Genomic DNA, 115343 nt, shown 5'->3' with positions numbered 1-115343 from the left:
ACGTCGCCAAGTTCGGAAAAACGCTCTTGCTCAGCCCGATTCCCCGTTTCGAGAACCTGCCCGACTTCTTGCCTGATCTCTGCGAATGTGACGCGCCTGTCGGGCCACTTTGCCAAGACGTTCAGGACAGCCCATTTGAATTTCACGTGATCCCTCGGGAACCAGGCTGACGGAAAAGCAGTGGTAGACAACGGATGGTGATTGGAGCGACCGACGTGCCACCATAGCAGGTTCGGATAGACAAGCCTCTCCTTTGCAAGAGCGGCCCGCCGGTCCAGCGAAGGCGTCCGCACTCGTCAGGTTGATCTGAGGCGATAGCTACGAAGATTGCCGGCGGCCGCGGATCGTCAAAAATCTCGTCATTTTTAAATTTATATAGTAAGTTCAATAACATGCGAGTTCGCGGTTTTGTTCTGTCTGGCGCTCCGTATTGCCACCATCCGCGATAATCGCGAGGCAATTGGCTGGGGTCCATTTCCGGTCGAAACAGGCAGCTGTTGACGGACAACAGATCCGCACACTCTGGTGGATTGGTCGCCATGCGCCCCATCGCAAGTGTCCTTGGCAACGCGCGCGGTTCGGGCACCTATTCCCTCCGGTTATCATTTCCTGAAAACTAGCGATTGGACGCGCATGCCGCGCTCGGCGATAGCCTGTGTGATCAGAACAAGCTCGCCCGTCCGGCAGTTCATCCCGCCGACAGGAAGCAAGCGAGAGCGGCTCAATCGGGACATGCCGCATGCCCCGCTTTTCCGAGCCGCACGGAGGAGCGGTCATGACAGCGCATGCAGATGTGCAGCACGGTGAGCATTCAACGCGCTCGATCGAATCAATCCTGAAGGCGATTGGCCTGCCGCTGGCGATTGTCATCGCAGCCGCGATCTGGTTCGCCCGGACGCCGGACAATCTGTCCATCGAAGGCCACAAAGCGCTGGCGCTGTTCGGTGGCGTTTTTATTCTCTATCTCACTGAAGCAATCCCGCTTGCGATCGCGAGCCTGCTCGTCGTCCCGGCCGCTGTCTTGTCGGGCATCACGAACGTCCAGACAGCTCTCGAAGGTTTTGCGGCTTCACCTGTTTATCTGATCGTCGGTGCTTTCATCCTCGCGACCGGGATGGTGAAGACGCGACTGGCGGAACGCATTACTTACCTCATCCTGGCACGGATCGGCACAGCGCCGATACGCATTACCTTCGGGGTGATGCTCGTCAATATTGTGCTCGCTTTTCTGGTGCCGTCATCGACGGCGCGGACCGCAATTCTGCTGCCTGAATGCCTGAGCATTCTTGCGATCTTCGGGTGCGGCGCCCGATCGCCATTCGCAATCAACCTGCTCCTGACATTGACCATGACCAACGCAACGATCGGCGCCGGCGTGCTGACCGCTACCGTTCCCAATCCGGTCACGGTGGCGTTCGTCGCCAAGTCGAGCGGCCATACCATCACCTATGCGGAATGGCTGCTGTTCGGGTTTCCGCCGGCGCTGATGATGACCCTGTTTGCCTGGTGGTTCATTCAACGCGTATTCAGGCCCGAATTCTCGGAGGGGCTAGGCAAAGTCGATGAGACGATCCAGGAGAACCTGGCCAAAATGGGTCGCACGACGTCGGCGGAGTGGCGCGCACTCGCGGTTTTTTTGATGGTGACGCTGCTGTGGGCGACGCAGGGCGTGACGAAGCTCGACACCACCGTCGTCTGTCTGCTCGGTGCCTGCCTGCTGTTCTTGCCGCGCTTCGGCGTCATCGACTGGAATGATGCGAGCAAGGGTGTGTCCTGGCAAGTGTTGCTCGTGGCCGGCGGCGGCGTGTCGCTCGGTGACATTCTGATGAAGACCGGTGCCGCGAACTGGCTTGCGAGTTCGATCTTTCATGCGCTCGGCCTGGCCGGCGCCTCGGCATTGGTCGTGATCGTTGTGGTCATCTTTATCGTGCAGTTCATGCACGTGATCTTCGTCGGCACGACGGCGATGGCGACAGCCCTGCTGCCGATCATCCTGGCGATGGCCGGGACCGCCGGCGTTAGCCCTGTCGCGCTGGCGCTGCCGGCCGGCATGATCATCGGCGGCTATCCGCTGCTCATGTTCTACAACACGCTACCGAGCATTCTCGTATACGGCACGGGCAAACTGCGGGTCGAGGATTTTCCGAAGGTCGGCATTGTCATCTGCATCGTCGCCTGCCTTCTCTATTCGATCTGTGCCGCAACCTGGTGGCAATGGTTGGGTCTGTTCTGAGTGCCCACCGGTCGACGAATTCCCCTTTACCCGGAACAGTAAAATGACACTCCCTCTTGCCGGCGTCCGCGTACTCGATCTTTCCAACGTTCTGGCTGGGCCATTCTGTGGCTATCATCTCGCGCGCCTCGGAGCAGAGGTCATCAAGGTTGAAAATCCCCGGGGTGGCGATCTAGCCCGCCGGCTTGGCGCCGATCCCGATATGGCGAAACGTCTGATGGGATTGTCCTTCGTCGCGGTAAACGCCGACAAGCAGTCGGTCGCCATCGACTTCAAGTCGACCGAAGGCAAGGAGATTTTCCTGCGCCTCGTGGAGAAGGCAGATGTGGTACTGGAGAATTTCCGACCGAAGGTCATGGACCGCCTCGGCCTTGGCTATGCGGTTCTTTCGAAGCGCAATCCGCGCATCATCTATTGTGCGATCTCGGGCTTCGGACAGGACGGTCCATGGGAGGGGCGGCCCGCTTACGACCAGATCGTGCAGGGGCTCTCCGGCGCAATGAGCGTAACCGGCGATGCGCAGACCGCGCCGCTGCGCACCGGCTTCCCGATCTCTGATACGATCGCGGGTCTTACGGCATCCTTTGCCATCGCCGCCGCGCTCGTGGAACAGCGCATGAAAGGACGCGGCCGCAGCATCGACGTCTCGCTTCTGGAATCCACGCTCGCAGCGATGGGCTGGGTGGTCTCGAACCTCCTCAATGCGAATGTCGATCCGAAGCCGATGGGCAACGAGAATTTCACGGCGGCTCCCTCCGGCACGTTTGCGACCGGGGCGGGACTGCTGAACATCGCTGCCAACGAGCAGAAGCAATACGAATCGCTTTGCGACATCATCGGATGCCCCGAACTCAAGACCGATCCGCGATTTGCCGAACGTCAATCCCGCAAGGACAATCGGACTGCGCTGAAAGCCGAACTTGAAGCCGCGCTCGCGACGCGTTCGGCGGTCGAATGGGAGCGCCTGTTCAATGAAAACGGCGTGCCGGCAGGATGCGTCCTCTCGGTTTCGCAAATCCTCGAGGAGGAGCAGATCACCGGCCGCAGATTTGTTGAAAGTCTGAAGGCCGAGGTCTCCGATGGTCAAGCTATGCGCGTCACACGCCCCGGATTCCGGCTGGAGCAGGACTACCCCGAACCCGCGCCGCCGCCGCAACTTGGGCAGAACACGGAGAAATGGCTGCAAGACCTCGGTTATAGCGCCGAGGAAATCGCAGCGTTCGGCGCGCGGGGCGTTGTGACATTCGCGAGTCCGCCTACCGTGAGGGAGACCAGCCAAATGCCAGACCTCAAGGTCTGCGCCGAGAGTTCGAGCACCTGAAAATTCCAGCGAATATGAGCGAGGCGTCCGTGAGCGAACCGAAATCCAATGATCTGTTGCACAAGGCTGCCGAATGGTGGTCGACCGAGATCATCGATATGAAGCCGGGAAGCATCCGATTCCGCGGTTTCCCCATCGAGCAATTGATCGGGCGGGTCTCGTTTCCGCAAATGATCTGGCTCATGCTCAAAGGCGATCTCCCGACGCCTGATCAGTCAGCGCTGATGGAGGCGGCGCTCGTCGCCGCAGTCGATCATGGCCCCCAAGCGCCCTCCATTGCGATCGGCCGCATGGCGGTCACATGCGGCCTACCGCTTAACGGCGCGATGGCGTCGGCCATCAACGTCCTCGACGATGTTCACGGCGGAGCCGGCGAACAATGCATGGAGCTCTACGCCGACATCGCGCGCCACATGGATGCCGGGGTAGGGCGCGAGGCGGCCATCGAAGCCGGACTTGATGCGTTCATCCCCGGACACGGCAAGATTATTCCCGGCTTCGGCCATCGCTTCCATCCGGTTGACCCGCGCTCGCCGCGCCTGCTCGAACTCGTCGATGCGGCACGCGAGCGGCATGTCGTATCCGGCCGTTTCGCCGACATCGGCCGCGGCGTCGAGGCGCTGATGGAAAGCCGAAAGGGACGCCGAATTCCAATGAATATCGATGGAGCGACGGCGGTGATCTATTCGGAACTCGGGTTCTCGCCGGCACTCGGTCGCGGCCTGTTCATCCTCTCCCGCTCGGTGGGCATCCTCGCCCACGCCTGGGAGCAGTCGCAACAAGGAGGGCGCATCAAGGGGCCGATGCCGCCGGGTATTCCGTATGCGTATACGGGTATTGCACCCCGTGATTTTGCGGGATGACCAGGGACGATCGTAGGGCTCGCTTCAGCGAGACGGCCGGGCTGATCTGCGGGCTCCCTCGCCGGCTTTGACGACAGGGCCCGGCGGGCTGCCGGCAGGTTCATGTTGCTCAACGGGGGGCAACGGACTCTGATCGAGAAATGAGCGGCCGCGGCTGCGCAGCAGGGTCACGACGCGCTGCGCAGCCGGGGACAAGTAGCCGTCCCGGCGGCTGATCAAACCCAAAGGCCGCTTCATCGTCGTGGCACCGACATCCAGACGCTCAAGCTGTACGCCAAGACGGTCCGGGCGCAGGTTGCGAGTAGATGTGAAACTGAGCAGTGCGGTATCGGCGATCAGCCTCGGCAGGGTGGTGATGGAATTGGTTTCGATCTGGACAATCGGCTCCGGCAGGCCATGTGCCTCGAAGATCTGATCGAGCCACTGACGCATGGCAACCGTGCGCGCCGGAAGAACCCATCTCGATGCAACGAGATCGTGGATTTGAAGCGGCCTGCCGCATAGGGCGTGCCCCCGCGCCGCGACGACAACCACCTCGTCGATTCCAAACGCCTCGGCGCTGAACTCATCGGCGTCGCTCGGAAGGATAGGCCCGATGGCAAGATCGAGCGCCTTGTCGCGTAATGCGGCGCGAACCACCCCACTCATCGCGATTTGCACCTCGATCGTGACACCCGGCGAATCGTCGATGAGTGCGCGGCAGACTTGCGGCAGTAGATATTCGCCCATCGTGGCACCGCAGCCGATGCGGACATGGCCGACAGTCCCTGCGGCGAAATCGCTGACCTCGCGAAGCGACTCTTCCATGGCCGATCGCATGCGCCGGGCCCGCGACAGAAGCACTTCGCCCACGCGAGTAAGCGAGATGCCGCGTCCGGTTCGCTCGAACAGATCCGCGCCCACCGCCTCCTCGAGCCGCTGAATGCATTTGGTCAGCGCCGGCTGCGTCCGCCCGAGCCGTTCGGCGGCCCGTCCCATGTGGCCGAGATCCGCGATCGCTTCGAAATATGCTAGGTCACGAAGATCCATGTGCTCATCCCGGACATCTATCGCAGAATATGGCGATCGGGCTGTTCCCACCCCACTGTTGATGGGAGCCTAATACGTGACGCACCTGGCAGAGCGGCGTCGCCGGTCAGGCCTATGCCAACCAAAGGTCGTGTTGCCTCTGGCGGGCGTCAAACAGGCCAATCGCAAGTCCTTTTTATTGGAAATTATATCGCCATTTCAATGGTACAATGGTTCGCAAGCTGCTTGAGAATCCCGTCACGCCAGAGACCGTCGATAAGTGTTGCTGCGCTTCCTTACCCGCGCGCTAATTTCCGCCATTGGCTGCAAAGCGCAAGAACTGCCGCTTCATCGCGTTGACCTTGGAGATGTAAGCCCCAACGAGATGATCCCCGCACCGCTCGCCGGTGATCATCTGAAAGCGACGGCGTGCGTAAGCGGTGGCAGGACCTCCGCCGCAGAGATGGATAAAGGCGGCAAGATCCTGTGTCTGTTGCACGGTAGCGACAACACCGCCCGCCCGGGTGAGTACGGCAGCGACATTGCGGTCCAGATATATCGATGCCAGCTCCACGGCATGACTCGGGATTGCGCGAAAGTAGGGACCGAAGCCGCAGCCCGTATCTTTGACTGTGTTCGCTCGGATGCAGAACCGGGTAACCTCGGAATAGGCCGGATCGGTCATCTGGAACAGGCCAACGGCGCTTGATGCGGGCTGGTAGATCGCGAACGGATTGAAGCTAAACCGCCAGCGCCAATAGGTGCGATCCACCGGATTGCCTGAGCTCTCGACCTGGGCGAGCGCGGCCAATAATTCGGGCGTGATCGAATGGGTTGAATAGGCGCGAAACAGCGGTCCGTATTGCCGCCACGTCTCGGCCGGCTCCTTGTCGAGCTTGTGGCCGACAAAGAAGAGCAACTCTGTCGGCTTATGGATCACCTGATAAATGAGGTTCGTCAGCATCAAGGCCGCAAGCGCGATCGCGACGACGCCTGCCATTCGAAGAGCCCACGGCGCTTCCGCAAGCTTTCGTCGCGCCCATCGTGTGCTGCGCCGCCAGCGGCGAAGGCGACTGGAGAGTCTCCTGCTTATTTTCGGCATGCGTTTTGTGAGAGGAGGCTTGGTAGTGGCATGGCCCGATAGGTTGAGGTTGTGCGTGCCAAGGTAGCGGCTGGGATGTTGCAATAGCCCAAGGCATTAGCCCAGGGCATTGCTCCTGTCACTGTCGCAAGGGGGCGTCGGCCAAGCCGGAATTGCCGCTTTTGCGTAACGCGAAAGCCCGAAAGCCACGACGGGCTAGCCGCCCTCAAAAACGCGCTTGCGGGCGTTCTCGATATGCGACCGCATGGCTTCGCGAGCTCCGGCTTCGTCTCTGGCGGCGATCGCATCGAGCACCGCCCGATGCTCCTCTTGCCCACGCAGAAGTCGATCGCGAGGCTGGATCAAGGAGAGATTTCGATTGAGCGTGATACCAACGCTCACCTGAGACTGGATCGCGGCGAGAGTCGCGGCGAAGAAACGGTTGCCGGTGGCCTCTGCGACCGCACGGTGGAACGCAATGTCTTCCTCTACGCCGAGCGCGGCATCTGTGATCACCTGATCAAGTGCCGTGATAGCGTCGCGGATACGCCGCAGTCCTTCTGTATCGTGATCGCGCGCGGCAAGCGCGGCGGCTTCTCCTTCGATGCCGATCCGAAATACGAAACAGCGCTGGATATCGGCAATGCTTCCCACGGGAGCGTAGTTGTAAACGTCCGCCGCGGGACGTCGCATCACGAACGAGCCGGCGCCCTGCCGCGATGCGACGACGCCGTCATCGCGCAGCCGCATCAGCGCTTCACGGACGACCGGGCGTGAAACGCCAAGCTGATCTGCCAGGCGCGTTTCAGGAGGGAGCCGCGAATTGACCGGGTAGATTCCGACCGTGATCTGGCTGAGGACATGATCGTAGACGCGGTCACTAAGCTTTCCGGTCACAGCCGGGCGCTCCGGAATGTCGTCCCGTTTGACCGCTGCGCCCATATTCACTCCGTCCTTGATCCGAACATGCTCCAGTCTTTGGCAATATTACATCTTTTTGACAAGTCGGTGCGCTGTTGCTCGCCGGTGATTGCATTGGGTCAAGCGCGGGCGGCGGCGTCTGACAACCATGCTTCGATCAACCGCTGCACGAGAAGCGCAGAGCGTACGTTATTGGACGGCTCGCGTCCTTGTTCGATTGCATCCAGCATCTCGGTGATCACGCCTCGATGTGGTCCGTGATCGAATGCCATCGGATCGGCTCCTCCGCCGCCTGATTGCGCGGTCCCGACCGTCTCTGGCGGGCCTTCGTGGCGATGGATGGCCAACTGGAACGTCTCGAGATAGGCCGAGCCGCGCGTGCCAGCGATTTCGATACGCTCCGGATAGCCCGGCCGCGCAACACTGGTGGCATCGAGCACGCCGATGGTGCCGCTCTGGAAGCGCACCGCCGCCGCCGTCACGTCTTCGGTATCGATCGCCCGGAGCGGCGAGGTCGACGCAAAGCCGGTGACGTCCTTGTGCGGCCCGACGAAGTGCAGAAGCAAATCGAGAGTATGGATGGCCTGCGTGAGTAACACGCCGCCACCGTCGCGAGCCTTCATGCCGCGGCCAGGTTGACGGAAATAGGCATCGTCGCGCCACCAGCGGATCGATGCACTCGCCGACAGGATATCGCCCAGATCTCCCTGGTCCAGCACAGCCTTCAGGCGTAGTGCTGCGGGACGAAAGCGATGCTGCAGGCACACGCCGCACCGCACGCCGGCAGCCTCGGTGACGGCCGCGAGTTCTTCACCCCGGGCAACCGATATCTCAACGGGTTTCTCCACCAGAATGTGTTTTCCCGCTGCGGCTGCAGTCTGCACGGTGGCCAGATGCGTTCCGGGGGGCGTCAGTATCAAGACGAGATCGAGATCGAAGCGCGACAGCAAATCCTCTTCGCTATCGAAGACCGGAACGTCCCACTGCCGTGAAAACGCCGACCGCCGGTCCGCTGACGGCGCAAATCCGCCGACGATCGTAATCCGTCCCTGCGCCTGCAGTTCAAGCAACGAAAGAATGTGCGGCTTCACCGCCATTCCCAGCCCGATCAGGCCGACTCCAATTGGCATGTGTTTCTCCCGATGGCCCACCTTCTCAAGGCGCCGACTTGTCGGCTCTTGGGGGCGGTTATGAAGTCACAGATTGATATGCGAACGAGAACTACGGGCAAGGTGCGACATCGCGACATCAGCAAGTCCTGCTCATGATCGGCTGATCGCGATCTCCCAATGCTTGACAGATGTCGCCTAACTCGTCGATGCTGTGTTTACAAATAAATGACAACCGCGCGTGACGCGGGTGCATATGCCATGGAGGAAACGGAAATGCGGATCTATCCGAATGCATTATTGCGCCCGTTTGCGGGCGCTGCGGCTGTCTTTGCCGCAACGGCCTTCACTGGCACACCTCTGCGGGCTGCTGAGCCGATCGTTCTCTCGATCATCGATACCGGGGGCGATCTCGCATCCACCCAGGTCATCATCGAGAACTACAAGAAAGCCAACCCCGACAAGGTCAAGGAGATCAGGATTCAGCGCGCGCCGGCGCCGGAATTGCCGGCCAAGATCAAGGCTCAGCAGGATGCGGGACGGCTGGATATCAACCTCGTGCTGACTGGACAGGACGGCGGCGCATTTCTCGCGGCCAACAACCAGCTGATCAAGATTCCCGATTTCGAGAAGCAGTTTCCGCGCGATGAGATGACGCCTGCCGGCAAGGCGCTATATGACGAGGGGCGCGACTACATGGTGCCGTCAGTGGGCAACGCTGGCGGGCCGGTGTTCGTCTACAATCCCAGCAAGGTCCCCAATCCGCCGAAAACCGCCGAAGAATTGCTGGCCTGGGCGAAGGCAAATCCGGGTCGGCTGATGTATGCGCGGCCGGCGAATAGCGGACCAGGCCGGTCGATCGTGCTGGGCATGGCGCATATCCTCAATGATTCAAAGCCGCTCGATCCAGACAAGGGGTGGGACAAGACCTGGGCCTATCTGAAGGAGCTTGGGCAGTACGTCGAATACTATCCGACGGGCACCGCGATCACATTGAAGGAATTCGCCCAGGGGCAACGCTGGATCATCGCCGGCATCATGGAATGGGACATGAAGCCCCGGGCCCAGAGCGTCATCCCGCCGGACTCCAAGATCACCATCCTTCAGAACACGACTTTCGTGGTCGACGGACACTACTGGTGCATCCCCACAGGCGTGCCGAAAGAGCAAGTCGACGTCATCCTCGATCTCATGAAATTCATGCGTCGACCGGAGCAGCAGGTGCTTTCCTGGCCGGGCTTCATTGGGCCGACTATCACGGCGGCTACGATGGAAAAGGCGCCTAAGGATATCCAGGATCTTGTGAAGGAATTCTGGCGCCCCGAATACGACGAAGTCGGAACCAAGTGGAAAGTATCCCCACCGCTCGGCGTGAAGGAATTGAGCTACGCGATGGATCGTTGGGACCGGGAAGTGGGCGCAAACCAGGTCAAGAAGTAACCAATTCGATGAGCGTGCGGGTCCGCGCATGAGCGGGCCTGCCGATGACCTTGTTGCTTCTCACTCAGAAACGGGACGACATGAACGGGCCGGGAGAGACGTTGGACTCGCTGAAGCTTGGGATCACCAAGCGCTATGGCAACAAGACCGTGCTGGACAATCTCGAGCTTGATATCCGAAAGGGCGAGTTCGTTACCTTCCTTGGACCAAGCGGATGCGGAAAATCCACGGCCTTGTCGATTGTCGCCGGTCTGATTGCGGCTACCGAGGGGGAGATCAGGCTCAATGGAGCGCGGGTCGATCATCTGCCGCCAGAGAAGCGCGCATTCGGAATGGTATTCCAGAACTACGCGCTGTTTCCTCACATGACGGTTTTCGACAACGTCTCGTTCGGGCTTACCCTGAAGCCGCTGTCGAAGGATGAGATCAAGAAACGCACCGATGCGATGCTCAAGCTGGTGCAATTGACCGGCTATGAGGAGCGTTATCCGGGCCAGCTCTCCGGCGGTCAGCAGCAACGCGTCGCGATTGCGCGTGCCCTCGTATTGCATCCGCGCTTGATGCTGTTCGATGAGCCGCTTTCGAATCTCGACGCCAAGCTGAGGGTCGAGATGCGTGCGGAGATCAAGCAGATCCACGCCGCGCTGGGGCTGACATCGATCTACGTGACCCACGACCAGGCTGAAGCATTGTCGCTGTCGGACAGGATCGTAGTGTTACGCAACGGCGTCCTGATGCAGTCGGGTACCCCGCAGGAAATCCATGACCGGCCGAAGAATGTCTTCGTAGCGGACTTCATGGGGTTCCGGAATTTCTTCAAGGTCAGGATCGCATCAGTGTCGGACGGGATCGCCGAGGGCGTCGGTGATGGCATCCGCATTCGGGCACGGGCAGGGGCCGACGTGCGAGCGGATACCGACATGGTGATGGCCATACGCCCGGATGACATCCATGCAGGCAGGGAAGTCGTGTCAGGTGCCGAAGATGTCAATGGCCGTGTCGAAGTGGTCGAGTATCTCGGTCGGGAACAGGAAGCCGCGATACGGATCAATGAACACACGCGGGTCTGGTTGCGCACCGCCGAAGCGATACGAACCGCCGATACGATCGGCCTTCAGTTTCCGGTCGACAAGGTCGTCCTGCTGCCCGCGGAATAGGCGAGAGAATGATGCGCGCGGTAGCGAATGACGAGAAGAGCGAATTCGACGGGCTGGCATTCCTCTGTCTGCTGCCATCGTTGCTCTACGTTCTGTGCATGTTCGTCTATCCGTTTCTGTACGGCGTCTATCTCAGTCTCCAGCCGCAAAAGGTCGATGGCTTCAGTTTTGCAAACTATCTCGCATTCTTCAGCGATCCCTATCAATACGGCACGATCTGGATCACCTTCAGTCTGGCGATTCCCACCACCGTCGTTGTCCTTCTGCTGGCACTGTGGCTCGCTTACGGCATGCGCCGCGGCATTTTCATGGAACGGACCGTGACCACGATCCTGATCATGCCTATTTCGCTCGGCGTGATCCTGCTCTCGGAAGGCATTCTGGGATTCTATGGGTCGCAGGGCTGGTTCAACCAGGTTCTTCTTGCGCTCGGCCTTATCAAGGAGCCGTTCATCCTGACTCATAACTACGCTGGCGTCATGCTGGCGTTGTTCATGCAGCAGTTCCCGTTCTGCTTCCTGATGCTGCTGGGATACATATCCGGTATCGACCCCAGCCTTGAACGCTCGGCGCGGATGCTGGGGGCGACACCTTCGATCGTCTTCCGGCGTGTGATGCTGCCGCTCATCGCGCCCGGCCTCGCCATCGCATTTGCGCTGGTGTTCGTCATGAGCTTTGCGGTCTTTCCGTCCGCCATCATGCTCGGGCAGCCGGCGGGTACCACGCGCACGATCTCCATTGCGGCCTATCAGAAGGCCTTCGAGCAATATGACATGTCGGCCGCCTCCGCGATTGCGGTGGTCATGGGCCTGTGTCAGCTGGCGGCGCTGCTGGTCATCATCCTGTTCCGTCGCCGGTTGTCGCCAGCAGCGACCATGGGCGTCGGAAAGAGATAGGGCCGCACAATGCGAACCAGAATGTGGAAGCTCTCGCTCTATCTGTTCATCGTGGGTTTCATCCTCAACATGCTTGGGATCGTATCCCACGTCGTGGTGAGTTCATTCGCGAAGCGATGGTTCGGTGGCTTACTGCCGCCAGCCTATACGACGGACTGGTTCGCTTATGCGTGGAAGAATTTCGATTTGGGGCAGGTGCTGAGTATTACGCTGCTGATCGTCGTGGTGGTCGTCGTTCTCGCATTGGCAATCGGGTTTCCAGCGGCCTACATTCTGGCTCGGCGAAATTTTCGATTCAAATCAGTCATCCTCCTGCTGTATTTTCTGCCATTGGTGATCCCTCAGATGACCTACGGGATTCCGCTAGCAACCACCCTTTATCGATATGGAGTCGGCGGATCCGTCGTCGGCGTGATCCTGGCGGTATTGGTGCCGATGGTGCCGCTGGCCGTTTTCGTGTTGATGCCGTTCTTCGAGCAGATCAGCGTCAATCTGGAATGGAGCGGGTCAATGCTTGGCGCAAGCCGGGCTCAGATTTTCAGGCGGATCCTGTTTCCCCTGATGGTACCGGGAATACTGACCGCCGGCGTCCTCGTGCTGGTCAACACGATATCGAACTTCGAACTCGCATTTCTTCTCGGCGGCGGCGGATCGCAAACGCTGGTCGTCGCACTGTTCTATAATATGTTCGCCGGAGGTGTTCGCCCCGTCTATTCGATTGATGCCATGGCCGTGATCTACATGGTGATGGTCATGACGCTTCTTCTGATCGCATTGCGGTTTGTGCGCCCGACCCAGATGGTGTTCAAGCTCGACAAATGAGTTCCAATTGTCGGGCTTTGCGTTCGCAGCCATCGCCGAAGTCCGCTCTTGGGTGTTTGTGTTCGTGCCGAAATGTTTTACGCATGCGCTATGTCGCAGCATCCGCTATTTCGAATTATCAGCCGTTTCAAGCGTGAACCCTCACGCACCGGCTCGCTGATCATCACCTTCTATGGCGACGCGATCTTGCCGCGCGGCGGATCGGTGTGGCTCGGCACATTGCTGGCATTCCTGGAGATGCTGGAGATCGACGGCGGCGTGGTGCGCACCGCGATGTCCCGGCTCGCAGCGGACGGCTGGCTCGATCGCGAGAAGGTCGGCCGCAAGAGCTTCTACAAGCTGGCTCCAAGCGGGCGGGAGCGTTTCGCGTCAGCGGTGGCGCATGTCTACAATCCGCAGCCCTCGGAATGGGAGGGGCTTCTTGAACTGCTCCTGATCTCCAATGGCGGGGATCGCGAGGTGTCGCGCGCCGCATTGACCGAGGCGGGGTTCGGCAATCCGATGCCGGGCGTCTGGGTCGCGCCATCCGGCGTCGCCGTGCCATCGGTGGTGGCCGGTGCGATCCGGCTGGAGGTGTCGGCCGATAACGAGATGGGGCGCCGCCTGATCGGAGAGTCCTGGCTGCTGCCGCGAATAGCTGATTCCTATCGGGATTTTCTGAAGACCTTCTCGCCCCTGGAAGTGTGGATCGCCGGCGCGGACGCGCTGTCGCCGGCCGATGCGATGCTGGCGCGCGTCCTGCTGATTCATCAGTACCGCCGCGTCCTGCTGCGCGACCCGTTGCTGCCACCGGCGCTGCTACCGGCGGATTGGCCTGCGGCAGAGGCGCGCGCGCTATGCGGCCGGATCTACCGGGCCTTGCTTTCGGCCTCCGAGCAGTGGCTCGACCAACATGGGGCAAATGCAGGCGGACGATTGCCAGCGCCGGGCGTGGAACTCGCGCACAGGTTCTCCGACCAGTAATCCGTTATGTTACAAAAATATCTTGCATTTCTGACTTTTGGTTATATGTTTGAGAAAACATACGGGAGGACGAGGCATGTATACGCAGGCCCTGAACGCGCCGCAGGCCGACGACCGGCATCTGGAAGACGCTGACAAATCCGCTCGTTTCGAGGCCCGCGTCGCCAATGAAGAGCGCATCGAGCCGAATGACTGGATGCCAGCTGCCTATCGCAAGACATTGACGCGGCAAATTTCCCAGCACGCCCATTCCGAAATCGTTGGCATGCTGCCGGAAGGCAACTGGATCACACGGGCGCCGACTTTGCGTCGTAAAGCGGCACTGCTGGCCAAGGTGCAGGACGAATGCGGGCACGGCCTGTATCTCTATGCGGCCGCGGAAACGCTCGGCACCTCGCGGGAGGAACTTGTCGACCAGATGCTGAGCGGCAAGGCGAAGTACTCGTCCATCTTCAACTATCCGACGCTGACCTGGGCCGATATCGGCGCGATCGGATGGCTGGTGGATGGAGCTGCCATCATGAACCAGATTCCGCTGTGCCGCTGTTCCTACGGTCCTTATGCGCGCGCGATGATCCGCGTCTGCAAGGAAGAGTCGTTCCATCAGCGCCAAGGTTACGAAATCATGGTCACGCTGTCGCACGGCACGCCTGAACAGAAGGCGATGGCGCAGAATGCGCTGGATCGCTGGTGGTGGCAGTGCCTGATGATGTTCGGCCCGCCGGATGGCGAGAGCCAGCACAGCGATCAATCGACCCGCTGGAAAATCAAGCGCTTCTCCAATGACGAGCTGCGCCAGAAATTCGTCGACGCCACCGTTCCCCAGGCCGACTATCTCGGCCTCAGGATTCCGGATCCGGATCTGAAGTGGAACGCAACGACAGGCCATTGGGACTATGGTGCCATCGACTGGCAGGAATTCCAGGACGTGCTGGCCGGTAATGGTCCCTGCAATCGTGATCGCCTCGCCGCGCGCCGCAAGGCGCACGAGGATGGCGCATGGGTGCGCGAGGCCGCCGTGGCCTATGCGGAGAAGCAGCGAGCGCGCCGCGCTGCTGTCGCGGCTTGAACGGACAGGAGCCGATCATGAGCACACCGAACATCCAGCTTTGGGAAGTCTTCATCCGCAGTCGCAACGGGCTTGCGCACAAGCATGTCGGATCGCTGCACGCCGCAGATGCCGCACTGGCGATGCAGGCTGCGCGCGACATCTACACGCGCCGCGGCGAGGGGCTGTCGATCTGGATCGTCCCGTCGGACACCATCGTCGCTTCGGATCCCGCCGAAAAGGACATGATGTTCGAGCCTGCACTGTCGAAGATCTACCGACATCCGACATTCTACGACGTGCCCGACGAAGTCGGGCACATGTGAGCGAGCGCGTGCGCGGCGTCTCTCGCGCACGCGTCAAGCTCTTACAGCAAATGAACTCTTGCCAGCAGGATCGCCGGTCATGGCTGCAGCTTCGATCTCCGTATGTGAGAGCCCCCTGGTGCTTTACACGCTGCGTCGTGCCGACGACGCGCTGATCCTGGGGCACCGGCTGTCGGAATGGTGCGGTCATGCGCCGATGATGGAAGAGGACATGGCGCTCGCCAATATGGGCCTCGACCTGATCGGCCAGGCGCGAGAACTGTATAGTTACGCGGCCAAGGTCGAAGACGTCGGCAATGACGAGGACCGCTACGCCTATCTGCGCGACGTCCGCCAGTATCGCAATTGCCTGCTGGTCGAGCAGCCGAACGGCGATTTCGCCCGCACCATCGTCCGGCAGTTCTTCTACTCGGCCTTTGCCGATTCCTACTGGCGCGCCATGATGGGTTCAAAAGATGCCACCCTGGCTGCGATCGCCGCAAAATCCGAGAAAGAGAGCGCCTATCATGTCAGGCATTCGTCCGAATGGGTGATCCGCCTTGGCGACGGCACGGCTGAGAGCCATAAACGCGCGCAGGTCGCGGTTGACGACCTCTGGTCCTTCACGGGCGAGCTGTTCCACACCGATGACAGCGATGCCGGATTGATCGCCGATGGGCTGGTGATCGATCCGGAAAGCCTGCGCGCCGGCTGGACCGACAACGTGACCGGTGTTTTGCAGACGGCGACGCTGGTATGCCCGAACAAAAGCTGGATGCAGAAAGGCGGGCGATCGGGACACCACAGCGAGCATCTCGGCCATCTTCTCAGCGAGCTGCAGTCGCTGCAGCGCTCGTTCCCGGGTGCATCATGGTAGCCGCCGATACCAGCAATAGTGCGTTGCGCGCGCGTGCATGGGCTGCCGCGGCCGAAGTAGTCGATCCGGAGATTCCGGTGCTGACCATCGCGGATCTTGGCGTCCTGCGCGACGTATCCATTGTGGACGGACAGGTCGAGGTCGCGATCACGCCGACCTATTCGGGATGTCCGGCAATGAACATGATCGCGCTGGAAATCGAACTGGCCTTGGCGCGCGAAGGCATTCGGAATTCGAAGGTCAGAACGGTATTGTCGCCGGCCTGGACGACCGACTGGATGAGCGACGATGGCCGCCGCAAGCTCAGGGAATACGGCGTGGCTCCACCGCAGACCGGGAGCGGTCGCCGGGCGCTGTTTGGTGAACAGCATGTGGCCTGTCCGCAATGTGGATCGACGGATACCGAAGTGCTGTCCGAGTTCGGCTCGACGTCCTGCAAGGCGCTGTGGCGCTGCACGGCGTGCCGCGAGCCCTTCGACTATTTCAAGTGTCATTAGGACGACTGCGCGATGTCCCATACTCCCAAATTCCATCGCCTCGCGGTCGATGATCTGCGCCGCGAGACCTCCGATGCGGTGTCGATGACGTTCGCCATTCCCGAAGATCTCGAACAGGATTACGCGTTTGCGCCGGGCCAGTATCTGACGCTGCGGACCATGATGGATGGGGAGGAGGTGCGCCGGTCCTATTCAATTTGCTCCAGTCCCGATGACCGCGAACTGCGCATTGCTGTGAAAAAGGTCGATGGCGGCGCTTTTTCGAACTGGGTGCTCGATGAGCTCAAATCGGGCGACGAACTCGACGTCATGACGCCGACCGGGCGTTTCGGCATCGCGCATACGCCGGAGCAGGCGCGCATCCATGTGGGCTTCGCCGCCGGATCCGGTATTACACCGATCATGTCGATCATTCGCGGTATTCTCGCGCGAGAGCCGAAGAGCCGCTTCTTTCTGTTCTACGGCAACCGGACGGCCTCCGGTATTCTGTTTCTTCAAGCACTGGAGGAATTGAAAGACCGCTTCATGGGCCGTCTGTCCGTGTTCCACGTCCTGTCTCAGGAAGAACAGGACCTGCCGATCCTGTATGGCCGGCTGGATCGCGACAAGGTTTCCATCCTGCTGCGCGCGATGGTGCCGGCGGAGGCGATCGATCACGTGTTCATCTGCGGACCGGTGGCCATGAGCGAGGAGATCGCGGCAACCTGCACCGAACTCGGCATCGCCGCCGAACATGTTCACGTCGAACGTTTCGTTTCGGGCCTGGGTGGCAAGCCGCGGCCCAAGCCTGTCGTGGCCCCGGAGGCACCGCCCAAGGCGGTCGCGGCGCTCATCGTGGACGGCAAGCGCAAGGACGTGCCGATCGTCGAGGGGGAATCCATTCTCGATGCGGCGCTTCGTGCCGGTATGGATCTGCCCTATGCCTGCAGGGGCGGCATGTGCAGCACCTGCCGCGCCAAGGTCGTCGAGGGCGACACGCAAATGGATGTCAACTATTCACTGGAGCCTTGGGAGCTGGAGGCGGGCTTCGTGCTCACCTGTCAGGCGCATCCAGTGTCTGCGCGCATCACCGTCGATTATGACCAGGTCTGATCACGGGCTGTCGCGCATGATCGCATAGGCCGTTTGTGCCAGCGCGACCGGCTTTGCGTCGCTTGCGGTTTCGATCGTCACGCTGCCGAATGCCATGGTGCGCCCAAGCCTGACCACACGCGCCTGCGCCAGCAGATCGGAACGCATCGCGGGCTTGAGGAAGTGGATGGTCTGATCAACAGTGGTCATCGGCAGATAGCCGCTTGCTGCCGCCGATATCGCGAACACCATGGCCGTGTCGGCCAGAGACATCAGCGCCTGCCCGCAAACGACGCCATTGTCGCGGCAGAGCCTGTCCGAAAACTTCATACGCAGGATGGCGCTGTCGGCATCGATGCTTTCGATGGACAGGTCGAGGTCCTGCACCCACGGGGCAAAGACGGTCTGCAGCAAATGTGTGGCAGCGGATGTGTCAAAGGTCGTCATCACGGAATATCCTGCATTCGATGTGAGGAAATCATCCCAGCGTTATGGGCAATGATGTGAAGCCTCGGAATCGTGCACGTCGGGCGCGTTTTGCGAGTCCTGCGGCTGCAAAATTCGGGAAGCGGGCCATGAAGCGTCCGATGGCGATGCGGCCTTCCATGCGGGCGAGATTGAGGCCGGCGCAGACATGGGCGCCCGACGCGAAAGCCAGATGGCGGTTTGGCGCGCGGCCGATGTCGAGTTGGTCGGGCGAAGAAAATTGCGCGGGATCGCGGTTTGCGGCGCCGATGCACAGCGTGATCAGCGTGCCCTTTGGAAGTGCGATGCCTCCGATCTCCGTGTCGACCGCGACGCTGCGATTGCCGAGCTGGTTGGAGCTTTCGAAGCGCAGGAATTCCTCGATCGCTGGTCGGATCAGCGCCGGTTCACCGATCAGACGCTGTTTTTGCTCCGGGAAGCGCAACAGCAGTTCGAGGCCGTTGCCGATCAGATTGGTCGTTGTCTCATGGCCGGCATTCAGGATGAAAATGCAGTTCTGCAGCAATTCACTTTCGCTGAGCCGTTCGCCGCCAGCGGTTTCGCCGGCGATGAGGCGAGTCAGGACGTCGTGTTCGGCATCGCCCGGTCGTGCCCGCCGGTTCGCGACCAGGCGGCGCAGATAGTCCAGAAATTCGGCGACGGCAGTTTCGCCGCGTGACTGCATCTGGGGCGACAGCGATGGTTCAAGGGCACCGAGAATGGCAAGCGACCAGTCGCGCAATGGGCCGCGTTCCTCATGGGGGACGCCAAGCAGGTTGCCGATCACCTCGATGGGGATCGCCGAGGCGAAGTCCTCGATCAGGTCGGCATGGCCGCGGGCCGCCATCTCGTCAAGCAGGCGGTCGACCAGCGCCACCAGCCGCGGTTCGGTTTCAGCGATCGCGCGGGGGCTGAGCGCGCCGGCAATGAGATGGCGGACCCGCGTATGCAGTGGCGGATCGTTGAATACGAGGCTGGTGGTGTGATGTTCGAACAGCAACGAACCGACGCCGTATTTAGGCGCAAACTCCACCTTCTTGTCGGAACTGAAGCGGGCCGTGTCCTTGTAGATGGTCTCCAGATCGCTGTGTCGTGTCAGGAATAGCGATCCATCGGGCATCCGGTGAAGCGGATCATGAGCCTGCAGGGCGCGATAGGTTGGGTAGGGGTCATCGTAAAAGGCGTCCGGCAATGCCTTCAACGAAAAGCCGCGGATGAGCTCCGCATCGCCGACCGCCGCCGTGCTGGCCATGAGCTGCATCTCCACCGATCATCGACGCTGTGACAGGCTCAGGCCAGAATCTCGCTGATCTGAACCGTAGCCTGGGTGTCGGTGAAATTCGGGATGTCGGCGAAGATCTCGCGGCCATGCGCCTTGCCCGCAGCCTTGAAATTGTCGAGCGAGCCGAAGGTCAGCAGCGCCATCATCTGATAGTCGGGAGCGCTGCCGTCGGGCTTGCCGACGCCCTTGACGACCTGGGCGTTGCTGAGCCCGTGCGGGGTCCAGCGTTCCCGCACCAGCGGCATATGCTTGCTCAGATAATAATCGAGATCGAATGTCGTCTCGGCTCCGGCGGGATACATCACTGTGACGAGGATCATCGTGGTTTCCTGAATGAGTTGCGGATGTAATGGCCGGCAGAGAGGAGCCGCTGCCGGATAGAAAGTTCAGGGTCGCACGGCGTTCATGGTGAGAAGTTCATAGGTCGCGGCGGTTTCGCCGGTTGCCGTGGTGATTTCGACGTCCCAGCGGACCTCGCCATACTGCTTGTTGCGCGGTGACTTTTCCTTCGCGGTCAAGCGTACCTTGATCGCTTCGCCAGGCTGCACCGGTTTGACGAAGCGCAGCGAGTCCAGACCGTAATTGGCGAGCACCGGGCCGGGATCGGGATCAACGAACAGCCCCGCGGCAAAGGACAGCAGCAGATAGCCATGGGCGACGCGGCCGGGAAAGAAAGGATGTACCTTGGTCGCTTCCTCGTCCATATGGGCGTAGAACGTATCGCCGGTGAAATGGGCGAAGTGCTCGATGTCCTCGAGCGTGATCGTGCGTTCCTTCGACGTGAAGGTCTGCCCGATATCAAGATCCTCGAAGTGATAGCGGAACGGATGCCGTTCCTTCTCGACGATCGGTGCGCCCTTGGACCAGCTTCCCGTGATCCCGGTGAGCATGGCAGGCGATCCCTGCAGGGCTGTGCGCTGCATGTAGTGCTGCGGGCTGCGAATGCCGCCGAGCTCCTCGCCGCCGCCAGCGCGGCCGGGACCGCCATGAACCATCTGCGGCAGCGGTGAGCCGTGGCCGGTCTGCTCCTTGGCGCAATCCCGATCAATCATGACCAGGCGCCCGTGGAAGCTGCCGATGCCGAATACGAGGTCGGATGCGATTTTCGTATCATGCGTATAGACCGATGCGACCAGGCTGCCGCCGCCGCGATTGGCGAGGGCGATCGCGTCATCCAGCGCGCCGTAGCCCATGACAGTGCAGACCGGGCCGAATGCCTCGATCTCATGCACGCTGATGGCGGCGGCGGGATTCGCGCAATGCAACAGCAATGGCGGCACGAAAGCGCCGCGTGCGGCGTCGGCACCCTCGACGGAAAAATGGTCGGGGTCGCCGCTGACCAGTTCGGCCTCGGTGCGCAGCTTTGCCACATGAGTGAGCACGTCGCGCCGCTGGTCCAGTCCGACCAGCGGTCCCATGCGCACGCTTTCCAATTCGGGATTGCCAATGGTGATTTTGGCGAGCCGTTCACGCAGCGCAGCGATGACCGCATCGATATGGGCGGATGGTGCCATGGCGCGGCGGATCGCGGTGCATTTCTGTCCCGCCTTCACCGTCATCTCCTTCGCCACTTCCTTGATGAAGAGGTCGAATTCCGGCGTGCCCGGCGCGGCATCGGGCGCCAGGATGGCGGCGTTGAGCGAATCCCGTTCGGCCACGAAACGAACAGCCTCCCGGGCAATGACCGGATGTCGCTGCAGCTTCTGTGAGGTCTCGGCCGAACCGGTGAAGGACACCACATCCTGACAGGTGAGGTGATCGAACAGGTCGCCGGTCGAGCCGACGATAAACTGGAAGGCGCCGTCGGGCAGAATGCCGGAATCGATAATCATGCGCGCCAGCGCATGCGCCACATAGGACGTCACGGTCGCTGGCTTGGTGACGACCGGAACGCCAGCCAGCAAAGCGGGGGCAAGCTTTTCCAACATGCCCCAGCACGGGAAATTGAACGCGTTGATATGCACCGCGACGCCGTGCAGCGGCGTCACGATATGCTGGCCAGCGAAGCTGCCGGTTTTCGACAGCGATTCCACGCCGCCATCGAGCAGGAATTTCGCGTTAGGTAGTTCGCGGCGGCCCTTGCCGGCATAGACGAACAGGGTACCGATGCCGCCGTCGATATCGATCATGTTATCGGTGCGGGTCGCGCCGGTCTGGAAGGACAGCTTGTAGAGCTGCTCCTTGCGCTCGGTCAGATACTGGCCAAGTTTCTTCAGCATGTCCGCGCGCTGGTGAAAGGTCAGCCGCCGCAGATGCGCGCCGCCAGTGCCGCGGGCATAGTCCAGCGTCTTGCGCATATCTATCCTGCCACTGGTCGCTTGCGCGACCACGTCACCGGACACTGCGCTGGCGATCTCGATAAGGTCGTGCCCGGGGGCCGCCCACTGTCCGCAAACGAAGCTTTCGAGTTTCATGTGATCGCCCTTCTTTGTGAGTGGCCCGAGTTGGGAGGCAGCGTTACTTCCGCCGCGCAGCGGCACGTTTGGGAATCGCAGCAGACTGCGCCAGCAGGTCGCGCGTGCCGTCGACGATCAGCCGCGTGACCAGGTCGGCATAATCCGCGCGGGTGAACGGCCCCTGGCTCCTGAACCAGAGGTAGTGCCAGTTGACCATGCCGAACAGCGACATGGTCACCGGCTTGAGCATCGTCGTACCCGCGAGCTGCGGCGCTATCCCGGATACGGCGCTTGAGAAGATGCGCACGAGTTCGCGCTCCATGTTCTTCAACGTGGACTGGCGCTCGTCGGACAGGAACCGCATGCTACTGATCTGGACGCTGTGCTGCGCGTCAGCGTCGCGATAGGCCTCGAGCAGCGCCGCCACCAGCTCGCGCAACCGCGCGTCAGGTGCCAGATCGGGCTGGTCAGCAGCCTCGACGACCTGCAGCAGGTCTTCGAGATGGACGCGGATGACGTCGAACAGAAGCTCATCCTTGTCCTTGTAGTAATGATAGAGATTTGCCTTCGACACCCCGCATGCGGCAGAGATCTTGTTCATGGATGCACGGTCATAACCGTATTCGGAGAACAGCTCCGCCGAGCGATCGAGGATCGCGCGGCGCTTGTCGTCGTAATTGTTGGCGCGGGGACGGGCCATGTTGAATCGAAGTCCTTTGGAGTCTAGCTCTGCGGCCGGCGGTCGAGGATGCGTCTGGCCTTGCCGGCCGAGCGTTCGATGCCGTCGGGGTCGCGGATGATGACGCGCGATGTGATGCCGATGGTGTCCTTGATCGCCTGCTCCAGCCGGTTGGCGGCGGCCTGACGAAGGTCTGATGCAGAGAATTCGGGACGTGCCTCGACGTGAATCTCCATCTCGTCCATGCGACCGCTTCGCGTCAACACGATCTGGTAATGCATCGACAAGCCAGGGATGATCTGCAGCTTTTCCTCGATCTGGGTGGGAAACACATTGACGCCGCGCAGGATGATCATGTCGTCGGTGCGACCGGTGACCTTCTCCATGCGTCGCATGGCGCGCGCCGTGCCGGGCAGCAGGCGGGTGAGGTCGCGCGTCCGGTAACGGATGATCGGCATTGCCTCCTTGGTCAGCGATGTGAACACCAGCTCGCCTTCCTCGCCGTCTGGCAGCACCTTTCCGGTATGCGGATCGATCACCTCCGGATAGAAATGATCCTCCCAGATATGCAACCCGTCCTTGGTCTCCACGCATTCGCTGGCGACGCCCGGGCCCATCACCTCCGACAGGCCGTAGATGTCGACGGCATGAAGATCGAAGGCTTCCTCGATCTCCTCGCGCATCGCATTGGTCCACGGCTCGGCACCAAAGATGCCGATTCGCAACGATGACTTGCGCGGATCCAGGCCCTGCTTCCGGAATTCATCAAGGATCGCCAGCATGTAGGATGGCGTAACCATGATGATGTCCGGCTTGAAATCGGTGATGAGCTGTACCTGACGTTCGGTCATGCCGCCGGAGATCGGGATCACCGTGCAGCCGAGACGTTCCGCGCCATAATGCGCGCCGAGGCCGCCGGTGAACAGGCCATAGCCATAGGCATTGTGCAGTTTCATGCCGGCGCGTCCGCCCGCGGCGCGGATCGAGCGAGCAACCACATCGCTCCAGGTGTCGATGTCGCGCTTGGTGTATCCGACGACGGTGGGCTTGCCGGTGGTGCCGGACGAGGCATGGATGCGCGCGACCTGCTGCTCGGGTACCGCAAACATGCCGAACGGATAGTTGTCACGCAGGTCGGCCTTGGTGGTGAACGGAAATTTCGCCAGATCGTCGAGACTCGTGAGATCGCTTGGATGAATGCCGGCGGCGTCGAACTTGCTGCGGTAATGTGGCACGTTGTCATATGCATGGCGCAGTGACCATGCGAGTTGCTTGAGCTGCCAGGTCCGCAGGTCTGCGGTGGCGGCGACTTCATACCGGTCCAGTTCGGTGGGCTCGGGTCTGAGCTGGTTCAGCTTGCGCAGCGGCATTTGAAACATGGAATCCTCCCGGATCTGCTTTTATTGATCTGTCGTGGAATTCGGCGGCAGCACCTCGCCCGCAATGGTGCGCGAGTGGCCGCGGAATTCGGCAACGACGATATTCTTGCTATCGCGCACGGTGACGTCGTAGATGCCGCCGCGCCCGGCCTTGGAGCGTTCGATGGCATGGGCGGTGAGCGTCTCGCCGGCAGGAACAGCGCGGATGAATGTCACGGCGCATTGTTGCGCGACGGTGCGCTGATTGTAGCTGTTGCAGGCAAAAGCGAAGGTCGAGTCGGCGAGCGTGAAGATGAACCCGCCATGGCAGATGTCGTGACCATTGGTCATGTCCGGGCGCACCGTCATGGACAACACGGCTTCGCCGGGCGCGATCCGCTGGATCGACATGCCCATTGCCTTGCTGGCGCGATCATTACGCCACATCGCATCGGCACAGGCCAGTGCCACAGTCTGCGCCGCGGTCTCGGTTGTTGCCTCACGCGCTTCCATCACTGCCTCCCGACGAAACGCGGTGCGCGTTTTTCCATAAAGGCGGTGACGCCTTCGAGATAATCCGGCGTCCGGCCGGCCTGTCCCTGCAGATCGCATTCGAGGTCGAGTTGCTGGTCGAGACTGTTAGTCTCGGAGGCATCGAGCGCCTGCTTCATCAAAGCGAGGCCAGCGGTCGGCTGGGTCGCGAAATGCGAGGCGAGGCGGTGCGCTTCAGTCATCAGATTGCCATCATCCACCGACTTCCAAATCATGCCCCAGGCTTCCGCCTGATCCGCGGGAACGGGTTCGGCGAGCAGTGCGAGCGCCCGGGCCCGCGCGGTGCCGACCAGTCTCGGCAGGATCCACGTGCCACCGGCATCCGGTACGAGGCCGAGCTTGGCGAAGGCCTGGATGAATTTCGCGGAGCGCGCGGCGATCACGATGTCGCAGGCGAATGCCACATTGGCGCCCGCGCCGGCCGCGACACCGTTGACGGCACAGATCACCGGCATCGGCAGGCTGCGCAATTTGCGAACCAGCGGATTGTAGTAGGTCGCAATAGTAACGGAGAGATCCGGTGTTTCGCCCGGCGTGAAAACGCCGTCGGAGAGATCCTGTCCGGCGCAGAAACCGCGGCCGGCGCCGGTCAAGAGCAGGGCACGGCAGGATGTGTCGGCTTCCGCAGCCACCAATGCCGCCATCAATTCGGCATGCATCGCAGCGCTGAACGAGTTCAACCGGTCGGGCCTGTTGAGCGTGAGAACGCGATAGCCTTCGCGGATTTCGGTCGTGACGAGACTCGTATCCACCACTTCCTCCCTATCGTTATTTCCGTCGTTCTTTTTCGGCTCTGCGCCGTTGTGAAGCAGACGTTACTATTGACCAACCGTTCGGTCAATTATAAAAGTCGATCCGGGATTTGGTGCCATCGCGCGCGGTTTGGCCGCTAGGATGCACGCAAAGCGCCGGGCACGCTCAAAAATGGGCGGCCATCACAGGGGAGGAAACGAGATGACGCGCCACTCGCATTTCAAGAGCCTTGCTATTGCCGCAGCCGTTGCGCTGCCGCTGTCGGGACTGTTCATCTACAATCCGGCACTCGCACAGCAGACCGTCAAGATCGGGTCGGTGTTGTCGGTCACGGGTCCGGCGTCGTTTCTCGGCGAGCCCGAAGACAAAACGCTGCGCATGTATGTCGACAAGATCAACGCTGCCGGTGGCGTGGCCGGCAAGAAGATCGAACTCGTCATCTATGACGACGGCGGCGATGCCAACAAGGCGCGCACATTCGCCACCCGTCTGATCGAAGACGACAAGGTCGTTGCGATGGTCGGTGGTTCGACCACGGGCACGACGATGGCGATGATCCCGGTGTTCGAAGATGCGCAGGTGCCGTTCATCTCGCTGGCCGGCGCGATCGAAGTGGTCGATCCCGTGCGCAAGTTCATTTTCAAGACGCCGCATACCGACAAGATGGCCTGCGAGAAGATCTTCGAGAACCTCAAGCAGCGCAATTTCACCAAGGTAGCGATGATTTCCGGCACCGACGGCTTCGGCGCATCGATGCGGGCGCAATGCGTCAAGGTCGCCCCGACCTATGGCGTGCAGATTCTCGCCGAAGAAACCTATGGCCCGCGCGACAGCGACATGACAGCGCAGCTCACCAAGATCAAGAGCGTTGCCGGGGTGCAGGCGGTGGTCAATCCGGGTTTTGGGCAAGGACCCGCGATCGTGACGCGCAATTATGCGCAGCTCGGCATGTCGGCGACCCCGCTGTATCAGAGCCATGGCGTGGCCTCGAAGAGCTTCATCGAACTCGCCGGTCCGGCCGCAGAAGGCGTACGGCTTCCGGCTGCGGCGCTTCTGGTCGGCGACAAGCTGCCGGACGGCGATCCGCAGAAGAAGGTCGTGGTCGACTACAAGCAGACATTCGAGGCAACGGCGAAGCAGCCGGTCTCGACCTTTGGCGGTCATGCATATGATGGGTTGTACATCATGGTCGAGGCGATGAAGCGCGCCAATTCCACCGACGCCAAGAAGGTGCGCGATGAAATCGAGAAGACCAAGGGCTTTGTCGGTACCGGTGGTATCGTGACCATGTCTCCGACTGACCATCTCGGCCTCGATCTATCCGCCTTCCGCATGCTGGAAGTGAAGGGCGGCGACTGGACCCTGTTGCCATCCGGTACCTGACGTCACAAACGGCGATCTCCGCGACATCCATCGTCGTGCGCGGGGATCGACCGTTCTCGCTCCACGCAGAACAGATTGTACTGGCAATGAAAGGCCGTTGGCACGCATGCCGGAGTTTTTTCAATTTCTGGTCTCGGGCCTGACGATCGGCGCGGTCTACGCCCTGGTCGCGCTTGGCTTTACCCTGGTCTACAACGCCTCCGACGTGGTGAACTTCGCGCAAGGCGAGTTCGTCATGCTGGGCGGAATGGTCACGGTGTTCGTTCATGCGGCCGGTGTGCCGCTGCCGTTTGCGGCGCTGGTCGCGGTCATCGTGTCGGTCGTCCTTGGCCTGTTGCTGTACTGGCTCGCAATCGCGCCGGCCCGCGGTGCGTCGGCCGTGTCGCTGATCATCATCACCATCGGCGCGTCGATTCTGTTGCGCGGTGCGGCGCAGATCGTTTTCGACAAACAGTTTCACAAGCTGCCGTCATTCTCCGGTGATACGCCGGTGCAGATTCTCGGCGCGGCCGTTCAGCCGCAGAGCTTCTGGGTGATTGGCGGCACGGCCGTAATGGTCCTGCTGCTCTACGTCTTTCTCGAACGCACCCTGCTCGGCAAGGCTGTGCTCGCCACGTCGGCCAACCGGTTCGCCGCGCGGCTGGTCGGCATCAATACCACCACCATCATGGCGCTGGCTTTCGGCGGTTCGGCCGCCATCGGTGGTGTTGCTGGCATCCTGATCACGCCGATCACCCTGACGAGCTACGATGTCGGTACGTTGCTGGCGCTGAAGGGTTTTGCTGCGGCCATGCTCGGCGGCATGGGCAATCCGCTCGGAGCCGTTGCAGGCGGGCTACTACTCGGGCTGCTCGAAGCGTTCGGCGCCGGTTACATCAGCTCGACCTATAAGGATGCGTTTGCCTTCATCGTGATCCTCTCAGCGCTGTTTGCCGCGCCCCAGGGACTATTTGGCCGCCGCACCATCGAGAGGGTCTGAGCGATGCTTGCAGCCTTGCGCCACCGCTATGGCATTCTGCTCGTGCTGGCGATCGTCATCGCCGTCCTGCCGCTGGCATTTCCGTCGAGCTATTATTTCCGGGTCGCGTCATTGGTCTGGGTCTCTGCCTTCGCGGCGATCGGCCTGAATATCCTGATGGGAAAGGCCGGCCAGGTCAGTCTCGGCCATGCCGGTTTTTTCGGGATCGGCGCCTATGCCGTCGCGATCGGCCCGACGCATCTCGGCGTGCCGTCGTTGGCGGCGGCTCTGCTCGGCTGCGTGCTGTCGGCGCTGCTGGCCTTCCTGGTCGGCCGCCCGATCCTTCGCCTGAAGGGACACTATCTCGCTATCGCAACGCTCGGCTTCGGCGTGCTGGTGGCGCTGGTCATCACCACAGAAAGCCGCTGGACCGGTGGTCCGGATGGCATATCGGTGATGAAACTCACGCTGTTCGGCTGGCGCGCCAGCGGCTCCGATACCTGGTACTGGATTACGGGCGGGCTGCTGCTCGCTGGCACCTGGGTCGCGCTCAATCTGGATGATACGCCGACCGGACGCGCGTTTCGCGCGCTGCATGACAGCGAGATCGCCGCCAGGGTGACTGGCGTCAACGTCAATCGTTTCAAGTTGCAGGCCTTCGTCGTTGCTGCGGTCTACGCTTCACTCGCAGGTTCCGCGCTCGCGCTGATGAACGGCTTCGTCAATCCGGATCAGGCCGGCTTCCTCCATTCCATCGAACTGGTGACCATGGTCGTCTTGGGCGGCCTCGGCTCGGTGGTAGGCAGTATCGTCGGGGCGGCGGTGCTGATCATGTTGCCGCAGGTTCTCACCGTGTTTCAGGAATACGAGAATCTGATGCTGGGTTTCATCATCATCGTATCGATGATCTTCATGCGCGAGGGCATCGTGCCCGTGCTGTCGAAATTCATGACGGGGCGCCGCGCATGACCATTCTCAAAGTCAGCGATATCGGCATCTCGTTCGGCGGCCTCAAGGCCATCGACGGCGTCGGCTTCTCCGTTGAGGCCGGCCAGATATTCTCCATCATCGGGCCGAATGGCGCCGGCAAGACCACATTGTTCAATGTGGTCTCCGGCATCTACGAAGCGAGCCAGGGCCGGGTCGAACTGGCCGGGCAAGATGTCACCCGTTTCGCGCCGGATGCACTGGCGGCGCGGGGCCTGTCACGCACCTTCCAGAACCTGCAGATCTTCCAGCGCATGACCGCGATCGAGAACGTCATGGTCGGCCGCCATCTGCAGGAAAGGTGCAACCTGTTCGCAGATCTGTTGAGGCTGCCATCGGTAACGCGGCAGAACAGGGAGACCCGGGAAGCCGCTGCGGCGTTCCTCGACGAGGTCGGATTGCGCGATAGCGCTGACACGCTGGCGGGGGCGTTGTCCTACGGCGCCTGCAAGCGGCTCGAGATTGCGCGCGCGCTGGCGAGTGAGCCGCGCGTGTTGTTGCTCGACGAACCGGCGGCGGGCTGTAATTCGGTGGAGACCGAGGAGATCGACCGGCTGATCTGCCGGGTGGCCGCGAAGGGCATCGCCGTGGTGCTGGTCGAGCACGACATGAAGCTGGTGATGAAGATCTCCGATCGCATTCTGGTGCTGGAGCGAGGACGACCGCTGATCGAAGGCAGTCCAGCCGAGGTGCGAGCCAATCCGGCGGTGCTTGAGGCCTATCTCGGCAAGCATGGTGCACGGGAGGCGGCCCGTGCTTGAGATCTCCAATCTATGCAGTCGTTACGGACGTATTGACGTTCTCAAGGGCGTCAATCTTGACGTGAAGACAGGCGAAGTCGTTGCGCTGATCGGTTCGAACGGTGCCGGCAAGACGACGCTGCTGCATGCGCTATCCGGCGTTCAGCCGATAAGCGACGGCCGGGTGACGTTTCTCGGTGAACGCATCGACGGCCTGCCTCCACATCTCCGCGTGGCACGTGGCATTCTCCAGTCCCCGGAAGGCCGCCAGATATTCGGTCCGCTCACCGTCGAGGATAATCTCCGGCTCGGCGCCTATCTGCGGCGCGACAAGGAGATCGCTGTGGATCGCGACAGGATCTTCGGCATGTTTCCAATTCTGGCGGAAAAGCGGAATCAAATAGCAGGTGGCCTGTCAGGCGGCCAGCAGCAGATGCTGGCCATCGGCCGGGCCCTGATGGGGAAGCCGAAGCTGCTGCTGCTGGATGAACCCTCGCTCGGCCTGTCACCCTTGCTTGTTGATCAGATATTGGCCGCCATCGTTTCGTTGCGTGCCCTCGGCATGACCGTATTGCTTGTTGAACAGAATGCGATGGCAGCGCTTGAAATTGCCGACCGGGGTTATGTGATTGAAACCGGCCGTATTGTTCATGCCGGGCCTGCATCGCAATTGCTGTCAGATCCCAAAGTAAAAGCGGCTTATCTCGGCCTGGAATGATATTGGCATGGGCGCTTGTGGCGAAAGCGGACATGTCGAAATGTCCGCTTCCGGCCCATACTCTAACGGGCGATGGACCAAGTCTCTCGTCTAGCTGTAGAAGATGCCGCCATCCACGTTGAGCGCCTGACCCGTCACGAACGCTGAATCATCCGACGCAAAGAACGCAACGGGACCGACGACGTCTTCGGGCTCTCCGAGCCGATGCAGGTCGGTAATTTTTTCGAAGTAAGTAACCCGCTCCGGATCGCGAAGATTGTTGCGGCCCATCTCCGTCAGGATTATGCCGGGGCATACGGCATTGACCGTGATGCCGTGACCTCCGAACTCCATCGATGAGACTCGTGTAAAACCGACGACGGCGGACTTCGATGCGGCATAGTGCGATTGCCCGGGTCCGCCCGTTCGCGCGGCCAGCGACGCGATGTTGACGATTCGGCCGTAGCGCCGTTCCTTCATATGCGCCACGACTGCCTGGGTCATCTGGAAAACGCCGCGCACGTTGACGGCAAAAGTCTGGTCCCAGATCTCGGGCGTCAATTCCTCGATCGCGGACAGTTTCAGGATGCCTGCATTATTGACCAGGACATCGATGTGCCCGAGGCCTTTCACAGCTTCGATGACTGAGCGCTGGCAGTCGCTGATCTTGCTGACATCGGCCAGCACGGGGAAGCACTGTCCACCAATCTTCTCGACCGTAGCGACGGTCTCCAGGAGAACTGACTCCTGAGCAGCGATATCGTTCAGTGCAAGGTTATAGCCGCGCTGGGCCAAGCCAATGGCAATCGCGCGTCCAATTCCACGGCTGGCTCCCGTGACGATGGCGGTTCTGGTCATGATGTGTTCGATCCTGTTGTGCCGATAGATGTGATGTGAAGGATAATCTATGAGCGCGCTGCGCCGCGGACCGGCAGCGTGTTCATCGCCTTGATGGTCTCGTCGAAGGAGATGAGATTGGCGCCGGAACCCAGACCCGTTGCGACGATTGCAGCCGTCGCGGTGGCCAGTTTCGCGCATTCGAGCAGATCCCAGTCGCGAACGAGCCCGGCAATGAAGCCGCCGGTGTAGGAATCGCCGCAGCCCGAAGTATCGCGCACCATCACCTCGAAAGCCGGCACCGTGAACTGCCGTCCGTCACGCGTCATCACGAAGGAGCCGTTCTCGCCGAGCGAGATGGCGCAGGCGCCGGCACCCTTGCCGATGAAGAACTGCGCGCAGGCGGCGGGATCGTCGGTGCCGACCAGAGCGTGGGTCTCATCGATGCTTGGCATGAAAAAGTCCACATAGGGCATCAACGGCTCGACCAATGCGAGAGTTTCGCTTCGCGCCTGAATCAGATCGAGAGTCGTGATGCAGCCGGCGGCTTTCGCATCCTTGAGCAGCGACACCGATGGAGCGCCGTCCATTTGCAGCAGCGAGCCAACGCCGCCGAGATGCAGCACCTTGCTCTGGCAGGCCACTTTCTGGGCGTGTTCCGAAATGCGCCAGCGGGCGGAGGCGCCGCGGGCATGCAGGACGGGGCGGGACCCGTCTGGACGGATGGGGAGGATCGTGGCTGACGTCGGGCTGCCGGCCATCCGCTCCATCACCGAGATATCAATGCCTTCACGCGTGAGTGCATTCAGCACCCAATCGGCCTTTTCGTCGTCGCCCACAGCGCCGACAGCACGCGCCTTCACGCCCAATCGCGCGCATGGCACCACGGTGCCGCCGGCCGTACCGGCCACCGTGAGGCGAATCTCATCGATCAGAGCGCGCCCACCACCGGCCGGGATTTCGGTGACTGGAACGCCGAGGATGTCCAGGATGTAGGTGCCGCAGACGCTGACGTCGTATTCGTGTGCCATGAGGCATGTCTCGCAGGAGTTGATGGTGGGAAGTGGTTCAGTTCAGGCGATGGGAGATGTATTACGCGCTGCTGCCGTCGCGCAGGCCGTATTGACCCCAGCGCTTGAGGAGGCTGTCGATCTCATCGTCGGGCAGCAGTGGCGGCGTGCCGAGCTGCAGGCAGCCATGATACTGCTTGGCGAGCACCTCGACCTCGACCGCAAGCCACAAAGCCTTGCGCAGATTTGGACCGATCGCGATCAGCCCGTGATGCGCCAGCAGGCAGGCACGACGATGACGCAGGGCGATCAGGGCCAGTCGTGAAAGCTCCTCCGTACCGTATTGGGCATAAGGTGCGCAGGGGATGTCGTTACCGCCGGCTGCCGCGATCATATAGTGGATAGCCGGAATCGGTCGGTTCATGATCGCGATCACGGTGCAGAAGATCGGATGCGCGTGGACCACGGCTGATGTCTCGGGCTTCGACCTGAGGATGTCGAGGTGGAAGCGCCACTCCGTCGACGGCACATTGCCCGGCGATGCCGTCCACGAGCCGTCCCATTTCATAGCGACGATATCCTCGGGCCGCATGCTGTCATAGGGCACGCCCGATGGCGTGACCAGGATGCCGTCGTCGGTGCGGACGCTGATATTGCCGGACGTGCCCTGGTTGATGCCCAGCGCCGACATCTCCCGGCATGCGTCGATGATGGATTGTCGAACCTGGATGTCTGGCAATGGGGTCGTCACCATGTTGCTTATCCTCGCCACGCGTCACCACCGGTGACGCTGCAATGTTGATGGATTATCGCTGAGGCGCGTCAGCGCCCCATCGAAAAGAACTCGTCATTGGGACGCATGCTGGTGATGTTTGCCAGCCTGTTGGACATGCCGAAAAACGCTGCAATCGCGCCAATATCCCACGCATCTTCCTCAGTGAACCCGTGCGTCTTCAGGGTTTCGATATCGGCATTGCCGACTTCGTAGGCTTGCATCGAGACCTTCATCGCAAAGTCGAGCATGGCCTTCTGCCGCTCGGTGATATCGGCCTTTCGGTAATTCACAGCCACCTGGTCCGCGATCAGCGGGTTCTTGGCGCGGATGCGCAGGATGGCACCATGAGCGACGACGCAATACTGGCATTGATTTGCATTGCTGGTGGCGACCACGATCATCTCGCGCTCGGCCTTGGTGATGGGGCCCGGCTTGTCCATCAGGGCGTCGTGATAGGCGAAGAAGGCCCGGAATTCCTCGGGGCGATGCGCCAGGGTCAGGAAGACGTTGGGCACGAAACCCGACTTCTCCTGAACCGCAAGAATGCGGGTGCGAATGTCTTCCGGCATGTCCGCAATGTCGGGCACGGGAAAGCGGCTGATGGCAGGAGTCGTCATTGTTGCAGTTCCTTTTCAGACGGCCACAAGCGCGGCCAGTTGATTCTGATATTCTTCGAAGGCGTCGCGCTGATCTGCGATGTGCGGTTCCACCTTTACAAGACAGGTATGCGCTGAGCAGCCCTGACCGAATTGCGAGGTGCCGACATCGAGGGTGAGCACGTTCGGATTGCCGGCGACCTCGAGACCATCGTCACCCCGCGGTGTAAACCATGCACCGGTCGGCAGGATCACAACGCCGCGGCGCAAGGAATGGGTGACTTGGGCCGTGGCCAGGCAGGCGCCGCGGGTGTTCCAGATACGGATGGTCTGGCCATCGACGATTTCACGTGCATGTGCATCGTCCGGATTGAGCTGGGCCTGTTCGCGCCCATTGCGCTTCATGGCCCGGCTCGACGCGCCGGTCTCGAGTTGACTGTGCAGGCGGCCGGCCGGCTGATGCGTGATCAGGTGCAGCTCAGCCGGATCGTCACTGTTGCCCAGCCACTCGGCTGGCTCGATCCAGGCCGGATGCGAACGGCAATCGTCATAGTTGAGTCCGGCAAGCATTTCACTGCCCAGTACAATCTTTCCGCTTTCGGTCTTCAGCGGGAATTTCTCGGGCGTCTCGCGGAAATCGGCGAGGAAAGTGTGATCGGCCTTGACCGGACAGCGGGCATAGCCAGTCTCCCAGAACTCATCGAAGGCTGGCATCTCGAAGCCGAACTGCTCCAGCGCATCCTTGCGGCTGACATCGTAGAGATATCGGACCCAGCCCATTTCGTCGCGCCCCTCGTTGAAACGATCGGCAACGCCAAGCTTTCCGGCAATCAGATTGAAGATGTCGAAATCGGGGAGGGAGTCTCCTACGGGATTGATGGCCTGTTTCATCGCGAGGATGAGGTCCGAGCGCTTGTTGCCCGCCAGATCGTTGCGTTCGATCGACGTGGTCGCCGGCAATACGATGTCGGCGCGCTGCGCCGTCGCCGTGAACATTGGGTCCTGCACGATGATCGTCTCAGGCCGCGTCCAGGCTTCGGAGAGACGATTGATGTCCTGATGATGGTGATAGGGATTGCCGCCCGCCCAATAGACCAGCCGCGTATCCGGATAGACGTGAGTCTGTCCCTCATAGGTGAATTCAGCGCCGGGATTGAGTAGCATGTCGCTGATGCGCGCCACCGGGATGAAACTGTCGATCTGCTTCGTCAGTTGCGACATGCCCGGCGATTTGCCGATGTTGAAAGGTGCGCCAACGCCGCCGAGTGAGGCGTAGCCATAGCCGACGCCACCGCCCGGAAGCCCGATCTGGCCGATGACCGAGGCGAGGCCGAGCGCGGCCCAGAAAGGTTGTTCGCCATGATGCGCGCGCTGCAGGCTCCAGCTCACAGTAAGCATGCTGCGGGTATCGACCAGGCGCGTAGCGAGCTCGCCGATCTTGCCGGCGTCGAGCCCGCAGATCGCCGCAGCCCAGGCGGCATCCTTTGGCGTGCCGTCCGATGCGCCGTCGAGATAGCGCAGCAGGCGGTCGGATCCGCTGGTGCAGCGACCGAGGAAATCCTTGTCGTGGCGCCCCGCCTTCACGATCTCGCCAGCGAGGCCGAGCATGAGTGCCGTGTCCGTGTTCGGGCGGATCGGCCACCATTCGGCATCGACCCAATCCGGCATGTCGTCCTTCAGGGGCGAGACGTGAATGATCTTGATGCCGCGCGCGACGATCTTTCTGAGATAGGTTTCGAGCCGATGGCTGCCGATGCCTCCGGCCTCGCTCTGCGCGGTGCGCGGCGACAGGGCGCCGAACACCACCAGCGTCTCGGTGTGCCCGGCAATGGTATCGAGCGTATTGGATTGGCCGTCACAGGCTTCTGTGCTGCCCAGCGTATGGCGCAGGATCACCGGACCGGCCGCGATGGAATAGGTGTCGACGTGCCGGGTGAAGCCGCCGACGAGATTGAGCATGCGCTTCAGCAGCGACGAGGCATGGTGCAGCCGACCCGAATTGGTCCAGCCGTAGGAACCGGCAAAGATCGAGGCGTTGCCAAACGTGCCGGAGACGCGGCGAATCTCGTCCGCCACGAGCGTCGATGCCTCGTCCCAACTGACGGCGACAAATTTCTCCTGGCCACGCTTGCGGCGGTCGCTATTTTCTCGTTTCTCCAGCCACCCGGAACGAACCATCGGCTGCAACACGCGGCGTTCCGGCTTGGCCCATTCTGCAATCGAATGAATGATCGGTGACGGCGCCGGATCGTGTTCGAATGGCTCGACGCCTACGATCTGCTCGTCCTTGAGCAGGATCGTGTAGGCGCCCCAATGGCTGCAGTGGGGTACCCGCCTGATCTCACTCACGCGTTGTCTCCGTGGGCTGGCCCGCGTTGCTGGACATCATGAGACATGCGACAGCGGCCGCGCGACGTCACGAAGTTCGCGCCGCATCTGCGTGGCGAAATCGGGATAGGTCTCGGCAACTTCGTCAAGCACGCGACCGCGCAGCAGATCCAGCGTGGTCCGGTCCGGCAGCGCCGTCTGTTCCGGCTGGTCGTCATGGTCGAATTGGAAGCCGGTCGCGGCCCTGATTTCGGCAAGGTCGTGGCCGGGATGAATGCTCTCAAGTTCGAAGCCGGGACGGGTCTTGTCGAACCGGAACAGCGCCTTGCTGGTCAGCAATGCAATCGGACCGCCGCTTCGGAACACGCCGTCGTCGCTGACGCCAGGTGCGCTGATGAAATCCACCTTCTCGACGAGCGCGCGTGGCGTGTGCTCTTCGCGAAACAGGATGACTCGCGGCACAACGTAGTACAGATACGCTGATCCGAACGAGCCGGGCCATCGCACACTTGACTGCGGATAGTCGCCGACCCCGACCAGATTGACATTGCCGCAGCCGTCGATCTGCCCTCCGCCCAGGAAGAACGCATCGATGCGGCCCTGACCAGCGCAGTCGAACAATTCGGCGGAGCCGTTAGTGAAGAAGTTGTGCTCGACCGAGCCAAGGATCGAGATGCGCGGTCCCTTGGTGCCGCCGGCTTCCTTGAGTGCACGCAGCAGCATGGCGCCGGCGGCCGGAATGGGAGAGGAGGCGCCGACCGCAACATGCCGGACGCCGTCCAGCAGTCGCGCGATGGTGCAGATCAATACTTCGCGGGGGAGAACGTCCGTCATCACGCCGTCTCAGTCTGCGCAAGAGACATATATGCGGAGAAGCCCTCGGCCGAGCGTGCCTCTTTCGCATAATGCGCGATCTCTTCGGTGTCGGTCGAATACTCGCCCCATAGGCCATACGGCCATGCGCCTTTCGGCGCGAGACCAACGGCAGTGACGTACAGCGCCGGTAGAACGCCGGCGGCGCTCATCTCATCTGCGAGCAGATTTTCGTCGACGATACGCTCGACGGTGACGAGGATCGTTTCGGACGCATAAGCCATAGCCGCAAGTTCACGGCGTCGCCCGATCCAGACATTGCCGAAGCGATCGGCCATCGGCGCGTGGAAGATGGTGACGTCCGGTTTGATCGCCGGAATCAGAACGATCGGGTCGGCGGCGTCGGCGAGAGGATTGTCGATGACGCGCCAGTCCTCGCGATAGCGCAGCACGTCGCTGCCGATCAGGCCGCGCATGGGCATGAAGGGGATGCCCTTCTGCGCCGCCATCAATCCGGCGTGGATCGCAGGGCATGTGGCGTCCTTCAATTGGACTGCGCCCTCTCTCACGGCCGCGTTGAAACGGGGGGCACCGCCAGCTTCCCCCAGCGAAATGGCGCTCGTCTCAACCGACCGCACCAGGCCCGCTCCAATGAGCTGGTCAACCTGAAGTCCGCCGGTCGGCACGCAGACGAGATCGAGATTGCCTGCGCCGTGCTCGATGATCGGACGGGTCATGGCCATGGATACGCCGGCGTAATCGACCGGCAATGCGATGCGCATGCCCGGCTCGATGTGCTTCGCCATGGCGCCGAGTGCGCTGAGCAAAATAGCCTCCCCTGATAATTTGTTCTATATTGTAGAACGCAGTTCTGAGTTTAAGGTAGTTGCACTTTGACGAAACTGTCAATTCGTTTTTGCGGAAAGGCTTTGGTTGCAGTGCCTGGCGCGCGAACACCGTTGAGTTGCAGAGCAATTCATGCGCCAGCCTCAAGGCGTTACTTGACAAGATCGTGCAACGGCAAACAATATATGGAAAAGTGTTCTGCAATATAGAACGCTCAGGGAGGAAGAAATGGGCGAGCCAACGGCTCTGCGCGCCAAGCGCGGTAATGATTCTGTTGTTCAGGCATCGCAGAGCGATCACTTCAGCGAACGTGGCGTCATCGGATCGAGCATTGCTGTTCGCGAAGCAGAGAAGCAGTATGGCAGCTTCCGTGCCGTTGACCGGATCAGTCTGGACATCGAGCCTGGCGAATTCATTACGCTGCTCGGCCCTTCTGGCAGCGGCAAGACGACGCTGCTGAACCTGCTGGCCGGATTCCAGAGTCTCGACGGCGGCGAAATTCTCGTCGATGGAAAGCCGGTCCACAATGTGCCGACGCACAAGCGGGGCTTCGGCATGGTGTTCCAGAGCTACGCGCTATTCCCGAATATGACGGTGACGCAAAACGTTGCGTTTCCGATGCGCATGGCTGGCGTCGATCGCGAGACGACGGAACGCCGCGTTGCCGAAACGCTGGAAATCATGCGGCTGTCCGACCACGCGAGAAAATCGCCTTCGGAGATGTCGGGTGGGCAGCAGCAGCGCGTCGCCATTGCACGCGCCATCGTGATGCGGCCCAAGGTCGTGTTGATGGACGAACCGCTCAGCGCACTGGACAGGCGGCTGCGCGAGTCGATCCAGATCGAAATCCGCGATCTTCATCAAACCATCGGCAGCACGATCCTGTTCGTGACCCACGACCAGGGCGAAGCGCTGACGATGAGCGACCGTATTGCGGTGCTCGATGCTGGCAAGATCGTGCAGATTGGTCGGCCGCTGGAGATCTATCGCCATCCGACCAACCGGTTCGTGGCCTCCTTCGTCGGAGAGAGCAATCTGATCGACGCGGAGATCATGCAGAAGCGCGGCACGACCATGACTTTGAAGAACCGGGCGGGTTATGTCTTCAACGCGGAAAGTCGCGACGCCATCGATGTCGGGCGCGCAACCGTCCTGGTTCGTCCGGAGCGGATCTTGGTGTCGAATGAGCCGACCGCAACGTCGGCACCTGTCAGGGTGACGTCCGCGATCTTCCTCGGCGAAATCCTTCGCATCGAGGCGCAGATGGAGGGCGGCGATGCCCTGTTGATCCGCTGCACCGATACTGCCAGTCGGCCGCTGCCGGCCGTGGGCGATCGTCTCCATGTGAGCTGGGGTGCGGAAGACTGCTGGGTGCTGTCATGACGATGGCATCCATAGGAGCCGAGTCTATGCGTGGCGCCAGCCGAAGCTGGCGCGCACGGTTCAAGAATCCGGCGCTGCTGCTGCTGCCGGCCGTCGGCTTTCTCTCCTTCATCTACCTGTTGCCACTGATTGATCTCATTCGCATCAGCCTGAGTGGGCCGACCTGGCTGGCCCATTTCCAACGGGTTTTCGCCGTGCCGCTATATTGGGAATCGCTCGTGCGCACGATGCAGATTTCCGTCACGGTGGCATGTCTGTGCCTGCTGTTCGGCTATCCCACTGCGCTCCTGATCCACCGCACCCGCGGCACCGTTCGCGCTTTGGTGGCGACCGCGATTGTGCTGCCCTATTTCATCGCGATCCTGATCCGTACCTATGCCTGGATGGTGCTGCTCGGCCGCAACGGTCCAGTCAACAAATTCCTGGTCGCCATCGGCATCTTCAGCGAGCCGATGCAACTACTGTTCAGCCGCGGCACCGTGCTGCTGGGCATGACTGCAGTGCTGCTGCCCCTGATGGTGCTGAGCATCTATTCCAGCGTAGCCCGGCTCGATCAGGGCTTGACGCGCGCTGCGCTTGCAAGCGGAGCCGGCCCCATCGCCGTGTTCTGGCGCGTGCTGCTTCCGCTGACGCTGCCAGGCATGGGTGCCGGCTTCCTGCTGGTATTCGTGGCGGCGATCGGTTTCTTCATCACTCCGACGTTGCTCGGTGGGCCGGGCGATCAGATGTTCGCCATGCACATCACGCAACAGGCGGATTCTGTCACGTCGGAAGGATTTCTTCAGGCGCTCGGTGTGGTGCTGCTCGGAATCACCTTGCTGGTGGTCGGCGTCGCCGGCCATTTCCTCGGCCTGGAATTCATCTGGGGCGGACGAAAGCTCACCGAGACCGCGCCGAAGACACCTGCATCCGTCGCAGGTGCTGGCGCAGGCCGTCGCAGTTTCGGCAGCGCCGTCGCGGACCTGCTTGGATGGCCGTTGCTGCGGTTGTTCGGCCGGCTGCCGGCGAGTTGCGGCACGTGGACAGTCAGGCTGATGGGCGGCCTGGTAGTTGCGGTGCTCATCCTGCCGATCATCGTCGTGATGATCATCTCCTTCAGCAGCGCGAGCTATCTGACGTTCCCGCCGCCGGGCCTTTCGCTGCGCTGGTATGAACAGTTCTTCTCGGATTCGAACTGGATGAGGGCGTTCTGGACGTCGTCGATCATCGCGGCTCTGTCCGCCTTCATCGCGGTTGCGCTGGGGGCGTCTGCCGCCCTTGGAATCGTCAGGAGCAATATTCGCGGAAAATCTGCGATCATGCTGCTTCTGGTGAGTCCGATCATCGTCCCGCCTGTTGTGCTTGGCCTGTCGCTCTACACGTTGTTTTTGCGTTTCGATCTTGTCGGCTCGGTGTTCGGTCTCGCTGCAGCCCATGCGATCGGTGGCTTACCAATTGTCGTGGTGATCCTGTCGGCAGCCCTCCAAGGCGTAGATACGCGGCTGGAGCAGGCGGCGTCCGTCCACGGTGCATCGTCCCTGACGGTGTTGCGTCTCGTCACGCTCCCGGCCATCGCGCCAGGGTTGGCGGCGGCGACGTTCTTCGCCTTCCTGCATTCGTTCGACGAACTTGTATTGACGCTGTTCCTGTCGAGCGCGCAGTTGAAGACGCTTCCGCTCATGCTTTGGGGTGACATCAACTATCGGCTCAATCCGGTACTGGCTGTGGTCTCGACGCTGGAAGTTCTGCTGGTGGTCGGGGGCCTGTTCCTCGCGCGACCGGTGCTGACAACGTCGCAAAAAGCGACATGAAAAAACTCACGAGGAGGAAAGAGAAGATGGTGGGAATGAAATATCTGAGACTGTCGGCATCCGCGCTGGCCTCGGCTGCATTCATCGCGATGGGGACCGGCTTTGCCGCTGCGCAAAGCAATGTCGTGATCATGCAGGATCCTGGCGGCGGCTATGGCGATGCGCTGCGCAAGGTGATGTACGATCCGTTCGAGAAAGAGACCGGCATCAAGGTCGTCACGGTGCAGGAAGCCCGCAGCGGCCCGCGGATCAAGGCGCAGGCCGAGGCCGGCAAGGCGCAGTGGGATCTCACCTTCATCTTCGACCAGGAAACCAAGCTGCTGGGCGACTGCTGCCTGGCCGATATCGATTATTCCAAGCTTTCGGAATCGGCGCACAAGACCCTCGCCGCGATGCCGGACAACCTGAAGCGCAAGAAGGGCGTTGCGATGCAGGTGATCGGCGTCGGCCTCGTCTACAACAAGGACAAGTTCAAGGGCGACAATGTGCCGTCGAGCTGGGCGGACTTTTGGGACACCAAGAAATTCCCCGGACGTCGCTGCATGCCAGCCTGGCCGCGCTTCGTCTTTGAGGCGGCGCTGATGGCGGATGGGGTCGAGAAGAGCAAGCTGTACCCGATCGACATGGAGCGAGCGCTCAAGAAGATCAAGGAGATCAAGCCTCATATCGTCAAATGGTGGACGACAGCAGCACAGCCACCCCAGCTCTTGCTCGATGGCGAGGCGGACATGTGCCAGGCCTATACTGGTTCGATGAGCAAGCTTGCTCTGGAGGGGGCGCCGATTGATCTGACCTTCAATCAGGGCTTTATTTATTACGATTTCTTCTCGATCCCGAAGGGGGCGCCGAACTACGACAACGCGCTGAAATTGCTGTCCTGGCGTCTCGATCCCAAGCGGGCCGCGCAGCTCACGTCGGCCTTCCCGGTCGCGCTTCCGTCGCCCGTCGTCTTCGAAGCGGCGACCGACAAGAAGATTGCGCGTTACTGGGCAAACAACCCCGAGAATGTTGCCAAGGCCATCGAGTGGAGCCCGGACTATTGGGGCGCGCCTTCGCCAGCTGGCAATTCGACCAATGAGGAATATGCGCAGGAAAAACTGAACGCGCTGTTGGCTCAATAAAGGGAGCCATTGGTCTGGTGGCCCCGGTTTTGCTAGATCGGGGTCACCGCCGACTTCACGCCAATGATTGGATCAAGCTAAGATCATGCTGAACAGAGAGCTTCCCCGCTTCCGGCCGATCAATGGATAAAGCTTTTATCAAAGGACTTCGTCTGCTCGAAACGCTCGCGCTGAGCGAACGGCCTCGCGGGATCACCGATCTTGCGAATGAGCTCAAGTTTACCAAGAGTAATGTGCATCGGCTGCTGATGACGTTGCAGGCTCAGGGCTATGTGCGTCAGATTCCGCCGCACAGCACTTACGAACTCACTACCAAGATCTGGATTCTCGGCAATCACGTCATTCACCGGATGGATCTGTTCAACGTCGCGCGTCCTGCGATGGCCAAGCTGGCCGAACTAACCGGCGAAACCGTCCATCTCTCGGTGCTCGAGGGCACCGAAGTCGTCTATGTCGACAAGATCGAAAGTGCCCACCATATCCGCGCACATACCAGCGTTGGCATGCGAGCCCCTGCCTTCACCATGGCGACCGGGAAGGCCATGCTTGCCAAGATGCCCGATGATTATCTCGAGCAGTTCCGGCCACATTTGAGGCGCTATACGGATACGACACGGACCACCATTCAGGAGCTTCGCGAGGACATCGCGCTGGCGCGCGCCCAGGGCTATTCTTCGGTGTTGCATGGTGAGTGGCGGGAGGGCATCGCCGCCTGCGCTTGCGCCATCGTCGGTCGATCCGGCGAACTCGTTGGCGCGATCGGCGTGTCGGGGCCCGATACGCGGATCAAGCGAAAGCAAATCAAGGAATACTCCGTCCACGTCATGGAGGCCGCCCGGACCATCGGCGCAGCACTCGGTTATCCCAAATAAGTTCGGACGCAGCTCGCCTGTGCGAAACCATCGCTTGGCAACGTCGTCCCGGGCCAGCTCCGGGGGGGCGGTGAATGCTGCATCGCCCGTGTGGATGGACGACTAACGCGTCTCCTTAAAAGCACACCGTACCTTGTTTCAACACGCCCGAAGCAAATGTAACGGCTGTGTCACGCCTCACTAACGCTCACGACGACGGCAATCGGGTCGGATGTGGCGCTCATGGAGCTTCGGCGCATCACTCGCTAGCGCCGGGACAGCTCTATCGATGCGACAATTCTGTTCCAGAGCAGGTGTGCGTTATGACAGAGAAGCTGAATTCATCTGCCGTGTATCCGTTGGCCCAGCAGAAACCGGCCTTGCGGATCGACACAAGGCGGACTCGCGGCGCGACTGCCCTACTCGGGACAACGTGTTTGTCGGGATCGGGCGCGCGTCTGGCGCTGGTCGCGCTGATGACTGCGGGGTCATTGTTCTTTGCTCCGCCGGTTCAGGCCGCAACGTTCGATGTCGGGAGTGCACAGCAACTCGCTGACGCCATTAACAGCGCCCAGAACGGCGATGTCATCAAGCTTACAGGGAATATTACGCTCGATAGAACCCTGCCATCGGTACAGCGCAACGTCACGTTCGATGGCGGCAATTTCACTCTCTCCGGCGGCAATGCGCATCGCGGGCTCTACGTTGAGTCAGGCATCGTTGCGATCAACAATCTGCAGATCGTCAACACCGTCGCCCAGGGCGGCAACGGCGGAGCAGGGCTCACCGACATTCGCCTCTACGGCAACCGCATCGAGAGCGGCAGCGGCAGCGGTAGTGGCGGTGGTGGCGGCGGCGGATTGGGCGCGGCTCTGTTTGTCGGGAGCGCCGCGAATGTGACCACCAGCAACGTAACCCTGCTCAACGGCAGGGCACGCGGCGGCAATGGTGGCGATGTGCGGTACATTGGTGATTATCGCACCACCAGTGGCGGCGGCGGCGGCATGTACGGCAATGGCGGGGATGCTTCCACAGTCGATGGAACTGGGGGCGCGGGCGGCGGCGGCGCTGGAGGTTCGTCGGGAGGCCTCGGCGGAGGCGGCGGCGGAGGTGTTAACAGCGGTGGGTCGGGTGGCGTCGGCGGCGGCGGCGGCGGATCCAGAAACTACGACGTTGGTGGCTCAGCGTTTGGCGGTGGTAGCGGCGGCCAAGGCGGTTGGCGTACAATTGGCTTCGAGACGACTAATTTTCCCGGCGGCGGCGGCGGCGGCGGCGCCGGCCTGGGCGGCGCGATCTTTGTTCAAGAGGGCGGGCAGCTGACCCTCGCCGGCTCCCTCGACGTGTCCGGCAACACTGTCTCGGGTGGCAAGGGTGGCGTGAGCCCCCGAGGAGACAATGGTGGCGCCGGGCAAGCCTGGGGATCGGGTCTGTTCCTCATGGGCAACGGATCGCTGGCTCTGGGCGGCAGCGCGGGAACCCAGACCATCAACGACACCATCGCCGATCGGACGGGGGTTGCAGGCAGCGGTGGCAGTTGGGCCCTGGTCAAAAACGGTGCGAACGAGACCATCCTGAACGGAGCCAACGCCTATTCCGGGGGCACGACGGTCAATGGCGGTATGCTGCGTTTCAAGAGCGACGCAAGTCTGGGGACGGCCGCAACGACGATTACGCTGAACGGTGGCTCGATCGGAACCACCAATGACACTGCCGACGTGTCGATCGGTCGCTCGCTTAATCTCGCGGGCAATGGCGGTATCGACGTCGCCAAGAATCCTCTCACCTGGAGCGGCGTGATCAGCGGCGCCGGCCAGTTGCAGCAGACCGGACCTGGCACACTGACCCTGACCGGAGCCAACACATTTGGCGGCGGCGTCTCCGTTACGGATGGTGTCCTGCTGGTCCAGAACAACGGCAATCTCGGCGCGGCTGGCACCGGCATCATCCTGGCTGGTGCCGAGTTCGGGCTCGCTCAGGGGAGTTCGGCCCAGACGATCGATCGCCCGATCACGCTCAATGGCGTCGGCGGCTTCATAGGTTCAACCAATGCACTGACGTTGAGTGGCGTGATCAGCGGCACGAGCCAGCTCATCAAGTCAGGCAGTGGCGACGTGATTCTTTCCGGCGCCAATACATATATTGGTCCAACCTTTATCGCGGGCGGCGTGTTGCGCTTCACAAGCGGGGATAACAATTTCGGCGCGGCTGGCGAATCGATCAGTTTGCGCGGCGGCTCTGTCGGCAGCACCAACGCGACCCTCGCGGGAACGGTGCTCAACCGCAGCCTGATTCTGGACGAAAATGGAGGTATCGACGTTGCGCTGAACCAGATCACCTGGGCTGGAGTCATCAGCGGCAGCGGCCAGCTCATCAAGTCAGGCGCAGGTGAGCTGTTTCTGACCGGCAACAACACCTATTCCGGGGGCACGCTGATTGCTGGCGGTGTGTTGCGATTCGACACTGCCGCCGACATGGATAAATGGGGGACCAACACCGCGATCACGTTGAACGGTGGTTCGATCGGAAATACCACGAGCACCCCTGCGGCAACTTCGATCAATCGGAATATCACCGTGGAGGGCGCTGGCGGCGGGATCGATGTCGCACTGCATCCGCTCATATGGGCGGGCAACATCAGCGGCACCGGCAAGTTCGTCAAAAGCGGCGATGGCGAGCTGGAGCTCACGGGCACCAATACCTACAGCGGTGGCACGCTGATCTCGAAGGGCGGGTTGCGGGTCGCTTCCGACGCTGTTCTCGGCACGGCCGGCACCGGCATCACGATAAATAACAACGCGACCCTGCGTGCGGCGGCGAGTTTCACCAGCGCACGCAATTTGGCGCTGACGGGCGCAGGCGGCGTATTTCAGGTCGACGACGGCATGACCTTGTCGCTGACCGGCGTCGTGAGCGGGAGCAGCCTCACGAAGGTCGATCGGGGCACGCTCATACTCACAGGCACCAATACGTATCAGGGCAGCACCTACGTGAACGGTGGAACACTGCAGGGCAACACCAATAGCATTCGCGGCTATATCATCTTCGACAGCAATAACGCCAATCCGATCCCGAGATCGGTGACCTTCGACCAGGGATTCGATGCTGCCTATGACAGGGTGATCTCTGGTATTGGCAGCGTGACCAAGATTGGTGCCGGCAAGCTGTCGCTGTCCGGCATCCAAACCTATACCGGCGAGACGAACATCAATGCCGGAAATCTCAACGTCAACGGCTCGCTCGAAAGCTCGTCGGTGGTCAATGTCAACAAGGGTGGCACGCTATCGGGCAACGGAAAGTTCGGCAATGTCAATATCAATGGCGGCAAGGTATCGCCGGGCAACTCGATCGGTACCATCATCATCAACGGCAACCTCAACATGGGTGCCGGCTCGGAATACCATGTCGAGATCAATGGCACGAAGAGCGACCTCATTCAGGTCGCTGGCACTGCGAACATCCTGAGTTCGACCTTCAGCATCGGCCACGACACCGATACGACCTCTGCGCCGGTACTGCCGGGCAAGACCTATACGATCCTCACGACCGGCGGCGGGTTGACGGGTTCGACACCGGCTGTGGCGGTCGCCGACTTCCCGTTCCTCAACTTCCTGCTCGGCAGTGACGGTTTCAACGCCTATCTGACGACGTCGCGCGGGGCAGGCGCGTTCGCCGAACTGGCGACCACCCGCAACGAAAAGGCGGTGGCCAATGCACTGGATTCCGCGGGGCCCGGCAGTCCGCTGTGGCAGCAGGTGGTCGGCGCCAGCGAAGCGCAGGCGCGCGCCGCATTCACCAGTCTCGGCAGTGCCGCCATCCATGCCAATGCCGCCGGCGTGCTGTCGGCGCAGTCGCAGCATTTGCGCGACGCTGTAACCGATCGCCTGCGGCAGGACTTTGCCTATGGCACGTCGCTGGCGTCGGCGAGCAACGCGCTGGCCTATGCGCCGGAAGCGTCGGACGCCCGCAACGCCACTGCCGCTGATCGCAGCACGCCGTTTTACAAGGTGCCGCCGGCCGCCGCGTCAACGCCTATGCAGGTCTATGCCGTCTGGGCTCAGGCGCTCGGCAGCTGGGGCTCGCTCAAGGGGGATGGCAACGCGGCGAAGACGGATCACTCGCTTGGTGGCATACTCTCCGGTCTCGACGTCACCTTCAACGGCCAGTGGCGCGTTGGCCTGGCCGGCGGCTACAGCCAGTCGATCTTCAGGTCGCCGGACATTGCGGCGTCCGGGTCGAGCAACAACTATCACATCGCGCTTTACGGTGGTGGGCAGCTGGGCGCCTGGGGCTTGCGCGGCGGCACCAGCTTCTCGTCGAGCGATATCACGACGTCGCGGCAGGCTGGCGCGGTCCAGCTGCGCGGCCCGCAGAACGGTGAGTACGCGGCAACGACGACTCAGGTGTTCGGCGAGATTGGCTATAATGGGAACTATGGCGCGGTCGCGCTGGAGCCGTTCGCCAACATCGCCTACGTGCTGGTGGACGGCGGGGTGAACGAAACCGGTGTGGCGGCGGTGACCGGCTCATCAAAGCTTGACACCACCTACACAACGCTGGGGCTGCGCGCCGCGACGGCACTGACGAGCACGCTGACAGCGCGCGGCACGCTCGGCTGGCGACATGCGTTCGGCGACATCACGCCGGTGGCAGCGCTGGCGTTCCAGTCCGGTGGTGCGGCATTCGCTTTGGCTGGCTCGCCGATCGCCCGTGAAGCGCTGGTTGCTGAGGCCGGCTTCGACGTCGCCGTCGCCGCGAACGCCTCGCTCGGCGTGTCCTGGACCGGGCAATATGCCGACCAAAGCCAGAGCAACACGTTCAAGGGGAATTTCACCTGGCGGTTCTAGGTCGTCTCGACGGTGTTTTCGTCGTCCGCGTCGCCACGATGCCAGGGTACCGCGGCCTACTTCGTCATTGCCGTGCACAGGCCCAAAAGCTGCAGTGATTACTGCAGCTGACGCATCTCCGCATCGGTCTTCTCCAGCCAGAATCGCATATCCATCTCGCGATACATCGTGGTCGCGGTGACGAGTTGGTCGCGGGCCTGATCCGGCTGGTTTGAGTGCAGATACAGCTTTCCGAGGCCATGATGGCAACGCGCAACAAGCGGGCGCATGTCGAGCTCGGCTGCGAGTGCCAGCGCTTCCCGATAGTGGCCTTCAGCATGCTCCGGGGAGTCGGCGCAGACGGAGGCTTCGCCAAGAAGGTGGAGGGCACCCGCCTCGCCACTGCGCTGACCGCTCTCGCGAGCCAGGGTCAGTGCTCGCCCGGCAAACTCAAGAGCATCTGCCGGCCGGTCAGCGAGCATATAGGCTTCGCCCAGAGGGACGAGGAAAAGCGCCTGGGCAAGTCGATGCCCCATCTTTTCGAAGACGCTGAGCGCCTGCTCCAGGAACGGAAGGCCTTCGGCGGTTCGCCCCAGCAGCGCGTAGGCGTAGCCCAGACTTCCCGAGTTGCCCGCGACAAGGAACGGCAGGCTCCATTCGCGCGCGACTGTCAGCCCACGCTCCAGCAGGTCGATCGCGCGGCCCAACTCTCCCTTGGCGGTGAGAAGATCGGCGAGGCACCAACAGGCGATGGCCAGACTGTAGGGATGGTTGACCGCCTCAGCGAGCCGGACGCCTTCCTCGCCATGACCAATGCCGCGCGTGAACGTGCCCCGGTCGGCGTAGATGCGAGTCAGAAAGCCGTGGGCGGTTACTGCTGGAAATCCGGCCAGAGAGAATTGTTCAAGGCTCAGGTCACCGTCAAGCAGCTGCAAGACTTTCAGAAAGCAATCCTCGGCGTCCCGATGATTCAGCAGCGAGAAGCAGGCGGTTCCAAGAAAGACAGCAGCGGCCGCCTGCAGCGGAACATCCTCGAGGGACTCCGCAAGAATCTGGGCATCCTGGCCGAATGCAACCGCGTCCTTCGCATGTCCGCTCAGGCCGAGGGTTTGACACATATGCACCGAAAACTGGCAGAGCCTCCACGGATCGTCGAGACGTTTGGCCAGGCCTTCGGTTTCACGAAGATAGCTGACGATGCGTTCGAACTGTCCAAGCGGAGTAAGCGAGGTCTTCAGATCGAAGCGAAGATCGATGGCCTGTTGCAGCGTCTCTCGGGTTTCGGGCAGAGTCCCGAGAGCGTGGAGTGCCTGCTCGAAAAATCCGGCTGCTTCGCGGTTGGCCCAGCGCGCATGCGCAAGCCGCCCCGCTTTGACCCAATAGCCGATCGCGTCGCTGGCGAGTCCGGCTTCCATGAAATGGCGGGCCACGATTTCGGGTTGGCTTTCGATCAGTGTCGGGAAGCGTTCGACCAGTGTTCTGGCGATGCTTGCATGCAACTGGCGCTGCCGACTCTTGAGCATCGTGACATAGGCGGCGTCCTGCACGAGCGCATGTTTGAACAAGTAGCTCGCTTCCGGTCGTGTCCCGCGGCGCGAGATAAGACCGGAAGCCATCAATCGCGCGAGCGCTGCATCGAGGTCCATGGGAGTCAAACTTGACACTTCGGCGACCAGTTCGTGGGAGAATTCCCGCCCGATCGCAGCGCCGATCATGGCCACATCTCTGGCCGAACCAAGCAGATCAAGGCGAGCGACCAGTGAAGCCTGCAGCGTCGTCGGGATAGCGAGCGGTGGTAGTGGTGCATTGAGGACGTAGCCGTCGGTGGTCTCGTGCAACAGCCCGCTCTCGAGCAGAGTCCGCGTCAGCTCCTCGATGAACAGCGGCACGCCATCGGCACGCGACAGGATCTGCTCGACGATGATGTCGGGGAGTGCCTTGTCCAAAGCGATGCCGTGTATGATGCCAGCGCTGTCCTTCGGACCAAGGCGGCTCAAGGACAACGCCGTCACATGCGGTTGGCCGACCCAGCCTGGCTGGAACTCTGGCCGGAGCGTAACGATCAACAGTATCGGCAGGCTAGCTGCACGGGTCGCCATTCGTTCGAGCAAGTCCAGCGATGTCGGATCGATCCAGTGGGCGTCCTCAAACACGATCAGGATTGGGGCTCGTGACGCGGCGTCGTTGAGCCGGCTGAGCAGCGCATCGAGAGTCATCTCCCGTTTCTGTTGCGGGCTGGCCGTCAATGTGGGATAGCGCCCGTCTATCGGCACTCCGACCAGTTCGGCGACAAGCGCCACATCGCGTGGCAAATTTGTCGCGGTCGGTTTGAGCAGCGCCTCCAGCCGGTCAAGCCTTGTATTATCGCTGTCGTCGGGCTCGAAGCCGGCATCCTGCTTGACCTGGGCAATGAAGGGGTGAAGCGCACTGTGTGTGTGATGCGGAGAGCAGAAATAGCGAAGGCGCGTATGAGGTTCGTCGTCCAGCCTGGCCAGCAGGCTCTCCGCGACGCGCGACTTGCCGATGCCCGACTCGCCGGAGATCAGCACGACATGACCCGCATCGGATTTGGCTTGATCCCAACGGCGCAGCAGCAGCGCGAGTTCTTCCTGTCTGCCGATGAAAGGGTATGCAACATCGCCACGCCGTGCATCGAAACGGCTCACCCCAACCATTTCACCATGCACCTGCCAGGCTTCCACATCAATGTGATGCAGTTGGCGGCATTCGAACATTCGCCCGACGAGGCGTCGCGTGCTGGCCGCGATAGTGATTTCGCCCGCTGCCGCCGTAGTCTGCAGCCGTGTTGCCAGGCTGGGTGCTTCGCCGATTGCGACATGGCGCCGGCGATCGTCTGCTGCAGACCTTTCGTCAATAACAACCGGCCCGGTGGCGATGCCGACGCTCGCCTGAATTTTTTCGCCGGAAGACGTCGTCAGCTTGCCGACCGCGTCGAGGATTGAAAGACCCGCGCGCACCGATTGCTCCGCATCATGTTCATGAGCGGCCGGATAGCCGAAATAGACCAGCGCGCCATAGCCCTGATACTGGGCGACGAACCCGTCATGTCGCGTGGCTATATCGGCTATCATCTTGTGGAAGGCAGTGATCAGATCATGGACGTCTTCGGGATCAAGGCCTGCCGACGGCGGCATGGAGCCGATCAAACTGCAAACCATGAATGTCAGCTGGCGTTGCTCAAGTGGGTCTGGGCGAACAGCAGCTCTGGTCGAAGCATCATCGGTCGGTGCGGCGGTGGTCCTGGCTTGGATGTCCTGCCCGGATGCCCCGTGCATGGAGGAAAGGAAATCATTGACAGTCGGCGACGCGCCAGGCGGCCTGGCGCTACGAAGCTCGGCGACCAAAGACTGCGTTATTGCATCCGGTTCTGTGTTCAGCTCTTGTTTGAGAAGTGTGGCGAGATCCTGGTAGTGCCTGAGTGCCTCGGCCTTGCGTCCCGTGGCGACCAGCGCCTGTACAATCAAGCGATGAGCATCCTCACGCAGGGCATTCACTGCGATCGCCCGGTTGGCGACTTTGAACGCGATCTCCGCATTCCCCACACGCATCGCCTGTCGACTGTGGCCGACCATGGCGTCAAGCGCGATGCCTTCCAACCGCTCGCGTTCAGAGCCGCGCCAATCTGACCATGCGTCTTCTGTGATATTCAAATCTGTTAACAGTGGCCCCGCGTAAAGATCGCAGGCCGCAGCGAGCGAGGCGCAGCTTCCCTCGACGCTCAAAGCTTCGAAACGGACCGCATCGCAATCGATCAGGCCGGGAGCGAGCCAGACGTCATCGTCGTTGTTGATGAGCGCATCTTGGCCCAGAATACGCCGTAGCCGGAAAAGCGCCTGGCGCAGATTCTGCCGGGCTTGGGTCTCGTAATGCGAGCCCCAGAGCAGGTTTGCCAGCTTTTCACGCGGCTGCGGCGCCTTGCAAGCCAGATAGGCCAACAGCCCCGCGAGCTTCCTGCTCGGCAGGCGGACAACGCCATCCTTTGTCGTCAGTTCGAACCGCCCGAGCAATGACAGGCTGAATCTAGGGAGTTGCGTGCTGTCCATCATTCCACTGGCGACATGTTGACGATGATCGTTTCCTTGAAAGCACACTCTAGGTGGGTTCAACGCGTTGCAAGTGGAATTAACGGCCGTGTAACGCCTCGCTAACACCTGCGACGATGGCGGTCGGATTAAAGAATCATTCAGATGCTTTTTCCGAACCGCGGTCGTTGGGTCATGTATGCGGAGAAATATGAATAATTCAGATTCCTTTCGCGTGCGGGAGCAAGCGAAGCTGTTCTCCATAGCCGCGCTCGCTTTGCCGACCGCGGGCCGCCTCGCGCGGCGGCTCGCCGCCGCCGTATTGGCGGGAGCTCACAGGTTGGCTGCTGTTGTGGCTGTGGTCGCGCTGTCAGTTTCCCCGCTACTCGCCGACACCCCGAAATGGGGCGCGCATCTCGATTTCGAGGGGCGCTGGGGCAATGCCCGCTCACTCGGTGATGCCGGATTGTTTGCGCCATTGTGGCAAGATCCGAACACGTTGTTCTTCACGGACATTCGCGGCCGGTTCGACTCCCAGGATGGCCGCGAAGGCAATTTCGGGCTCGGCATCCGCCGCATGTTCAATAACGGCTGGAATCTCGGCGCCTACGGTTATTACGACGCGCGTCGCACCGCGCTCGGCAATATGTTCAATCAGGTGACATTGGGCGTCGAGGCGCTATCGGCGGATTTCGATATCCGCGCCAATCTCTACGCGCCGTTCGGCGATACAAGCCGGCAGATTGGTACGACCGGCGGCGGCGCCCCGTTCGCGGAACTTGCTAACGGTACCATCCAGGTCGTTACGCCCGGGATTGGTCAGATCGTCGAGCGGGCCATGACCGGATTCGACGGCGAGATCGGCTGGCGCGCACCGGTGTTCGATGTCGAGGCGCTGACGCAGGTTCGAGTTTACGGGGGCGGTTACTACTTCAGTGGCGGCGGGGTGACAAAAGATATCGCCGGGCCGCGCGGCCGGATCGAGTTCTCGATCGATGATCTCGCAGGATTCTCGGCCGCACGTCTCACCTTCGGCGCGGAAGTACAACATGATGACGTGCGCGGCACGCAGGGCTTTGCGATCGCGCGGCTGCGCGTACCGCTGCAGGTGGATCGACCGGCGGCGCGGCTTACGGCACAGGAACGGCGGATGACCGAGCGTGTCGTGCGCGATGTCGATATCGTCAGCGGCACCGGCCGGGGCGCGCAACTGCGCGCCGAGGTGCGCGAAGCGGCTGTCAACACCTGGAATAACCAGGCCGTCACGACAGCGACGCAAGTGGACGCGAGCACGGAGGCAGCACTGCAAGCCGCGCTCAATGCGCAGGGTGCAGGCAGTGTGGTTATTCTTAACGGCACAATTACCGGCGTAACCACCGGCACCAGCGTCAACGCGAACCAGACTCTCATTGGCGGCGGCACCATGCTGGCCGTGAAGGGCGCGACGACAGGGATGGCGGCGAACTTTGTCGCACCCGGTGCGGCAGGTGTCATCAGCGGGCACGCAAGTGCCGGGGGGCTGGGCGAGGGTATCATCCGCGTCGGTGCGGGGAGTGTCGTTGGCGGGTTGACCGTGGCCAACTCTTCCACCGGGGCCGGCGATGAACACGGAATTTTTGGCGATGGCGCAAACGGAGCGGTTGTGTTTGGCAACAGCATCACGACGGGTGAATTTGCTGTGGGTGTGATGTTCCTGCGGTCCGATAATAGCCAGGCGATGGGCAACCGGATCGCGTCGTCGGGCGAGGGTGGTGTTGCTGCGCAGTTGCTCGATTCAAATAATGGCCGGGTCATTGGCAACCAGATTACGAGGTCGGGCGATCAAGGTGCGGGCATCGCAATCACGAACTCGCGTACTGCCCATGTTCGTGGCAACAACATCACGACCTCGGGGACCGACGCGCTGGGCATCTATCTTTGGGACGCCTCGGCCGTCGTAACGGACAACATCTTTGGCCCGATCGGTGGTGCGGCGATCCTTCCCGGGGACAGGAGCAGCTTCATGTCCGGTTCGACGGGCAACGTTCTAAACGGCCCTGCGAACCAACGTTGCAGCAGCATAGGACCAGCTTCATCCGGCACGGTGTATTTCACCGACGGCATCAACTGCGTCTATCCATGAGAATGTTCCATCTCTCATGGCCGTGTTCGACACACGCAGGGGGCGCTTCGGGAGTACGCCATCGGCGAGGTCGAACTCGAGTCGCTTGAGATGGAGTTCGCAGCACAGCGCGATTGCTGGCCGCGATCGGATCGCTTCGCCGAATGATGTCAAGGCAAAGTGGCCTTCTGGTGCGAAGCGGATGTTCGAAAGGCCTAGCGCCTGAGTGCCGCAAAGACAGGTCGCAGATACTCAAGCATCTTTGGCGGGTTCTCCGTCATCGGAAAGTGCCCGAGCTCCGGCATCTCTGTCACCACCGCGCCCTCGATCCATTCGGCGAGCGCATAGGCATCGCTCACGGTGGCGGAGAAGTCGTAGTGACCGATCAGGAGATGGACGGGGATCTTGTGGCCATCGATGAGCTTGGCGATCTGCTCGCCGTCGAACTCGTCGGAATAGAAAGCCAGATCGCCGTCATAGATGCCCGGAGCACCCTGCGAATAGATCCATGCGGCGCGGCGACGATCCTCAGTGGGGCTGGATGGACTCATCAATCCGCGCACATAGGCTGCCGAATGCCAGCCGCCATTGACGCCTGCATGCGTGAGATAGTCGTTACGACGGCCGCGTGGGCGCAAAGGCGCTTCGAGCGCGATCACGGCCTTCACGAGATCGGGTCGCTCTGCGGCGAGCGCCATGGCGATGCCGGCGCCCATCGAGCAGCCCATCACTACAACGGGTTCGCCGATCGCCTGTTCGATGAAGCTCGCGCACCAGTCCAGATAGATCGGCTGATCGAGCTGATAGATGCTGCCGTCCCAACCGATCGGAGGCATCGAGCGGCCGTGATGCGGCATGTCGAATCCGATCAGGCGCCAGTCGCGTCCAAGTTCCGGATCGCACATGACGCCGTGAAACTGTCTGGTATCTGCACCCGCCGTATGCAGACACAGCACCGGCCTGCCGGTGCCCGTGGCTTCTGAATAGATTTCGGCAATCTGCCCGCCGGCGCTGTGCACGCGGTGATAGCGGCCTTCAAGGCGCGTGAGATCGACTTCGACCGCATGCGCGGCCGGCATCGTCAGATTTGCGAACACGGCCTCGAGAAATGCCCGGGCCTGCGCAATGACCAGCGCATTGCCGGTCACGGTGAAGCTGGTGTTGCGCAGCTGGATCGATGAAAACGAATGATAGGTCGGCGGCGGGCAGGGCGCCAGCACCTTCAGCCATGCCGTGGCTGGCCCGGATAGCGCGATGTCCGGTGCATGGCTGGGTATGCTGACAACCGGCTGGTTGCTGCGACAAGCGATCGCGACGATGGCCTCGTCGATCCTAAACTGGATCTCAAGATCCAGTCCGCGTGCAAAGGACTGCACCTCCGGCGCGGCAATCGCGACCGCAAGTCGATTGCGCAGCTCGTCGATCAGGCTCATGCCCGGTGTCACCTACTTCTTGGCAGTGAGATAGCGACCGATCTCGACATGGTCGGCCGATGGTCCGAGTTTCTCCAGCGCGGCATCCCACAGCGCGGCGACTTCATCTGCCAGCGGCGCATTGACGCCGATCTGGTGGGCGAGTTCGTCAGCGGTGCGGATATCTTTCGCCATCAGGGCCAGCCCAAATCCCGATGTGTACTTCTCGGGAATGATGAATTGCTTGAGCTTGTTCTCGGTCGAGTTGTTGCGTCCCGTGGAGGCATTCAGCACGTCGACGAGAACGTTCGGGTCGATGCCGAATTTTCCGCCGATGGCAACGGCTTCGGCGGCAGCGGCGAGGCCCGCGGCCGAGACATAGTTGTTCAGCGCCTTGGCGGCGTGACCGGAGCCGAGCGGACCGGTACGAAACACCGACTTGCCCATGGCATTCAGCACAGGATCTGCGCGATCGATGGTCGTGCCATCACCGCCGGCCATGATCGCCAGCGTGCCGTCGATGGCGCGCTTCACGCCGCCTGATACCGGCGCGTCGATGAACGCGAGACCTGCTTCGATCAGTTCTTCGCCGAGCGTGCGCGTGCCCATCGGTGCGGACGAACTCATGTCGATCACCACCGTGCCCGGTGCGAGCTTGGCCTTGAAGCCCTCGACGGCAGCGCGAACGATCTTGCCATCGGGCAGCAAGGTGATGACGGCGGCTGCATCCTTGACGGCTTCATCGACGGTCGCGGCCGACGTGCCGCCGGCTTCGGCATATTTGGCGCGTGCTTCGGCGAATGTATCGAAGCCGACGACCTGATATCCGGCGCGCGCAATGCATGCAGCCATGGGGCGTCCCATATTGCCGAGACCAATGACGGCGATCTTGGCAGGCGGATTGATGGCGGCTGAATTCGACACGGGGCGTTCCTCTTTACGTTCTTATCTTACCGGATACTTCGCGGGCAGCGGGTGGCTGCGCCATTCAGGGATTATCGCGCCGCAACGCTTCCAGCGCGATCGCGGCGGCATTCTTGATGTGCTGGACGCAAGCCTGCTCGGCGCCATCCTGGTCGCCGGCCTCGATGGCGACAAGGATGGTCTCGATTTCGGCAAGACTGCGGCCGATGCGGTTGGACTGGGTCATCGACGTCATCCGCAACACAGTGACGCGGTTCAGTAGCATCTTGAGAAAACGTTCGACGAAGGTGTTGCCGCATCCTTCGAGCAGCGCGGCATAGAATTCGGTCTTGGCGGCCAACAGGTCGCTGCGGTCTTCCTGGCCGGCAACTGCGCCCATCTGAACGAACTGCTTGCGTAGCCGGGCGATGATCTCGGGATCGCGCAGCCGCGCGCATTCACGCCCGGCATAGCCTTCCAGCAGCGCGCGCAGATCATAGAGCTGCTCGGCTTCCTCGACGCTGATGGTGCTGACGATCGGGCCGCGATGCGGGATCGTGGTGACGAGCCCTTCTGCCTCGAGCTGCCGCAGCGCCTCGCGGATCGAGGTGCGGCCGACGCCGACCTGTTCGCACAATTCACGTTCGATCAGCCGCTGGCCGGGCTTGAACAGCCCGCTTCCGATTGCGGAGCGCAGCCTGTTTTCAACCAGCAGTCGCAGGCTGGTCGATTCCCGCGAGACATTGAGGTCCGATTCGATCTTGGCCATGCGTCAATTGACCGCCTATCAGACAATCTGTCAAGCAGCTTGACCGCTCGTCTGTTTTGTGTCGAATAAGCGACGAAGCCGCCAAGGCCGTTCCTGCATCCGGAGAAAGCGCCCATGTCCAAGACAACTTCCCATCGTGGCGGCCTGAGCCGCCGTTCGCTGCTGGCCGGAACGGCTTCGCTGCTGGCGAGCCCGATGGTGCTGTCGCCTGCGCGCGCACAGGCCAAGCCGGTCAATATCGGCGTCATCATGCCGCTGTCCGGCGCCAATGCGCAGTTCGGTATCAATTCACGCAACGGCATCGAGCTGGTCGCCGACGAGATCAATGCAGCCGGCGGCATCAAGGCGCTCGGCGGCGCCAAGATCAATCTGATCGTCGCCGATGCGACGTCGACGCCGACCACGGCGGGCACCGTTGCGCAGCGCCTCATCACCCAGAATGACGTCACGGCGATTCTCGGTGCCTTTGCATCGTCGCTGACCATTGCGATTTCGGAGGTTACGGAGCGCCGCGACATTCCGCTGCTCACCATGTCCTTCGCAGACCAGATCACCGGCCGCGGCTTCAAGAACATCTTCCAGATCGTTGCCAAGGCGTCGGCGCTCGGCAAAGCGCAGCTCGACTACACGCTGGCGATTGCGCAGGCCTCCGGCACCAAGATCGACAAGATCGCGATCATGTATGAGGACACGGCATATGGCACCGCGCAGGCGGCAGGCCTTCGCGCGGCAGCCAAGGCGGCGAATATCGAGATCGCCATGGATGACGCCTATCCGCTGGGGATCACCGACACCACGCCGCTGATCAACAAGCTGCGCGCGTCCGGTGCGCAGGCCGTGTTCCCGGTGTCCTATCTCAATGACAGCTTGCTCTTGATCCGCACCATGCGCCAGCAGCGCATCACCATGCCGGCGATCGGCGGCGCAGCCGGTTACGTCATTCCGGATTTCGAGAAGGGTCTTGGCGAGTTTGCAGAGAACGTCCTTTCGATCGCGCCGGCCAATTACGATCTCGCGCCCGATCTCACCGAACGTTTCCGCAAGCGCTACGGCTATTTCATGGTGCACGAGGCGCTCGAACACGCCGTTGCGCTCGACGTACTGGTGCAGGCCATCGAGAAGGCGAAGTCGGCCAAGGCCGAGGACGTCACCATGGCGCTGCGCGGCGCCAAGTTCACCGGTGGCTGGACCAAGACGATGACCGGCGGCGCCGTCGAATTCGACAGTACCGGCCTCAACGTCCTGTCCGTTCCGGTGATGGTGCAGTGGCGTAACAAGGAGCTCGTGACGGTCTGGCCGAAGGACGTCGCCAAGGGCACCGCGGTCTGGAAATCCTGACGAGCTAACGAAAGATCCCTGTGTCATTTCTTCAAGCAATACTCGACGGGTTGCTGGTTGGCGGCGTTTACGCCGTCATCTCCATCGGCCTGACGCTGGTCTACGGCGTGATGGGCATCGTGAATTTCGCACAGGCGGAATTCCTGATGATCGGCATGTTCGTGTCCTGGTTCGCATGGGCCTATCTCGGCCTTGATCCGGTGCTGGCTGCGCCGTTGTCGTTTGCGGTGGCATTCGGCATCGGTTGGCTGGTGCAGGGGCAATTGATTGCGCGAGTGTTGAAGGCGCCGTCGGTGGCGCAGATCTTTCTGACGGTCGGTCTGCTGATCGTGCTGGAGAACGGGTCGCTGCTGCTGTTCGGCTCGCAATTCCGGTCGGTCACCACGTCCTATCAGACCATGTCGCTGTCGCTTGGCTCGCTGTTCATCAGCGTGCCCTATCTGATCGCCTTTGGCATGTCGCTGGCATCTGGCGTGGCGCTGTGGTGGTTCATGCGCACCAGCTGGTTCGGCCGGGCAATGCGTGCGACGGCGCAGAACCCCATGGCCGCACAGTTGATGGGGATCGATACGGCGCTGATGTACAAGATGGCGTTCGCCCTGGGCGTCGGTCTCACCGCCTTTGGCGGTGCAGTGATCCTGCCTTATGTCACTGTGTTCCCGGGCGTCGGTGGTCAGTATGTGGTGTTGATGTTCACCGTGGTGGTGCTTGGCGGTCTCGGCAGCGTTGCCGGCGCCGTCGTGGGCGGACTTGCGGTTGGTGTCATTCAGGCGTTGTCGTCACTGTTCTTTCCGATCCAGTTGCAGAATCTGGTGTTGTTCCTCGTCTTCATTCTCGTGCTCGCGGTCAGGCCGCAAGGTCTGGTGGGAGCTAGCCGATGAAACGCTGGATTGCGATTGCGGCCGTTCTGGCGGTCGCCTGTGTGTTGCCGCTGCTGCTCAGTCCCACCGGGTACTGGATTCGCGTGCTCACCTTCACGCTGCTGTTTGCGGCCATGGCGCAGGCCTGGAATATCATCGGCGGGCTGGCGAACCAGACCTCGCTCGGTCATGCGGCGTTCTTCGGTATCGGCGCCTATACGTCCACGCTGCTGCTGCTGAAGTTCGGCATCAGCCCGTGGCTTGGCATGCTCGCCGGCGGTGTGCTCGGCGGCGTCGCCGCATTGATCATCGCGATTCCCACCATGCGGCTGCAGGGACATTACTTTGCACTGGCGACGCTGGCCTTTGGTGAAGTCATGCGCGTCATCGCCAATGTCTGGGCGCCGCTGACGGGCGGTCCCGTCGGCATCTCGGTGCCCTTCGTGCCGCCGAATTTCCTGGGCTATTCATTCAAGCAGCTGCTGCCGCACGCCTACATCGCCCTGGCGGCGCTGGTCATCGTCACGGCCATTTTCGAAGTCATCCGTCGCGGCGCGATGGGCTACCGGCTGCGTGCCATCAAGGAGAACCCGGCTGCCGCGGAGGTGATCGGTATCGATACGACCAAGGTGAAACTGCAGACCGCGGTGATCTCCGGCGTCTTGATGGCGATGCTCGGTACGCTTTACGCGCAGGTCGCGGTGTTCTTCGATCCGGATACGGTGTTCAACGCCGCTTCGATCTCCATTCGTGTGGCCTTGATCGCAATTCTCGGTGGCGTGGGAACGGCCATCGGCCCGATCCTCGGGGCGCTGTTTATTGTACCGGTCGAGGAGCTGATGAATGATCTGTTTTCGTCGGGCGCGGCCGGCCTGTCGCAATTGATCTTCGGCATCATCCTGATCGCCGTCATTTTGTGGCGGCCCCGAGGTTTCATCACCGTGTTTGACGCGCTGAAGGCGCGGCTGACGGGAGCACGCTCATGACAATTCTCGATGTGCGTGGCATCTCGCGCCGCTTCGGCGGCCTGCAGGCCCTGTCAGATGTCACCTTCTCGGTTCCGAAGGGCCAGATCGTCGGATTGATCGGCCCCAATGGCGCTGGCAAGACGACGTTCTTCAGCACGCTGGTGGGACTCATTCGCCCTGACAGCGGCAGCATCCAGCTCGACGGCACCAGTGTGGTCGGCCAGAAGCCGCACAAGGTCGCGGCACTGGGCATGACCAAGACCTTCCAGAACGTGGCGCTGTTTGCCGAAAGTTCGGTGCTCGACAACGTGCTGACCGCAGGTCTGCTGCGCCATGACGTGGAGACCGCACGTGCACAGGCGTTGATCTGCCTCGACCGCGTCGGGCTTAAATCCGTCGCGCACAAGCAGGCCGGCAACCTGTCATTTCCCGAACGCGCGCGGGTCGAACTGGCGCGGGCACTGTGCACCGGCCCGAAGGTGCTGCTGCTTGACGAGGTCATGGCCGCCCTCAACCCGGTCGAAATGCAGGAGATCATGGATCTGATCAGATCATTGCGCGATGACGGCATTACCTTGCTGGTGGTCGAGCATCACATGCGGGCGATCATGACCATCTGCGATCGCATCCTGGTCCTCAATTTCGGCCGCCTTCTGGCCGATGGAACGCCGCAGCAGATCGCCAACGATCCGAACGTGGTGGAAGCCTATCTGGGTCGGTCGATGGAGGCCCACAAATGATCGCGCCTCAGCCATTGCTCGAAATCAGAAACCTGAATGCCGGTTACGGCGAGATCGAGGTGCTGCACGGTATCGACCTCGAGATGCAGGAAGGCGAATTCGTCTGCATCATCGGCGCCAATACCGCCGGCAAGAGTACCATCTTGCGCACCATCTCGCGCATGGTCCCGCATGTCACCGGCATCCTCCGCTTTGCCGGCAATGATCTTTCCGGTCGCGCATCGCACGACATCCCGACGCTTGGCATCGCGCATGTTCCCGAAGGCCGCCATGTGTTCCCCGACATGATGGTCGAGGAAAACCTGCTGCTCGGTGCTTTCACGGCGCGCCATGCCGACGACCTGCCGGCGCGCATGGAAGGCATTTTCGAGTTGTTTCCGCGTCTGCGCGAACGTCGCAGCCAGCTGGCCGGCACGCTGTCCGGCGGCGAGCAGCAGATGGTCGCGGTGGGCCGCGCTTTGATGCTGAAGCCGAAACTGCTGTTGCTCGACGAGCCGAGCCACGGTCTCGCCCCGAAGGTGGTCGAGGAGATGCACGACGCCTTCACCAAGATCCACAGCCGTGGAACGTCGATCCTGCTGGTCGAGCAGAATGTCGGACTGGCGCTCGATGTCGCGACACGCGGCTATGTGCTGGAAAGCGGTCGCATCGCACTGCAGGGCACGTCTGCAGAATTGAATGAAAATCCTGCCGTTCGCGCGGCCTATCTCGGCATATGATCGAGGCAGACGGGCGAACGACGTCGACCCCTGGCAATCGCAAATGGAAGGAATAAACATGAGCTACGATCAGACGATCACCCTCGGTGGAATGTTCGATATCGGTCTTGCCGCACGGCGCGAAGTGCTCGGCGCGGCCTATGTCGACAAGTCGATGCAGTCGACGAATGACTTCATGATGTCGTTCCAGCACATCACCACCGAATGGTGCTGGGGCTATGCCTGGAATCGTCCCGGCCTCGATCGCAAGACCCGCAGCATGCTGAACCTGGCGATGCTCACGGCCTTGAACCGCGCGCCCGAAATCAAGCTGCACACCCGCGGAGCGATCACCAACGGCGTCACTGTGGATGAGATCAAGGAAGTATTGTTGCACGCTACCGTCTATTGCGGGATCCCGGCTGGCCTCGACGCCTTCAAGGCCGCCAATGAAGTGCTCAAGGAAATGGGCAAGGTCGAATAGCAGCGACAGCCCTCACGTCCCTTGTCGACGCTCGAGATACCGGTCTTCTCGCGAACGCGAGCCGGGTATCTCGGGCGGTTACTTCCGCCGTGTGCGTCATTGCTGTTCCGCCTTCCATTCGCGCTTGATCTTCTTGGCGAGCGACCATTTGTGGACTTCGGTCGGGCCGTCATAGATGCGGAACGCGCGGATTTCGCGGAAGGCCTGTTCGACGATCGTCTCACCCGAAACGCCGGTGCCGCCCATCACCTGCACGCAACGGTCGGCGATCCGCATCAGCGCTTCCGACACGGCGACTTTGGCCATCGAGCTTTCGGCCGTGCCGAGCGAGCCGGTGTCGAGTACGTCCGCGCACCAGTCGATCATCAGTTCCGACTGTTTGAGATCGATCAGGTTCTCCGCCAGCATGAAGCCGACGCCTTCGTGATCGATCAACGCTTTTCCGAACGCATGGCGACGACAGGCATAGTCGGTGGCGATCTCGTTGGCGCGGATCGCAAGACCCAGCCAGCGCATGCAATGCGACAGGCGCGCCGGGCTGAGGCGGATCTGCGCGTATTTGAAACCGTCGCCTGACGCGCCCAGCATCTGGTCTGCGGGGACACGCAGGTTGTCGATCTCGATCTCGGCATGGCCGCCGGGCATCGAGTTGTCGATCGTATCCAGCACGCGCAGGGTGCGGATCGCAGGATCAGGGAGATCGACGAGGAACATGCAGGCGCCGTCCTCGGACTTCGCCATGACGATGCCGACCCTGGCGCCTTCCGCGCCGGTGATGAACTTCTTCCGCCCGTTGATCACCCAGTGATTGCCATCGAGCCTGCAGGTGGTCTGCATCATCGACGGATCGGAGCCTGCGCCGCCAGCGTCTGCCGGCTCGGTCATGAAGAATGCCGAACGTGCTTTGCCCGACACCAGCGGTTCCAGAAAACGCGTCTTCTGTTCGGCGGTGCCGACCTTGCCGAGCAGATACATATTGCCCTCGTCGGGCGCCATCGTGTTGCAGGCCAGCGGGCCCAGCGGCGAAAGACCGGACTTGATCAGGGCTTTTGCCGTTTCGCGCTGCGTCAGATGCGATCCATCCGCAAGAATGTGCGGGGTCAGAACGCCGGCCTTGCGTGCCTTGTCGCGCAGCTCCTGCACCAGTTCGTCGCTCGGGCCGTGAGGTCCTGTCCGTGGATCTTTCTCGTAGGGGATGACATCGGCGCGGATGAAGGTCTCGATCCTGGCGGCAATGGCGTCGGCGCGATCAGTCATGGATGCGGATACTCCGGTCGATCCCCAGCTCGGCGGGGCCGTGGTGGCGGGATTCAATTATGCGCGGTCGATCACGGCCTGCAGGGGTGATGGCAGCGACGCGGTGGGATAACATCTGCACGAGCAGTATGCCCGATCGCATCGAACTCGGCTACGATGTATCGATGATGCCGGAGGGCGCGCGCCGTCGCTGACCGCGCATGACATGCCGATCGTCCAAGCCCTTGACCGGCGGAAAGGCTCTATTTCGGCGCTGGCGCAGCCGCGTCGAGATTGATGCCCGGAAAGCGCCGTCTCAGGTCCCGCTTCAGCGATCTGAAATGTTCGATATTGGTCTCGAGCGTCCGCAGCCGTGCTTCGCCGATGCGGATCTCGTCGTCCGATTTTTGCAGGAGCTCCGCCCGCGGGTCAGCCTGGCTGTTGACATCCTCGATCTCGTTACCGCCGACAATTGCCGCGATGGAGATGACGTCTTCCAGCCGACGCTTCAGGCCGTCATGCTCGTATTCTGCGCTGCGCATGCCGGAGTCGATGGTCGCCGCAATGGCGAGAACCAGCCGTTCATCGGTGATGCGATCGCGCTCCGGGGAGCGTGTCCGGAACGTCTCGGAGGAGGAGCGAAAGATGCGCTTCAGCATGGCGGCATTTCCCTCTGGCTCAGGTGAGACCCTTGATCTTCTTACACGATGTTGCGGAGCCTGACGACATCTGCACAATGCCCGACGTCGATTTCGTGAGCGCGAGCTCCTTGGCGGAGATGAAGCGTAGCGTGGCTCTGGGGTTGGCCTCGCAGAATCGCGACAGCGTCGCCGCCGTGGCGGGCACCGTGTCCTGTTTGGGGATCACCGCGATGCCGCCATCCTTCAGGATGTAGGCGTCTTTGACGTTCGGCATCGTCGCCGTCTCGGTGCAGACCTTGAACAGGCCTTCATAGACCTGGGGCGGCATGGTGAGATCGCCTGCAAGGCCGCCAAGCAGATATTCCCGGCTCTTGTTGCAGTTGTCGGCTTGTGCGGCACCTGCGGTGAGCACGAGCAGTGCGATGATAGCGGCAAATTGTCTCATGCCGATGCCCTCAGCTCCGATCCGGTCTGCAACGCATCCCCCGATGACGATCGTCGCTTCAGGCCATAGGTTTCTGCGGCACAGCGTTCCCACGACAGATCACGCGCATGGGCGGCGGCACCCGCGCCGAGACGTGCCCGCAGCGCGTCGTCCTCGGCCAGTTGCCGGATCACGTTGGTGATCATGTCGACGCGGGGAGCCACCAGAAGGCCTGACTGGCCGGCGAGCACCGCATCGGGCACGCCGCCGATATTGCTCGCCACGCTCGGCAAGCCTGTGGCACCGGCCTCGAGATAGACAAGACCGAAGCCTTCGACGCGGCCGGACGACTCCGGCACGCCGGTGAGACAAAAGAAGTCCGCCGCACCGTAGATGGCACGAATTTCTTCATTCGATAGCGCGCCGAGCAGTCTGATGTCGCAGTCCGACGCCGTGATCATGCCGCGAAGCTCATCGACATAGTCAGCCTCGCCTTGTGGACCGATGACCAGCCAGGTGACGCGCTGACGCAATTCGTCAGGAAGCTGCGTGAGTGCGGCGAGCGTGAGGTGGTGTCCCTTGCGCCGCGTGAGCCGCGCCACGGTCACCATGACGATCCGGTCGGGCGCAATGTCGTAGATCGCACGCGTGGCGGCGCGATCGGTGCGCCGGCCGGACCAGAAATCGGAGACGCCAAGGCGAATGGCATGGATGCGGCGTTCGTCGATTGCGAATCTTTTGCGGAACAGGTCGCGTGTAAAGTTGCTATTGGCAGCGACCTCGGTGCGTGGCCCGAACACGCCACTGCAGCGGATCGCCAGCCGCTTCAGCGGCGTCTGCGTCTCGTTGATCTCCGTACCGTGCACGGTCATCAGCATCCGCGCCGGCGTGCGACCGCGGGCCAGCGCGATCGGGATAAAGAACGGCCAGTCGGCAGCATGCACCACATCGTACGGCGCCGTACCGATGCGGCTGCGCGCCAGCATGATCTTGGCGGGCAGATCACGCGCCGAATGCAATCCGCCGCTGAAGCGGTGGATTGCGAAGGGCATGGCGCGATCATCGGTTGACGTATCCTGTGCGTAATCGGGAGCGACCAGCGTCACCCGCGCGCCGAGCTGTGTTGCAGCCAGGGCGATCTCGCGGGCATAGGTGCCTATCCCGCCACGTGCGGGAGCATATTCGCTCGATAGCAACAGGATATTCACAAATAGCCTCAGTGTGCCGCGGAGGGCGTCATCGTCATGTTGCGCGAATTCTGGATGTCCTGGTGATAGGTGAAGACGCGCGCCAGTTGCGTGGCCGGCGTGAAATCATTGATGGCGCTGGCAACCTGCGCCGGCTTGATCTCGCCGGTGCCGATCGCGTCGCGGGTATCGAGGAAACGTTGGGCCAGGTTCTCGATCATCTCGTCGCGCGACGCGCTACGCGAAATCAGGTAACCGCTCTCGCCATCATGGATCACCGATTCCAGTTGCGGCAGATGCACGGCGACGACCGGGCGGCCGACCGCAAGCGTCTCGAGCACACAGCGCGGCATGCCCTCGAATTCCGACGTCAGGATGCCTGCATGGGCATTGGCCAATGTGGCGGCCATGCCGACGGCGTCCTTGAATCCGTGCCGGATGGTGATGTCTTCGATCGCGGCGAATTCGGCAAAGCGATGCGGATCGCTGGTCCCGATATAGTGGAATTCGAGATGGCCATGCAGCCGCTCGCGCAGGCGGGCGATGGTGCTGAACATCAACGGCGGATCCTTGAACTCGTCAAGGCGCCCCGCGAAGATGATCCGGAACGGTTCGGTCATCGCCGGAAACGGCTGCGGCTTGAAGATGTCGGTATTGACCCAGGTCCACAGGGTGTCGATCTTGCCGCTCTGACCGGGATATGTCTTTTGCAGCCGCTCGGTGATGAACGGGTTCACGCACAGAAACTTCGCGCTGGTCGTGACGGCGAAACGCTCACCGATATTGTGCACGAACGAATATTTCTTCAGGAGCGAATCCATCTGCAGCTTCGGCGCACCCTCGCCATGCAGCATCTGGATGAACGGGCGGCGCAGCAGCGTCGGCAGCCAGGAAAACTCGACGCGGCGCAGATCGACCGTGCAGCCGCGTTCGCGAATTAACCGCGAGACCGGGCCGAAGTAACGCAGCAAGGCCATGAAGAACTGGCCGGTCAGTGACGAGCGGATGGTGCGCGCGGCCTCTCGGGCCTGCTGGTCGGAATAGTGCAGGATCGGGAGAAAGTCGAAGTCGCGCCCGCGGAACGTCAGCCGTCGCACTTCGCCAAGCTTGAGGTCGCCGATCGAATCCACGCCGACGAACAGGATGTCCGTGTCCGTCGGATGGAAGGTGATGAAGTCGCGGATATAGGTCTCCAGCCCACCCACCTTCTGGCCACGCGGATCGAACGGGTGGATGAGACAGATCTGATAGCGTTGCTTGGCCGGTGCGGCGTTCCGGGCGCGAAGCCCCAGAGTAAGTGTCGAGGTCATGCGGCTTTCCTCATGCGGGCGTTCAGGATTTGTGGAAGCGTACTGGCGATCAAACGTGGTACGGCGGCAGCGCAGCGCGCGTAACGGGGCGCAAGGCGGCGCGGATTGCGCAACATGCGCCACGCCCATTCGAGGCCGGTCCGCTGGGTGAACATGGGTGCGCGAATTTGCGTACCTGCGATGAAGTCGAGCGCCGCGCCGAAACAGAGGCAGCCGGTGCCGTCCAGCTCATCGATACAACGCGAGGCAAACACTTCCTGTCGCGGAGCGCCCAGCGCGAGAAAGCAGAGCTTTGCACCGGATGCGCGGATCTGTGCAATCGCTGTATCCGCCTCCGCTGAATAGGCATCGAAGTTGCGACCGGGCGCAAATGTGCCGACGATCTGCAAGCCCTGATATCGCTTACGCAATTCCGCTGTCGTCTTGTCCAGTGTCGGCCTGTCGGAACCGAACAGAAAGATGGGAAGCCCTTTCTTGCCTGCAGCTTCGCACAAGGGAGCAGCAAGATCAGCGCCGGTTGTTCGCGAAATGGGTTTGCCGAGCAGATGACTGAGAATGACGATCGGAAAACCATCCGCAGTCACGAAGCGTGCGCGCCGATAGGCCGCGCGAAAGTCCGGCTTTTGTTGCAGATGGACGACATGATCGAGATTGAGCGTGCATACGCTGAAGTTATCGCCGCATTCGGCCGCTTCCACGATCGATGAAACGGCTTCGTCGAGTGACGAAATATTGACGGTGACACCGTCAACGGTGAGATTTTGGGCGTGTGGCGCCTGCGTCTGCAACATGTCGCTCCCCTGATGACGATGTGGCCGAGTTACGCGTGAACGAAGTACACAACTTGCTTGCTACAGATGCAGCGAAGAAAGAGGGTGAGTCGAAAATCATCTCCTCGACGTGATGCCATCAAAACGAACTATTGCGACGCAACGATGGCGATGCTGTCGCGCAATATCGAAAGATAGCAGTCACGATTTTGAATCGATGGAGAGTGGATATGTTCGAATGTTCAAGGAGAAAGTCGCTCGCAGTCATCGCCGGCGCGACGCTTGCTATGCAACGACATGCACTCGGCGCGACGCAAACGCAGAGCCTTGGTACGATTGCGGCAAAAAATGGTTTGATGTTCGGCGCGGCTGCGGGGCCGGTGATCGACAAGGATGTTGGATATCGTGAGCTTTACACAACACAGACGAAAATTATAACGACGGACATCGCTCTGAAAATGGGCACGCTTGCGCCGATGGCCGGCCCGAAGCGATTCGAGAGCGCTGATCGATTGCTGCAATTTTGTGCGAGCAATCGCATTCCAATGCGCGGTCATTGTTTGATCTGGAACGAATGGGTTCCGCAATGGATCAAGTCCATGAGCAATTCGGAGCGACAGGCCTTCTTCGATAGTTATATCGATGAAGTCGTGGGACGGTACGCCGGAAAATTACAGTCATGGGACGTCGTGAATGAGCCGTTCTGGCCCGGTCACAAGGCGCCCGGCGGCTATCGTCTCGGCCCGTGGTACGATGCGTTTGGAACCGATTATATCAAGCGCGCCTTCGCCCGCGCCGGCGCGGTGGATAAGAAGACCAAGTTTGTGCTCAATGAGGCACAGGCGGAACGCGATGACGATGTCGGTCTTGCAGTGCGCGCCGGATTATTGCGTCTGGTCGATGAATTGCAGCACGCGGGAGTCCGGCTCGATGTCGTCGGCCTGCAGGGCCACTTGCAGCCGCGCTATCCGCATGATCCCCAGCGGTTCCTGGAATTCGTCCACGCGCTGGCCGAACGCAAGGTCGATATCTACATCACCGAATTCGATGTTCGTGACGACACGTTTCCCGATGACGTGGCCACGCGCGACAAGATGATCGCGGAGACCGGCGGGAAATTCCTCGAAACGGTGCTGCAGGTTCCGGCGGTCAAGGCTGTGATCGCGTGGCAGCTGTCCGATCACTATTCATTCTATACGGACGCCGCGCGAAAGAAGAATCCTCTCGCAGAGCGACTGCCGCGGCCGCTGCCGTTCGATGAGAACATGCAGAAAAAGCCGCTGTGGTACGCAATGGCCCGTGCCCTGGAGACCGCCAAACGGTCGTGACATTTTCGCGACATCAGAGCTCCGAGAGTTGCGGCTGCCGGCGCAGCATCCGAAGCAATGTCGGCCCGTAAAGGATGGCAAGGACCAGCACATAGATCGCCGCGCCCGCGGCGACATGGGCCGCCAGCAGGACATGGTTTGGCGCTTCGGGCAGTTGCGTCAGCAGCGCCCCCATGGCCCCGGTTGCGATGACGATGCGGGCGAGATGCGCCCAGGGCAGGGTCAGGCCGAATTTCGAGAAGCCGATGATGAAGCTGACCAGCGCCGCGGCAATGGCGGAGAGCACGGTCGCGCCGGCCGCGCCGACGAGTCCCCAATAGTGGATGCAGATGAAGCTCGCCACGATCGTCACCAGCGCGTCGATGCTTGAGACGACGATCATCAGCTGCGTCCTGCTGTGCAGGAGAAACACCTGATCGCCGAAATGGGCGCGGATGTTGCGGATCGAACCGGCCAGGGCCGAGAGAGGCAGGATTGCCAGCGTCACCTGCTGGAATGGCGTGGCGATCAGCAGATGCACGATCTCGGCGCGGAGCAGGAAGATGCCCGCAATGCTCGGCGCCAGAATGCCGATGAGCAGCGCACTGTTGTCGGCAAGCTGGCGCATCGCGGCCTTGCTGCCGCCTTGCTCCATGCTCTTGACCGCCAGTGGAAACGCCGCCGCCGTCACCAGCATCGCGGCCACCGCCGCGGCGCGCTGCCCCAGACCGTAACCAACTGCAAAAAGGCCCGCAGCGGCGACGCCGAGCATGTCGTTGACGATGAAGCGCGAGGCATTGAGGCCGACCCAGCCCAGCGCGCCGCCGATGATCAGTGGAATGCCATAGCTCACCGCATGACGAATGATCTCGCGATCGATCGGCCACAGGCGGCGGCTGTAGCCAATGCGCGGCAGGACGACCAAAGCGGCAAAGAGCTGCGCAGCGGCATAGCCCAGCAGCGGCCATTCCGGCGACGGGCCGATCAGCTTGATCAGCACCAGACCGAGAATGAAACCGATCGACGGTCCGACGATCTGCTGGATCGAATAGACGCCGATCTGGTGCCTGACCCGGGCACGCTCGGCGATATAGAGATTGAGGGAGCGGCTGATGACATAAGCGACGGTCGCGCCGAGCAGCGCAGGGTTGGTGTCAGTGGCAATGACTGTATAGAGCACACCGATCACGGCGGCGCTCTGCAACAACAGCGATACGAGGATGACCACGTTCTCGGTGCGATAGAAGCGTTCCGCCTGTTCGCCGTCCTGATAGCGACCGAAGAAGCGCAGCGCATATTGCGACCACCACGCCAGGAACGCGATCTGCAGCAGCTCATGCGTTGCGGTGATCAGCGTGATTACACCCAGCGTATGCTCGTTGACCACATGGGTCCACACGATCATCGCGATCAGCTGGAACATCGGTCCGACGATTTGCGCCGGAAGATAAAGGATCGTGCGCTTCAGCAGCATGGGTCAGGCTCCGAGCCAGCGGGCCGCGCGGGGCGGCGCCCATCGTTGCACGGCGAGCAATGCGCCAAGGCTCAAGGCGACGGTGATCGCATACATCAGAAATGTCCCCGCAACCGGGCCGAACTGGCGCAGTCCGCCATGATCGCGCAAGGCCATGACAATGAAAATATGCCAGAGATAGATGAAGTAGCTGCCGGATCCGAGCATGGCCAGGACCGGCGCGCGGATGCCCAGTGCGAGCAACAAAACGCAGAGCGCAGCGGCGTAGCCGAAGAACGCCATCGAATCATAATCGGCGGCGTCGCCGATCTTCAGCACTCGGACCGCAGCATAGATCACATAGGCCAGCAGCGCCGCAGTAGTGAGTGTCAGGCGCATCGCAGGAAGGGCCGGCCGCGCCGTCGATGCGGCGACCAGCATTCCCAGGGCCATGAAGCTGAACCAGAACGGGATGTCGCGCATGCGCACTTCCTCGATCAGTCCTTCGGACAGCCCGCGCTGGATCAGCAGGGGATCGAGATAGCTGCCGATGATCAGGCCGAAGACGAGGGCAAGCATCAGGACGATGCGCAGTCGCTCATTGGCTTGGGTCGGCACGTGATGGGCGAACCACAGCGTCAGCCAGAGCATGAGCGTACAACCGAGATAGACGAAGACATAGTAATACACGAAGACGTAGGCGAGCACGAAACGGGCGAGCGTCGTTGTCGGTCGATGGTCCATCGCCGGATTCTGCAGTGCCATGTAGAGATAGGCCGCGGCGAAAGCGATTGTGTAGGGGATCAGTGCTGCCATCACGCGCTTGCCGAGCGGAACGCGGCCCGACAGCGCGGTCAGATAGCCGGACGCAAACAGGAAGATCGGAACGCAGGGACGCAGCGCCGCATCGAACATGGTCTTCCACGATGCGTCGAGCGGTTGCTGCAGTGAATGGATGCCGATCACCATCAGAATGGCGAGGCCGCGCATGCTGTCGATGGCCACATCCCGGCTGGCCGTCCTCGTTTGAGCCAGCGGCCGCGCCGTCCCGGGCATCGTCTGTGTTGCATCCACCATCAGGTCACGTCTGCCTTGGCACCGTCGCCGCGGCAATTCGCGTGCTGAAATGGCGATCATAAGCCTCATTGAGAGCACGCCGCATGGGCGTCTCGAAATAGCGCAGCGACAGTATACTGGCGGCCGCAAGAACGGCGATGGCCAGCGGCACCAGGGCGAGCTTGCCGCCGGGAATGACGGGGGCAAGGAAGCGTGCCGCAAGCGTGAGGACGACGGTCGCGACCGGAATATGCAGCATGTAGGAGGAATAGGTCAGCGACGACCAGCGCTCAAAGCCAAGGCGCGAGAACAGCGTGGTCTGGCTGGAGAGGTCGTGATGGATGGCGAGCACTGCGATGAGATAGATCACCGCCAATGCCGCCATGATCGGGAGCTGCGCGCCGAAGATCAGGAACAGGATGAGGGCGGCCGTCAGCAGGCCGGGCATTGCCGGAAGCCGCGCGATCCTGTCGCGAAACAGCCAGCAGGCGATGCCGAGATTGAAGGCGGGTAAAGCGCGGAAGGCGCCGCCCTTGTTGATCCAGTCCGGCCAGGGCTCGGTGCCCATGGTCAGGGCATAGATGCTGTTGGCCAGCAGCGGCAACAGCACGAGGGCCACGATCACCGTCCGGCTCCGCGCGATCGTCAGCACCATCAGCGGAAATAGCACGTAGCAGAAGAGCTCCGCCGACAGGGACCAGCTTGGAAAATTGAAGGTCAGCCGGTCGCCATCGATGGCGTGCAGCAGCAGGAACTGCGCCGGCAGGTCTGAGAACGGATAACGCGCCGGATTGTCGGTCTTGGCAATGCCCGCATGAAGCGCCAGTGCGATCAGGATGTAGAAAGCCAGCGTCGCCAGATGCAGTGGATAGATCCGCGCGAGGCGCCGCCACAGGAAGCGGCCGACCGCAGCGGGTGAGCCGACCTTCGCCAGATACTGGCTGGCAATGACGAAGCCGGAGATGACGAAGAACAGGTCGACGAACAGATTGAAGTGCCAGGTGTGGTCCACCATGAAGCGACCGATTGGCAGTTCCTTGATGTAATCGGAATAATGCAGGATCACGACGGCGCTGGCCGCAACGATGCGCAGCCCGTCGAGATGTCGTGTGCTGGTGTCGCTATCCTGCAAGAAGTCATATCCCCTGTTGAACGGACCGTGCGTGGTCCCGATGCGGCATGGAAGCCGGCGTCACGGTTCTAATGCGCGACGGTGGGCTTCGCTGCCGGACGACGGCCGGCCAACTGCCCGCCGGCAAGTTCGGCGATCAGATCGATGACTATGTCGTGGTCGGTTGCCGCCAGCGCGTTCCAGCGCGCGAGGTTCTCGGTGGCCGACGCAACATACTGCCTGCGCCACCGAGACGCCGCGATGGCCCCGCCGATCTGCGACGCCGCGGTGCCATGATCCGATGGATCGATGAAGATGCCGGATGTTCCCAGTACCTCATGAAACACGGGCGCATTCGGTGCCACGATCGGCAGGCCGGCATACTGGGCTTCGAGCAGGGGAAGGCCGAGGCCTTCGTCATGCGAGGTGCACAGGAAGATATCGGCCTCATCGAGAATCCGTGTCACATTCTCGGACGACTGGTAGCCGTGCAAGGTCACACACGACATGCGTTCCAGCGTCTTCCAGTCATCGCCCCAGCCCTTGCGGCCAACGATATCGAGGGTGGCGCCGGGAAAGCCGTGCCGGCGCAGTTCACGGACGATATTGGCCGCGGCGATGAAGTTCTTGCGTGGCTCCACGGTGCCGAGGGCCACGACGCGCAGCGGCGATGTCTCGGGCTCGCGTTCGGCGCGCTCGGCGGATTGCAGGTTGAACACGTTGCGCACTGGCGGGCGATACAGCGTGATCTCGGCGTCCGGACGACAATGCTCGGCCAGCTTGCGCTGGGTGTCGCGCGAATTGGTCAGGAAGCGCGGATAGTTCTTGAGCGCGATCCTGAAGGGCGCCGCCATATAGAGTCGCGCACGCGCATTGAGATCAGCCCGTCGCGTCAGCAGGAAGTCGTCATGCATATAGGGCAGCACACGCGATGAAAACATCCGCAGCAGCGGGCTTGGCGGAAAGCCGGGGCACAGCAGGAACGACGAGGGAGACGCCAGGCGCATCGGTAGACCGAAAGTCTGCGTCGCGACCATCTGCCCGGTGCCGCGCGAGGTGATGGGCACGACATCGAGTGGCGCCAGCGCCTGCTCCGAGAACAGCTCGAGTGTGATCCGTTCGAGCCCGGTCACATGGCGTCCGAGATGGGTGTGATCGACATAGATGGTCATGCGAACTCCTGATCCCGGGGGATGGCGCGGACATGCGGGGCGGCCATCGGCGGCCTCGCGTGAAGTGGACGGGGCGGCGCCTTGGCCGGTGCCCGTTCGCGCGGCAGCAGCAGCGCGATGAGCAGGACAAGCTGCGCCAGCTGGATGTTCTTCGACGAGAAACTCACGGAACTCGCGGCGATCATCAGGATCAGCAGCACGATGGCCCATGCGGCGCGATCGGACCGGCGCAAAAGTTCAACGAAGAAGCAGGTCAGCCCCAGCGTGATCAGGATGGTGTGGATGAGGCCGAATTGCACGATGCAGGACACCCAGAAATTCTCGATGCCGTAATTCAGCCCGAGCTGCGACTGCAGCGCATTCACGCGAACCGGATTGGGCCCGAGGATCAGTTCGCTCCATTGGAAATGGTTGAGCATGTCGAAGGTCGCAAAGCGGGCCAGGGCGCTGCCTTTGTCGGACGAGAAGCGCAGCAGCATCTTGTCGAAGATGCCGAGATAGAAAGCGGCGAACACGACGCCCGCAGCGACAAAGATGAAGCAGATTGCGCCAACCGCGAACAGCAGCGGCACGCGCTTGCCGCGGATCAGACGGATCGTTTCGAGCAGGCCGAGGCAGGCCAGCACCAGCAATACCGTCATCAGCGCGGTGCGGCCGCCGAAGGCCATTAGCGAGCCCAGACTGAAGGCGATCAGTGGCACGCGGATCAGGATCGGCGGGCAGATGGCCGGTCGCAGCACCAGCGCCATGATATAGGCGCCGACGATGCCCGAGGCCGTGAGCGGATGGCCGAGGAGCGCGGCCGAGCGCCATTCACCGACCACCAGCACGCTGCCGAGCGTCAGCGGAATGATGCGGTGGCCGGAGAAATATTCGTAATAGCCAATCAGGATGTTGAGCAGCAGCGTCGCATGGATGGCCCAGACCAGCGGCCGCCGCTGCGCGGGCGTCAGCCGCCAGATCAGCAGGCACAGCAAGACCGGCAGCAGGAATGTGTCGATGATGACCGTGAACGGGCGTTCCAGCACGAACATCTGGATCAGCAGCACGAACCAGCAGAACAGATGCACCAGCAGCAGCTTGGCGTCCGTGAAGGCGCGGTTGATCTCGCCGATCGGATCGCCGTCGCGCATCAGCAGCAGAAGCGTCGCGATGAAAGTCGCATAGGTGCCGGGGTGCAGCTTCTCCAGAAAATTGCCGCCGGGTGTCAGATAGTGGATCTTGAGATTGGTCAGAACGCCGCCGGACAGCGTGAAGATCGCGACGATGGCGCCGAGCAGAACGCCCACAATCATGAGATTGATGAGCTGGGCTATATTGACGATCTGACGTTGTTGCGGAATGCGCGCGCGCTGGCCTGCCGCGGCGAGACCGCCGTTGCGATGAAGCCTGAGCGGTGCGGTCCGGGCCAATGTCAACGCCCGGCTCCCGCACCGGCGGCAACGCCATAGGGCTTCAGATAGGCCGAGCTGCGATAATAATCGTAGAAGCGGATCTTGCTGAGATCGACCTGGGTCAGCACGGTACCGAGGATGCGGTCATGCACCGGAGCCAGCAGCTCCATGGTGTGGGTGACGACCTCGCGCGGTGTCTTATCCCAGGCCATGGCCAGCAGAATCCGGTCGGCGAGTTCGGCCAGTGCGCGGCCGTCGACCAGCGGAATCAGCGGCGGCGAGTCGATGATGATCAGCTCATAATGCGGTTTCAGGCGGTCGAGGATCTCGACAATTTGCTCCGAGAACATCAGCTCGGTGATGGCATCGACGTCCTTGATGGCAGGCGAGGGCAGGATCGAGAGGCCGGTGCTGCGATCGAGCAGGATAGCGCGCTCCAGCGGTACCTCGCCAGTCGCCACCTGCAGGAGGCCGGCATCGGCATTGGGGCTGACGGCGCGTGTCAGGCCGGGATTGCGCAGATCGCCGTCGATCAGCAGCGTCTTGATGCCGAGCGTGGCGAAGGACAGCGCGAGATTGCCGGCGAAGGTTGTCTTGCCCTCGCTTTCGAGGCCCGACGTCACCAACACCACCTTGACCGTGTCGATCTTGCGCGCACGCTGGATTGCCAGACGTACGGCGCGGATCGCTTCGGCGAAGAATGTGCCGGGCTCCTCGATGGCATAGCGCATCAGCGGAGGCTGCAATGCGGCCGGCAGCAGCCGCATGGTGCGCGGATCGTAATTGCCGAGTTCGGTGCGGCCGCGTTTGGCGCGTCCTGCGAGTTCGCGGCTGCTGATCGACGGCAAGGCTGCCAGAGCGGGGACGCCCGATATGTTTTCAGCCTGTTCGAGGGTCTTGATCCGGCCGTCGAGATAGTCGGTCAGGAATGCCAGCACGGTGCCACCGCCGAGGCCGAGCAGGATAGCCAAGCCGAGAATCAGCATCGTCTTCGGCGCCGACGGCTTCAGCGGAACGCTGGCTGAACTGACGATGCGGGAGTCCGGCATCTCCAGGCTTTCCTGCGCCGTCGTTTCCTTTGAGCGCGCCAGATACGACTCATAGAGCGTGCGGTTGGCTTCCGCCTCGCGCTGCAGCTCATGCAACCGGACCACGGCCTGACCGGACGTGCTGGACACGCCTTGCAGCTTGTCGAAACTGTCCTGCAGCGAGGCCTCGCGGGATTTCGCGACGTCATAATCATGCGTCGTGCTTTGCACGATGCGTGCGATTTCCTCATTGATCAGCCGCTGCGTGTCCCTGAGCTGCGCCCGCACATTGGCCACCTGCGGATGCCGCGGACCGTATTTGCTGGTCAGGTCGGCTTCGTTCTTGGCGATATCGGCATATTGTGCGCGCAGCTTGCTCACCATATCCGAGGAGACGGCGGCATTGAGCCCGCCGGCATCGCCGCCGGTTTTCGCCAATTGCTGCACCTGATCGAACTTGGCGCGCGCCTCGGCGGTCTGCACCCGGGCGGCAATCAGCTTGTTGTTGAGATCGGTGATTTGCTGGTCGTTGACGGTCACGCCCTGCGCGACGGCGAGATTATTGGCGGCGCGATAATCCGCGACCGCCTGTTCCGAGGTCACGACGCGATTCTTCAGCGCATCGATCTGGCCGCCGAGCCATTTGGCTGCGATACGCGTCGCGTCATATTTGGCGCGCACCTGTTCCTCGAAATAGGCGTCGGCGACGGCATTGGCGATGGTGGCCGCCTTTTGCGGCGATTCCGAACTGACGGCGATGTCGACCAGGAAGGTCGTGCCTTGCCGTGTCACCTTCATGCGGCGCTGGAGCAGATAGATAGAGTATGCGCGCGCGGCGTCCTGCGGGCTCACGCCGTCGACGGGGGTGTCGCTGCGAAACAGGTTCCGGATCGGATCGAGCAGGCCCGGCTTAGCCATGAACTCGGGGTCCTGCGTCAGCTTCAATTTGTCGGCCACGCGCTGCAGAATGGTCAGCGACTGGATCAGCAGCGTCTGGCTTTCGATGGTCGCATCATCGGTGCCGAAATTGGTCAGCACCGACTGGTTGGTCTCGACCACATTGGCGCGGCGCGGATCGACCAGCACCGTGGAGGTCGCCGTATAAAGAGTGGTGGCCGTCAGGACATATGCCAGCGCGATTCCGCCCAGCACGGCGGCGGGCAACACGACCGCACGCCAGCGCCGCCGCAGGATGCGCGCCATCTCCCTGAGATCGACGGTCGGCGCCTGCCAGCCTGCAACCGCAGTCGGGACCGGCTCCGGGGGCGCCGGAAAGGGCTGGTCAAAATTGCGCTGTAACATTGAGCCCTACCTGATGTTTGTCGTAACTGAAGGTGGGTATATCGCTGTCGCGCGATGTGTAGCGGTGATAGGCCGAGATCGCGCTGAAGCGGTTCATCAGATACTTCACGCTGGCATTCGTCGTGGTTACGCGGTCCTTGCGGGCCTGGCCGAAGAAGCGGTCGATCTCATAGGCGCCCGTCAGCGACAGGATGACGTTGCGACGCAGTTCGTAGTCGACACCGACCTGCACGGCATTGGCCAGCACGCCGGTCGAACTCGTATCGGATGTCTGCGTAACGAGTTGTTCGGCCTTGACGTGGATGTCCATCAGCCGCGTCGGGCTCCAGGTGAGCTTGGCGCGATAGGATGGTCCGTCGACGGTGCCGATCAGGGGATTGTCGAAACGCTGCTCGACATAGCCGCCGCCGAATTCACCGCGGATCAGATTGCCGAAACCGACCGTGAAGCCGGACAGGGCGCGATAGCCGGTGGAGTCCAGCGTCTGGCCGGGCACGCCGCGGATATTGCGCTGGTTGCCTTCGACGCCGCCGAACCAGCCGAGCACCGGCGAGAACGCATAATCGACGCGGCCATGAAGCGCATAGATCTGGCCGTCGCGGCTGCTCTGGTCGATGAGATTGCCATCCTGCGCACGCGCCGTGCCGTAATCGTACGAATCGACCCGCGCGCCGATCGATGTCGCGAGCCGGTTGAATTCCTTGCGGACGGTCAGGTCGCCGGACATCAGGTTATAAGGAGTCGGCGTCACGGCATTGGCGGGCGAACTCAGTGAGCCCACACCCTCGTTGAGATGCGCGATCTGGAAACTGCCCAGCACGACCATGTCATTGGCGATATCGATCCAGCCGGCGCCCTTCAGGCTCACATCGGTCTGGTCGAGACTCGAATTTTCGTTATAGGCCGTGGTTCGTGAATTGAGCTTGATGTCGATGCCGTGTCGTTCCCACAGCGTGTGGGCACGCAGGCTCGGTTCGACCACCGCCGCGACGTCGCCGCGCTTCTGGGTGTTCGAGGCAAACACATTGCTGTCATAGAGCGCGCCCGTCATCAGCGACGGGTTGAACATCCAGGATCCCTGGCGGATGCCGATGGGTTCATAGCCAGGTTGCTGTCGCTTTCTCACTGGCATGTCCTCGGGCGCTACTTCTTCCCGACTATCCCGGTCGACCAGATCGGGCAGCGCGGTCGGCTCGAAAATCCGCTGCGCATTCCAGGGCGGTGCGAGTTCGTCGTTGGTCGCCGGAATCGCCTGAGCATTGGCGGGTGATGCAATACCGAGCAGAATGACGGTGGCTGGCCACGGAGCGATGCGAAGGGCGCGGCGCGCGACGGCAATCGACCGCAGCCCCTCCGGTCCTTCGCTGATCGCATCCGATCCTGCTGACGCAAGCATACATTTCATCACTCATCCCTTGCGAAGGAACTGCATTCCCCCGCTATCGAACTGTCGTCGAGACTTGATTGCCGCTTAGAAATTCACCTCGGCGCTTACAAACTCGGCAAGCCCGTGATGAATGCCGCGCCCCCACTAGCGCACTCAACACTCGTCTGATGAAACGTCCTCTCCTTGCTGCCTTCAGTGTGAAGTGCGAAACGAGATCATCGCAGTGCACAAGAATACGCATCGCAAAAAGTCGAGACTATGGCGACGCGCGACATGAAGCCGCGCGTTGTCACTACACATCAGACAAAATCAAAAATGATGAGCTCAGAAGTATCGTTCCGGGACACGAACATTGTCGCCGGGAAATATCAGCACGGGTGAATCGAGAGCATGGATTTCTTCGACGGTTGAGCCCGATCGACGCAAATACACTTTGTTCTCATTGGCGCGATAGGTGAATCCACCTGCGGTCGCGACCGCGTCCATCACTGTGAGGCCCGTACGATAAGGATATTCACCGCTCTTCTTCACCTCGCCGAGGATATAGAAGGGGCGATACAGCGCGATTTCCACATTCACGCGTGGGTCTCGCACGATTCCCTTGGCCAGTGCGGAAGCGATGCCCTTTTCCAGTTGCCGTGTGGTCAGCCCAGCGGCCTTCACGTGGCCCGCAAGTGGAATAGACACAAATCCGTTGCTGTCGACTTCGTATTCGCCGGTGATATCACCCTCGCCATAGACCTTCAGACGGATCCTGTCAGTCGGTCCAAGAAGATAGGTGCCTGACGGCGAGGCTGCAGAAATCCGTTGGTCCTGGGCGAGCGCGATGGACGGAACGACTGCAGCAAGGAGGAGTGAAAGCACCGGCACTATCAAGATGCCCGCGCATCGGTTCGTTCGCAACATGTTAGACCCCCAACACAACATCACTGTGATCATCTGCATCAATTCGATGACAATTGAACGGATGACATTCGCGCGAGAGTGTCCGACAAAAAACGGCGAAAGAATGTGGTGGGCTCACAGAGTGCGCTGATTGCGTATGAGTGTGTTTTTACAGAACCAGAATCTCGGTGCCTTCGATGGCGATGCAAGTGAGAGTTCCGCTGTGCCACGCCCCCGTGTCGATGTTCACACGGTTGTCTCTGATATCAGGATGGGGAACCGGGGTGTGTCCGTGCACCACATAGACGCCATGATCGTTCTTTGAATCGAGAAACTCATCTCGGATCCACATCAGATCGCGAGGATCTTGCGCTGATAGCGGGACGTTCGGGCGTATGCCCGCGTGAACGAAAAGAAAGTCGCCGCATCTGATATTGTTCCGCAAACAGCGCAAGAAAGCGTCATGCGCCGGCGGGAACGCGGCGCGGAAAGCGCGCTGTACGTCGCTCGCGGTCGCGGTCCGTGATGGAGAAACGCCATAGGATGCAAGGGTCTGGAGACCGCCGAGCTGGCGCCAGTAATCGAGCACGCTGGCATCTGCCAGAAAGTCTTCCAGGATAGCTTCGTGATTGCCGCGCAGGCAGATTGCATGGTTATGAACCATGCGGACTGCCAGCAAATCGATCACACCTTTTGAATCCGCGCCACGATCGATGTAGTCGCCGATATAGACCTCCGCCGCATAGGCGATCGGGCGACGTTGAATGTCCTCATCGATACGCGCGATGGTTTCCTGCAGCAGGTCGGCGCGTCCGTGAATGTCGCCGATCGCATAGATGCGCGTATCGGGCGGCAGGGCCGCCTTGTTCGAACCTGACCTGGAGAGGGAGCGCGGCATTGTGTGCAAACTACGATCAGGGAACCGTCGCGGTCAATTTCAGTCGGTTGCGTAATGCCTTGAGACTCATAAAGCTTTGAGGATCGTGAGGAGCTCAGAAGAAAATCATGCGACAGGCGACGATCACAGCGACCCAGACGGCCGCGTTGATCAGAAGAAGTCTATTTCGCAATTTGCGGCCAGATGCGTTACGCACCTCGCGGGTAGCGCTATCCACAGGGCTGGACGTCGCCGCAGTATCCGCGCCGATCACCTGCGGGGGAAATGAGATGACCCCTCTATTCATCCGAGGTGTTCGTCGAGCGACCATGGCGATGCCGGCAATATCTGGCGGAGTGAGCATTCTCAGCGCGCAACATAATGGGCGCGCTTTAGTATCGAATGAAAAATCAAGCTCGAATCGATTGCCGCCTGGTGGCGATTTGTTAATTGCTGAGATCATGCACCCGATCTCGCAACGACGCGATGCAATTCATCGATCTCGGTAGTTCAATTATTTTGCATGGCTGCCGTGAATGAGATGCAGCGCAATAGATACGCAAAACGTTCTAACCGCTTCCTCGCACAAAGAATTTTGCGCGCCGCACAATTATATCAATATTGCGACTGCGTAACGTTGCACGCCAATACCGTTTTGCCGCCCCAATTCGTTCGCACAGTTAAGAAATCTTCAGTGATGAAGGTTCTTGCTGGTCGACGAACATGGTTTCGCAATTGCGAATGTTTGTCGAAGGGAAGGGCTCTGAGTTCGCATGCCTGCCACGTGGGCATGTTTCTATCCGATTATCGCGCACCAAGTTCCAGCAGGGAGCGAGAGCATGGCCTCTACAGTTTCAGTTGGTTTTGATCGCAACAAGGTGACGCCGCTCTGGAAGGAGCGGCAGTTCATTTCCGTGCGGCCTGTCGAGTTTGCCGGGCATGGGTCCTATCGCAACAGTGCCTATCGCCGCCGGCGCACCACCCAGGTGGCGCGGTGCGAGCCATCGGAGTCGATTGCCAAGCGATTGTTCGACATGGCAGCCGCGGGCTCGGCCCTGCTGTTCCTGGCGCCGCTGCTGATCACCATCGCAATCATCATCAAGGCGACCTCCCCGGGTCCGGTGTTCTTCACCCAGTATCGCTATGGCTACCGCAACCGGTTCTTCAAGATCTACAAGTTCCGCTCGATGCGCACCGATGCCGGCGACAAGCGCGGCATTCAGCAGACCGTCGAAGGCGACGCCCGGGTGACGCGGATCGGCAAGCTGCTGCGCAAGACCAGCCTCGACGAGATTCCGCAGCTCATCAACGTGCTCAAGGGCGATATGTCCCTCGTTGGGCCGCGGCCCCACGTGCCGGGCATGCTGGCCGCCAACGTGCTCTATGAAGATCTCGTGCCGTATTACTTTACGCGTCACAGCGCACGGCCCGGCATCACCGGTCTGGCCCAGGTGAGCGGCTGCCGCGGCAGCACCGTCGAGGCGCCACGGGCGATCTCGCGCATCGATTACGACCTCGATTATATCGAAAAATGGTCGATGCGCATGGACATCATGATCATCGTGCAGACTGTTCGGCGCGAATTCCTTTCCGGCAGTGGCTTCTGATGCCGACGATCGTCTGAGCGAGAGCGCGGCGCCCACATCACACATTGCAGACATTGCGCTGGCGGAGCATCGCCGGGCGTTTGGATTTTTTTGCCTTGAAACCAGCCTCGAACGAAGGGTGACGCCATGACCGCGACGCAACGGACCAAGCAGCTCCTGAAAGACGCTTTCCCCTCGATGTATCTGCGCTGGCGCTTCATGAAGCGTCCGAAATCAGCGGAGCGGGAACTGGCCTATCTCGACAAGATCGTGCCGCAGGGCGCTGTCACGGTGGATGTCGGCGCCAATTGCGGTCTCTATACCCAGCAACTGGCGCGGCTGTCCGGTCAGGTCCATGCGTTCGAGCCGTCGCACGAGATGGCCGACCTGTTGCGGCGGACCTCGGCGTCCAATGTCCGCATTCATGAAGTGGCGCTCTCGGATCATGAAGGCGATGCCGAGCTTTACACGCCGCAAGGCGAGGACGGGCTCGTTTACGGACGGGCCTCGCTCGAGCAACAATATGAGCCGTCGGTGAAGCAGCTGGTCGCGACGCATGTTCCTCTGGCGCGTCTCGATGGTGTCGTGCGTGAAGATGTGTCCTTCGTGAAGGTGGACGTCGAGGGGCACGAGTTGAACGTCTTGCAGGGCGCCGTCGGGCTGATCGACCGGTGTCAGCCTGTGTTCCTGGTCGAGGCAGAGGATCGCCACCGTGCCGAGGCGACGCGCTCGGTGTTCGATTTCTTCCGCGACAAATCCTATCGCGGTTTCTTCCTCCAGGACGACGCGGTGGTCTCCATCGATCATTTCGATGCCGGGGAAATGCAGGTCGCCGATGCGCTGCTGCCCAATGGTGGCCGCAAACCCGGGCAAGCCTACGTCAACAACTTCTTTTTCTTTCCGCAGCATCTCGACGGCGAGTTGATCCTCAACAGCTGAGGCGCATGCGGAATTCTCGGGGGATGTCCGGGTCGTTCTGACCGCGGACTGTTTACAAGACAGGACATGCAATGCGAATTGCCATGATTGGCGCGGGCTATGTGGGGCTCGTGTCGGGGGCGTGCTTTTCGGACTTCGGCCATCACGTCACATGCGTCGATACGGATCAGGGAAAGATCGATGCGCTGAACAGTGGCGAGATCCCGATCCATGAGCCGGGTCTCGATGCGCTGGTGGCGAGCAATGCCAAGCAGGGACGGTTGAAATTCGTTACCGACGTCGAATCCGCTGTCGGTGCGGCCGAGGTGGTGTTCATCGCCGTCGGCACGCCCTCGCGGCGCGGTGACGGCCATGCGGACCTCTCCTATGTCTATGCAGCGGCGCGCGAGATCGCGAAGGCCATCAAGAAGTTCACCGTCGTGGTCAACAAGTCGACGGTGCCGGTCGGTTCCGGCGACGAGGTCGAGCGCATCATCCGCGAGGAGAACCCGGATGCCGAATTCGCCGTGGTTTCGAACCCCGAATTCCTGCGCGAAGGCGCTGCTATCAGAGACTTCAAACATCCCGATCGCATCGTCATCGGTTCCGGCGACCAGCGCGCCAAGGACGTGATGGCGGAAGTCTACCGGCCGCTGCATCTCAATTCATCGCCGATCATGTATACGGATCGCCGCACGGCCGAGCTGACCAAATACGCCGCCAACTCGTTCCTGGCGACCAAGGTGGCCTTCATCAACGAGATCGCCGATCTCGCCGAGAAGGTGGGTGCCAATGTGCAGGAAGTCGCGCGGGGCATCGGCCTCGACAACCGGATCGGCCTGAAGTTCCTGCATGCCGGGCCGGGCTATGGCGGCTCGTGTTTTCCGAAGGACACGCTGGCACTGATCAAGACCGGCCAGGATTACGAAGCGCCGTTGCGCATCGTCGAGACGGTTGTGGCCGTTAACGACCAGCGCAAGCGCGCGATGGCGCGCAAGGTGGCTCATGCCTTTGGCGGTAATCTGCGGGGCAAGTCCATCGCCATTCTCGGCGTGACCTTCAAGCCCAACACCGACGACATGCGGGACGCGCCGTCGATTCCGCTGATCACGGCATTGCAGGATATGGGCGCAGAGGTGCGGGTCTATGATCCCGTGGGCATGGAGCAGGCGAAGAAGGTGTTTGAGAACGTCACCTTTTGCGAGGGGCCCTATGAATGCGCGCGCGGTTGCCACGCCATGGTCATCGTCACCGAATGGGAGCAATTCCGCGCGCTGGATCTCAAGGAGATGGCGGCGATCATGGCCTGTTCGGTGATCATCGATCTCCGCAACATCTATTCGCCGGATGAAGTGACGCGGAACGGATTTCTCTACAGCGGCGTCGGGCGGCCACAAGCAGTGGCCTACTGATCCGCGATCCCACGCGGAGGCGGGAGAGCGCGCAGGATCTTACTGCGTCGCTTCTTCCGCAGTGGCCGGCGCGGTCGCGTGCTCGACGCGCGGCGTCGTGGATGCATCGCTATATGTCTCGGTTTGATAGAGCGATTCGAAGTCGTTTCCGCCGAGATACCAGCTTCCGAGAAAATATGTGGCGCCGATGACGGCTGCGGCCATGACGAGGCCGCGACCGACGGAGAATACGATGTCGGCTTTGGTGATCTTGTGCATGAAGGATTCCCTATGGGGCATGCCGCTATCCTGCAACGGCGTGGTCCAGATGGTGCTCAGGAATTCGAGCGCAAGAAACAGCGCAATCAGTCCTGCACAGTGTAGCGCTATCGATCTGACATGTCTGCTGGAAATGCCGAGATCGTCGATGACCAGTGAACCAATCGAATAAGCGAACAATGCGGCGCTCAGACCGCAAATCGCCAGAATCGCAATCAGTTTCGGTATCCGTTGCATTCGCGAACATGGCCAATGCGGCTCATTCGTTCAACCGTCACAATTGCGACAATTCAACCCAGAATGTCGCAATACCGAACACAGGCGCGTGAGGGGCTTTCTCGCGTGGAACCTGAGGATGACGCGAGAGTGACGATGCGTTGGCAGAGGACCGGGGTTATGATTGCACCATGAGACAAACTGCACTTGCATTGGCGCTTGCCGCCGTCATCGCATCGCCGACCTATGCGAACGAAATCGATCAGATGGCGAACAATCTGGAAACAAGCTGTTCGAACCACTTTCGCAAGCGGCCGAACAGGCCTTCGAACGATTCCAGAAAGTTCTGCAACTGTTTTGCCGGAACCTTCACATCGACGATCTCGCTGCGGGAACTCGATGCCGCCAATGGTGTGGTAACATCGGAAATTCAGGAGCAGTTCGAGCGCGCTGCGGAGTTTTGCGGCCGCGACGTTTCGCCATCCGTCGCGCAAGCGGGCAGGGCATGGATTATGGAATCCAACTAGTCGGCGAGTCCCGGCGATCATTGTCGGTTGTTGCCCTGACTCACTGTCGCCTCATTTGACCGCAAGTCTTTGCTTGCCGGCAAAGTGGGGACACATCTTGCGTCGGCTTTTGGGGACTGCTCATTGACTGAACCTCGTTTCAAGGCGCAAGTGGCGTCTCGCATGCCTATGCTCCGATTCAAAGAGTCGGGGTTCAGGGAGAGGGCCGGTTCCGCCATAGAGGCGGTTTCGATCGCATGCGCCCATATCCTTGCTATCGCGGCCCTGGTGGTGATCGGCAGTCTTGTCATCTATGTGAGATAACTATTGTGCGTGTTCTTCTTCTCGGCCTGTTGCTATCGGCCGTTGCCCAGCCGTGCTTCGCCCAGAAATTTCTGTCCTTCGAACCTTTGATGATGGACCCGTATGCGACCGTGTTCGTCGACAACGGGTCGTGCTCTGCCGGCAAGGTGCTGAAGGTGCAGGGCGCACCGAACAATCAGCGTCGCAAGAAGAGCTGCGTGCCGATCAGCGACGTTCGCGGCCCCGGTGCCGTCAGAGGCAAATAGCAGCGGCGCGATCAATCGATCCTCAGGGCTTCTGTGGCATCCATGCCCAAATAGGCAGCTCAGGCAGAAAATGCGGGCTTAATTCATCGAAAATGCCCCCATCCGCTCGGACGCACTGACAAGCGGGAACAGCGTTGCTATGGTCGGGCATACCGGTCGCGCTGTACCGGGTTCCGAATCGAGATGGATCAATTCCGGTGACATTTGAGGCTTCCGCGCGTCCGATTGCAATGCAGGGCGGACTCGCGGCATCGTATACGAACATGACGGACGATGAGGCCGTCGACCTCGCCCGCGAACGTTTCGGTATCGAGGGGCGCCCCACGCGCTTCGCTACCGAGAAGGACGATACGTTCCGGATCGCGCCTGCCAGCGGGCCGCGTTTTATCCTGAAGGTTGCGAATCCCGTCGAGGACATTCCCGAGATTGATCTGCAGGTGCAGGTCCTCGATCACGTCGCGGCGCGCGCGCCCGACCTTCCGGTGCCGCGCATCATCCCTAACGACAGGGGCGAGCGGCATTTCAGCTATCTCGATCGCGCGGGCCAGCGCCGTCAGGCGCGGATGATGTCCTATCTCGAAGGCCAGCCTCTGAGCGAGGTGCCATCCACGGCGTCCGGTCGTGCCGAGATCGGCAAATTGCTGGCACGGCTTCGCCTCGCGCTGGCGGATTTCAGCCATCCGTCGGATTCGCGTGTCGTCGCATGGGACGTCAAGAACCTGCTCACGCTGCGCGATCTGCTCGCGGAAATCACCGATGCGGCGCAGCGTCGCAAGGTCGAGGTGGCGCTGGAGCGCTTTGCCGCCATCGAAGGCCGGCTTCAAAAATGTCGCACGCAGGTACTGCATAATGATTTCACCCGCTCCAATGTCGTTGTCGATGCCGCGCTGCCGGGTTTCGTCAGCGGCATCATCGATTTCGGCGATACCGTCCGCACTGCAATTGCCATCGACGCGTCGACGGCGATGCTCAACCAGTTGCCCGTTGCAATGGATGGCGATGTCTTTGCCGATGGTCGCGATCTCCTCAAAGGCTATCTCTCCATCGCCGATCTGACGGCGGAAGAGCTCAGCCTCATTCCGCATCTGATCTTCTCCCGGCTGGCGACGCGCCTGCTGCTGTCCACGGCGATGGCCAATCGCGTGCCGTCCGTTGCAGCCTATGTCCTGCGCAACAACGAGCAGACCTGGGTCCAGATGGACTGGTTCATCGCCCGCTCAATGGACGAGATCTCCGATCAACTGATGAGCTTCGCCAGATAACTCCGCCAAACCCGACCCTGCTTCCAGAGGAAACAAGAACATGACCGCAGTCACCAGCGCGCCGCGCGGCAAGATGGTCAACGGCTTCGACCCGGCGACGGCAACCGGCCTTACCGAAGAGAGCCGCAAGCTCGTCGCGCGCCGCAGCGATCTGCTCGGCCCAGCTTACCGGTTGTTCTACAGCAATCCCGTCGAGGTCGCGCGCGCCAAAGGCGTGCTGCTCTATGACTCCGAGGGCAACGAATATCTCGATGCCTATAACAACGTGGTGTCGGTCGGCCACTGCCATCCGCGCGTGGTCGATGCGATCACCCAGCAGGCGCAGACCATCTGCACCCATACGCGCTACATCCAGAAGGGCATTCTCGATTACGCCGAGGACCTGCTCGGCACGTTCGACGGGCCGAAGCGGCATGTGATGTTCACCTGCACCGGTTCGGAAGCCAATGACCTCGCCGTCCGCATGGCCAAGCATCACACCGGCAATCAGGGCATCATCATCACCGAGGAGGCCTATCACGGCAATTCGGAGCTGACGGCCGGCTTCTCGCCGTCGCTCGGGCCCTATTCGCCGCTCGGCACCTATGTGCGCCGCGTGCCCGCGCCGGATTCCTATCGCATCGCGCCGGAAAAGATCGGTGCGTGGATGGCCGAGAAAGTGTCCGAGCAGATCGTTGACCTGCAACGCCGCGGCGTCGGTGTTGCCGCCTTCATCGCGGATTCGATGTTCTCCTCCGACGGCATCTTCTCGCATCCCACGGACGTGCTGAAGCCGGTGCTTGATGTCGTGCACAAGGCCGGCGGCGTGTTCATCGCCGATGAAGTTCAGTCCGGCTTCGGCCGCAGCGGCGAAAAACTGTGGGGCTATCAGCGCCACGGCATCACGCCGGATATCATCACCATGGGCAAGCCGATGGGCAATGGCTATCCGGTCGCGGCTGCCGTGATGCTGCCGGAGATCGTCGAGAAATTCGGTCGCGACAACCGCTACTTCAATACGTTCGGCGGCAATACCGTGGCGATGGCGGCGGCGCAGGCGGTGCTGAACGTCATTCGCGACGAGAAGCTCGTCGAGAATTCGCTCCGCACCGGCGAGGTCCTGCGCGACGGCTTCCATGCGCTGGCGAAGAAATACGAGCAGATCGGTGACGTCCGCGGCTCCGGCCTCTATATCGGCGTTGAACTCGTGAAGGATCGCAGCACCAGGGAACCGGATGCTGCGGCTGCGTCGGCCTTGGTCAATGGTCTCCGCGCGCGTCGGGTGCTGATTTCGGCGACTGGTCCTCATGCCAATGTGCTGAAGGTTCGCCCGCCGCTGGTGTTCACCGAAGCCCATGCGGACCGTCTCCTCACCGAGGCGGAAGCCGTGATGGCGACGCTCTGAGATGTCGCGGATCGATGCCATCGCACGGGTCAACGCGCAGTTCACTTCCGGCGAGTTTCTCGGGATGCTCGACCGCATGGTGGGCTACAAGACCGAGAGCCAGAGCGACAAGCGCGGCGATGAGCTGCGCGCCTATCTCGAACAGGAGCTGACGCCGGCCTTCACCGCGCTCGGCTTCACGACCAAGCTGGTCCGGTCGCCGAGCGGCAAGGGGCCGTGCCTGCTCGCCGACTATCGCGAGAGCGCGGATCTGCCGACCGTGCTGATGTATGGCCATGGCGACGTGGTCGGCGGTATGGAAGGCGAGTGGCGGGATGGTCTCGATCCATGGCGCTGCACGACGGCTGGCGAGCGCGTCTATGGCCGCGGCACCGCTGACAACAAGGGCCAGCATGCCATCAACATCGCCGCCCTCCGCGCTGTGCATGAGGCGCGTGGCGGCAAGCTGGGCTTCAATGCAAAATTCATCATCGAGATGGGGGAAGAGATCGGCTCGCCCGATCTTCCGACAATCTGCGATGCGCATCGCGACGAGCTGAAGGCCGACCTGTTTCTCGCCTCCGATGGCCCGCGTCTGTCCGCCGAGCGCCCGACGATCTTTCTCGGTTGCCGTGGCGGCCGCCGCATTCATCTCGATATTGAACTGCGCGAGGGCGCGCATCACTCCGGCAACTGGGGCGGCCTGCTGGCCAATCCCGCGACGATCCTGGCGTCGGCCATCGCGACGCTGGTCGACAAGAACGGTCGTATCCTGCTCGATGCGCTGAAGCCGCCGCGGGTCTCCAATGCGATCCGCGCAGCGCTGGCCGATGTGATCGTCGCGCCGACCGCGGATGAACCTGCTATTTCTGACAACTGGGGCGAAGACGGTCTGTCGCCCGCCGAACGGCTCTATGCGTGGAATACGTTGGAGGTGCTGGCCATCAATGCCGGCAATATCAACAATCCTGCCAATGCCATTCCGGGCAAGGCAAGCGCGGTGCTGCAGCTGCGCTTTGTCGTGGGCACCGATATCGAAAACGTCGTGCCGGCGATCGAGAAGCATCTCGCGACCAATGGCTTCGGCGATATCAAGGTGAGCCAGTCACAGTATTTCTCGGCGTCACGCACCGATATCGATAATCCATGGGTCGGCTGGGCGGTGGAGTCCGTGCGCAACACGACGGGGAAGGCGCCGGCGCTGCTGCCGAATTTCGGCGGCTCGCTGCCGAACGATGTGTTCACGGATATTCTGGGCTTGCCCACCGTGTGGGTGCCGCATTCCTATCCGGGCTGCTCGCAGCATGCGCCCGATGAACACATTCTTCTGCCGGTGACGGAAGAAGCGTTGAACATCATGGCGGGGTTGTTCTGGGATCTGGGTGAGGTGAAGAGTCGGGCGCAGTAAGTCCCTCACCCCGCCCGGCGAAGCGAAGCTTCGTTAAGCGGGGAGAGGGTGGCGCGGACGAAGTCCGCGACGGGTGAGGGGGAGCCAGCGAGTGAAGCACTGGCTCCCCCTCACCCGACTTCCACTTGCTCGCGCAAGTGAAAGTCGACCTCTCCCCGCAAGCGGGGCGAGGTAAGCAAGATCAATCCTGCACAAACGCCAGCAGCACGCCGTTGCCCTTGCTCGGCGGCACGACGACGCCGACATCGCTGCGGCTGCCGGCTGAACCGATCAACTTCTCGGCCGCTGCAACATCAGCCACGCCGAACACCAGCGCAATGCCGCCGCGGTCCGGAATGCCGGCCAGCGATGTGCCGGGGAAGTGCTTGGCGAGCACGTCCCTGGTGACGAACACGAAGTCCGCGCGGTCGCCGCCCGACGGCACGGTCACGGCCCCATCGGCTTCGGTGCGTGGAGCGCCGTCGATCAGCTTCGCCATGTGCTGCGCGTCCTTCTCCGGCTCCGGCGTGACGATGAACACCTTCTTCAGGCGCTTCGCCGTATTGGCATGGACCTGCAGTTCGGGAATCCACACCGTCTCGCGGGTCTTGTGCTGGCAGGCGAAGATGCGCAGGCCGCCTGGGGCTTCCTCATAGGGCCACTGATAGGTGGCGAATTTCGCTGCGCTCTGCGTGCCGTCCGGCATGGTCACCGGGCGTTCGAAATCGGTCGGGCCGATCGGCGTGTAGCCGCGCGCGCGGATTTCCTCGGCGCCGACGGTGGCGTCGGTGGTGGTGAAGGCGATGCGCTCGATGCCGTCGCCGCGCTTGGCGAGAAAGGCCCGCGTCGGCGCATTGTGCTCGGTCTCATTGAGAACGCCGAGCAGCTCCACATAGTCCGGGCCGAGCATCATGGTGTAATTGCCGGAGCCCATCTTGGCGCTGTGCGTGCCGCGCGGCGACACCGTAAAGCCGAGGCTCTTCCAGTTCGCAGCGGCAGCGTCGAGGTCTTTCACGACGACCACGGCGTGGTCGATTCCAACGATGTTTTTCAGCGTCACGTGCTCATTACCTTGCAATGGATCAGGCGCGTAAACTATGCAGAATGCAGGGGTGCCGCAAGAGAACGGTTATGTTCGGTTGCGCGGCGCAACGCATGATTGATGCTGCAGAAAGGCGTGACGATGGATACCGCAAATGTGCCCTGGCCGAAGTCGCTGTGGGCCGGCGTCACGCCCCCGGGGCCGGACTTGCCCGAGCTGACGGGCCCGGTCGAGGCCGATGTGGTCGTCATCGGCGGCGGCTTCACGGGGCTCTCGACGGCGCTGCATCTGCGCGAAGCCGGTGTCGATGTTGCGGTCATCGAGGCGGTGGAGCCGGGCTGGGGCGCCTCGGGGCGCAATAACGGTCAGGTGATCCCGACGCTGTCGCGGCCCGATCCTGAAGACATTATCAAGCGCTATGGCGCCGCCGGCGAGCGTCTCGTCGGGCTGATCCGTGACAGCGCCTCGATCCTGTTCGATCTGACGCGCCGCTATCAGATCCAGGCCGAGGCTGAGCAGAACGGCTGGATTCAGCCGGTGCATTCGCCGGGCCGCATCAAGATCGCCGAACGGCGCGTGCGGCAATGGTCGAAGCATGGCGCGCCGGTGGAGTTGCTCTCGCGCGAGCAGATGCGCACGCTGCTTGGCTCTGACGCATGGTTCGGCGGTTTCTGGAACAGGACCGGCGGCCACATCAATCCGCTGGCGCTGGCCCGCGGGCTCGCACGCGTGGTGCTGGAGCAGGGCGGCCGCATCTATGCGCGCTCGCCGGTGGAGAGTTATGAGCGCAAGGGCGATCGCTGGATCGTCAAGACGAAGAACGGCGAGGTTCGCGCGCGCAGCCTGGTCGTCGCCACCAATGCCTATACGGGTGAATTCTCCAGGCAACTCTCTCCGGCTATCGCCAGTGAGGTGATGCCGGTGCTGTCCTGGCAGATGGCGACGCAGCCGCTGTCGGACGAGGCGCGCAAAACCATCATCCCTGGCCGGCAGTCGATGTCCGACACCCATGGCGAGCTGTATTTCGCGCGCTACGACGCGCGCAATCGTCTGGTCACCGGCGGCAATGTGGTCGGGCTTGGCGACAAGTCGGAGCGGTTGAAGGTCATGGTGGCCGAACGGTTGAAGCGGCTGTGGCCACAGATCGGCGATGTCCAGTTCGACTATGTCTGGAACGGCTATGTCGGCATGACCACGGATTTCCTGCCGCGCATGCACAGACTTGGGCCGAATGCCTATGGCTGGACCGGCTGCAACGGCCGCGGCGTCGCGCTGTCGGTGGCGCTCGGCGATGAATTCTCGAAGGTGGTGCGCGGTGTGCCGGAGAGCGAGCTGGCGCTGCCGTTCTCGGAGCCGGTGCCGATTGCAGCGCACGGGCTGATGCGCCTGCTCGCGCCCTTCATGCTGCTGGTCTATCGCCGCAGGGATGCGAGAGAGATCGCGTAGGCGCCTTCTAACCTCGCCCCGCCTAGCGAAGCTTCGCTTCGCCGGGCGGGGAGAGGTCGACTTTCACATGCGAAGCATGTGGAAGTCGGGTGAGGGGGACTCTCCACTCGCTCCGAGCCAGCTGAGACTCCCCCTCACCCGACCGCGCTTCGCGCGGCCACCCTCTCCCCGCAAGCGGGGCGAGGGAAGCTACACCGTCACCGGCTTCCGGCTGCGCGCGAAATCGCCGCCGGGGATCGAGGCCAGCAGGGCCTGCGTATAGGCGTGCTGAGGATTGCCGAAGACCTCGCCGGCCAGTCCATGCTCGACCACTTCGCCGTCCTTCATGACAGCCACGAGATCGCAGATCTGCGCGGCCACGCGCAGATCGTGCGTGATGAAGACGATGGAGAGGCCGAGTCGCTCGCGCAGCTCGTGCAGCATTGTCAGCACCTGCGCCTGCACGGAGACGTCGAGCGCGGATACGGCTTCATCCGCTACCAGCACGGCCGGCTTCAGCGCGAGCGCACGTGCAAGGCCGATACGCTGGCGCTGGCCGCCGGAGAATTCATGCGGGAAGCGATCGATGGCCGAGGGATCGAGACCCACCAGCCTGAACAGTTCTTTCGCATTCGCCACGGCTTCGGCGCGCGGTGTGCCGTGCACGATCGGCCCCTGCGCGACAAGGTCGCCGGCCTTGCGGCGCGGATTGAGCGAGGCGAACGGATCCTGAAACACCATCTGGATATGCTTGGTCTCGTGGCGCACCTCGTCGCGCGTGAGCTTCGCCCAGTCCTTGCCTTCCAGCACGATCGATCCCCCATCGGGATCGATCAGCCTGATGATGCAGCGCGCCAGCGTCGATTTGCCCGAACCTGACTCACCGACAATGCCGAGCGTCGCGCCACGCGGCAGTTGCAGCGAGACGGACTTCACAGCATGGGTCACGCGCACGCCGCGGCCGAGAAAACCGCCATTGCGATAGGTCTTCGAGACATCGGCGAGATCGAGGATGATATCCTCTGAAAGCGCCCGCGGTGGGGGCGCTGTCAGCGGCGGCACGGCGGCGATCAGTTGCTGCGTATAGGGATGCTGCGGATCGGTCAGCACATCCTTCACGGCACCTTGCTCGACGACATTGCCGTGCTGCATCACCACCACGCGGTCGGCGATCTCGGCAACCACGCCGAAATCGTGGGTGATGAACAGCACTGCGGTATTCCGGCGGGTCTGCAGTTCCTTGATCAGCTTGAGGATCTGCGCCTGCGTGGTGACGTCGAGCGCGGTGGTCGGCTCGTCGGCAATCAGCAATCGTGGATCGAGCGCAAGCGCCATGGCGATCATCGCACGCTGGCGCTGTCCGCCGGAAAGTTCGTGCGGATAGGCGCGCGCCGCCTGCGCGGGATCGGGAATGCGCACGTCGGCAAGCAGCGCCAGCACGCGCGCCTTGATTTCGGTCTTCGAGAGTTCGGTATGGATCTCGAACATCTCGCCGATCTGGTCGCCGATGCTGCGCAGCGGATTGAGCGCCGTCATCGGCTCCTGGAAGATCATCGCAATGCCGGCGCCGCGCACCTTGCGCATCTCGGTATTCGACGCGCTGGCGAGATCCTTGCCCTCGAACAGCACGCGGCCGCCATCGATGGCGACTTCGCCGGGCAGCAGTCGCATGATGGCATTGGCCATCACCGACTTGCCGGAGCCGGATTCGCCGACCACGCAGACGATCTCGTTGGCGTTGATGGCGAGCGAGACGCCGTTCAGTGCATGCGAGCGGTCGGCGCCTTTCGGCAGCTTCACGCTCAGGCCGTCGATGGTGAGGATCGTGTTGTCCGCGGCGCTCATCGGCTCTTCAGTCTCGGATTGAGCGCATCATTGAGGCCTTGGCCGACCAGCGACACCGCCAGCACCGTGAGCAGGATGGCGATGCCGGGGATCGCGGAGACATACCACTGCACGCGCAGCACATCGCGGCCAAGGCCGATGAGATTGCCCCATGATGCGACATTGGGATCGGACAGTCGCAGGAAGGCGAGCGCGCTTTCCAGCAGGATCGACACGGCCATCACCACGCTGGCATAGACGATCACCGGCGGCAGGGCATTGGGCAGGATCTCGCCCAGAATGAGCTGAATGTCCTTCATCCCCAGCGTGCGTCCGGCCTGGACGAATTCGCGGCTGCGCAGCGACATGAATTCGGCGCGCGTCAGCCGCGCCGGCGCGGGCCATGAGACGATGCCGACTGCGATGGTGACGGTGGTGAGCGTCGATCCGAACACGGCGACCAGCACCAGGAGCAGCACGAAATTCGGCAGCGTCTGGAACGCTTCGGTGATGCGCATCAAGACCGTGTCGACCCAGCCGCCATAATAGCCGGCAAAGGCGCCGATCAGCACGCCGATGACCACAGCGATCACAGTTGCGACGCCGCCGATCAGCAGCGAGATGCGCGCGCCGTAGAAAATCTGCGCGGCGATATCGCGGCCGGAATTGTCGGTACCGAGCAGAAAGCGCGGATTGGAGAACGGCCAGATCAGCGGCCGGCCGGCCAGCGCCAGCGGATCGCGCGGATAGATCCAGCTTGCGGTGATGGCCATCGCGATGACCACCAGCAACAGCAGCAGGCCGACCACGGCGGCCGGGCTACGAAAATAGCGTTTCACAGCGTCCATCGCTTACGCCTCCGCCTGGATGCGCGGATCGAGCCGCGCATAGAGCAGGTCGACGAGGAAGTTGACGAGGATCACAAGAAGCGCCGAGACGAAGACGATGCCGAGCAGCGTGTTGAGATCGCGCTGCACGACGGACTCATAGGCGAGACGTCCGAGACCGGGCAGAGAGAACACGCTCTCGACCACCACCGAACCGCCGAGCATCGTGCCGGCCTGCAGGCCGATCAGCGTCACCATCGGCAGCAGGGCATTGCGCAGCACATGGCGGACCACCACGCGGGTCTCGTCGAGGCCCTTGGCGCGTGCGGTGCGGACGAAATCGAGATTGAGCACTTCCAGCATCGAGGCGCGCATGATGCGGAGATAAATGGCGAGAAAGATCAGCCCCAGCGTCAAGGTCGGCAGGATCAGATGCTGCGCGATGTCGATGGTGCGGCCAAATCCGGTCTGCACGGCGCCGATATCCTCGAAGCCGCCGGCCGGCAGCCATTGCAGATAGATCGAGAACACCACGATGGCCATCAACCCGAACCAGAATGACGGCGTGGCGTAGAACACCAGGCCGAGGGTGGAGATCAGCGTGTCCGGCCATTTGTTGACGCCGCGTGCGGCAATGACGCCGAACAGCAGGCCGAAGAAAAACGCAAAGGACAGCGACGCGGTCATCAGCAGGATCGTCGGCGGCAGGCGTTCGATAATCACGGTGGCGACCGGCTTGCCATAGATCGAGGAGAAGCCGAGATCGAGGCGGATCAGCCGCCACAGATAGTTGCCGAGCTGCATCGGAATCGAAAGGTCGAGCCCGTAGAACTTGCGCAGCTCGCGCGCGGTTGCGGCGTCGCCGCCGCCCATCTGCGCCATCATGGCATCGACCGTGTCTCCCGGTGCGAATTGCAGCAGCAGGAACACGCCGATCAGGATCAGAAACAAAGTGGGGATCGAGGCGGCGAGACGCCGCCCCGCAAGGCTCAGGATGCGCATCTGGCTATTGTGGCGAAGTTTGGCTCAGGCGGAAAGCCAAAGATCGTGCCAGCTCGACGATCCCCAGCGCGGCGTGTTGGAATGGTTACGTGCCTTGGCCGTGATCACCGTGACGAAGATCTGCTCGATCGGCATCCATACCGGCAGTTCGGTATTGGCTTCCTTGACGAAGGTCGCATAGAGCGCCTTGCGCTTGACCGGATCGATCTCGGTGGCGGCGTCGTCGATCACCTTGTCGATGGCGTCGTTCTTCCAGTCCCACTGGTTGGTCCATGGTGCACCCTTCGGCTGGCCCGAGCGATACCAGACCGTGGTCGAGACGGCGGGGTCGTTGCGATACTGATGCCAGCCGGTTGCGAGGTCGAAGGCGTGGTCGTCATAGACCTGCTTCAGGAAGCCGCCGCCATCGTTGCGGACGATCTCGACGGGAATGCCGACTTCGCCGAGCGACTGCTGGATGAAGGTCGCCCATAGCGAGATGTCCTCGCCCCAGGGCGCGGGCAGCAGACGCAGCGAGAAGCGGGTGCCGCCGGCGCCTGCCTTGAAACCGGCCTCGTCGAGCAGCGCGATCGCCTTCTTCTTGTCGTAGGGATATTGCGGCGTGTCCGGGCCCGGATAGAAGTCGGTGGAGACCGAGGGGATCGGACCGGTGCCGAGCTTGGCGAAATCGCCGAGGAAGTTCTCGATGAAGAACGGCACATTGATCGCATGGGCGATGGCCCGGCGGACGCGGATATCCGCCAGCTCCTTGCGGCGGAAATTGAACTCGATGGTGTTGGTGCGTGCGTTGCCTTCATTGCCCTTGGTGGAGACGATGAAGCGCTTGTCCTTGGAGAGCCTTGCGGTGTCGGAAATCGTCAGGCCGGTGAACGGGCTGTAGTGGATGTCGCCGGCTTCCATCTGTGCGGCGGCCGCGGCGCGGTCGGTGACGACCTTCCAGACGACGCGGTCGAGATAGGGCGCATTGGGGCGCCAGTAATTCTCGTTGCGGTCGGCGATGATGTACTGGCCGCGCTCGTATTTGTTGAACTTGAACGGGCCGGTGCCGACCGGCGCGAGATTGACCGGGTTCTGCCGGATGTCGCTGCTGCCCTCATAGAGGTGCTTGGCCGAAATATAGCCGAGATCCGGCAGGGCGCGCAGCAGCAGGCCGAGCGGCATCGGCCGCTCATATTTGAAGATCGCGGTCTGCGCGTCCGGGGTTTCCACCGCGGTGAGGAACAGCTGCAGGGTCGATCCGTAATTCAGGATCTTCTTCCACATGTTCATGGCAGTGAATTCGACGTCGGCCGACGTGAACGGCTTACCGTCGTGCCAGGTCACGCCCTTGCGCAGCTTAAAGGTGATGGTCTTGCCGTCCGGGGTGGATTCCCAGCTCTCCGCGAGTACGCCGACCGGCTGGCCATTGGCGTCGAGATCGACCAGCGCTTCCTGGATCTTGCCGCCGATGATGTAGACGCCGGTGGAGGCCTGAATGCTGGGGTTGAGCTGACGCTGCTCTGCACCGTAATGGACATTGAACACGCCGCCCTTCCTGGGCGTTTCCTGCGCGAAGGCGCGCAGCGGGTTCGCGACATTGGCGGCAATGGCGGCGGAGGTCAGCAGCGCCGTGCGGCGCGTCATTTCCAGGCGGGTCATGGTGTCGAAGTCTCCTGCGTCGTGCCTGCGCAGACGGAACCAGCGCATAGCCCGCGCAACCTACGGCACAAGGCCGGAGGGAGTCATTCTCTAATCCTCCAAGGGAGGGAGAATTCTTGCAGAACCAAGGTGTTCCCTGGCATGAATGCTGCGCCCGATTGTTAGGCAGGCAAGCTATCCGGCTAAGCAAATTCCCGGTTTATCGGGGCTTGGAACGCCTGCCCATTCGGCTCGAAGCGAGGACCGGGACCTGATACAAGCCTTGATGCATTTCTCGCAGATGTCTTGACCACTCCAATCCGGATGATCCCATGCGCAAGCTGACCGTCGCCGCCGCCCAATTGGGCCCGATCCAGAAAGCCGAAAGCCGCGAGGCCGTGGTCAAGCGCATGCTGGTGCTGCTGGACGAAGCGAGGGCGAAGGGCGCCGATCTGATCGTCTATCCGGAGTTGGCGCTGACCACGTTTTTCCCGCGCTGGTACATGACCGACCAGAAGGAAGTCGACACCTGGTTCGAGTCGGAGATGCCGAACGCCGCGACGCAGCCGCTGTTCGATGCTGCCGCCAAAGCCAATATCGCGCTGTCCATCGGCTACGCCGAACTGACGCCGGACGGCCATCACTTCAACACCCAGATCCTCACCGACAAGGCCGGCAAGATCGTCGGCAAATATCGCAAGGTGCATCTGCCCGGCCATGTGGAATTCGATACCGAGCGTGCCTTCCAGCATCTGGAGAAGCGCTATTTCGAGCCGGGCGATCTCGGCTTTCCCGTGTTCCGCGCGTTGGGCGGCATCTTCGGCATGATGGTGTGTAACGACCGCCGCTGGCCGGAATCCTACCGCGTGATGGGCCTGCAGGGCGTCGAGATGATCGTGCTCGGCTACAACACGCCGTCGGTGAATTCGCAGAAGTCGGTCGAGGGTCCGGAGCAGCGCCTGTTCCACAATCGCCTGTCGGTGCAGGCCGGCGCCTATCAGAATTCGACCTTCGTGGTCGCTGTCGCCAAGGCCGGCGATGAAGACGGTCATCCGCTGATCGGCGGCTCGCTGATCGTCGATCCCAACGGCGTCATCCTCGCCGAGGCCAGGACCGAAGGCGACGAACTGTTGGTCTGCACCGTCGATCTCGACGACACCAAGTTCGGCAAGGACACCATCTTCGACTTCAAGCGCCATCGGCGCATCGAGCATTACGGCCGGATCACCAGCCAGACGGGTGTGGTGTTGCCGCCGGAGTGAGGCGACGCTCTTAAATCGACGAGAGGCGCTGACCTAACCTCTCCCCGCATCTGCGCGGGGAGAGGTCGCCGCGTCTTCGCGGCGGGTGAGGGGCGGTTCACCGCAGTCGCGTTAGTGCCGGATTCTCGTGTCGCTCACTGAGCGGTGCATTGCTGCCGAGTTTCAGTCGAGATTCGTGCCTCGCCCCTCACCCCACCCCTCTCCCCGCGCAAGAGCGGGGAGAGGGAGCTCACTGCCGGAGCTCAAACCTACTGAAACATCACCGTGCCGATGGCCATGCTCACGGCAGCCTGTGTCGGGTCGATCACCGGAATGCCGAGTGCATCCTCGAGCGCGCTGCGATGGCGCGACATGCCGGCGCAGCCCATGACAACGGCGTTGGCGCCATCCTCGTCCTTCAGCTGGCGGCCGACCTTGATCATGCGCGCCAGCGTGTCGTCGCCGGAAGCCGCTTCCGCCACGGTCATGTTGAGCGGACGCTCGCCCGCGAGGCGATCCATCAGGCACATCTGGTGCAGATAACGCATGTGCCGGCCGATCGAGCCCTGCGCCACGGCGATGACGCCGAAACGGTCGCCACGTGACAACGCGGTCAGCACGCCGGATTCGGCGATTCCGAACACCGGGCGCTGCGTCGCCTCGCGGCAGACATGCAGGCCGGGATCGGAATAGCAGGCGATGACGAAGGCATCGGCCGAATTGTCCGCGGCAACCAGCCGGCGCAACGGCATGATGGCACTTTCCAGATCGGCCTGCGTCTGTACGCCCAATGGTCCTTCCGCCAGCGTGACGCATTCGATCTCGGGCCCGGCATCGAACATGACCGGTTGCAACGCCTCCGCGAGATTGCGCGTCACCTGCGGATTGCTGTTCGGATTGACCACCAAAATCTTCTTGCGGGGCTGCATGTCAGGCTCCTTGTCAGGACAGCAGTATTGCCGGAAAGTGTTGGCCGTCAAAGCCTGTAAAATGCTCGAATATCCGGAGTTCTGCCCTTGTCCGATCCCGTCTACGATCTCGTGATCCGCGGTGGCACCGTCGCCACATCGAGCGACGTGTTTGCCGCCGATGTCGGTATTGCCGGTGAGACCATCGTGGCCCTGGGCAGCGGGCTCGCAGCCGGCAAAAAAGAGATCGATGCAACAGGCAAGCTGATTCTGCCCGGCGGCGTCGATGCCCATGCCCATATCGAGCAGCTCTCCGCCGCGGGCATCATGAATGCCGACACCTTCGAGAGCGCGACGCGGTCCGCGGCTTTTGGCGGCACCACCAGCGTGATCTCCTTTGCGGCCCAGCATGTCGGCATGGATGTGCAGGAGGTCGTCAGCGATTACACGGCGCTGGCGAAGAAGGGCGCGATGATCGACTACGCGTTCCACATCATCGTGTCGGATGTGACCGACAAGGTGATCGCCGAGGATATTCCGGCGCTGGTGAAGCAGGGCCATTCCTCGATCAAGATCTTCATGACCTATGACCGGCTCAAGGTCGATGACGAGAAGCTGCTGGATATCCTCGCCGCTGCGCGCGAGGCCAAAGCGCTGGTCTGCGTTCACGCGGAGAACCACGGCGTCATCGCCTGGATGGTGAAGCGCCTGATCGACAAGGGCTACACCGCGCCGAAATATCACGCCGTCAGCCATGCGCGTGTGTCGGAGTCCGAGGCCTTCACGCGGCTGATCGCGTTCAGCGAATTGCTCGACCAGCCGGTGATGATCTTCCACGTCTCGACGCGCGAAGGCGCCGCCGTGATCCGCGAGGCGCGCGGCCGCGGCGTCAAGATTTTCGCCGAGACCTGCCCGCAATATCTGTTCCTCACCGCCGGGGACATGGACAAGCCCGGCGCCGAAGGCGCGAAGTGGATGTGCAGCCCGCCGGCGCGCACGACTGACGATCAGGAAGCGCTGTGGCACGCGCTGGCCCTCGGCGATCTGCAACTGATCTCGTCGGATCACGCGCCCTATCGCTATGACGAGACCGGCAAGCTGCGCGCCGGCCCGAACCCGACATTCAAGCAGGTCGCTAACGGTTTGCCTGGCCTCGAAGTGCGCCTGCCGCTGCTGTTCGATGCCATGGTGTCGAAAGGTCGCCTCGGCCTGTCCAAATTCGTCGAGCTGACATCGACCGCGCCGGCACAGATCTACAACTTGCCGAAGAAGGGCTCCATCGCCATCGGCAACGATGCCGACATCGCGATCTGGGATCCCGCGCGCAAGGTGACGCTATCAGATGAGATGATGCACGATCTCGCCGGCTTCTCGCCGTTCTCCGGCCGCACCGTCACCGGCTGGCCCGAGAAGGTGCTGCTGCGTGGCCGTGTCCTTGTCGATGGCGACATCTTCACCAGCAAGCCGGGCGAGGGCCGTCTGATGCTGCGCGAAGGCGGCAAGGCGGCCACGCCATCGGGCAGGCTTGCTGCCGAGATGGACCCGGCGAAGAATTTTGGCGCGAAGCTGCTGTGATGACACACATGCTCGATCCCAATCTGCCGGCCGTCGCAGATATCCAGACGCCTGCTCTGGTGCTGGATGCGTCTGCGCTTCAACGCAACATCCAGGGGATGGCAGAATTTGCCAGATCGAACGGCATCGCATTGCGCCCGCATGCCAAGACGCACAAGTCGACACGCATCGCGCAGATGCAGATCGAAGCCGGCGCTGTCGGAATCTCCTGCGCCACGGTGGCCGAGATGGAGGCCTTCGCGAAGGCCGGCATTCCCGGCTTGCTGCTGACGACGCCTGTTGCCGATCGGCCGAAGCTCGCACGCCTCGCCGCCATTGCCGATGACACAGACATCAGCATCGTCGTCGATCACGCCGACCAGATCCACGTGCTGCATGACTTGCTCGATACGGACAGCCGTCCGCTGCAGGTCTTGATCGATATCGATGTCGGCCAGCGCCGCACCGGCGTGGTGGATACGGCCGCGACGCTGGCTCTGGCGCAATTGATCGAGGCCACGCCGGGCATGACATTCGGCGGCATTCAGGGTTTTGCCGGTCATGTGCAGCACATGATCGATGCCGGGGAGCGCAGGGCAGGCGCCGCGCGCGTGCGCGCCATGCTCGACGAGCATCTGCATGTGCTGACGGAAGCCGGCATCAAGGCCGCGATCGTCACCGGCAGCGGCACGGGCGCCTGCGCCTATGATGCCACGGGCACCTTTACGGAGCTGCAGGTCGGTTCCTACGTGTTCATGGATTCTGATTACGGCAGGCTGGAGCACGAGGGCGGTGCGCTGCCTTACGATCCGAGCCTGTTCATTCTCGCCACGGTGACATCGGTCAATCGTCCGGGCGAATTCACCGTCGATGCCGGCGTCAAGGCGATGGCCTTCAACGGGCCGGTGCCGTCGCTGATGTTAGGCGTGCCGGAAGGTTCAGCCTATCGCTTCGGCGGCGACGAGCACGGCATGATCACCGTGCCGCCGGATGCGGAGGCGCCGAAGCTCGGCAGCCGCGTGCTGCTGCTAACCACGCATTGCGATCCGACGGTGAACCTGCATGCGAGCTATCAGGTGGTCGGGCACAATAATGGCGTCGAGAGCTGGGCGGTGCTGGCGCGGTATGGGGCGTAGTTCTCTCGCCCCGAACGGTCATTCCGGGGCGGCTCGGCGCCGTAGGCGACGTGCCGAACCCGGAATCCCGGAGTGTTTGGCTCTCCAGCGTTTCAGCGATCTCAGGATTCCGGGTTCGTGTCCGGCAAGGGCCGGCCACGCCCCGGAATGACGAGGGTGGCGCAGGGACCTAATGCGCCCCACCCAGAAACGCTTCCGACAATGTCGGATCGTTGATCAGCGCCTGCGCCGTGCCCGACGTCACCACGCGTCCGGTCTCCAGCAGATAGGCCCGGTCGACGATCTTCAGCGTCTGCCGCGCCTTCTGCTCCACCAGCAGCACCGTGAGGCCTTCATCGCGGAACTGGGCGATCATCTTGAACAGCGTGTCGGTCATCAGCGGCGCGAGGCCGAGCGACGGCTCGTCGAGCAGCAGCAGCTTCGGCTTCGACAGCAAAGCACGGCCGATGGCCAGCATCTGCTGTTCGCCGCCGGAGAGAAGACTGGCGAGACCGTCGCGGCGCTTGCCGAGGATCGGGAAGCGCTCCAGCATCTTTTCCACATCGGCCATCGCCGCAGACTTGTCGCTGCGGGTGTAGATGCCCATCAGCAGGTTTTCATGGACCGTCATGCGGGCGAGAATTCCGCGGCCTTCCGGCACCAGCGCGATGCCGCGGCGGAGGTTCTTCTCGGCGGCATTCGGCGCGAGCTTCTCACCCTGATAGGTGATGTCGCCCTGGAACGGCAGCAGCCCCGCGATGGAGCGCGCGATGGTGCTCTTGCCGGCGCCATTGGCGCCCAGCAGCGCGACGATCTCGCCCTGCTTGATGTCGAGATCGACGCCGCGCACGGCGGTGATGGCGCCGTAGCGGACCTGCAAGCCCCGGATCGTGAGCATCAGTTGTCCTTTCCGAGATAGGCGTCGAGGACGACGGGATTGGTGCGCACGTCCTCCGGCTTGCCTTCGGCGATCAGCACGCCGAAATCGAGGACATAGAGATAGTCGCAGAGCCGCATCACGAAATTCATGTCGTGTTCGATCAGGAGAATGGTGAGGCCGGTGTCGCGCAAGCGGATCATCAGCTCGCGGATTTCCTCGGCCTCGTCATGGTTCATGCCGGCAACGGGCTCGTCGAGCAGCAGCAGCTTAGGCCTGGCGGTGACGGCGCGCGCCATCTCCACCTTGCGCTGGATGCCGTAAGGCAGGGATTTCGCCGGGCGGTCGCGCAGTTCGGTGAGACCGAAGAAGGTCATCACCTCTTCGGCGCGTTCCTGCGCCGCCGGATTGGCCCAGGAGATCGGCAGCAGACGCCGCCACGCGCTTTCGCTGTGCGGCTGCGCCACCAGCAGATGCTCCCACACCGTCATGCTGCCGAACAGCCGGATGTTCTGGAAGGTGCGGGCGATGCCCTCGCGCACGATGCGATAGGACGGCCACTGCGTGACGTCGACGCCCTTGAGTTTGACTTCGCCGGCATCGGCGCGATAGGCGCCGGTGATGGTGTTGAACAAGGTCGTCTTGCCGGCGCCGTTGGGGCCGATCACGCCGACGATCTTGCCTTCCGGCACCTCGCAGACCATGCCGGACAGCGCATGGATGCCGCCGAACGTCTTCGTCACGCCGGTGAGTTGAAGCAGCGCGTTGCTCATGCTGCGGCCCTCCGGAAGGTGAGTGTTCGGATCAGCGAACGATCAAGAATGCCCTGACGCCGGACCAGCAGCACGACGATCAGCAGCGTGCCGAAGGCGGCGAGGCGCCAGTCGGCGATCGGGCGCAGGAATTCAGGCAGGAACACCAGTAGAAGCGAACCGACCAGCGAGCCCGGTCCGACAGTGGAGCCGCCGAGGATCACGGCCAGCACGAACTCGATCGAGCGATCGAAGCCGAAATTGGCCGGCTCGATATAGACATTGTGATGGGCGAACAATCCGCCGGAGATGGCGGCCACGGCTGCGCCGACGCCGAAGGCGACGATCTTGGTCACGGTGGTATTGAGGCCGATCAGGCCTGCGGCTGTTTCGTCGTCATGCACCGCCTGCATTTCCAGCCAGACGCGCGAGCGTTCCAGCAGCATCACGGCGATCAGGACGCCGCCGGCCCACAGCCAGACATAGCCGACCGAAATGTGCTGCATGCCGCGATAGCCGCCGGATCCGCCCATGGCGTCGAAATTGAGGAAGAAACTGCGCACCATTTCGCCGAAGCCGACGGTGGCCATGGCGAGATAGATGCCTTTCAGGCGCAGCGCCGGGAAGGCGACGATGGCGCCGATGATGCCGGCTGCGATCGCCGAGATCACCAGGGCGAGCGTCAGCGGCACGTTCAGCGCGACGGTGAGATATGACGACAGATACGCGCCGATTCCCATGAAGGCGCCATTGCCGAGCGAGAGCTGGCCGGTGGCGAGGATGATATAGACGCTGAGTGCGCCGAGCAGGAGGATGCCGGACTCGGCGAGCAGGCTTGCATAATAGGTCGACATCAGACGCGCTGCCCCTGATCGGATCGCGCGCCGCCGAGCAGGCCCTGCGGACGCAGCAACAAAATCAAAATCATGAAGCCGTAGACGACGAAGTCGCGGACCTGCGAACCGCCGTAAGCCACAGTCAGCACTTCGGCGATGCCGATCAGCGGACCTGCAACGAGCGCGCCCCAGATCTGGCGCGTGCCTCCGATCACCATCACGGCGATGGCCTTGAGACCGATCTCGACGCCGAGATAGGGCGTGATGGTGCCATAGTGCAGGGCGATCAATACGCCGGCGACGCCGGCGAGCGAGCCCGACAGGATGAAGGCCAGCATGGTCAGGCGGTCGGCGGATACGCCCAGGATGCGTGCGACTTCGCGGTTCTCGGCGACGGCGCGCAGCGCGCGGCCCATCGGGGTCTTCTGCACGATGAAGGCGACGAGTGCCACCAGCACGACAGTGGCGATGAGGACGATGAGCTGCATCTCGCCGATATTGACCGGGCCGAGCGTATACTGCTTGCCGAAATACTCGTCGGGGAGCTGGGCAGGATCCGAGCCCCAGATGTTGGTGGCGACGTTCTGCAGGATGATCGAGAAACCCAGTGTCGACAGCATCGGCGTGACCAGCGGCGCATCGCGCAGCGGCTGGTACCCGATCTTCTCGATCACGATGGCGATCATGGCCGCGCCGGTCATGCCGCCGAGCACGGCGACGGGCAGCGGAAAGCCTGCCTGGATCAGTGTGAAACCGAGATAGCCGCCGATCATGAACAGTTCGGCAATCGCAAGATTGAGAATGCCGAGAATGCCCATCACGAGCGAGAACGACAGCGCCAGAAGCGTATAAACCGCTCCGAGCGTCAGTCCGTTGACGAGTTGCTGTATCAGCATGGGGATCGCAATCGTTAAATCAGGTGGTCGTCATCATGACTGCGGCCGGGAAGACTTCCCGGCCGCAGCGGCGTGAATGGTATGAAAGATCAGCAGGCCGGATGGTTCGGCGCCGAGCTGCAGCCCTTGACCTTGGTGTCCCAGGTGCCGTTCTGACCCTGCAGCACGTAGAACGCCTTGATCGCGTCGCCGTCGTCATTGAAGCCGATCGGGCCGCCGAGACCGGCGAAGCCTTCGAGCTTGGCAAGGTGATCGCGGATCTTGGTGCGGTCGGCTTCGAGATCGGCCGGCTTGCCGGTGACGCCGGCCTTCTTGATCGCGTCGATATACATCGAGACGATCTCGTAGATGTTGGCGTCATACATGCTGGGCTCGATGTCCTTCGGCAGGCCCGATTCCTTGCGCAGCAGCGGCGTCAGGGTTGCCGTGAATTTCTCGGGGGCCGGGCCCTTCATGGTGGCGTAGAAGGTTGCGGGCGCGATCACCGGGATTTCCGGCGCAGCCTTGAGAATCGCCGACGAGATCAACTGGGTGGCGCCGACGACCGGCTTGATCAGACCCTGGCGCTTCATTTCGCGCAGCACGGTGATGGCCTGGCTGTAATCGGCGCTGACAACGACGCCGTCGGGGTTCAGGGCCTTCAGCTTGGTGACCTGTGCGGACACGTCGAGGTCGCCGGTGTTGAACGACAGCAGATCGTTCTCGTTGGCGATGGTGATGTCATTGGCCTTCAGCACGGCCGGCATGATCGCCTTGCCGACGGTGGAAGCCGTGGCGTCCTTGGCGTCGAAGATCACGGCGACGGTCTTGATGTTGAAGGCCTTCTTGTAGAAAGGCACGGTGGTCTTGGCGAGAACGCCTTCGTCGATGGTGTTACGGAAAGCCCACGGACGGTTGAGCTTCGCCACGCCCGGCTTCGAGGAGGCCTGCGAGGTGGAGACCACCTTCATCTCATTGGCGACCGGGAAGGTCACTTCGGCGGCGCTCGAGGTCAGCGGGCCGGCCACGGCGAGAACCTTTTCGTCGCCGGCCAGCTTGCGCAGCGAGCTTGCGGCCTGCGCCGGCTTGGCGGCGTCGTCGAGGATCGTGATCTTCAGCTTCGCGCCATTGATGCCGCCGGCATCGTTGGTCTGCTGTTCCAGCATCTTCAGCGTCACGGTGTTGCTGCGGCCCCATTCGGCAAACGGGCCGCTCGACGGCACCACGGCGCCGATGGCGATCTCCTGCGCGACAGCCTGGCCGCCAACCATGGCCGACAGCGTAACGGCAGCAACTGTGCCCAATACGCGCGGCAAATTCGATTTGATCCGTGACATCGACGATCGTCCTCTTTGCTGATGCTTTTGCCGCGGTGATCCGCAGCATAATCCAGATAAAGATTTCCCTGCACGCCATGTGCCATTGCCGGCCGTGACGGCCGAATGACAGCGTTGGGCGGATCGTCCAATAAATTTCAGGCTTTGACAATCGCCATTGTGAGTATCTTTATAAAATAGTTCTCTTAAGAAGCTAATTTATGCGCCAGCCCAGCCCGGAAATGCAGCAACCTGTGGCTGGCGGGAATGCGCGCAATTGCCTGTTTCACGGGTGTTTGGATGTTGCGGGAGCGTTGCGGCCGATTCCCGTGCCGCTCCTGGGCGGGCAGCGGCCGCACGCACGGGTGCCGTTTTGTCGCAGCAGTGGGGTGAGCCCGTAGGATGCGTAGAGCAGCGAAACCCATCGATTCCAATGCGGGTGATTGGTGGGTTTCGCGAAGACGCTTTACCCACCCTACACCATGACAAGCTGTCTATTGCAGGCCTGATTCAACCCTTGCGCGACTTGCCGCGCTTGGCAACGGCGATCGATTGCGCTTCGGGGGAGAGCTGCTTCACATTGGTGTCAGCCAGATAACGCTGCAGCGCAATGGCGCGGTCGCTGGAATCGACGAGCCGCTGCACCATGTCCAGCAACTGGTGGAATTCCCGGGCGCCGAGGCAACCGAACTGGACGTCGTTCACCTGCGCCTGAGTCGGCGCGAGCCGCTCCAGCAATTCGGCGCCATGGGGCGTCACCACCAGGCTGATGCGGCGGCGATCGCCGGTATGCGAGGTCTTGGTGATCAACCCCTTGGTCTCGAGCTTGTTGGTGACGGTGGTGACAAAGGCGCCGCTGAGATGCAGGTGATCGGCCACGGCGCGCACATGGACGTCGCCTTGCGCCGACAGATGCCGGATCGAGATCAGGGTCGTGTATTCGATGCCGGCGAGGCCGATGACGGCGGCGTGGCCTTCGCGCAAGGTCTGATGGCGGACCAGAAACCCGAACAGGCTGTGCACGAGGCGGCGGAATTGGGCGTCCGAGCCATCCACAAGCAGCTCCGGGCGGGACACCGTGAGTGCAGCGCGGGGCGCAGGCCGGCCCGTGGCAGGCTTCTTGCCGATCTCCTTGGCAACTGACTTGCTGGTGACTGACTTGCCGGTCGGTGTGGAGCGCGCTGCGGATTTGGCCACGTGATGATTCCATGCATCGGACTTGCCCGAGCTTGGCGGCTTCGCGCGGTAATTGCAATCACGACGAACGATGCAAGGTGCGAATGCCACAGGTCCGCTTGACAACAGATTCAAAATAGCTTCGGATGATAGCTATTAATGAAGGTGACCGGCGCGGGGCCGGCAGCAGGTGACGGAGAAGAGTGATGAACAAGGCATTTGGATCCGGGACGGCAGTTGCCGGCGTCAAGAACGGCGCCGACCATGTCGCCGCCGTGCGCGACGGCCGCGCGGTCTATCTCGACGGCAAGAAGGTCGATGACGTCTCGACCCATCCCGCCTATCGCCATGCGGTCGCCTCGGCCGGCGCGCTGTACGACTATCAGGCCGACCCCGCCAATAGCGAGCGGATGACCTTCGACATCGGCGGCGGCCGCCGGGTCAATCGCGCCTGGCAATTGCCGAAGAGCTACGCGGAACTGGTCGAGCGCCGCAAGGCGCTGGTGGAATGGGCCGAACTGTCCGGCGGTTTCCTCGGCCGCTCGCCCGATCACGTGGCCTCATCCATGTCCGGCATGATGATGGGCATCGAGGTGTTCGACAATTACGATCCGAAACGCGCGCAGGCGTTCCGCGACTGGTACGATTATGCCCGCAAGAGCGACCTGTTCCTGACCTATGTGATCAACAACGTGCAGGGCGATCGCTCCAAGGCGTTCGGCGATCAGGGCAAGAATGCGCAGGACATGGTGGCGCGCATCGTCGACGAGGATTCCTCGGGCATCACCATCCGCGGCGCAAAACTGTTCGCCACGTCCGCCATCATGGCCAACGAGATCTTCGTCGGCTCCGGCCAGCCGCTGCGGCCGGGCGAGGAGCATCTCGCCTTCTCATGCGCGCTGCCGATGGGGACCAAGGGTCTCAAGATGCTGTCGCGCAAGAGCTTCGAGGCCCATGCGCCGAACGAATACGACAATCCGCTGGCCTATCGCTATGACGAGAACGATGCGCTGGTGTTCTTCGACGACGTCAAGGTGCCGTGGGAGCGCGTGTTCCTGCTGCGCAACACCGATATGTGCCGCGCCCAGCTCCATGACACGCCGGCCCATGTGTATCAGAACTATCAGGCGCAGATCCGCCTGTCGGTGAAGCTGCGCTTCCTGGTCGGGCTCGCCCGCGGCATCGCCAGGACCATCGGCACCATCAACTTCCCGCCGGTGGGGGATGTGCTCGGCAAGCTCGCCTCGCAGGCAGCATTGATCGAGGGCATGGTGCTCGGCATGGAAGCCGGCGGCGCGATGCGCGGCGAGTATTTCCTGCCCAACAAGCATCTGCTCTATGCGGCGCAGGTGCAGTCGCAGGAGATGTATCCGCAGATCATCAGCACGATCCGCGAACTCGCCGGTGGCGCGCTGTTGATGCTGCCGTCCTCGGTGGATGATTTCAGCAATCCGGAAATCGCTGCTATTATCGGGCTGACCCAGATCTCGCCGGCGATGTCCGGCCAGGACCGCGTCAAGCTGCTGAAGCTGACCTGGGACGCCGTCGGCTCCGAATTCGCCTCGCGCCATCTGCAATATGAGATGTTCTATGCCGGCGCCCAGTTCGTCACCCGCGGCCACAGCTACCGCACCTATGACTGGGAGCGGGCGGCGGGTATGGCCGAGACGATGACGGCGAAATACGATCTGCCGGAATTCAAGGGCAGCAACTAAAGCGCAGTCGCTTGCCTAACCTCTCCCCGCATCTTGCGCGGGGAGAGGTCGCCGCGCCTTCGCGGCGGGTGAGGGGCGGCGCGCCACGCTATCCTACGCCAATGCTTTCAAGGTTCGCTTGCTGCGGAGTGCGCGGGCTTCACCGTTGAATTGAAGTTTCCGTCTCGCGTCCCGCTGCTTCGGTGTAATCCCGCTCAATGCGCCGCGGCGCCTGAGAAATCCCGCGGCAGCTTCGTTTCCGCCACGCGCACATTCCGCATTCCCGCCGGCGTATTGCGGCTGCGGCCGACAAAGCGCGGCACGCCATCGGTGATCACCGCGCTCACCGCCGGGACGTCGCCATTGCGAAGCGCCGACAGCGCATCGTTCTGCGAGCCGCCGGCGCAGGCGTCGATCAGTACCACGTCGGCATCCTTGCCCGTCTTCAGAAACCCGCTGTTGAGCCGATAGACCATCGCATTGTTCCCCGTCGCCGCGGCGATCGCCTGTTCCGGCGGCATGCCGCCGAGACTCGCGAGATGGCTGATGGTGTAGAACATGCCGAGCGGCATGATCCCGCTGCCGGTCGGCGTATCGGTCGCGATCAGCAGGCGCTCCGGTTGTTTGGCTTCGTCGAGCAGTTTCGCCGTCAGCAATGCGGTGCGCAGATTGCCCGCGGTGCAGAGCTGCAGCGCGATGTCGCTTTCGTTCACGAGCCGCGCGAAGCCGGCTTCGGGCATCGCCACCGGTCCGCCATTGACGTGGAACGAGACGCTCGGATTCGATTTCAGCACATGTTCGGCCCAGATGCCGGACGAGCCGGGGATCGATGACCCGCCGGTATGCATGGTGGTGACCATGCCGAGTCGACGTGCCGCCTGCATCAGCGGCGCATAGTCGTATGGCGTGTCGAACGCGCCGAAGCCGGCCTTGGCGAGCCACAGACCCGCTTTGACCAGTTCTTCCAGATCGGCTTCGGTCAGGCCGGGCTCGAGGATGATCGAGCCGGCATGCACGCGCATGCCGCCGGGACGATAGTCGAGGAAACAGGCGCGCGCGGCCAGCGCCAGCGCTTTCACGCCGGCGGGATCCTTGGGGCGTCCGGGCACGTGCACTTCGGAGGCCGTGATCGATGTGGTCGTACCGCCATGCACGTAGCTTTCGAGATAGCCGACCACGCGCTGCCTTGGCGTGTAATCGCCGAAGGTGATGTGGACATGGCTGTCGATCAGTCCGGGAATCGCCGTCGTCCCGGCGGCGTCGATCACCACATCGGCGGCGGAGACCTGCTCCGATGACAGCGTACCGATCGCGCTGATGCGTCCGTCCTGCGTCAGGATGCCGTCGCCACTGGCGAACGGAGCCTTGAGATCACCGGTGACGATGGTGCCGATATTGACGATGGCCGTTTTCATATCCGTCTCCGCAATCCCAAGGCCGTTCAAGGCCGCACAAAGCTGCAGCCTAGCGCAAGCCGTCCTTGCCGCCGATATCCCTGGCATTCAACCCGCCGACCCGCGCATTGAGCCGCCCGCGATTGGCGAGGCAGACGATCAGTGCAACTTCGTCAGCCGCTGGCGCATCCGGTGGCAGCGTCACCGAGACGCCGTCGTAATGCGAGCGGACATAGAGTGCGTCCTTGTGCGCCAGGGGAACGTCGATCAGGCAGCCGGGAGCGGCGAGCTTGGTGAAGGAGGGGATCCAGGCTTCGGCGCCGCCCACGGCCTCGCGCAGCGGCGTGGCGAAAGTCGTGGTCAGCATCGCATTGGCATGTTCAAGCTCGCCGCCGAGGCCGACGACGCCGCCCTTGCCGTAGCTCTCGACCTTGTACGATCCCATCGCCTCAACGGCGAGCTTCGCCAGCACGGCGCCGACCTCGACGCTGGCGGCGATCGCGTTGGACAGATCCTCGACATAGCGTCCGGCATAGGGATTGGCGACGATGGCCACGGCGGCGACGCGCCGCAAGGGCTGGTCATGCCGGTGGCCGGCCTCGACCTCCTTGTGGTCGGTGAAAGAGAGCAGGCGCCTGATATCGAGTTTCATGATGTTCTCCCGTCAGATTTGGCGCCGATCCTGACGCAGTAAATGCATTTGATCAATAGCTTCGTTTAGAAGGTATGCGGAATCGCTTGACGAAGCAGGGGGCGCCAGCCAATTCTGTAGCGGATCGTTCACTAGGAAGCGGTATGTCTCGTTCCAAGGTTGCGCCGCTCTCCAAGACGCCGGCATTGCGTAGATCCGGCAAGGCTGTTGCCAAGCCGGAGGCCAAACCGATCGCAAAGGTGGCCGGCAAGAGCGCGGTCAAGGCAAACCTTCCGGCGCCGGCGCTGACCACGTCGCGCAAGGCGCTGCTGGTCGATGGTTCCGATCATGCATTCCGGCAACTCGTGCACACATTGCTGGCGTTCCTCGCGCGACACGAGACCGTGCGCGAGGGGCATGCCGCCGCGATCGGCCTGGCCGGGATCGAATACACCGTGCTGATCTCGGTCAAATATCTGGCTGCTGAAGGCGACGTCAGCGTGCGCGAGCTCGCCGCGCATCTGCATCTCAGCGGCGCTTTCGTCACCACCGTCTCGAACAAGCTGCAGCAGATGGGCCTGCTCGACAAGCTCGTGGATCCCGCGGATCGCAGGCGCCTGCGTCTCACGGTGACACAGGCCGGCGAGGCGCTGCTGGCGAGCCTCAATCCGACCCAGCGCCAGGTCAATGACGTGCAGTTCGATTGCCTCAGCGCAGACGAATTTCATCAATTGCTCGGCAGTGTCGAGCGCCTCGTCGAATCCAGCGAACGTGCCATCGCCCTGCAGCGCTATCTGCAGCCGCGCGGTCTGGACACGTCGGTACCGGCGGATGATGGCACCAAACCGGCACGCCGCAAGAAGATAATCTGACATCCTCGCGCGCGGCCCGAATTCTGGGGTGTTGGTCTGACCGGCGACCCGCGGGCGATTGAATCGCATGCGGCGACATGAGACATAATGCCACTCAGGTTGCTGTGAGGAAGACATGTCCCAGGTTGATGCCCCCCCGACGCCACAGCCGGCACCGGCGCCGCCTGTCGGCCCGACACCCGCAGAGCTCACCCCCGCACAAAAGACATGGCGTCGTCTGGCCATCCCGTTGTTTGCGGTTGTCGCCGCGCTCTTGTTCGTCGTTCTGGCGACAGCGCGCTGGGACATCTGGATGGGCAACCGCGCGGTGCAGACCACCAACGATGCCTATATCCGCGCGCAGACGACGCGGCTGTCGAGCCGGGTGGCGGGGGCGGTGAAGGCTGTCGCCGTCAGCGACTTCCAGCACGTCAAAGCAGGCGATCTCCTGATCCAGATCGACCCCGCGGATTACGAGGCGCAGGTGGCGCAGGCCGAGGCCGGCGTGGCTGGCGCGCAGGCCGCGCTCGACAATCTCGCCAACCAGGTCGAGCTGCAATATGCCACCATCGCGCAGGCCGAGGCGCAGCGCGTGTCGGCACAGGCGCTCGAAGTCCAGGCGCAGCAGGAGCAGGAACGTCAGACCTCGCTGACCCAGACCGAAGCCGGCACGCGGCAGCGCTTTGAACAGGCCACCGCCGCCTATGCCAAGGCGCAGGCCGATGTGAAGGCGAGCGGGGCCGTCATCGCTGCGCAGAAGCATCAGCTCGAAGTCCTTGCCGGCACGCGCAAGCAGCGCGCTGCCGATCTGCTCGGCGCCAAGGCGACGCTGCAGGCGGCGAAGCTGCGTCTCGGTTATACGAAGATCGTGGCGCCCTTCGATGGCGTGGTCAGCGAACGGCAGGTGCAGCCGGGCGACTATGTCAATATTGGCTCCAGCCTGATCAGCATCGTGCCGCTGCCCGACGTTTATGTGATCGCGAATTTCAAGGAGACGCAGCTCACGCGCGTGAAGCCCGGCCAGCCCGTCGACATCGTGGTCGATACGTTCTCGGCGGAGACGCTGCGTGGCCGCGTCGAGCGCATTTCGCCGGCGTCGGGATCGCAATTCGCATTGCTGCCGCCGGATAATGCCACCGGCAATTTCACCAAGGTCGTGCAGCGCGTGCCGGTCCGCATCACGTTCGACAAGGGACAGCCGCTGCTCGACCGGTTGCTGCCGGGCATGTCGGTAACCGCGAGTATCCACACCGACGCGCCGGCGGCCGACAATGGCGGAAAGTGAAAGCAAGATCATCGAAAGCGGCCCGGTCTCGACCGGGGGCGTCTCGCATCATCCGATCTTTGCGGTCGGCGCGGTGCTGCTCGGCGCCTTCCTCGCCAATTTCGATACGCGGATCTTTTCCATCGGCCTCGCTGATCTGCGCGGCGCACTCTCGCTGAGTTTCGACGAAGGCGCGTGGCTGTCCACCGCTGGTACGGCGTCGCAGATCTTCATCGCCCCGGCGGTGGCCTGGATGGCCACGGTGTTCGGGCTGCGCCGCGTACTCGGCATCCCCGCTCTGGTCTATGCGGCGATCTCGCTGATGATCCCTCTGGTGCGCGACTACAATCTGCTTCTGGTCCTCAACATTGCACATGGCATGCTGCTCGGCACCTTCGTGCCTGCAACGCTGCTGATCATCTTTCGCAATCTGCCGATGCAATGGTGGCTGCCGGCCATCGCAATCTACGCCATCCGCGTTGGCTTCTCGCTCAATTCCGGCACTGCGATAGTCGGCTTCTATGTCGATCACCTGGGCTGGCAATGGATGTTCTGGCAGGACGTTATCATCGCGCCGCTGCTGGCGCTGTTCGTCTGGCTCGGCACGCCGCGCGAGCCGATCAATCGCTTCGTGCTGTGTGAAGCCGATTGGGGCGGCATGCTGCTGCTCGGCACCGGCATGGCGATGATCTATGCCGGGCTCGATCAGGGCAACCGGTTGGATTGGCTCGGCTCCGGCACCGTGGTGGCGCTGCTCGGCGGCGGCACGGTCCTGACGATCGGGTTCTTCATCAATGAGGCGCTGGTCAAGCGGCCATGGGCGCATGCCGAAGTGCTGCTGTCGCGCAATATCGGCCTCGCGCTGCTGACGATCATTCTCTACACCATGACGAGCCTGTCGAATTCGTCGCTGGCGCCGAATTTCCTCACCAACATCGCGCTGTTGCGGCCGGAACAGTCCGGCATGTTGTTTCTGCTCTATGCCGTCGTGCCGATGATCGTGCTGGTGCCGCTGTCGATCCGGCTCATTCGCTATTACGACGTGAAACTGACACTCATCATCGGCCTTGCCGCCTTTACTGCTGCGGGTCTTCTCGGCACGCAGCTCACCCATGAATGGGCGCTTGGCGACTTCATCCCGATGGTGATGTTGCAATCGCTCGGGCAGAGCTTCACGCTGCTGCCTATCGTGATCATCGCGCTGTCGAATTCCGATCCGTCGCGCGCCACCGCCTTTGCGGCCTATATCCAGGTCTTCCGGCTGGGCGGCGCGGAGATCGGCATCGCGCTGATGGGCACATGGCTGCGCGTGCGCGAACAGATCCATTCGAACCTGCTCGGCCAGCATGTGGCCAGCGGCGAAGCAGATGTCGTCGGCATTCTTGCCAAGCTCACCGGCCGTTTCGCCAGCCACGGAGAGGGCCTCGCCCAGGCCCGCGGCGTCGGCACGCTCGCAACGCTGGTGCAGCGCGAAGCCAATACGCTGGCCTATATCGACGGCTTCTGGCTGACCTTCTGGTTCGGGATCGCCGCGCTGATCACTGTGTCGCTGATCGGCAATGCGCCAAAGGGACCGTTCACGCCGAAGCCGCGGGGGTGAGGGGACCGATCTCTCTTGTCATTGCCTGGGGCTGGAAAGCATCAAACATTTTTTCCTATATTTATATTGACAATATCCCCATCTTGATTATTTTCCCCGTCGTCCTGCCCCACCGAGAGGGGCGATCGCGATCGTCACGATTGCGGGGCGGGAT

At 62.0% G+C, this 115343-nt stretch carries 102 protein-coding genes (1 of these 102 running past the window's edge); 47 read left to right on the top strand and 55 right to left on the bottom strand.

Annotation, left to right across the window (positions count from 1 at the left end):
* Positions 1–146 carry the beginning of a hypothetical protein gene (locus ACEK02_RS28480; RefSeq protein ID WP_371424824.1) on the bottom strand. 1042 nt of this gene lie to the left of the window's left edge, so the window shows 146 of its 1188 coding nt (coding positions 1–146); it begins with the start codon at positions 144–146; the stop codon falls past the left edge of the window.
* 629 nt (positions 147–775) lie between these two features.
* Between ACEK02_RS28480 and ACEK02_RS28475 the strand changes: the two genes are divergently transcribed.
* Genes ACEK02_RS28475 through ACEK02_RS28465 form a run of 3 tightly spaced genes read left to right on the top strand, consistent with a single transcriptional unit; the run spans position 776 to position 4417 of the window.
* Positions 776–2233, top strand: a complete 1458-nt coding sequence (locus ACEK02_RS28475; RefSeq protein ID WP_371424823.1) for a DASS family sodium-coupled anion symporter — start codon at positions 776–778, stop codon at positions 2231–2233.
* Positions 2234–2276: 43 nt separating this feature from the next.
* A complete protein-coding gene (locus ACEK02_RS28470) occupies positions 2277–3554 on the top strand; it encodes a CaiB/BaiF CoA transferase family protein (RefSeq protein WP_371424822.1) in 1278 nt (425 codons plus the stop codon).
* A 29-nt stretch (positions 3555–3583) separates the two neighbouring features.
* Complete coding sequence (locus tag ACEK02_RS28465; RefSeq protein WP_371424821.1) at positions 3584–4417, top strand: citryl-CoA lyase; 834 nt, start codon at positions 3584–3586, stop codon at positions 4415–4417.
* 24 nt (positions 4418–4441) lie between these two features.
* Here ACEK02_RS28465 and ACEK02_RS28460 read toward each other — a convergent pair whose 3' ends face one another.
* The 4 genes from ACEK02_RS28460 to ACEK02_RS28445 all read right to left on the bottom strand — a co-directional run bounded on the left by ACEK02_RS28460 (position 4442) and on the right by ACEK02_RS28445 (position 8557).
* Complete coding sequence (locus ACEK02_RS28460) at positions 4442–5446, bottom strand: LysR family transcriptional regulator (protein WP_371424820.1); 1005 nt, start codon at positions 5444–5446, stop codon at positions 4442–4444.
* A 286-nt stretch (positions 5447–5732) separates the two neighbouring features.
* Positions 5733–6527, bottom strand: coding sequence for a lytic transglycosylase domain-containing protein (locus tag ACEK02_RS28455; protein WP_371424819.1), 795 nt, complete (start codon positions 6525–6527; stop codon positions 5733–5735).
* 195 nt (positions 6528–6722) lie between these two features.
* Positions 6723–7448, bottom strand: coding sequence for a FadR/GntR family transcriptional regulator (locus tag ACEK02_RS28450; protein WP_371424818.1), 726 nt, complete (start codon positions 7446–7448; stop codon positions 6723–6725).
* A gap of 98 nt (positions 7449–7546) precedes the next feature.
* A complete protein-coding gene (locus tag ACEK02_RS28445) occupies positions 7547–8557 on the bottom strand; it encodes a Gfo/Idh/MocA family protein (RefSeq protein ID WP_371424817.1) in 1011 nt (336 codons plus the stop codon).
* Positions 8558–8812: 255 nt separating this feature from the next.
* Here ACEK02_RS28445 and ACEK02_RS28440 point away from each other — a divergent pair, with 255 nt between their 5' ends.
* The 10 genes from ACEK02_RS28440 (at position 8813) to paaE (ending at position 17633) form a co-directional block, all read left to right on the top strand.
* Positions 8813–9976: an ABC transporter substrate-binding protein gene (locus tag ACEK02_RS28440; protein WP_371424816.1), complete on the top strand. Its 1164-nt coding sequence runs from the start codon at positions 8813–8815 to the stop codon at positions 9974–9976.
* 44 nt (positions 9977–10020) lie between these two features.
* Entirely contained in the window at positions 10021–11133 is a 1113-nt protein-coding gene (locus ACEK02_RS28435) for an ABC transporter ATP-binding protein (RefSeq protein ID WP_371424815.1), read from the top strand.
* Between the two features lie 8 nt (positions 11134–11141).
* The gene (locus tag ACEK02_RS28430; RefSeq protein WP_371424814.1) at positions 11142–12029 is read left to right on the top strand and encodes an ABC transporter permease; all 888 of its coding nucleotides are present in this window, start codon (positions 11142–11144) and stop codon (positions 12027–12029) included.
* A gap of 9 nt (positions 12030–12038) precedes the next feature.
* Positions 12039–12851, top strand: coding sequence for an ABC transporter permease (locus ACEK02_RS28425; RefSeq protein ID WP_371424813.1), 813 nt, complete (start codon positions 12039–12041; stop codon positions 12849–12851).
* 90 nt (positions 12852–12941) lie between these two features.
* Positions 12942–13814 (top strand): phenylacetic acid degradation operon negative regulatory protein PaaX, encoded by an 873-nt coding sequence (paaX, locus tag ACEK02_RS28420; RefSeq protein WP_371424812.1) that lies wholly within the window; start codon positions 12942–12944, stop codon positions 13812–13814.
* Between the two features lie 76 nt (positions 13815–13890).
* Positions 13891–14883 (top strand): 1,2-phenylacetyl-CoA epoxidase subunit PaaA, encoded by a 993-nt coding sequence (gene paaA, locus ACEK02_RS28415; protein ID WP_371424811.1) that lies wholly within the window; start codon positions 13891–13893, stop codon positions 14881–14883.
* A gap of 17 nt (positions 14884–14900) precedes the next feature.
* A complete protein-coding gene (paaB, locus tag ACEK02_RS28410) occupies positions 14901–15188 on the top strand; it encodes a 1,2-phenylacetyl-CoA epoxidase subunit PaaB (protein WP_089265549.1) in 288 nt (95 codons plus the stop codon).
* 79 nt (positions 15189–15267) lie between these two features.
* The gene (gene paaC / locus ACEK02_RS28405; protein ID WP_371424810.1) at positions 15268–16044 is read left to right on the top strand and encodes a 1,2-phenylacetyl-CoA epoxidase subunit PaaC; all 777 of its coding nucleotides are present in this window, start codon (positions 15268–15270) and stop codon (positions 16042–16044) included.
* The gene (gene paaD / locus ACEK02_RS28400) at positions 16038–16541 is read left to right on the top strand and encodes a 1,2-phenylacetyl-CoA epoxidase subunit PaaD (RefSeq protein WP_371424809.1); all 504 of its coding nucleotides are present in this window, start codon (positions 16038–16040) and stop codon (positions 16539–16541) included. The genes paaC and paaD overlap by 7 nt, the downstream gene beginning before the upstream one ends.
* 12 nt (positions 16542–16553) lie before the next feature.
* Complete coding sequence (paaE, locus tag ACEK02_RS28395; RefSeq protein WP_371424808.1) at positions 16554–17633, top strand: 1,2-phenylacetyl-CoA epoxidase subunit PaaE; 1080 nt, start codon at positions 16554–16556, stop codon at positions 17631–17633.
* Here the strand turns inward: paaE and ACEK02_RS28390 are convergent, their stop codons facing one another.
* From ACEK02_RS28390 to paaG, 8 genes are all read right to left on the bottom strand, one after another.
* The gene (locus ACEK02_RS28390) at positions 17634–18059 is read right to left on the bottom strand and encodes a PaaI family thioesterase (RefSeq protein ID WP_371424807.1); all 426 of its coding nucleotides are present in this window, start codon (positions 18057–18059) and stop codon (positions 17634–17636) included.
* Positions 18060–18090: 31 nt separating this feature from the next.
* The gene (locus tag ACEK02_RS28385; RefSeq protein WP_371424806.1) at positions 18091–19329 is read right to left on the bottom strand and encodes a cytochrome P450; all 1239 of its coding nucleotides are present in this window, start codon (positions 19327–19329) and stop codon (positions 18091–18093) included.
* A 38-nt stretch (positions 19330–19367) separates the two neighbouring features.
* Positions 19368–19679 (bottom strand): EthD family reductase, encoded by a 312-nt coding sequence (locus ACEK02_RS28380; protein WP_371424805.1) that lies wholly within the window; start codon positions 19677–19679, stop codon positions 19368–19370.
* A 66-nt stretch (positions 19680–19745) separates the two neighbouring features.
* Complete coding sequence (paaZ, locus tag ACEK02_RS28375) at positions 19746–21773, bottom strand: phenylacetic acid degradation bifunctional protein PaaZ (protein WP_371424804.1); 2028 nt, start codon at positions 21771–21773, stop codon at positions 19746–19748.
* Between the two features lie 43 nt (positions 21774–21816).
* Positions 21817–22455: a TetR/AcrR family transcriptional regulator gene (locus ACEK02_RS28370; RefSeq protein WP_371424803.1), complete on the bottom strand. Its 639-nt coding sequence runs from the start codon at positions 22453–22455 to the stop codon at positions 21817–21819.
* Between the two features lie 23 nt (positions 22456–22478).
* Positions 22479–23813 carry a phenylacetate--CoA ligase PaaK gene (gene paaK / locus ACEK02_RS28365; protein WP_371424802.1) on the bottom strand — a complete coding sequence of 445 codons (1335 nt, stop codon included), beginning with the start codon at positions 23811–23813 and terminating at the stop codon, positions 22479–22481.
* A 21-nt stretch (positions 23814–23834) separates the two neighbouring features.
* The gene (paaI, locus tag ACEK02_RS28360; protein ID WP_371424801.1) at positions 23835–24305 is read right to left on the bottom strand and encodes a hydroxyphenylacetyl-CoA thioesterase PaaI; all 471 of its coding nucleotides are present in this window, start codon (positions 24303–24305) and stop codon (positions 23835–23837) included.
* Positions 24305–25096, bottom strand: coding sequence for a 2-(1,2-epoxy-1,2-dihydrophenyl)acetyl-CoA isomerase PaaG (gene paaG / locus ACEK02_RS28355; protein WP_371424800.1), 792 nt, complete (start codon positions 25094–25096; stop codon positions 24305–24307). Before paaG ends, paaI begins: the two co-directional genes overlap by 1 nt.
* A gap of 202 nt (positions 25097–25298) precedes the next feature.
* Here paaG and ACEK02_RS28350 point away from each other — a divergent pair, with 202 nt between their 5' ends.
* The 5 genes from ACEK02_RS28350 (at position 25299) to ACEK02_RS28330 (ending at position 29883) form a co-directional block, all read left to right on the top strand.
* Complete coding sequence (locus ACEK02_RS28350) at positions 25299–26480, top strand: ABC transporter substrate-binding protein (protein WP_371424799.1); 1182 nt, start codon at positions 25299–25301, stop codon at positions 26478–26480.
* Between the two features lie 106 nt (positions 26481–26586).
* Positions 26587–27459: a branched-chain amino acid ABC transporter permease gene (locus ACEK02_RS28345; RefSeq protein WP_371424903.1), complete on the top strand. Its 873-nt coding sequence runs from the start codon at positions 26587–26589 to the stop codon at positions 27457–27459.
* Positions 27460–27462: 3 nt separating this feature from the next.
* Positions 27463–28407, top strand: coding sequence for a branched-chain amino acid ABC transporter permease (locus tag ACEK02_RS28340; RefSeq protein ID WP_371424798.1), 945 nt, complete (start codon positions 27463–27465; stop codon positions 28405–28407).
* Positions 28404–29186 (top strand): ABC transporter ATP-binding protein, encoded by a 783-nt coding sequence (locus tag ACEK02_RS28335; RefSeq protein WP_371424797.1) that lies wholly within the window; start codon positions 28404–28406, stop codon positions 29184–29186. The genes ACEK02_RS28340 and ACEK02_RS28335 overlap by 4 nt, the downstream gene beginning before the upstream one ends.
* On the top strand, positions 29179–29883 hold the full coding sequence (locus tag ACEK02_RS28330) for an ABC transporter ATP-binding protein (RefSeq protein ID WP_371424796.1): 705 nt from the start codon (positions 29179–29181) through the stop codon (positions 29881–29883). Before ACEK02_RS28335 ends, ACEK02_RS28330 begins: the two co-directional genes overlap by 8 nt.
* Before the next feature lie 90 nt (positions 29884–29973).
* On the opposite strand, the gene ACEK02_RS28325 is transcribed toward ACEK02_RS28330, so the two are convergent.
* From ACEK02_RS28325 to ACEK02_RS28295, 7 genes are all read right to left on the bottom strand, one after another.
* Complete coding sequence (locus tag ACEK02_RS28325) at positions 29974–30720, bottom strand: SDR family NAD(P)-dependent oxidoreductase (RefSeq protein ID WP_371424795.1); 747 nt, start codon at positions 30718–30720, stop codon at positions 29974–29976.
* Between the two features lie 47 nt (positions 30721–30767).
* Positions 30768–31730 (bottom strand): sugar kinase, encoded by a 963-nt coding sequence (locus ACEK02_RS28320; RefSeq protein ID WP_371424794.1) that lies wholly within the window; start codon positions 31728–31730, stop codon positions 30768–30770.
* Between the two features lie 61 nt (positions 31731–31791).
* The gene (locus ACEK02_RS28315) at positions 31792–32463 is read right to left on the bottom strand and encodes an L-fuculose-phosphate aldolase (protein ID WP_371424793.1); all 672 of its coding nucleotides are present in this window, start codon (positions 32461–32463) and stop codon (positions 31792–31794) included.
* A gap of 68 nt (positions 32464–32531) precedes the next feature.
* Positions 32532–33101: a peroxidase-related enzyme gene (locus ACEK02_RS28310; protein WP_371424792.1), complete on the bottom strand. Its 570-nt coding sequence runs from the start codon at positions 33099–33101 to the stop codon at positions 32532–32534.
* A gap of 15 nt (positions 33102–33116) precedes the next feature.
* A complete protein-coding gene (locus ACEK02_RS28305; protein ID WP_371424791.1) occupies positions 33117–35429 on the bottom strand; it encodes a molybdopterin-dependent oxidoreductase in 2313 nt (770 codons plus the stop codon).
* A 36-nt stretch (positions 35430–35465) separates the two neighbouring features.
* Positions 35466–36242, bottom strand: a complete 777-nt coding sequence (locus ACEK02_RS28300; protein ID WP_371424790.1) for a CoA-transferase — start codon at positions 36240–36242, stop codon at positions 35466–35468.
* A complete protein-coding gene (locus ACEK02_RS28295) occupies positions 36242–37027 on the bottom strand; it encodes a CoA transferase subunit A (RefSeq protein WP_371424902.1) in 786 nt (261 codons plus the stop codon). Before ACEK02_RS28295 ends, ACEK02_RS28300 begins: the two co-directional genes overlap by 1 nt.
* A 268-nt stretch (positions 37028–37295) precedes the next feature.
* On the opposite strand from ACEK02_RS28295, the gene ACEK02_RS28290 reads away from it, so the two are divergent.
* The 5 genes from ACEK02_RS28290 (at position 37296) to ACEK02_RS28270 (ending at position 47056) form a co-directional block, all read left to right on the top strand.
* Entirely contained in the window at positions 37296–38450 is a 1155-nt protein-coding gene (locus tag ACEK02_RS28290; protein ID WP_371424789.1) for an ABC transporter ATP-binding protein, read from the top strand.
* Positions 38451–38476: 26 nt separating this feature from the next.
* Positions 38477–40240, top strand: a complete 1764-nt coding sequence (locus tag ACEK02_RS28285; RefSeq protein WP_371424788.1) for an ABC transporter permease subunit — start codon at positions 38477–38479, stop codon at positions 40238–40240.
* 26 nt (positions 40241–40266) lie between these two features.
* Positions 40267–41361: an extracellular solute-binding protein gene (locus ACEK02_RS28280; protein WP_371424787.1), complete on the top strand. Its 1095-nt coding sequence runs from the start codon at positions 40267–40269 to the stop codon at positions 41359–41361.
* Positions 41362–41483: 122 nt separating this feature from the next.
* On the top strand, positions 41484–42233 hold the full coding sequence (locus ACEK02_RS28275) for an IclR family transcriptional regulator (RefSeq protein ID WP_371424786.1): 750 nt from the start codon (positions 41484–41486) through the stop codon (positions 42231–42233).
* A 416-nt stretch (positions 42234–42649) separates the two neighbouring features.
* A complete protein-coding gene (locus ACEK02_RS28270) occupies positions 42650–47056 on the top strand; it encodes an autotransporter-associated beta strand repeat-containing protein (RefSeq protein ID WP_371424785.1) in 4407 nt (1468 codons plus the stop codon).
* A gap of 98 nt (positions 47057–47154) precedes the next feature.
* On the opposite strand, the gene ACEK02_RS28265 is transcribed toward ACEK02_RS28270, so the two are convergent.
* Positions 47155–51102, bottom strand: coding sequence for an AAA family ATPase (locus tag ACEK02_RS28265; RefSeq protein WP_371424784.1), 3948 nt, complete (start codon positions 51100–51102; stop codon positions 47155–47157).
* Positions 51103–51313: 211 nt separating this feature from the next.
* On the opposite strand from ACEK02_RS28265, the gene ACEK02_RS28260 reads away from it, so the two are divergent.
* Entirely contained in the window at positions 51314–53200 is a 1887-nt protein-coding gene (locus ACEK02_RS28260) for an inverse autotransporter beta domain-containing protein (RefSeq protein ID WP_371424783.1), read from the top strand.
* Positions 53201–53394: 194 nt separating this feature from the next.
* Here ACEK02_RS28260 and ACEK02_RS28255 read toward each other — a convergent pair whose 3' ends face one another.
* The 3 genes from ACEK02_RS28255 to ACEK02_RS28245 all read right to left on the bottom strand — a co-directional run bounded on the left by ACEK02_RS28255 (position 53395) and on the right by ACEK02_RS28245 (position 56263).
* On the bottom strand, positions 53395–54612 hold the full coding sequence (locus ACEK02_RS28255; RefSeq protein ID WP_371424782.1) for an alpha/beta fold hydrolase: 1218 nt from the start codon (positions 54610–54612) through the stop codon (positions 53395–53397).
* 12 nt (positions 54613–54624) lie between these two features.
* Positions 54625–55515 carry an NAD(P)-dependent oxidoreductase gene (locus ACEK02_RS28250; protein WP_371424781.1) on the bottom strand — a complete coding sequence of 297 codons (891 nt, stop codon included), beginning with the start codon at positions 55513–55515 and terminating at the stop codon, positions 54625–54627.
* 64 nt (positions 55516–55579) lie between these two features.
* Positions 55580–56263, bottom strand: coding sequence for a GntR family transcriptional regulator (locus ACEK02_RS28245; RefSeq protein WP_371424780.1), 684 nt, complete (start codon positions 56261–56263; stop codon positions 55580–55582).
* Positions 56264–56377: 114 nt separating this feature from the next.
* Between ACEK02_RS28245 and ACEK02_RS28240 the strand changes: the two genes are divergently transcribed.
* The 6 genes from ACEK02_RS28240 to ACEK02_RS28215 are packed head-to-tail and all read left to right on the top strand — an operon-like array spanning position 56378 to position 61351.
* A complete protein-coding gene (locus tag ACEK02_RS28240) occupies positions 56378–57601 on the top strand; it encodes an ABC transporter substrate-binding protein (protein ID WP_371424779.1) in 1224 nt (407 codons plus the stop codon).
* 20 nt (positions 57602–57621) lie between these two features.
* The gene (locus ACEK02_RS28235; protein ID WP_371424778.1) at positions 57622–58482 is read left to right on the top strand and encodes a branched-chain amino acid ABC transporter permease; all 861 of its coding nucleotides are present in this window, start codon (positions 57622–57624) and stop codon (positions 58480–58482) included.
* Positions 58479–59447 (top strand): branched-chain amino acid ABC transporter permease, encoded by a 969-nt coding sequence (locus tag ACEK02_RS28230; RefSeq protein WP_371424777.1) that lies wholly within the window; start codon positions 58479–58481, stop codon positions 59445–59447. Before ACEK02_RS28235 ends, ACEK02_RS28230 begins: the two co-directional genes overlap by 4 nt.
* Positions 59444–60169: an ABC transporter ATP-binding protein gene (locus tag ACEK02_RS28225; protein WP_371424776.1), complete on the top strand. Its 726-nt coding sequence runs from the start codon at positions 59444–59446 to the stop codon at positions 60167–60169. Before ACEK02_RS28230 ends, ACEK02_RS28225 begins: the two co-directional genes overlap by 4 nt.
* The gene (locus ACEK02_RS28220; protein ID WP_371424775.1) at positions 60166–60888 is read left to right on the top strand and encodes an ABC transporter ATP-binding protein; all 723 of its coding nucleotides are present in this window, start codon (positions 60166–60168) and stop codon (positions 60886–60888) included. Before ACEK02_RS28225 ends, ACEK02_RS28220 begins: the two co-directional genes overlap by 4 nt.
* A 58-nt stretch (positions 60889–60946) precedes the next feature.
* Positions 60947–61351 (top strand): carboxymuconolactone decarboxylase family protein, encoded by a 405-nt coding sequence (locus ACEK02_RS28215; protein ID WP_068729678.1) that lies wholly within the window; start codon positions 60947–60949, stop codon positions 61349–61351.
* Between the two features lie 96 nt (positions 61352–61447).
* On the opposite strand, the gene ACEK02_RS28210 is transcribed toward ACEK02_RS28215, so the two are convergent.
* The 6 genes from ACEK02_RS28210 to ACEK02_RS28185 all read right to left on the bottom strand — a co-directional run bounded on the left by ACEK02_RS28210 (position 61448) and on the right by ACEK02_RS28185 (position 66940).
* On the bottom strand, positions 61448–62608 hold the full coding sequence (locus ACEK02_RS28210) for an acyl-CoA dehydrogenase family protein (protein WP_371424774.1): 1161 nt from the start codon (positions 62606–62608) through the stop codon (positions 61448–61450).
* 242 nt (positions 62609–62850) lie between these two features.
* A complete protein-coding gene (locus ACEK02_RS28205) occupies positions 62851–63246 on the bottom strand; it encodes a hypothetical protein (protein WP_371424773.1) in 396 nt (131 codons plus the stop codon).
* A gap of 19 nt (positions 63247–63265) precedes the next feature.
* Complete coding sequence (locus ACEK02_RS28200; RefSeq protein ID WP_371424772.1) at positions 63266–63673, bottom strand: hypothetical protein; 408 nt, start codon at positions 63671–63673, stop codon at positions 63266–63268.
* The gene (locus ACEK02_RS28195; RefSeq protein WP_371424771.1) at positions 63670–64860 is read right to left on the bottom strand and encodes a glycosyltransferase family 4 protein; all 1191 of its coding nucleotides are present in this window, start codon (positions 64858–64860) and stop codon (positions 63670–63672) included. Before ACEK02_RS28195 ends, ACEK02_RS28200 begins: the two co-directional genes overlap by 4 nt.
* A gap of 8 nt (positions 64861–64868) precedes the next feature.
* Positions 64869–66149: a glycosyltransferase gene (locus ACEK02_RS28190; RefSeq protein ID WP_371424770.1), complete on the bottom strand. Its 1281-nt coding sequence runs from the start codon at positions 66147–66149 to the stop codon at positions 64869–64871.
* Complete coding sequence (locus ACEK02_RS28185; protein WP_371424769.1) at positions 66146–66940, bottom strand: WecB/TagA/CpsF family glycosyltransferase; 795 nt, start codon at positions 66938–66940, stop codon at positions 66146–66148. Before ACEK02_RS28185 ends, ACEK02_RS28190 begins: the two co-directional genes overlap by 4 nt.
* Before the next feature lie 209 nt (positions 66941–67149).
* On the opposite strand from ACEK02_RS28185, the gene ACEK02_RS28180 reads away from it, so the two are divergent.
* Entirely contained in the window at positions 67150–68247 is a 1098-nt protein-coding gene (locus ACEK02_RS28180; RefSeq protein WP_371424768.1) for an endo-1,4-beta-xylanase, read from the top strand.
* Between the two features lie 13 nt (positions 68248–68260).
* Here ACEK02_RS28180 and ACEK02_RS28175 read toward each other — a convergent pair whose 3' ends face one another.
* The 10 genes from ACEK02_RS28175 to ACEK02_RS28130 all read right to left on the bottom strand — a co-directional run bounded on the left by ACEK02_RS28175 (position 68261) and on the right by ACEK02_RS28130 (position 80354).
* Positions 68261–69700: a polysaccharide biosynthesis C-terminal domain-containing protein gene (locus ACEK02_RS28175; RefSeq protein ID WP_371424767.1), complete on the bottom strand. Its 1440-nt coding sequence runs from the start codon at positions 69698–69700 to the stop codon at positions 68261–68263.
* 3 nt (positions 69701–69703) lie between these two features.
* A complete protein-coding gene (locus tag ACEK02_RS28170; protein ID WP_371424766.1) occupies positions 69704–70756 on the bottom strand; it encodes an acyltransferase family protein in 1053 nt (350 codons plus the stop codon).
* 4 nt (positions 70757–70760) lie between these two features.
* The gene (locus ACEK02_RS28165; RefSeq protein ID WP_371424765.1) at positions 70761–71867 is read right to left on the bottom strand and encodes an acyltransferase family protein; all 1107 of its coding nucleotides are present in this window, start codon (positions 71865–71867) and stop codon (positions 70761–70763) included.
* A gap of 68 nt (positions 71868–71935) precedes the next feature.
* Positions 71936–73018 carry a glycosyltransferase family 4 protein gene (locus ACEK02_RS28160; RefSeq protein ID WP_371424764.1) on the bottom strand — a complete coding sequence of 361 codons (1083 nt, stop codon included), beginning with the start codon at positions 73016–73018 and terminating at the stop codon, positions 71936–71938.
* On the bottom strand, positions 73015–74436 hold the full coding sequence (locus ACEK02_RS28155; RefSeq protein WP_371424763.1) for a VpsF family polysaccharide biosynthesis protein: 1422 nt from the start codon (positions 74434–74436) through the stop codon (positions 73015–73017). Before ACEK02_RS28155 ends, ACEK02_RS28160 begins: the two co-directional genes overlap by 4 nt.
* Complete coding sequence (locus ACEK02_RS28150) at positions 74433–76742, bottom strand: GumC family protein (RefSeq protein ID WP_371424762.1); 2310 nt, start codon at positions 76740–76742, stop codon at positions 74433–74435. The genes ACEK02_RS28155 and ACEK02_RS28150 overlap by 4 nt, the downstream gene beginning before the upstream one ends.
* On the bottom strand, positions 76723–78147 hold the full coding sequence (locus tag ACEK02_RS28145; RefSeq protein WP_371424761.1) for an outer membrane beta-barrel protein: 1425 nt from the start codon (positions 78145–78147) through the stop codon (positions 76723–76725). Before ACEK02_RS28145 ends, ACEK02_RS28150 begins: the two co-directional genes overlap by 20 nt.
* Positions 78148–78453: 306 nt before the next feature.
* Positions 78454–79068: a polysaccharide biosynthesis/export family protein gene (locus ACEK02_RS28140; protein ID WP_371424760.1), complete on the bottom strand. Its 615-nt coding sequence runs from the start codon at positions 79066–79068 to the stop codon at positions 78454–78456.
* Positions 79069–79183: 115 nt separating this feature from the next.
* Positions 79184–79912, bottom strand: coding sequence for a metallophosphoesterase (locus ACEK02_RS28135; protein ID WP_371424759.1), 729 nt, complete (start codon positions 79910–79912; stop codon positions 79184–79186).
* Positions 79913–80006: 94 nt separating this feature from the next.
* Positions 80007–80354, bottom strand: a complete 348-nt coding sequence (locus tag ACEK02_RS28130) for a hypothetical protein (protein WP_371424758.1) — start codon at positions 80352–80354, stop codon at positions 80007–80009.
* A gap of 376 nt (positions 80355–80730) precedes the next feature.
* Between ACEK02_RS28130 and ACEK02_RS28125 the strand changes: the two genes are divergently transcribed.
* The 3 genes from ACEK02_RS28125 (at position 80731) to ACEK02_RS28115 (ending at position 83807) form a co-directional block, all read left to right on the top strand.
* Positions 80731–81498 (top strand): sugar transferase, encoded by a 768-nt coding sequence (locus ACEK02_RS28125; RefSeq protein WP_371424757.1) that lies wholly within the window; start codon positions 80731–80733, stop codon positions 81496–81498.
* Between the two features lie 126 nt (positions 81499–81624).
* Complete coding sequence (locus tag ACEK02_RS28120; protein ID WP_371424756.1) at positions 81625–82416, top strand: FkbM family methyltransferase; 792 nt, start codon at positions 81625–81627, stop codon at positions 82414–82416.
* A 71-nt stretch (positions 82417–82487) separates the two neighbouring features.
* Complete coding sequence (locus tag ACEK02_RS28115; protein ID WP_371424755.1) at positions 82488–83807, top strand: UDP-glucose/GDP-mannose dehydrogenase family protein; 1320 nt, start codon at positions 82488–82490, stop codon at positions 83805–83807.
* A gap of 39 nt (positions 83808–83846) precedes the next feature.
* On the opposite strand, the gene ACEK02_RS28110 is transcribed toward ACEK02_RS28115, so the two are convergent.
* The gene (locus ACEK02_RS28110) at positions 83847–84302 is read right to left on the bottom strand and encodes a hypothetical protein (RefSeq protein ID WP_371424754.1); all 456 of its coding nucleotides are present in this window, start codon (positions 84300–84302) and stop codon (positions 83847–83849) included.
* Between the two features lie 170 nt (positions 84303–84472).
* Here ACEK02_RS28110 and ACEK02_RS28105 point away from each other — a divergent pair, with 170 nt between their 5' ends.
* From ACEK02_RS28105 to ACEK02_RS28085, 5 genes are all read left to right on the top strand, one after another.
* Positions 84473–84808, top strand: a complete 336-nt coding sequence (locus ACEK02_RS28105) for a hypothetical protein (protein WP_371424753.1) — start codon at positions 84473–84475, stop codon at positions 84806–84808.
* 308 nt (positions 84809–85116) lie between these two features.
* Positions 85117–85356, top strand: coding sequence for a DUF6719 family protein (locus tag ACEK02_RS28100; RefSeq protein ID WP_371424752.1), 240 nt, complete (start codon positions 85117–85119; stop codon positions 85354–85356).
* Positions 85357–85619: 263 nt separating this feature from the next.
* Positions 85620–86618: a phosphotransferase gene (locus ACEK02_RS28095; RefSeq protein WP_371424751.1), complete on the top strand. Its 999-nt coding sequence runs from the start codon at positions 85620–85622 to the stop codon at positions 86616–86618.
* A 40-nt stretch (positions 86619–86658) separates the two neighbouring features.
* On the top strand, positions 86659–88002 hold the full coding sequence (locus ACEK02_RS28090) for an aspartate aminotransferase family protein (RefSeq protein ID WP_371424750.1): 1344 nt from the start codon (positions 86659–86661) through the stop codon (positions 88000–88002).
* Between the two features lies 1 nt (position 88003).
* A complete protein-coding gene (locus ACEK02_RS28085) occupies positions 88004–89389 on the top strand; it encodes a M20 family metallopeptidase (RefSeq protein WP_371424749.1) in 1386 nt (461 codons plus the stop codon).
* A 181-nt stretch (positions 89390–89570) separates the two neighbouring features.
* Here the strand turns inward: ACEK02_RS28085 and ACEK02_RS28080 are convergent, their stop codons facing one another.
* On the bottom strand, positions 89571–90428 hold the full coding sequence (locus ACEK02_RS28080; RefSeq protein ID WP_371424748.1) for a VOC family protein: 858 nt from the start codon (positions 90426–90428) through the stop codon (positions 89571–89573).
* Positions 90429–90551: 123 nt separating this feature from the next.
* Between ACEK02_RS28080 and ACEK02_RS28075 the strand changes: the two genes are divergently transcribed.
* Entirely contained in the window at positions 90552–91856 is a 1305-nt protein-coding gene (locus tag ACEK02_RS28075; protein WP_371424747.1) for an NAD(P)/FAD-dependent oxidoreductase, read from the top strand.
* A gap of 189 nt (positions 91857–92045) precedes the next feature.
* On the opposite strand, the gene ACEK02_RS28070 is transcribed toward ACEK02_RS28075, so the two are convergent.
* Genes ACEK02_RS28070 through ACEK02_RS28055 form a run of 4 tightly spaced genes read right to left on the bottom strand, consistent with a single transcriptional unit; the run spans position 92046 to position 97126 of the window.
* Positions 92046–93680, bottom strand: coding sequence for an ABC transporter ATP-binding protein (locus ACEK02_RS28070; protein WP_371424746.1), 1635 nt, complete (start codon positions 93678–93680; stop codon positions 92046–92048).
* Entirely contained in the window at positions 93677–94507 is an 831-nt protein-coding gene (locus tag ACEK02_RS28065; protein WP_371424745.1) for an ABC transporter permease, read from the bottom strand. Before ACEK02_RS28065 ends, ACEK02_RS28070 begins: the two co-directional genes overlap by 4 nt.
* A 3-nt stretch (positions 94508–94510) precedes the next feature.
* On the bottom strand, positions 94511–95488 hold the full coding sequence (locus tag ACEK02_RS28060; RefSeq protein ID WP_371424744.1) for an ABC transporter permease: 978 nt from the start codon (positions 95486–95488) through the stop codon (positions 94511–94513).
* Positions 95489–95512: 24 nt separating this feature from the next.
* Positions 95513–97126 (bottom strand): ABC transporter substrate-binding protein, encoded by a 1614-nt coding sequence (locus ACEK02_RS28055; protein WP_371424743.1) that lies wholly within the window; start codon positions 97124–97126, stop codon positions 95513–95515.
* A gap of 311 nt (positions 97127–97437) precedes the next feature.
* Here ACEK02_RS28055 and ACEK02_RS28050 point away from each other — a divergent pair, with 311 nt between their 5' ends.
* A complete protein-coding gene (locus ACEK02_RS28050) occupies positions 97438–98367 on the top strand; it encodes an N-carbamoyl-D-amino-acid hydrolase (RefSeq protein ID WP_371424742.1) in 930 nt (309 codons plus the stop codon).
* Between the two features lie 248 nt (positions 98368–98615).
* Here the strand turns inward: ACEK02_RS28050 and ACEK02_RS28045 are convergent, their stop codons facing one another.
* Positions 98616–99275: an aspartate/glutamate racemase family protein gene (locus ACEK02_RS28045; RefSeq protein WP_371424741.1), complete on the bottom strand. Its 660-nt coding sequence runs from the start codon at positions 99273–99275 to the stop codon at positions 98616–98618.
* 87 nt (positions 99276–99362) lie between these two features.
* On the opposite strand from ACEK02_RS28045, the gene hydA reads away from it, so the two are divergent.
* Both hydA and ACEK02_RS28035 read left to right on the top strand, forming a co-directional pair.
* Entirely contained in the window at positions 99363–100829 is a 1467-nt protein-coding gene (gene hydA / locus ACEK02_RS28040) for a dihydropyrimidinase (protein ID WP_371424740.1), read from the top strand.
* Positions 100830–100837: 8 nt separating this feature from the next.
* Entirely contained in the window at positions 100838–101944 is a 1107-nt protein-coding gene (locus ACEK02_RS28035) for a DSD1 family PLP-dependent enzyme (RefSeq protein ID WP_371424739.1), read from the top strand.
* Between the two features lie 169 nt (positions 101945–102113).
* Here the strand turns inward: ACEK02_RS28035 and ACEK02_RS28030 are convergent, their stop codons facing one another.
* From ACEK02_RS28030 to ACEK02_RS28005, 6 genes are all read right to left on the bottom strand, one after another.
* Entirely contained in the window at positions 102114–102821 is a 708-nt protein-coding gene (locus ACEK02_RS28030; RefSeq protein WP_371424738.1) for an ABC transporter ATP-binding protein, read from the bottom strand.
* On the bottom strand, positions 102821–103573 hold the full coding sequence (locus ACEK02_RS28025) for an ABC transporter ATP-binding protein (protein WP_371424737.1): 753 nt from the start codon (positions 103571–103573) through the stop codon (positions 102821–102823). The genes ACEK02_RS28030 and ACEK02_RS28025 overlap by 1 nt, the downstream gene beginning before the upstream one ends.
* The gene (locus ACEK02_RS28020) at positions 103570–104406 is read right to left on the bottom strand and encodes a branched-chain amino acid ABC transporter permease (RefSeq protein WP_371424736.1); all 837 of its coding nucleotides are present in this window, start codon (positions 104404–104406) and stop codon (positions 103570–103572) included. Before ACEK02_RS28020 ends, ACEK02_RS28025 begins: the two co-directional genes overlap by 4 nt.
* Positions 104406–105284, bottom strand: coding sequence for a branched-chain amino acid ABC transporter permease (locus ACEK02_RS28015; RefSeq protein WP_371424735.1), 879 nt, complete (start codon positions 105282–105284; stop codon positions 104406–104408). The genes ACEK02_RS28020 and ACEK02_RS28015 overlap by 1 nt, the downstream gene beginning before the upstream one ends.
* 89 nt (positions 105285–105373) lie before the next feature.
* Positions 105374–106600 carry an ABC transporter substrate-binding protein gene (locus ACEK02_RS28010; RefSeq protein ID WP_371424734.1) on the bottom strand — a complete coding sequence of 409 codons (1227 nt, stop codon included), beginning with the start codon at positions 106598–106600 and terminating at the stop codon, positions 105374–105376.
* A 489-nt stretch (positions 106601–107089) separates the two neighbouring features.
* Positions 107090–107776, bottom strand: coding sequence for a MarR family winged helix-turn-helix transcriptional regulator (locus ACEK02_RS28005; RefSeq protein WP_371424733.1), 687 nt, complete (start codon positions 107774–107776; stop codon positions 107090–107092).
* Positions 107777–107961: 185 nt separating this feature from the next.
* On the opposite strand from ACEK02_RS28005, the gene ACEK02_RS28000 reads away from it, so the two are divergent.
* Complete coding sequence (locus ACEK02_RS28000) at positions 107962–109470, top strand: 4-hydroxyphenylacetate 3-hydroxylase family protein (RefSeq protein ID WP_371424732.1); 1509 nt, start codon at positions 107962–107964, stop codon at positions 109468–109470.
* A 194-nt stretch (positions 109471–109664) separates the two neighbouring features.
* Here ACEK02_RS28000 and ACEK02_RS27995 read toward each other — a convergent pair whose 3' ends face one another.
* Both ACEK02_RS27995 and ACEK02_RS27990 read right to left on the bottom strand, forming a co-directional pair.
* A complete protein-coding gene (locus tag ACEK02_RS27995; protein WP_371424731.1) occupies positions 109665–110864 on the bottom strand; it encodes an amidohydrolase family protein in 1200 nt (399 codons plus the stop codon).
* Positions 110865–110913: 49 nt separating this feature from the next.
* The gene (locus tag ACEK02_RS27990; RefSeq protein WP_371424730.1) at positions 110914–111495 is read right to left on the bottom strand and encodes an amino acid synthesis family protein; all 582 of its coding nucleotides are present in this window, start codon (positions 111493–111495) and stop codon (positions 110914–110916) included.
* A 143-nt stretch (positions 111496–111638) separates the two neighbouring features.
* Between ACEK02_RS27990 and ACEK02_RS27985 the strand changes: the two genes are divergently transcribed.
* The 3 genes from ACEK02_RS27985 to ACEK02_RS27975 all read left to right on the top strand — a co-directional run bounded on the left by ACEK02_RS27985 (position 111639) and on the right by ACEK02_RS27975 (position 115189).
* Entirely contained in the window at positions 111639–112346 is a 708-nt protein-coding gene (locus tag ACEK02_RS27985) for a MarR family winged helix-turn-helix transcriptional regulator (protein WP_371424729.1), read from the top strand.
* 115 nt (positions 112347–112461) lie between these two features.
* Positions 112462–113610, top strand: a complete 1149-nt coding sequence (locus ACEK02_RS27980) for an HlyD family secretion protein (RefSeq protein ID WP_371424728.1) — start codon at positions 112462–112464, stop codon at positions 113608–113610.
* Positions 113597–115189, top strand: a complete 1593-nt coding sequence (locus ACEK02_RS27975) for an MFS transporter (RefSeq protein ID WP_371424727.1) — start codon at positions 113597–113599, stop codon at positions 115187–115189. Before ACEK02_RS27980 ends, ACEK02_RS27975 begins: the two co-directional genes overlap by 14 nt.
* Positions 115190–115343: the final 154 nt, after the last annotated feature.

The sequence above is a fragment of the Tardiphaga sp. genome (genome assembly GCF_041424195.1).
Lineage (GTDB): Bacteria > Pseudomonadota > Alphaproteobacteria > Rhizobiales > Xanthobacteraceae > Tardiphaga.
The sequence above is the reverse complement of the archived record's forward strand: the minus strand, read 5'-3'. Positions and strand labels throughout refer to the sequence as shown.

Excerpts from the sequence above, each read along its gene's own strand:
- ACEK02_RS28475 (WP_371424823.1), top strand. The coding sequence starts at position 776 with ATGACAGCGCATGCAGATGTGCAGCACGGTGAGCATTCAACGCGCTCG.
- ACEK02_RS28470 (WP_371424822.1), top strand. The coding sequence starts at position 2,277 with ATGACACTCCCTCTTGCCGGCGTCCGCGTACTCGATCTTTCCAACGTT.
- ACEK02_RS28460 (WP_371424820.1), bottom strand. The coding sequence starts at position 5,446 with ATGGATCTTCGTGACCTAGCATATTTCGAAGCGATCGCGGATCTCGGC.
- ACEK02_RS28455 (WP_371424819.1), bottom strand. The coding sequence starts at position 6,527 with ATGCCGAAAATAAGCAGGAGACTCTCCAGTCGCCTTCGCCGCTGGCGG.
- ACEK02_RS28450 (WP_371424818.1), bottom strand. The coding sequence starts at position 7,448 with ATGGGCGCAGCGGTCAAACGGGACGACATTCCGGAGCGCCCGGCTGTG.
- ACEK02_RS28445 (WP_371424817.1), bottom strand. The coding sequence starts at position 8,557 with ATGCCAATTGGAGTCGGCCTGATCGGGCTGGGAATGGCGGTGAAGCCG.
- ACEK02_RS28440 (WP_371424816.1), top strand. The coding sequence starts at position 8,813 with ATGCGGATCTATCCGAATGCATTATTGCGCCCGTTTGCGGGCGCTGCG.
- ACEK02_RS28435 (WP_371424815.1), top strand. The coding sequence starts at position 10,021 with ATGACCTTGTTGCTTCTCACTCAGAAACGGGACGACATGAACGGGCCG.
- ACEK02_RS28430 (WP_371424814.1), top strand. The coding sequence starts at position 11,142 with ATGATGCGCGCGGTAGCGAATGACGAGAAGAGCGAATTCGACGGGCTG.
- ACEK02_RS28425 (WP_371424813.1), top strand. The coding sequence starts at position 12,039 with ATGCGAACCAGAATGTGGAAGCTCTCGCTCTATCTGTTCATCGTGGGT.
- paaX (WP_371424812.1), top strand. The coding sequence starts at position 12,942 with ATGTCGCAGCATCCGCTATTTCGAATTATCAGCCGTTTCAAGCGTGAA.
- paaA (WP_371424811.1), top strand. The coding sequence starts at position 13,891 with ATGTATACGCAGGCCCTGAACGCGCCGCAGGCCGACGACCGGCATCTG.
- paaB (WP_089265549.1), top strand. The coding sequence starts at position 14,901 with ATGAGCACACCGAACATCCAGCTTTGGGAAGTCTTCATCCGCAGTCGC.
- paaC (WP_371424810.1), top strand. The coding sequence starts at position 15,268 with ATGGCTGCAGCTTCGATCTCCGTATGTGAGAGCCCCCTGGTGCTTTAC.
- paaD (WP_371424809.1), top strand. The coding sequence starts at position 16,038 with ATGGTAGCCGCCGATACCAGCAATAGTGCGTTGCGCGCGCGTGCATGG.
- paaE (WP_371424808.1), top strand. The coding sequence starts at position 16,554 with ATGTCCCATACTCCCAAATTCCATCGCCTCGCGGTCGATGATCTGCGC.
- ACEK02_RS28390 (WP_371424807.1), bottom strand. The coding sequence starts at position 18,059 with ATGACGACCTTTGACACATCCGCTGCCACACATTTGCTGCAGACCGTC.
- ACEK02_RS28385 (WP_371424806.1), bottom strand. The coding sequence starts at position 19,329 with ATGGCCAGCACGGCGGCGGTCGGCGATGCGGAGCTCATCCGCGGCTTT.
- ACEK02_RS28380 (WP_371424805.1), bottom strand. The coding sequence starts at position 19,679 with ATGATCCTCGTCACAGTGATGTATCCCGCCGGAGCCGAGACGACATTC.
- paaZ (WP_371424804.1), bottom strand. The coding sequence starts at position 21,773 with ATGAAACTCGAAAGCTTCGTTTGCGGACAGTGGGCGGCCCCCGGGCAC.
- ACEK02_RS28370 (WP_371424803.1), bottom strand. The coding sequence starts at position 22,455 with ATGGCCCGTCCCCGCGCCAACAATTACGACGACAAGCGCCGCGCGATC.
- paaK (WP_371424802.1), bottom strand. The coding sequence starts at position 23,813 with ATGTTTCAAATGCCGCTGCGCAAGCTGAACCAGCTCAGACCCGAGCCC.
- paaI (WP_371424801.1), bottom strand. The coding sequence starts at position 24,305 with ATGGAAGCGCGTGAGGCAACAACCGAGACCGCGGCGCAGACTGTGGCA.
- ACEK02_RS28350 (WP_371424799.1), top strand. The coding sequence starts at position 25,299 with ATGACGCGCCACTCGCATTTCAAGAGCCTTGCTATTGCCGCAGCCGTT.
- ACEK02_RS28345 (WP_371424903.1), top strand. The coding sequence starts at position 26,587 with ATGCCGGAGTTTTTTCAATTTCTGGTCTCGGGCCTGACGATCGGCGCG.
- ACEK02_RS28340 (WP_371424798.1), top strand. The coding sequence starts at position 27,463 with ATGCTTGCAGCCTTGCGCCACCGCTATGGCATTCTGCTCGTGCTGGCG.
- ACEK02_RS28335 (WP_371424797.1), top strand. The coding sequence starts at position 28,404 with ATGACCATTCTCAAAGTCAGCGATATCGGCATCTCGTTCGGCGGCCTC.
- ACEK02_RS28325 (WP_371424795.1), bottom strand. The coding sequence starts at position 30,720 with ATGACCAGAACCGCCATCGTCACGGGAGCCAGCCGTGGAATTGGACGC.
- ACEK02_RS28320 (WP_371424794.1), bottom strand. The coding sequence starts at position 31,730 with ATGGCACACGAATACGACGTCAGCGTCTGCGGCACCTACATCCTGGAC.
- ACEK02_RS28315 (WP_371424793.1), bottom strand. The coding sequence starts at position 32,463 with ATGGTGACGACCCCATTGCCAGACATCCAGGTTCGACAATCCATCATC.
- ACEK02_RS28310 (WP_371424792.1), bottom strand. The coding sequence starts at position 33,101 with ATGACGACTCCTGCCATCAGCCGCTTTCCCGTGCCCGACATTGCGGAC.
- ACEK02_RS28300 (WP_371424790.1), bottom strand. The coding sequence starts at position 36,242 with ATGACGGACGTTCTCCCCCGCGAAGTATTGATCTGCACCATCGCGCGA.
- ACEK02_RS28295 (WP_371424902.1), bottom strand. The coding sequence starts at position 37,027 with ATGGCGAAGCACATCGAGCCGGGCATGCGCATCGCATTGCCGGTCGAT.
- ACEK02_RS28290 (WP_371424789.1), top strand. The coding sequence starts at position 37,296 with ATGGGCGAGCCAACGGCTCTGCGCGCCAAGCGCGGTAATGATTCTGTT.
- ACEK02_RS28285 (WP_371424788.1), top strand. The coding sequence starts at position 38,477 with ATGCGTGGCGCCAGCCGAAGCTGGCGCGCACGGTTCAAGAATCCGGCG.
- ACEK02_RS28280 (WP_371424787.1), top strand. The coding sequence starts at position 40,267 with ATGGTGGGAATGAAATATCTGAGACTGTCGGCATCCGCGCTGGCCTCG.
- ACEK02_RS28275 (WP_371424786.1), top strand. The coding sequence starts at position 41,484 with ATGGATAAAGCTTTTATCAAAGGACTTCGTCTGCTCGAAACGCTCGCG.
- ACEK02_RS28265 (WP_371424784.1), bottom strand. The coding sequence starts at position 51,102 with ATGATGGACAGCACGCAACTCCCTAGATTCAGCCTGTCATTGCTCGGG.
- ACEK02_RS28255 (WP_371424782.1), bottom strand. The coding sequence starts at position 54,612 with ATGAGCCTGATCGACGAGCTGCGCAATCGACTTGCGGTCGCGATTGCC.
- ACEK02_RS28245 (WP_371424780.1), bottom strand. The coding sequence starts at position 56,263 with ATGGCCAAGATCGAATCGGACCTCAATGTCTCGCGGGAATCGACCAGC.
- ACEK02_RS28240 (WP_371424779.1), top strand. The coding sequence starts at position 56,378 with ATGTCCAAGACAACTTCCCATCGTGGCGGCCTGAGCCGCCGTTCGCTG.
- ACEK02_RS28230 (WP_371424777.1), top strand. The coding sequence starts at position 58,479 with ATGAAACGCTGGATTGCGATTGCGGCCGTTCTGGCGGTCGCCTGTGTG.
- ACEK02_RS28225 (WP_371424776.1), top strand. The coding sequence starts at position 59,444 with ATGACAATTCTCGATGTGCGTGGCATCTCGCGCCGCTTCGGCGGCCTG.
- ACEK02_RS28220 (WP_371424775.1), top strand. The coding sequence starts at position 60,166 with ATGATCGCGCCTCAGCCATTGCTCGAAATCAGAAACCTGAATGCCGGT.
- ACEK02_RS28215 (WP_068729678.1), top strand. The coding sequence starts at position 60,947 with ATGAGCTACGATCAGACGATCACCCTCGGTGGAATGTTCGATATCGGT.
- ACEK02_RS28210 (WP_371424774.1), bottom strand. The coding sequence starts at position 62,608 with ATGACTGATCGCGCCGACGCCATTGCCGCCAGGATCGAGACCTTCATC.
- ACEK02_RS28205 (WP_371424773.1), bottom strand. The coding sequence starts at position 63,246 with ATGCTGAAGCGCATCTTTCGCTCCTCCTCCGAGACGTTCCGGACACGC.
- ACEK02_RS28200 (WP_371424772.1), bottom strand. The coding sequence starts at position 63,673 with ATGAGACAATTTGCCGCTATCATCGCACTGCTCGTGCTCACCGCAGGT.
- ACEK02_RS28190 (WP_371424770.1), bottom strand. The coding sequence starts at position 66,149 with ATGACCTCGACACTTACTCTGGGGCTTCGCGCCCGGAACGCCGCACCG.
- ACEK02_RS28185 (WP_371424769.1), bottom strand. The coding sequence starts at position 66,940 with ATGTTGCAGACGCAGGCGCCACACGCCCAAAATCTCACCGTTGACGGT.
- ACEK02_RS28180 (WP_371424768.1), top strand. The coding sequence starts at position 67,150 with ATGTTCGAATGTTCAAGGAGAAAGTCGCTCGCAGTCATCGCCGGCGCG.
- ACEK02_RS28175 (WP_371424767.1), bottom strand. The coding sequence starts at position 69,700 with ATGCTGCTGAAGCGCACGATCCTTTATCTTCCGGCGCAAATCGTCGGA.
- ACEK02_RS28170 (WP_371424766.1), bottom strand. The coding sequence starts at position 70,756 with ATGGTGGATGCAACACAGACGATGCCCGGGACGGCGCGGCCGCTGGCT.
- ACEK02_RS28160 (WP_371424764.1), bottom strand. The coding sequence starts at position 73,018 with ATGACCATCTATGTCGATCACACCCATCTCGGACGCCATGTGACCGGG.
- ACEK02_RS28150 (WP_371424762.1), bottom strand. The coding sequence starts at position 76,742 with ATGTTACAGCGCAATTTTGACCAGCCCTTTCCGGCGCCCCCGGAGCCG.
- ACEK02_RS28145 (WP_371424761.1), bottom strand. The coding sequence starts at position 78,147 with ATGAAATGTATGCTTGCGTCAGCAGGATCGGATGCGATCAGCGAAGGA.
- ACEK02_RS28140 (WP_371424760.1), bottom strand. The coding sequence starts at position 79,068 with ATGATCACAGTGATGTTGTGTTGGGGGTCTAACATGTTGCGAACGAAC.
- ACEK02_RS28135 (WP_371424759.1), bottom strand. The coding sequence starts at position 79,912 with ATGCCGCGCTCCCTCTCCAGGTCAGGTTCGAACAAGGCGGCCCTGCCG.
- ACEK02_RS28130 (WP_371424758.1), bottom strand. The coding sequence starts at position 80,354 with ATGATCTCAGCAATTAACAAATCGCCACCAGGCGGCAATCGATTCGAG.
- ACEK02_RS28125 (WP_371424757.1), top strand. The coding sequence starts at position 80,731 with ATGGCCTCTACAGTTTCAGTTGGTTTTGATCGCAACAAGGTGACGCCG.
- ACEK02_RS28120 (WP_371424756.1), top strand. The coding sequence starts at position 81,625 with ATGACCGCGACGCAACGGACCAAGCAGCTCCTGAAAGACGCTTTCCCC.
- ACEK02_RS28115 (WP_371424755.1), top strand. The coding sequence starts at position 82,488 with ATGCGAATTGCCATGATTGGCGCGGGCTATGTGGGGCTCGTGTCGGGG.
- ACEK02_RS28110 (WP_371424754.1), bottom strand. The coding sequence starts at position 84,302 with ATGCAACGGATACCGAAACTGATTGCGATTCTGGCGATTTGCGGTCTG.
- ACEK02_RS28105 (WP_371424753.1), top strand. The coding sequence starts at position 84,473 with ATGAGACAAACTGCACTTGCATTGGCGCTTGCCGCCGTCATCGCATCG.
- ACEK02_RS28095 (WP_371424751.1), top strand. The coding sequence starts at position 85,620 with ATGACGGACGATGAGGCCGTCGACCTCGCCCGCGAACGTTTCGGTATC.
- ACEK02_RS28090 (WP_371424750.1), top strand. The coding sequence starts at position 86,659 with ATGACCGCAGTCACCAGCGCGCCGCGCGGCAAGATGGTCAACGGCTTC.
- ACEK02_RS28085 (WP_371424749.1), top strand. The coding sequence starts at position 88,004 with ATGTCGCGGATCGATGCCATCGCACGGGTCAACGCGCAGTTCACTTCC.
- ACEK02_RS28075 (WP_371424747.1), top strand. The coding sequence starts at position 90,552 with ATGGATACCGCAAATGTGCCCTGGCCGAAGTCGCTGTGGGCCGGCGTC.
- ACEK02_RS28070 (WP_371424746.1), bottom strand. The coding sequence starts at position 93,680 with ATGAGCGCCGCGGACAACACGATCCTCACCATCGACGGCCTGAGCGTG.
- ACEK02_RS28065 (WP_371424745.1), bottom strand. The coding sequence starts at position 94,507 with ATGGACGCTGTGAAACGCTATTTTCGTAGCCCGGCCGCCGTGGTCGGC.
- ACEK02_RS28060 (WP_371424744.1), bottom strand. The coding sequence starts at position 95,488 with ATGCGCATCCTGAGCCTTGCGGGGCGGCGTCTCGCCGCCTCGATCCCC.
- ACEK02_RS28055 (WP_371424743.1), bottom strand. The coding sequence starts at position 97,126 with ATGACCCGCCTGGAAATGACGCGCCGCACGGCGCTGCTGACCTCCGCC.
- ACEK02_RS28050 (WP_371424742.1), top strand. The coding sequence starts at position 97,438 with ATGCGCAAGCTGACCGTCGCCGCCGCCCAATTGGGCCCGATCCAGAAA.
- ACEK02_RS28045 (WP_371424741.1), bottom strand. The coding sequence starts at position 99,275 with ATGCAGCCCCGCAAGAAGATTTTGGTGGTCAATCCGAACAGCAATCCG.
- ACEK02_RS28035 (WP_371424739.1), top strand. The coding sequence starts at position 100,838 with ATGCTCGATCCCAATCTGCCGGCCGTCGCAGATATCCAGACGCCTGCT.
- ACEK02_RS28030 (WP_371424738.1), bottom strand. The coding sequence starts at position 102,821 with ATGCTCACGATCCGGGGCTTGCAGGTCCGCTACGGCGCCATCACCGCC.
- ACEK02_RS28025 (WP_371424737.1), bottom strand. The coding sequence starts at position 103,573 with ATGAGCAACGCGCTGCTTCAACTCACCGGCGTGACGAAGACGTTCGGC.
- ACEK02_RS28020 (WP_371424736.1), bottom strand. The coding sequence starts at position 104,406 with ATGTCGACCTATTATGCAAGCCTGCTCGCCGAGTCCGGCATCCTCCTG.
- ACEK02_RS28015 (WP_371424735.1), bottom strand. The coding sequence starts at position 105,284 with ATGCTGATACAGCAACTCGTCAACGGACTGACGCTCGGAGCGGTTTAT.
- ACEK02_RS28010 (WP_371424734.1), bottom strand. The coding sequence starts at position 106,600 with ATGTCACGGATCAAATCGAATTTGCCGCGCGTATTGGGCACAGTTGCT.
- ACEK02_RS28000 (WP_371424732.1), top strand. The coding sequence starts at position 107,962 with ATGAACAAGGCATTTGGATCCGGGACGGCAGTTGCCGGCGTCAAGAAC.
- ACEK02_RS27995 (WP_371424731.1), bottom strand. The coding sequence starts at position 110,864 with ATGAAAACGGCCATCGTCAATATCGGCACCATCGTCACCGGTGATCTC.
- ACEK02_RS27990 (WP_371424730.1), bottom strand. The coding sequence starts at position 111,495 with ATGAAACTCGATATCAGGCGCCTGCTCTCTTTCACCGACCACAAGGAG.
- ACEK02_RS27985 (WP_371424729.1), top strand. The coding sequence starts at position 111,639 with ATGTCTCGTTCCAAGGTTGCGCCGCTCTCCAAGACGCCGGCATTGCGT.
- ACEK02_RS27980 (WP_371424728.1), top strand. The coding sequence starts at position 112,462 with ATGTCCCAGGTTGATGCCCCCCCGACGCCACAGCCGGCACCGGCGCCG.
- ACEK02_RS27975 (WP_371424727.1), top strand. The coding sequence starts at position 113,597 with ATGGCGGAAAGTGAAAGCAAGATCATCGAAAGCGGCCCGGTCTCGACC.